This window comes from Brooklawnia cerclae, from assembly GCF_011758645.1.
In the GTDB taxonomy this organism is placed as follows: domain Bacteria; phylum Actinomycetota; class Actinomycetes; order Propionibacteriales; family Propionibacteriaceae; genus Brooklawnia; species Brooklawnia cerclae.
The window spans coordinates 1-114376 of the sequence record NZ_JAAMOZ010000002.1 but is presented as its reverse complement, the minus strand read 5'-3'; the positions used below and the strand labels follow the sequence as shown (position 1 = coordinate 114376).

The following is a 114376-nucleotide window of genomic DNA, read 5'->3' as shown; positions in this document are numbered from 1 at the left end:
ATAACACCGGCTGTGAGTGAAATCAGCATCATGTTCGAAAATTGAAGAACATGGCGACTAACAAGCAACGGGGGAATCTCCAGCAAAGAGTCGAATCCGGCCTCGGATACCAGCTCAACCACAACCGGCCAAGAAAGGGCCCACCCCAACCACCAGAAAATGCGTCGCCGTGGCGTCGGCACCCGCCAACGCGAAAGCCGGCGCGTCTGTCTGACGGTACCGCTGCGCGTTCGGTAGTGGACCCTATCTATATCCATACGTTACGATTCAACTCCAAGCTGATTGTCGTTCGCCGCAGTGATCTCAGATAACGGTACGCGCTGCTCAAAACAGGAACGATAGTTGGTACCGATCGGTGCCAACTACGGCCGTGACGGCCGACCACCCAATCCATATCATCTCTCTATACCTGGTAGCGATCCAGCCAGTGCTCTACACATTGTCGTGGCACTCCTACTGTTATGGCACTCCGCGCTCGCAACCGTGACTCTTCCATCAAACGCGATTAGGTAGCTGCTATCCATCCGCTCGCGCCCAAACATGTGTGGCACGATTGAGACGAGTTGCCAAACACTGGCCAACTTCATCCTCAACTAGCTTACCTACTCCTTCGTAGAATTGGAGCCAACATGAAAGTCGCCACAATCTCTGATGATCACCCCTTTCGGTTCACTTGTCTGGAATGGGCTAGTTAGATGATTCAGAGAGCCTCTGGCGCGCGGAACCGCGGTTGTACAACCTGTTCGGGCCTGTGACATAGGTGCATGTTCTCATCTATGCAGATCGATGGATACCTGATTGATCTGGAACCATTCATCTGTCTCATCTTGTCGTGCGTACACGCCTTCCGGGAGCGAAGTAAATGTGTATCCACCGTGGCGGACCATGAATCCATATGGAAGCTGCACGGATGTATCAGATGTGCCGACAGGCGGCTGATTCGTACAAGAAATCGAGAGCCCTTCGTTCGCCCACCACCCGACTTCGTTTGTCGCAGTGATAAGAGTCTGGGTGCCATCTGGCAGTTCTCCCCAGTTGCAATGCTTCTCCGAAGCGACAGGCGACGCCGTTGAACATAGCACGTCACCGGAAACAGATTCCGCGCAAACAACCGAGCTGGTCGGGTCCGCCACCGACCAATTGGCGCGATGATAGTCATCATTAACACCTTGATAATCGAAGATGTAGTCTTCCACCTCGCGACCAGTTGGAAAAGTACTAGTTCCTTGATCATCAGTAAGCGCAGTTGAGGACGAACGGGTCGTGGCGACGACGAACCCGAGGATGGTTGTAGCCAATGCGAGAACGATAAGGGCCGCTCCGTAGCCTACTTTTATCGGTCATTGTACATCGGGGTGGTTTTCCTTTTTCCTCTGAGCGTCAATCCGCGCAAAGTGGGTGATCGCAAGCAAGTTAGCGCAGCAGAGTCGAGCGCCCATCGTCGGGTCCGAACGGCGAAGAACACTATGTGATCAAGATCATCCAGCAACGCTTGATCGCCAAGGGGTACGTCCTCGGAGTTCAAGATGTCAATTCATCGTGGGCGGATGGGATCTTCGAGCAGCCGACTGCGGACGCAGTCACTAGGTTCCAGCAAGCAGAAATGCCTGGCACTCAATTCTACGGGCAAGTGTGGGTTGACGACTACGCCAAGCTCAGCCAGTAGTCGTCGTTCCCCACTGACATTCCAGTGATGGAAAAGCTGGTCGCTGACGGTGACAGCCATACCCAAAGAGTCTGTGGCTGTCACCGTCGTCGCGTTCCTTGGAGAGTCGCTCACGTACCGGAGCCCCGGCCCCCGCAGTGGCAGGCGACCCGCTGCGTGGGCCACACTGTTACCCATGGCCGCAGCTTCGTTGATACGGGCGATCGGAGCACTGTCGCTCACGATCGCACTCGCGGTCTCCGCCGTCGGCTGTTCGTCCGCGTCCGATCTCGTGCTCGCGGGCACGTCGCGCAACGCCGCCGGCGTCTCGGCCACGGCCGTCCCCGCGACGAAGCTCGACACCGTCCTCGACGGCCTCGACTCGCCGTCCGGCATGGCCTTCACTCCGGCCGGTGACACCCTGATCGTCGCGGGGGACGACATCATCGTCCTGGACGCGCAGGGGCGCACCTCGACGCTGAAGCACGACATCGGTGACCTGCCCGACTCCGGCAACGCGCTGCTCGACATCGCCGTCAGCCCGGACTTCTCCACTGACCACACCCTCTACGTCTGCCACCGCACCAACGACGGAGTCCGCGTCACCCAGCTGCAGACCGAGAGCAAGCTCCGCTGGGCCCGGCAGCAGGGGCCGATAGTGACGGGGATCCCCACTCCCACCGAGACCACCGGCGGCTGCCGGATCGCGTTCGGCCCCGACGGCTACCTCTACGTCGGCACCTCGGACGGCGGCGACCCCACCGCCTCACAGAGCCTGGCCTCGCTGGGCGGGAAGATCCTGCGGATCGACGTCGAGACCCGCGGCGCACCCGACGACAACCCGTTCATCACCCGTGCCGATCCGCACTCGCAGCTCATCTACAGTTACGGCCTCCGCGACGTGGTCGGGCTCGCCTGGCACCCGACGACCGACGCCCTCTACGCGCTCGACCGCGGCCCCGGCCGCGAGGACGAGGTGAACCTGATCGTGTCGGGCGGCAACTACGGGTGGAACCCGGCCTCGGCGTCCACCTCCGACTACGACACGGACGGTGTCGCGATGACCGACCTCTCGCTGCCGCAGGCACGCCCGGCAGTGTGGTCCTCAGGAACCAGCGGTGCACCCGGCGTGTCGGGGGCGACGTTCCTGTCGGGCGACACATGGTCGGCCGGAAGCGGGCTGCTCATAATCACCAGCTCGGCCGGCGTCCAGGCGATGCGCCTCACCGGCGAGGTCGCCGCCCAGTCGGAGACCCTCGAGTCGCTCGAAAACGTGGGCGCCACCGGCGCGATCGCCCTGTGCGCGAGCGGGGCGCTCTACGTGGTCACGGCCGACGACGGCGGCGACAGGCTGGTCCGCGTCCGCGTCAGGTGATCGAGCGGGCGCACACGCGTCCCATGACCATGGCCTCGGCCAGCCCTGTGCCGGGAGCCGGATCGGCGGCTCCCGTGACCGAGGCCGCCGCGGTCCCGATCGCCCACAGCCCCGGCACCGGCCCACCGGCGCACAGGACGCGGGCATGCTCGTCGGTCAGCAGGCCGCCCTTCGTGCCCCGGTCGCCCGGGACCACCCTCACGGCGTGGAACGGGGGCCTGGCGACCGCCCCCAGGCAGGGATTGGGACGATTCCCCGCGTCGCCACGGGCGCGGTCGGCAACCGACGATCCGCGTCCGAAGTCGTCGTCGCTGCCCGTCTCCACGAACATGTCGAACCGCTCGGCCGTGGCCTGAAGCCCGGCCGCGTCCACATGGATGCGCCAGGCGAGCTCGGGCAGGGTTCGGGCGCTGATCACCGCACCCGAACGGGCAGCCGACCGGGGCAGATGCCCGGGCTGTATGTCGCCCAGCCTGTAGCGACGACGGTGATCGGCGTCCACGATCAACCACGCGGGCACGGTCTCGGGGCCGAACTGGCGGGCTCGCGCGAACAGGGCACGGCAGAAGTCGACGCCCGCAGCCGCCTCGTCGGCGAATCTGCGTCCCGTCGCGTCGACCACGAATCCATGTGGCGCAGCCAGCGCCCCCGCCGGGTCGACCGCACCGGCCCCGGCCATCCACAAGGCCGGACGCCACCACGCGTTGCCGAGCCCGGCGAGTTCCAGCCCCAGGTGCTGCGCCCAGGCGAGCTGCCGGATCCCGGCGTCAGCCGCCGCACCGATCGTCCAGGCCGGGCGCGACGGCACCGGCAGATACTCGCGGCGCAACCTCGCGTCCGCACCGAAGCCACCCTGGGCCAGGACGACACCACGCCCCGCCAGCACGCGCACCGGACGACCGGCCCGCTCGATCACCACGCCCGCGACGCCGACCTCGGCGCCGCCGGTTCCCTCACCGGTCACCGCCCCGGGATCGTCCGATCCGTTTCCACCCGCCTCGTCGCGGGAGACGGTGATGAGGCGCTGCACCGGCGCGTCCCACCAGACCGTCACCTGGAGCCGCTGGCAGGCGGCCAGCAGAGCGGCCACCAGCCCCGCGCCGCCGTGCACGAGGCGGCGTCCCCGTGCCGCGCCGCCCACCGCCCGAGCCCCCTGCTCGATGCGGTCGACAACACCTCCCGGCTCCGGGGCGACCCCACCGGGCAGCCGCTCGCCCAGCATGCCGATGGCGGTGGCATCGTGATCGCCCGGGACGAAGACCCGCCCCGCGCCCAGCCCGCCCGGCACATGCGGATAGTTGTCGCCGACGCCGTCCGGCCGTAGTTCCACCCCCAGCCTCGTCAGCCACTCGTGAAGCGCGGCCGTCCCTGTGAGGAACGCGTGCCGACGCGGCGCGCTGGTCGCCGCGTCGGGGTCGCCGACCACCCGGTCGAAGTAGTCACGGGCGGTGGCATAGTCGTCGTCCACCCCGCCGGAGGCCGCGGAACCACCCGGGAGCCACAGGCGCCCGGATCCGTTGGCCGCCTGCCCGCCCAACTGCCCCGTCGGCTCGGCCACCAGCACCTCCCAGCCCGCCTGCCTGCAGGCCAGCGCGGCGGCGAGCGCCCCGGGATCGCTCCCGACGACGACCACGTCGGTCATGAGATCAGTGCGGGGACGCGCCGATGTCGCAACCGGCAGGAAAACCTCGTCGCCGGAACGCTCACGGCGCGAGCGGGACCGCCGGCTCATCGCTCCTGGTGGGCGTCCGCCTGATGAGCGGGCCCGTCCCAGCCTCCCTCGGGGGCCAGCGCGACCAGCTGGGCCTTGACCTGCCCGCGCAGCACCTTGCCCAGCATCGAGCGGGGCAGATCGTCCACCTCGACGAAACGGCGTGGCACCTTGTAGGCGGCCAGGCGCTGCTTCGCCCACGCGCGCATGGCATCGTTGTTGAGACTCGCACCCGGGTGCAGCACCACGGCCGCGACCACGCGTTCGTCCCCCTTGCCCGTGGGCATGCCCACGACGGCCACGTCGGCGATGTCGTCGTGGTGCAACAGCTCGGTCTCCACCTCGGTCGGGCTCACGTTGAACCCGCCGGTGATGATGATCTCCTTCTTGCGGTCGACGATCGTGGTGAACCCGTCCTCGTCGACGGTGACCACGTCACCGGTGCGCAGCCAGCCGTCGATCAGCGTGCGAGCGGTCTCCTCCGGGTTGCGCCAGTAGCCCTGGAACACCTGCGGCCCCTTGATGAGCAGCTCACCGGGCTCGTTCATGCCCACCTCACGGGTCGGGTCGTCCACGTCGACGACCTTCATGAGCGTGGATGGGAAGGGCATGCCGATCGTCCCCGAACGCCGCGAGGGGAAGAACGGGTTGCCGAGCGCCACCGGCGAGGCCTCCGTCAGGCCGTAGCCCTCGACGAGCAGGCCACCGGAGACCGACTCCCACAGCTCGCGGGTGTCCTCGACCAGGGCCATCGCCCCCGAGATGCACCAGCGAGCGGACGCGAGGCTGATGTGGCGTTTCTTGGCCAGCTCCGCGGTGCGCTGGTAGAGCGCCGGGACGACGCAGTAGATGCTCGGCGGACGCCGCTTGGCCTCGGCGACGATCATCTCGACGTCCGGCTTGGGGAACAGCACCTGCCGGGCCTGCTTGAGCACGCCGAACGTCAGGTGCATCGTCACCCCGAACGAATGGAACATCGGCAGGGCCGCGTAGCTGGTCTCCTTGCGGGGCTGCGCCCCGAGCATCCAGGCCTCGCCCTGCCGCGCGTTGGAGTAGAGGTTGAAGTGGCTGAGCATGGCGCCCTTGGCCCGGCCGGTGGTGCCCGACGTGTACTGGATGGCCGCGATGTCGTCCACCGACGGCTTGGGGTGACGACGGCTGATCGGCCGGTGCTTGAGGAGCCGCTCCCAGCTGGTGGTGCCCTTCGTCCCGCTCGTCAGGGCCGCCCGCTTCGCCCGCAGCGAGGCGACCGGAAGGCCCAACAGCACCTGCTTCACCCGGGGAAACGCCTTCAGCAGGTTCACCGACACGATCGCGGTCGGACGAACGTAGGTGGGCATCTGGGTGAGCTTGTCGATCGTCGTGTCCATCGCGATCGCGACCCGTGCTCCGTGGTCGGTGAACATGTGCTCGAGTTCCGGAGCGGTGTACAGCGGGTTGTGCTCGACGACGATCGCACCCAGCCGCAGCACGGCGTAGAACGCGATCAGGTGCTGGGGGCAGTTGGGCAGCACGAGCGCCACTCGGTCACCGGCGTGCACCCCCAGCTGGCGCAGCCCCTCGGCCGCGCGGGCCACCGCTTCCCCGAGCTCCCGATAGGTCATCTCGGCACCGAAGAACTCGGTCGCCACATGGCTGCCGCCCTCGCGAACGGCGGTCTCCAGGAGGGAGACGAGGGACTCCGTGGGGAGCTCGATCTCAGTCGGGACGCCCGGCTGGTAGTTCTTCGTCCAGTACGGCGCTCCGTCTTCCAATGTCCGCCGCCAGGGAGGAAGGTCGGCGCCGTGCTGCTGTTCGTCCATGGCGGCATTCTCGCACATGGGTTACGGTCCGGTAGGTTGCTACGGGCCGATGCGCCCACGCCGACGCCCGACGTGCCCGCGACGGGCACGGACGCACTATTCTGACTCCTACAGGATCCCTGACTGGAAGGTCACCGACGTGAAGGACATCGTCGTGTTCTCGGGCTCCGCCCATCAGCAGATGGCCGAAGAAATCTGTGAGCACATCGGTACACAACTCGCTGGGACGCGGATCAGCCGTTTCAGCAACGACTGCCTCCAGGTGCAGCTTCTCGTCAATGTGCGCCAGCGCGACGTCTACATCATCCAACCGCTCGTCCCCCCGACCCAGGAGCACCTGATGGAGCTCCTGCTCATGATCGACGCGGCACGCGGGGCATCGGCGGCCCAGATCACGGCGGTGATCCCGCACTACTCGTACGCCCGCTCCGACAAGAAGGACGCGTCGCGCATCTCGCTGGGAGGGCGGTTGGTGGCCGACCTGCTGGTGACCGCCGGGGTGTCGCGCATCCTCACCATGCAGTTGCACTCCCCGCAGGTGCAGGGCTTCTTCAGCTGCCCGGTCGACCAGCTCACCGCGCTCGGCGTGCTCGCCGACCACTTCCGCGACGCCGACCTGTCGAACACGGTGGTCGTCAGCCCCGACCTGGGCAACGCGAAGAACGCCACACAGTTCTCCCGGCTGCTGGGCCTGCCGGTGGCCGCGGGCAGCAAGCGCCGGCTGGCCGACGACAAGGTGGTCATCGACGCCATCGTGGGTGACGTCGAGGGCATGCGGGCGATCGTCCTGGACGACGAGATCGCCACTGGTGGGTCGATCCTCGAACTGACCCAAAGGCTCAGGGACTACGGCTGCCTGTCGGCGTCCGTTGCCTGTACGCACGGCCTGTTTGCCGGCCGCGCGGTCGAGCGCCTGCGAGCGGACCACTTCATCACCGAGGTCGTCGCGACGAACACCGTGCCGCCGCCCGAGTGGCCGGAGCTGACCACCCTCAGCGTGGCACCGCTGTTCGCCGAGGCCATCGACCGCATCCACCGGGGACGCTCGGTCAGCAAGATGTTCAAGGGAGTCGACCCCGCCTACGCGCCACCGGAGGCACCTGCCGGCCTGTTCTGAGCGGCGGTTCGTCACGAAGCGGGGGCGGCGTCCGGGCCTGAGCTAAGCTGAGCATCCGGACAAAACTGTCCGGATGCCAGGCCCTGCAAAGGAGCACACCATGGCACTGACCGCCCATTCCACCGTCGGCCAATGGCTCGATCATCCGATCGGCGGACCCATTCTCACCGAGCTGCTCGCGCGGGGCGGCGCCACCCCGGACGCCCTCGGCCCGGCACGCGGCCTACCGCTGGCGCAACTGGTCGCGATCTCGGGCGGGCAGTTCCCCGCCGAGGCGCTGGACGCCATGTTGGCCGCCTACCACGAAGCAGCACCGGAAGAAGCTGCCGAAGCCAGGGAGTCTCAGGAGGCCGCCGGCTGGGTCGAGGTGATCACCCCGGGCCGCTTCACCGGCCAAACGGTCATCGTCACCGGCGCCGCGTCCGGCATAGGGCGTGCCGTCGCTTCGCGAGTGGCACGCGAGGGTGGTCGCGTCATCGCGGCCGACATCTCCAGCGACAAGCTCGACGAGTTCGTCAACGGGATCCGCGGCGCGCTCCCGACCGGAGCCGAGATCGTGGCCGTCGCCGGCGACATCGCCGACGAGGACGACATCGCCCGGATCGTGGCCGCAGCACAGGGGCGGATAGACGCGCTGGCGAACGTCGCCGGCATCATGGACGACATGTCGGCGATCCACGAGGTCACCGACCAGATGTGGTCCCGCGTCCTGCGCGTCAACCTCGAAGGCACCATGCGGTTGACCCGCGCGGTCGTCCCGATCATGCTGAAGGCCTCCCAGGGCCGCATCGTCAACGTCGCCTCGGAGGCCGGCCTGCGCGGCTCAGCCGCGGGCGTGGCCTACACCGCGTCCAAGCATGCGGTCATCGGCCTGACGAAGTCGACAGCCGTGATGTATTCCAGGAGTGGCATCCGTGCCAACGCCGTCGCGCCCGGCGGCGTCGCGACCGGCATCCACGTGCCCGGCCAGGCCCAACTCGGCGCGCCCGTGCTCGGCACCTATCAGCACAACATCCCGACGCTGGCCATGGCCGAAGAACTCGCCGCATCCATCACGTTCCTGCTCTCCCGCGACTCGGTCAACATCAACGGCGCGATCGTCGCGTCCGACGGCGGATGGTCCGCAGTCTGAGGTGACACCGCGCGAGACCGGGACGCACCGCAAGGTCAGCTCACAGGTCCTGTGCGATGCCGTGGCGACGCCACCACGGCATCGCGATCAGCGTGGAAAGTTGTGGTGCGAGTACGCACCACAACTTTCCACGCTGATTCAGTTTTCGTCCCCCAGCGGCCGCAACCCCACCTTCCGGGGCAGTTCCTGGCGCTGCCCGCCCACGTGGACGATGTGATCCCCGTCCACAACGGTGAGCTGGGTGGCGTGACAGCGCAGGGCGTCGATCACCACGGGCAACTGCGCGGACAGGTCGAACCACTCGAAGCCCTCGGCATCCTCGGCGGACGCCACCTCGATCATCGGCACCCCGGAGGAACGCGCCGCGGCCACCGCCACCTCATGCGCACGCCGATGGTCGGGATGCCCGTAGCTGCCGTGCCGGTCGTAGCCGACGAGCACCGACGGCTGCGTCTCGGCGATCAGGGCGAGCAGGTCGTCCACCGCCTCCTCGAGGGGCGCGGCCGTGAACGCGAGCGGGTCGTCGACATCGGCCGGCCCAGCCAGCCCGGGGGCGACCCAGCGCATGCCCGAGTCGTGGTAGTGCCTGGCCTCCAGGCCCCCGGCTCGCGCCGGCGGTGTGCCGAGCATGAACCGCCCGGCCACCCCGAGCTTGTCGAGGGCGCCGGTGAGCTCGCGCATCCGCACGCGCACGAGGTCGTCGGGCGTGATCGTGGGTGGCAGCACACCGTCGACCACCTCGCCCTGCTCGCCGCGCGTGCAGGTCACCACGTCGCAGGCCACCTGGCGGGCGGCGAGCCACGCGATGAGCAGGCCGGACTGCAGGGTCTCGTCGTCCGGATGCGCGTGCACGAACAGCGGCCACACGGTGCCTCCCCGGCCCGCGGAGAGCAGGTCGAGCAGATCGGTCATCGTCCCAGCACCTTTCGGTAGACGTCGGTGAGTTCGCCCGCGACGACGGGCCAGCCCCGGGTCTCGGCGAAAGCGCGCCCCGCTCGCCCGGTGGAGATGCGGTGGCCGGTGTCGCTGGTGAACGCGTGCACCGCCCGCGCCCAGTTCGCCGGGTCCCGCGAGTCCATGAGCACACCTGTCACCCCGTCGACCACAGACTCCGGCATGCCACCCGCGCGGCTGGCCACGACGGGCACTCCGCTGGCGGAGGCCTCCAGGTTGACCAGCCCGAACGTCTCGGAGTGGCTGGGGTTCAGCAGCAGGCTGGCTCCCCGCATCATCGTCGCGAGCTGGTCGCGGTCCTGCGAGCCGATGTAGAGGACCTCGTCGGTGATGCCGAGGTCTGCAGCCAGTTCCCGGAGCTCGCGTGCGTACCAGGAGAAGTCCACCGACGTCTGGCCCGCCACCACCAGGCGCGGGCGATCACCCCGCGGAAGCGCCGCCAGCGTCCGCAAAGCCAGATCGGGTGCCTTGAGGGGCTGCAGCCGGGCGGCGAACAGCACGTAGTTGCCGCGCCACGCCCAGTTGGTCTCGCCCGGGCGCAACGGCCGGAACTGCCGGAGGTCGACGCCGGGACGCACGACGCTGAGCCGGTCGGCGGCGGGTTCGTAGCGCTGGATGATCGTCCGCGCCTCGTACTGGCTCACCGCGACGATGTGATCCGACTGCGTGGCGGCCAGCCGCTCCCCGTGACGCCTGCCGGGCGATTCGGGTGCCTCCCCGTCGTCCAGCCCGGCGCCCTCCGGAGCGGCGACCGAGTGATAGCTCTGCACGTGCGGGACGCCGACCCGCCGCGCCACGGGGATCGCCGCGACCCCCGAGAACCAGTGATGCGAGTGGACGACGTCGGCTCCGGCGCCGTGGGCGTCCCACCAGCGCGACATCGCGTCGCGGAACGGCTCGATCAACGCCTCCTGCCGGCTCTTGGCCACGGAGACGGCCGGGCCCGCGTCCAGGTTGAACATGCGCACGCCGGGCGCGAGCTCCACGACCTCGGGCAGGTGGGTCTCGTCCTTGCGGGTCAGCAGGTCGACGCGATGGCCGGCCGCCCCCAGTGCCACGGCGGAGTTGAGCTCGACGACGTTCATCCCCCCGGCGTCGGCCGAGCCGGGCGAGGCTGTCGGGGAGGTGTGCAGCGACACCATGACGATGCGCAACGGCGCGCTTGGCGCCGGGACGTCCGGGCTGATCACCCGCCCAACTCAAGCACAGATCGCACCCTGCGCACACCTGGTACCGGACGCGAGGCATCCCGGCCGGCGGGTGCGACACTGGGATCATGGCGACATCGGACGACGCCCCGGCCCTGGTCGAGCCCCCGGACGAGCAGATGATCCTGCACCGCTTCTCCGTCAAACCGCACCATCTCGACGCCTATCTGGACGAGTTGTGGCCCCGCGAGTTGGCGATCCGCGCCGAGCACGGCTACACCTCGCACCGGGCCTTCGTGGAGACCGACGCCGAGCCCAAACTCACCTGGCTCTACTCGCACCCCGACCCGCAGGCGGGTGAGCGCGCCGTACGGGACGATCCGCGCACCGCCGAACTGGCCGGACTGAAGGCACCGCACGTGTTCCGCAACCTCAGGGTGCGCCCGGTGCGTGTCGAGCGCCTCACACACGCCACCGCGGCGTCCGCCGGCGATCGCATCGCGATCATGCGCCGCTACTCGATCACCGGCTCGTGGGACGAGTTCCTGGCCGTCTGGCGGCGTATCGTCCCCGTGCGCGAGCGCTACGGGTTCCGCTGCCTGTTCGCGGTGGCCGACGAGCCCCAGGACATGTTCACCTGGGCGTTCGACTTCGCGGGCACCTGGGAGGACTTTCCGGCGGCGCAGCGTCCCTACTACCACGACCCTGCCCGCGTCGAGCTGCGCGGGGTGTTCGACTACATGGCCGACTACGCGATCCACCCCGCACGTCAGCTGCTGCTGCCGGGATGAGTGACCCGGCCCCACTTGGAAAGCGCTTTCACGCCATGGCATGATGGTCGCGCAGCCCGCCGCGTGCGCGGGCCGGCAGCAAGCGCAAAGGAGCATCACGTGCGTCGTCCGCCAGTCCTGACCGCCGTCGAAGCGGCCGCCCTCATCCCAGACGGGGCCACCATCTCGGTCTCCGCATCGTCCGCCATCGGATGCCCGGACGCCGTGCTCGCCGGCATCCGGCAGCGCTTCGACGCCGAGGCCCATCCGGCCGGGATCACGTCGCTGCACTGCATCAACGCGGGCGACATGTCCGACGGCATCCAGGGATCGAATCACCTGGCCACTCCCGGATTGCTGAAGCGCATCGTCGGCGGCTCCTACCCGGCCGGCCCGTCGAAGATGGCCAAGCCCCCCGTGCGCGAGATGCTGGAGTCCGGCCAGATCGAGGCCTACATGATCCCCTCGGGCCTCATGTACCAGATGCAGCGGGCGGCCGCAGCCAGGCAACCGGGCGTCCTGAGCGACGTCGGCATCGGCACGTTCCTCGACCCCCGCGTCGAGGGCGGCAAGATGAACGACGTCAGCCCCGACCTCGTCCGCATCATGGAGGTCGACGGACGCGAGTGGCTGTTCCTGCCCGCGATCCCGGTCGACGTCGCGATCATCCGCGCGACCACCGCCGACCCGTACGGCAACCTGACCTTCGAGCACGAGGCCGCCGTCCTCGGCACCCTCGACACCGCCTACGCCGCGCACAACAACGGCGGGGTCGTCATCGCCCAGGTCGAGCGCATGAGCGAGGAGCACCGCCCGGCGCGCATCGTGCACGTTCCCGGCGCGCTCGTGGACGCGATCGTGGTGGCCCCCGACCAGAAGCAGGTGGCGGGCATCACCTACGACCCGGCCCTGTCGGGCGAGCAGGCCATGTCGCTCGACGAGATCGACCACGTCGAGTTCGGCATCCAGAAGGTGATCGCCCGGCGCGCCGCGATGGAGCTGTCGCGGGACGACATCGCCAACCTGGGGTTCGGGATCTCCGCCAACGTGCCCCGCATCCTCCTGGAGGAGGGACACGGCGACGCGGTCACCTGGGTGATCGAGCAGGGTGCCGTCGGCGGTTTCCCCGTCACCGGCAAGCCGTTCGGTGCCGCGTACAACCCGGACGCCATCGTCCCCTCCCCCGACCAGTTCACCTTGTTGCAGGGCGGCGGCATCGACATCGCGCTGCTGAGCTTCATGGAGGTCAGCTCGTCGGGCGACGTCAACGTCTCGCTCATGCCGTCGGCCACTCACGTGACCGCGGGCGTGGGCGGCTTCGCCGACATCACGGCACATGCGGCGCACCTGGTGTTCAGCGGGCAGTTCACGGCCGGTAGGAAAGACCTCGTGATCGGCGACGGCCGCATCGAGATCCGCAGCGACGGCGACATCCCGAAGTTCGTGCCCGAGGTGGCCCAGATCACCTGGTCGGGACGCGTCGGTGCCGAGCGGGGCCAGAAGGTGGTCTACGTCACCGAGCGCGCCGTCCTGGAACTGCGCGAGGGCAGCCTGGTCGTCGTCGAGATCGCTCCCGGGGTCGACCTGCAGCGTGACGTGCTCGACCGGTCCGCGATCCCGCTCGCAGTGGCCGACGATCTCAAGCTCATGGACGCCCGGATCTTCCGTGACGAGCCCATGGGCCTGGAGCTGTAGGGACGCTCGGAGCCGATTGGCAGCCATTGCCGTATCGCGACGGAAAGCGGTAGCCAGACCGCGAACCCCCCACTCACGAAGCGGTGAAGCCCTATAGGCTGGAGGCTCGGGACCTGAGACAAAGGAGTTCACGCATGCCCGCACGACGCACAGCGGCCTGGTACGAAGGAACGAGCCGGGACACCTACATCCACACCGCATGGATGCGGCGGGGACTGCCGGACGACGCCTTCACCGGCAAGCCCATGATCGCGATCTGTAACACCGCCTCCGAGATATCCCCCTGCAACGCACACCTCACCCAGGTGAGCGCCGCGGTGAAGCAGGGCATCTGGGCGGCCGGCGGCGTCCCGCTCGACATGCCGGTCATCTCGCTCGGCGAGACCCAGATGCGTCCGACCGCGATGCTCTTCCGCAACCTGGCGGCGATGGCGGCCGAGGAGCTCATCCGGGCCAACCCGATCGACGGCGTCGTCCTGCTGGGTGGCTGCGACAAGACCGTCCCCTCGCTGATCATGGGCGCGGCCAGTGTCAACCTGCCCGCGATCATGCTCAACGGCGGCCCGATGCTCACCGGCACCTTCCGTGGACACCCGCTCGGCTGCGGCACCGATGTGTGGCGCTGGTCGGAGGAGGCGCGCGCGGGCAAGGTGACCAACGAGGAGTTCGCGGCGTCCCAGCAGGCGATGATCCGCTCGGCGGGCCACTGCAACACCATGGGCACCGCGTCCACCATGGGCATCATGGCCGAGGCACTGGGCATGACGCTGCCCGGCAGCGCCGGCGTCCCCGCACCCGACGCCCGGCTGCTCAAGTTCGCGCACGCCACCGGCCAGCGCATCGTCGAGATGGTGGAGGAGGACCTGAAGCCCTCCGACATCCTCAAGCGCGAGGCCTTCCTCAACGCGATCGTGGCGCTGGCGACCGTCGGCGGCTCCACCAACGCCGTGCCCCACCTGCTCGCCATCGCCGGGCGCGTCGGTGCCGACCTGAAGCTCACCGACTTCGACGAGCACGGTTCGCACCTGCCCCTGCTCGCCAACCTGCAGCCCGCGGGCACCTACCTCATGGAGGACCTCTTCCGGGCGGGCGGCCTGCTCGCCGCACTCAACCAGGTGCGCGACCTGCTGTCGGACGAGGCCATCACCGTCAGCGGCAAGCCCCTGTCGGCCCACCTCGACGGCGCCGAGATCTTCGACACCGACGTCATCCACACTCGCGACAACCCCGTCCAGAAGGAGGCGGGCATCGCCGTGCTGCACGGCAACCTGGCCCCGACCGGCGCGATCATCAAGCCCGCGGCCGCGTCCCCCGAGCTCCTGCAGCACCGCGGACGCGCCGTCGTCTTCGAGAACATCGAGGACCTGCACGCCCGCATCGACGACCCCGACCTCGACATCGACGAGACCTGCATCATCGTCCTGCGCGGCGCCGGCCCCAAGGGCTACCCGGGCATGCCCGAGGTGTCGAACACACCTCTGCCCACCAAGCTGCTCGAAAAGGGCGTGCGCGACATGGTCCGCGTGTGCGACGGCCGTATGTCGGGCACCGCGTACGGCACGGTCGTGCTGCACGTGTCTCCCGAGGCCGCTGCCGGTGGTCCGCTCGGCAAGGTGCGCAACGGCGACTACATCGTCCTCGACGTGCCCGGACGCCGTCTCTACGTCGACATGCCCGACGACGACCTCAACGCCCGCGAGGTGCTTCCCGAGACCGAGGCGACCTTCGCCCGGCCCGCACGCGGCTACGAGCGGCTCTACATCGACCACGTGACCCAGGCCGACACCGGGGCCGATCTCGACTTCCTCGTGGGGTCGTCCGGCTCGGCCGTCGGGCGGGAATCGCACTGAGTGCGGCCCCGGCTGGTGACAACCTCCTGGAACGTCGTAGGTTTGGGTCTCATGACGGAAGAAGCACTGCCTGAGGGCATAGTGCCGATTGAGGGCCCGCTGCCGGGTTTCAGGGTCGAAACCGCTGCGGCGACCGGCGTTGTCTACCTCAATGGGGCGCATGTCGCGGAATGGACTCCCGCCGGCCACAAGCCCGTCTTGTGGATGAGCGGCTCATCGGACTATCAGCCGGGACGAGCCGTTCGCGGTGGCGTGCCCCTCGTGTTCCCGTGGTTCGGCGGGGGCCCGGAAGGAGACCGGGTTCCCGCCCACGGGTTCGCCCGCCTGGCCACCTGGCATCTGATCAGCGCGGCGGTCAGCCCGAAGGGCACCGCCACCCTGAGGTTCGGGCTCGACGGGCCACAGGTCACCGACGCGGTGGCCGACTCGTTCACCCACGACTACGGGCTGGAGATGCACGTGTCGCTGGGCGAGACGCTGCTGCAGCAGCTCGTGGTGGTCGCCGGCGACGAGGAGCTGGCCTTCGAGGAGGGCCTGCACACCTACTTCGCCGTCGGTGACGTGCGTCACACGCATGTGGAGGGTCTCGAGGGGGAGGCGTACTTCGACAAGGTCACCGGCTCCTGCGCCACGCAGGAGGGGCTGGTGACGATCACGGCCGAGACCGACCGCATCTACGAGTCGGCCTCCAACACCCGGATCGTGGACGAGGCCTGGGGCCGCACCATCCAGATCGAGAAGGTCGGATCGGCACAGACCGTGGTCTGGAACCCGTGGGTGGACAAGTCCCGGACGATGACCGACTTCGGCGACGACGAGTGGCCCGGCATGCTGTGCGTCGAGACGGTCAACTCCCGTGAGCAGTCGATCACACTGGCCCCGGGGCAGCGTCACCTCATGAGCCAGACGATCAGCATTCTGTGACGCCTCGGCGGCGCGGTCGTTACCCTTCGACAGGCTCAGGGGTCCGCTTCTCGAAGGCCCCCTGAGCCTGTCGAAGGGACCCCGCCTGCGACCCCTGAGCCTGTCGAAGGGCCCCCTGAGCCTGTCGAAGGGACCACCGCCTCGGTGGTGTGAAAAAATCGGACACGTGAACTTCCGCTCGATCTACGACCAGGGTTTCGTCCGGGTGGCCGCGTGCACCAGCCGCACGGCGATCGCCGACCCGCCCGGCAACGCGGCGACCATCGTCGAACACGTCCGTGAACTGGACGCTCGCGGGGTCGGCCTGGCGGTCTTCCCGGAGCTGTGCCTGTCGGGCTACGCGATCGACGACCTCGTGCTCGGCGACGTCGTCCTCGACGCGACGCTCACGGCGATCGAGACCGTGCGCGAGGCGTCGTCCGATCTCCTGCCGGTGATCGTGGTCGGCGCGCCGCTGCGCCGCGGGTCACGCCTGTTCAACTGCGCGGTGGTGATCAGCCGCGGCCACGTGCTGGGCGTCGTCCCCAAGAGCTACCTGCCCAACTACCGGGAGTTCTACGAGAAGCGCCACTACGCCGACGGCGCCGACCAGACCGGGACGATCCGGCTCCCCGGTGTGCGAGGCGGCGACGGCTTGCCGTTCGGGCCCGACCTGTTGTTCGAGGCCACCGATGTGCCGGGGTTCACCCTGGCCGTCGAGATCTGCGAGGACATGTGGGTGCCCATCCCGCCGAGCGCGCTGGCGGCCATGGCCGGTGCGACGGTGATCGCCAACATCTCCGGTTCTCCCATCACCGTGGGACGCGCCGACGACCGCCGCCTGCTCGCGCAGAGCGCGTCGAGCCGGAACCTGGCCGCGTACCTCTACGCGGCCGCCGGGCCGGGTGAATCGTCCACCGATCTGTCGTGGGACGGGCAGACCTCGGTACACGAGTTCGGTGCCCTGCTCGCCGAGAGCGAGCGCTTCCCGCTGGAGCGGACCCACAGCATCGCCGACGTCGACCTCGACCTCCTGCGCCAAGAACGCATGCGCCAGGGCAGCTTCGACGACAACGCCCGGCATTTCGCCGACCGCATCAACCAGTTCCGGACGATCGGTTTCGTCCTCGACCCGCCGCACACCGACATCGGGCTGATGCGCCACGTCGACCGGTTCCCGTTCGTCCCGGACGATCCCGCGCGGCTCGCCCAGGACTGCTACGAGGGCTACAGCATCCAGGTGTTCGGGCTGAAGCAGCGGCTCAGCGCGATCGGGCACCCGAAGGTGGTCATCGGGGTCTCGGGAGGCCTCGACTCGACCCACGCCCTGCTCGTCGCCGCCCGGGCGATGGACGAGCTCGGGCGTCCCCGCTCCGACATCCTGGCTTTCACGCTGCCGGGCTTCGCCACCTCCGACCACACCCGCGACAACGCGACCGCCCTGGCCACGGCGCTGGGCTGTACGTTCGAGACCCTCGACATCCGCCCGGCGGCCGAGCAGATGCTCACCGCGATGGACCACGCGCTCGACGACTACGACGTCACCTACGAGAACGTGCAGGCGGGCCTGCGCACCGACTACCTGTTCCGGCTGGCCAACCAGCGCGGCGGCATCGTGCTGGGCACCGGCGACCTGTCGGAGTTGGCCCTGGGCTGGTGCACCTACGGCGTCGGCGACCAGATGAGCCACTACGGGGTCAACGCGGGCGTCCCGAAGACGCTGATCCAGCACCTGATCCGCTGGGTGATCAGCACGGGAACGTTCGACGACCACGTCAACACCGTGCTCGCGTCGATCCTCGGCACCGAAATCACCCCCGAACTGGTGCCGCAGGGCGCCGACGGCAAGGTGCAGAGCACGCAGGACACCATCGGCCCCTACAACCTGCACGACTTCGCCCTGTACTGGACGCTGCGCCACGGCCTGCGTCCCACCAGGATCGCCTTCCTCGCCGAGCACGCGTGGGCGGACGCACAGGCCGGCTCCTGGCCCGAGGGATACCCCGCCGACGAGCGGGTGGGCTACGACCTGGCGACGATCAAGAAGTGGCTGACCATGTTCGGGCGCCGCTTCTACGCCAACCAGTTCAAGCGCTCGGCGCTGCCGAACGGGCCCAAGGTGGTCGCGGGCGGCGCGTTGTCGCCCCGCGGTGACTGGCGGATGCCGTCGGACGCGTCCTCGCGCCTGTGGCTGGCCGACCTGGCCGGCGTCCCGGACGAGTAGGCCTCAGCTGGGCAGCAGCCCCACCCGCGCGAGCCACTCGACGAGTTCGGGCGTCACGGGAAGCAGACCCAGTTGGTCCAGCCGGACCCAGCGGACATCGGCGGCGTCGTCCCCGGCTCGCAGCGTGCCGCCCACCGGTGTCGCACGGAAGTCGTGCAGTTCGAAGGACGCGGCCCCCGCGTTCAGGACGAGCTCCCACAGCTGCTCGCCCACGCGGACGACCAGCCCGGTCTCTTCGAGGGCCTCCCTGGCGGCGGCCTCCTGAAGGGTCTCACCGGCCTCGACGCGTCCCCCGGGCACGCTCCACAGCCCCTTCGAGGGCTCGTGGCCACGCTGGACGAGCAGGATGCGCTCCTGGTCGATGATCACGACGCTGGCGGACAGGATCGGGTTAGGCACCTCTTCAGTATCGCCTCGCGTGGTCGGGCGAGGTCGGGCGACCTGAGACAATAGGCCCATGACAAGTGTGGTGATCCTCGGTGGCGGGCCCGGCGGCTACGAGGCGGCGCTGGTGGCGTCCCAGCTGGGCGGCCGGGTCGCCCTGATCGATCCTCGCGGGCTCGGAGGCTCGGCCGTACTCACCGATGTCGTCCCGTCGAAATCACTCATCGCGACCTCGGACGCCATGACACGCCTGCGCGACAGCGCCGCCCTCGGCCTGCGTCCCGTCGACTCCGCGCTCGGTCATCCCGCGGACGCGATCCGCGTCGACCTCGCCGCGGTCAACCGGCGCCTTCTCGATCTGGCTGCCGCCCAGAGCCGCGACATCGAGGCGAGGCTCGCGTCCGAGGGCGTCGAGATCGTCCACGGCAACGGGCGGCTGGAGGATCCGCACGCCGTCGTCGTCGAGACCCCCGACGGCGAACGCCGGCTGCCGGCCGACATCGTGCTGATCGCCACGGGGACGCGGCCGCGCGAACTGCCGGACGCGACCCCGGACGGGCAGCGCATCCTCAACTGGACCCAGTTGTACGGCCTGTCCACCCCGCCCAGCCATCTCATCGTCGTCGGTTCGGGCGTGACGGGCGCCGAGTTCGCCAGCGCCTACAACCGTCTGGGCGTCGGGGTGACGCTGGTCTCCTCGCGGGCCCAGGTACTGCCCGGCGAGGACCCGGACGCGGCCCGCGTCCTGCAGGAGGTGTTCGAGGCGTCGGGCATGGCCATCCGGTCGGGGGCCCGCGCCGTGTCCGCCCGCCGGGAGGGCGACGGGGTCGTGGTGGGCCTGGCCGACGGCAGCGAGGTGCACGGCAGTCACGTGCTGATGGCCGTCGGGTCGATCCCCAACACCCGGGACATCGGGCTCGAGTCGTGCGGGGTGACCCTCAAACCGTCCGGGCACATCGAGGTCGACGGCGTCTCGCGGACGAGCGTCCCCGGCATTTACGCGGCCGGCGACTGCACCGGCGTGTTCCCGCTGGCGTCGGTCGCCGCCATGCAGGGCCGCATCGCCATGTGGCACGCGCTCGGCGACTCCGTGACGCCGCTCGATCTGACCTCGGTGGCCTCCAACGTGTTCACCTCGCCCGAGATCGCCACGGTCGGCGTGACGCAGAGACAGGTGGACGCCGAGCAGATCGCCGTGCGCTCGGTCGTGCTCGAACTGCGCGGCAACGCACGGGCGAAGATGCAGGGCAACCAACACGGCTTCGTCAAGCTGTTCTGCCTTCCGGCCACCGGCATCATCGTCGGCGGGGTCGTCGTGGCGCCGGGGGCGAGCGAACTCATCTACGCCCTGTCGCTGTGTGTGTCGGCCAGGCTCACCGTCGACCAGGCCGCACAGGCGTTCACCGTGTACCCGTCGTTGAGCGGCTCGATAGCCGAGGCTGGACGACGGCTTCACACCGTCGGCGGGCTGCTGGAGCACTGAGCAGCCGGGACGCGGGCGCGCACGATTTGGGTGAGGGCCAGGTACCTGTTATCGTCTTCGACGGCGCCCGGCGTGTCGTCATCACGACGGCAACCGCGCCATCGAGAATCAAACGTGTGAGGCCCGAGCCAAGTATGGGTTGGCTCGGGCCTCACTGATTCCAGGTCGGACCTTCCTGCAATCACCGCTATGGACGATCGGTCGCCGACCCCGTCCTTCGGGCGGCCCCTCATTCTCGACCAGCCGTCTCGAATCGCTTCGATCGCTGCCGGGAAAGGGGACTCGACTGTCGTTTCCATCTCGGTCCCGAGTTCCCGAAGGAATCTCGGTTCGATATTTATAACCCTGTCACGCCACGGGTGTCAAGGGTCTTTCGAAAGAAAATCTTCGGCGGTCTGACAAGGTAGTTCATACCCGGTCGAGGGCACCATGACCGTGCCTGCGCCACCCGCGACTCGTCAGCACCCGAGACCGCGATCAGCGCGCCGGGCGGGCGAACTAGTCTTCCTTCCATGGCGCAGTTCACCGTCGACTCCGATGTCGTCCGCACGTCCCCCGACCAGATCGCAACGGCCCTGGCCGATCCGGGGTTCGGACGCTACTTCGTCGACCACATCGCGCGCGCGGTATGGAACCCCGATGAGGGCTGGCACGGCCGGCGACTGATCGGCGCCGGCCCGATCCCGATGCATCCCGGGCTGGCCGCGCTGCACTACGGCCAGGAGATCTTCGAGGGACTCAAGGCATACCGTCACCCCGACGGCTCGGTGTGGCTGTTCCGCCCCGAGCTCAACGCCCGGCGCTTCGCCAGTTCCGCCGAGCGCATGGCCATGCCCCAGCTCCCGGTCGACGACTTCCTCGACAGCGTCCACCAGGTCGTCTCGCTCAACAAGGACTGGGTGCCCGCGGGGCAGGGCGAGCAGAGCCTGTACGTGCGTCCGTTCATGTTCGGCTCCGAGACCCTGATCGGCGTGCGCACCGCGCAGGAGCACACCTACATGTGCCTCGCCAGCCCCGCCGGCCCGTACTACGCCGATCCGCTGACCCTGTGGGTCACCCCGAACTTCAGCCGGTCGATGGTGGGCGGCACCGGCATGGCCAAGTGCGGCGGCAACTACGCGTCCGCCATGGCCGCCGAGGTCGAGGCCCACGCGCAGGGCTGCGGCCAGGTGCTGTGGCTCGACTCGGCGACCAGGACCCTGGTCGAGGAGGGCGGGACGATGAACTTCTTCGTCGTCACCGCCGACGACGAGCTCCTCACCCCTGCGCTGACCGGCACCATCCTGGCCGGGATCACGCGTGACTCGCTGCTCCAGCTCGCTTCCTCGCACGGGCTGACCCCGGTGGAGCGGCCCCTGGAGCTGACCGAGTTGCTCGACGGCATCAGGTCCGGGCACATCACCGAGGCCCTCGCCTGCGGTACCGCCGCGGTGATCAGCCCCGTCGTCGGGCTCAAGTCGCCCGATTTCGAACTGACGATCGGCGACGGCACGCCGGGACCACGGACCCTCGAGCTTCGCTCGCACCTGACCGGCATTCAGTTCGGAACCCTGCCCGACGCGTTCGGGTGGCTCCGCCCGGTCGCGTGATGCTGCGAATGGACGCCATCACCCGCACAAGGGCAACTTGCGGCAACCGTCGCCGGCCCGGGTGGCGCCGGAAGGCGCCGGCCAGTCACGATTGGACACGATGACCAACGACCCCAGCCTCGAATCCCCCATCCGCATCGGCGTCCTCACCAGCGGCGGCGACGCGCAGGGAATGAATGCAGCCGTCCGTGCCGTCGTGCGCACCGCGATCAGCCGTGGAGCCGAGGTCTACGCGATCTTCGAGGGCTACCAGGGCATGATCGACGGCGGCGAGGGCATCCGCCGGTTCGAATGGGACGACGTGGCCGGCATCCTCGGCCGCGGCGGCACCGTGATCGGTACCTTCCGCAGCAAGGAGTTCCGCACACGCGAGGGTCGGCTCAAGGCGGCCCGCAACCTGCTCGAGCGGGGCATCGACCGGCTCGTCGTCATCGGCGGCGACGGGAGCCTCACGGGACTCGACACCTTCCGTCAGGAGTGGCCCGGCCTGCTGGCCGAGCTGGTCGCGTCGGGTCAGGTGGACGCCGGGCTCGTCGCGGCGCACGAACGCCTGATCATCGCGGGGCTCGTCGGCTCGATTGACAACGACCTCGTCGGGGTCGACTCGACCATCGGCGCGGACACCGCCCTGCATCGCATCCTGGAAGCCATCGACGCCATCTCCAGCACCGCGGCGAGCCACCAGCGCAGCTTCGTCCTCGAGGTGATGGGCCGCCATTGCGGCTACCTCGCCCTGGCCGCGGCGATCGCGGGCGGCTGTGACTACGTCCTCATTCCCGAACTGCCGCCCACCGAGGGGTGGGAGGACGAGATGTGCGCCACGCTGCGCGCCGGGCGTGCGCGCGGCCGCCGGGACTCCATCGTGGTCCTGGCGGAGGGCGCGACCGACCAGCAGGGCAACCGGATCTCCAGCGATTACGTACGCGGCGTCATCGAGGAGCGGCTCGGCGAGGACACGCGCGTCACCATCCTGGGCCACGTACAGCGCGGTGGTACCCCCAGCGCCTACGACCGATGGGCATCGACCTGGCTCGGCTACGAGGCGGTGGACGAGGTGCTCACCGCCTCGCCGGACGCCGAGGCGAAGGTCATCGGCATCCTCGGCAACGGTGTCGTCCGGATTCCGCTGATGAGGGCCGTCAAGGACACCCAGCGCGTCCCCGAGCTGATCCGCTCGGGTGACTACAGCGCGGCGATGCAGGCCCGTGGCCCGTCGTTCACCGAGTTGGTCACCACCTTCTCCGAGCTCTCGCACCCGGCGTCGTTCACCGCACCGGCGGAGGGCAAGCGCATCGCCATCGTCCACGCCGGCGGCCTGGCCCCGGGTATGAACAACGCGGCCCGCGCCGCGGTCAGGCTCGGCGTCTCACGCGGCTACCACATGCTGGGCGTCATGAACGGCTTCGCCGGCCTCCGGAAGGGCAACGTCACCGAACTCGGTTGGGACGACGTCGAGGGCTGGACGGGCACGGGAGGCGCGGAGCTGGGGCTTCGCCGGGCCGTGCCCGCGATGGAGGACCTGTACAAGATCAGCCGCGCCATGGAGGATCACGCGATCGACGGCCTCATGGTGATCGGCGGCTGGAACGCCTACCAGGCCGCGTACCTCATGCACACCGAACGCGACCGGTATCCGGCCTTCCAGATCCCGATCGTGGCGGTGCCCGCGTCCATCGACAACAACCTGCCCGGCACCGAGCTGTCCATCGGCTCGGACACCGCGCTGAACGTCAACGTGTCGGCCATCGACATGGTCAAGATGAGCGGTGCGGCAACCACCCGCTGTTTCGTCGTCGAGACCATGGGCCGCTACTGCGGGTTCCTGGCCCTCATGAGCGGCCTGGCCGGCGGCGCCGAGCGGATCTACCTCAACGAGGAAGGCGTGGCGCTGGGCGATCTCGCCGCCGACGTGGAGTGGCTGCGCGGCAGTTTCGAGAAGGGCCGCCGCCTCTTCCTCGCGGTGCGCAACGAGAAGGCGTCCGAGTCGTACACCACGGAGTTCATCGGGCAGCTGCTCGAGGGAGCCAGCAACGGCGACTACGACGTCCGGACGAGCATCATCGGCCACATTCAGCAAGGCGGCGAGCCCACCCCGTCCGACCGGTTGCTCGCCACGCGCATGGTGAGCCGGGCGCTCGGCCAGCTGGACGAGGAACTGCGCGCGGGCTCCGACAACAGCTGGTACGTCGGGTTGCAGCAGGCGCAGATCGTCACCTCGCCGATGGGGCACATGCTCGACCATGTGAGCACCCGACGGCGTCGTCCCAAGCAGCAGTGGTGGATGCAGTTGCGACCCGTGGTGCGGGCCGTGGCCGAGGAACCGGGCGCCTGAGCGTCGGCCGGGGAGCGATAGGCAACTTCGATCGCCTTCTATGCGCGCCTCTGAGGTTTTCCCTAGAGAGCCGAATAGAGTCCTTGCATGGACCCCATTCGCAACCCCTACGCCCCCGGGGCGGGGCAGCGTCCGCCGGAGCTCGCCGGGCGCGACGAACAGCTGCGTGGCTTCGACGTCGTCCTCGAACGAGTGGCACGCGAACGGCCCGAACGGTCCGTCATCCTGACCGGTCTGCGCGGGGTGGGCAAGACCGTCCTGCTCAACGCCCTGCGCTCGCAGGCCGTGCGCGCCGGCTGGGGGACGGGCAAGTTCGAGGCCCGGCCGGAGCAGGGCATCCGGCGTCCCCTCGGGGCCGCGCTGCACACCGCGGTGCGTGAGCTGTCGCATCCGGACGCGACGATCGTCCTGGGCACCATCCGGTCGTTCATCGAGCGGGACGCCGGCCCGAGAGCCAGGCTCGCCGAACGCTGGAACCCCGGCATCCAGGTGCCGCCCACTCCCGGACGCGCGGACTCCGGCGACATCGAGATCGACCTGGTCGAGTTGTTCACCGACGTCGGCGGGCTCGCCGCCGACAAGGGCGTCGGTGTCGGGATCTTCATCGACGAGATGCAGGATCTCAACGCGGCCGACGTCTCGGCCCTGTGCGCCGCCGCCCACGAGATCAGTCAGCAACGCCTGCCGCTCATCGTCGTGGGTGCGGGCCTGCCGCACCTGCCCACGGTGCTCTCGGCCGCCAAGAGCTATTCGGAACGCCTGTTCAGCTACCAGCGCATCGACCGGCTCGACCGCTCGGCGGCCGATCACGCGCTCCGGGCGCCCGCCGAGGAGGAGGATGCCGGTTACACCACCGAGGCGCTCGACGCGATGTACCGAGCGACCGGGGGCTACCCGTACTTCATCCAGGCCTACGGCAAGGTGGCCTGGGACCTCGCCCCGACAAGCCCTATCACCGCGGACGACGTGGCGGTCGCGACACCCGAGGCCGAGGCCGAACTGGCGGTGGGCTTCTTCGGGAGCCGCTACGAACGAGCCACCCCGGCCGAACGCGAGTACCTGCGGGCGATGGCGGAACTCGCCGATCCCGAGGACCCGAGCGCCGGGGTGGCGACCAGCGCGGTGGCCGAGCATCTGGGCCGGACCCCGCAATCGCTGTCACCCGCCCGGGACGCCCTGCTCAAGAAGGGGCTCGTCTATTCGTCCGAGCGGGGACTGGTGGCGTTCACCGTGCCGCACTTCGGGCGGTATCTGCGTTCGCAGGCCGCCTGACTGGCGCGATACGGCTCAGAACCACCAGATCTCGCGCCGGCGGGGGTTGCCCATCACCTCGAACGAGTCACCCGACTCCGCCAGCACCTGCTTCAGCTCGGGCACGCTGAACTCGTACCCGTCCTCGGCCGCGGCCGCCGTGAAATCCTCCATCCCGTCGATGAAGTCGTACTTCAACCTGATGGTCTTGTCCGAGCCGCCAGCGGTGAGCAGGCGTTCAACCTCGGCCTTGGACATGGGGGGTCTCCTTCTGTGGTGGAACGTGGCCGATCTGCGGCCGAGCATGTGTGAGCAGGCTAACTGTCGACTTTTTCAGCCTTGTTACAGGTCCGGGACGAGACCGGTGCCGCCCCACACCAGCCGATCCCTGCGTGTTTGACTGATCCGGCGAGCCGCCTGCCCGCATCGACTAGGTTGAGAATCCAAACACAGCAGGCCATCGGAGGTCGAGACGTGATCCGCAGACAGCCCCGTGACGGGGGCGTGGCGGTGACCTTCGTCCTACCGGCGGACCACCCGAACGCCCCTGTCAGCGTCGTCGGCAGCTTCAACGACTGGCAGCCCTATCGAAACCCGATGAGGCGTCGTCCGGATGGCTCGCTCCAGACGACCGTCACGACCCACGCCGGTACCACATTGCGCTTCCGCTATCTGGGTGCCCAAGGCGTCTGGTTCGATGATCAGGACGCCGACCGCATCGACACCGAAGGCGGCATGCTGTTCGTATGACCATGTGACCAAGGAGGGTCCACATGCGCATCATCTGCGCCCCCGATTCGTTCAAGGGTTCGATGACCGCACCGGAGGCGGCGTCCATCATGGCGAGGGCCGCGCGAGCGTGCCTGCCGGACGCCCGGACGGTCGAACTGCCCATCGCCGACGGCGGCGAGGGCTTCACGGAGGCGGTCTCCTCGGCGCTCGACGCCCGGATCGTCCCCACCAGGACACACGACCAGGAAGGACGCCCGCACGACACCGCCTTCGGGCTCGTCGACACCGCCGACGGACGAGTCGCGTTGCTGGACGTCGCGTCCACCAGCGGTCTGGAACTCGTCCCCGCAGGCCAGCGCCACGTGATAGCCTACAGCTCCCGCGGGCTGGGCGAACTGATCGGCGCGGCGCTCGACACCGGGGCGAAGCGCCTGGTGATAGGCATCGGCGGCAGTTCCACCAACGAGGCCGGCGCGGGCATGCTCGCTGCCCTGGGCGTCCGGTTCTTCGACGCCGACGGGCAGGACATCGAGCCGACACCCGACGGGCTGCGCGGGCTCGCAGAGGTGGACGCGTCCGGTATCGACCCGAGGCTGGCCGACGTCGAGGTTGAGGTGGCCAGCGACGTCACCAACCCGCTGCTCGGGCCGCAGGGGGCCAGCGCCGTGTACGGGCCGCAGAAGGGGGCCGACGACGAGCAGGTGGCCGAACTCGACCGCATCCTCGCCCACCTCGTCGAGGTCTGCCGGTCGGCAGCGCCCGGCGGGCGGGACGCCACCCTGGTCGCGCAGTGGCCGGGGGCGGGCGCCGCGGGCGGCATCGGATGGGCGCTCCAGCTGTTCCTCGGCGGGCGTCTGCGTCCGGGCCTGGAGCTGGTGGCCGAACTCGCCGGGCTGGACGAGCACCTGCGCGATGCCGGGCTGTTGCTCACCGGCGAAGGCTCTGTGGACGCCCAGACCTGCCATGGCAAGGCGATTCACCGTCTGTGCGAGCACGCCTCGAAGGCTGGGGTGCCTGTGCTCGTCTTCGCCGGGCGCGTCGGCATCGATGCCGGCCTCCTGCCCGGCGACGTCACCCTCGTGCAGATCACCCCGTCCGGCATGCCGCTGGACGACGCCCTGCGCCGGGGGCCGGAGAACCTGCGCCTCGCGGTGACGGGCGCGCTGGGCGTCCTGGCGGAGGAACTGTCGCTCAGGCCTGCTCGTACCGGAACAGCTCCCCCTCGGGCCCGGTGACGGTCGCGCGGTGGCCGCCGCGGACGTCCAGTTCGACGTCCAGCCACGAGTCCTGGGACGACGAACGGTAGACGATCCGCTGATTCTCCAGGGTGGTGATCGCCACACGCGCGTCCACGAGCCAGGGGTTCCGCCGACGGAGCCCGAGCAACTCCTGATGAAGGGGGACGAGCCAGGGCTCGGGCGGCCGCCACTGGCCGGGGCTCGCAGGCATCTCGGGGCGCACCTCGTCGTCCCCGCCGAGCCGGTCGTACTTGGTGCCGGTCGTGCCGCCCTCATCGCCGTAGTAGATCGACGGCATACCACCGACCGTCGCCATGACGACCAGCGCCAGCACCGAGCCGGCCGGGCCCACCTGCGTGGCGATGCGGGTGACGTCGTGGTTGCCGACGAACGTCAGGGGACGATCGATGTCGAGCAGATGATCGTGGCGGCCGAGGGTCCAGTTGAGCTCGAACATGTTGCGGTCGCGGATCGAGCCCCACGTGGCCTTCCACAGCTCATAGGCGGTGATCGACTCGATCGTGGACGCGGCGAGCCGGTCCTCGTGGGTGTGGATCACCTCGCCGACGAAGAGCGCCTCGGGGAACTCGTCGCGCACCCGCGGCAGCACGTCGGCCCAGAACCCGGGATCGACGGAGTAGGCGGCATCGAGCCGCCAGCCGTCGATGCCGCGGCGCAGCCAGTGGCGCATCACGTCCGCCACGAAGTCGACGACCTCCGGATTGGCGTGGTTGAGCCGCACCAGATCGCTGTGGCCCTCGAAGTCGCGCCAGGTGGGCGGCTGGGCGTCGTAGTCGATGTGGAACCAGCCGGCTTCCGGCGAGCCCGGATCCGCCAAGGCGCGTGCCAGGGCGGGATGCCGGTCGCTGACATGGTTGAACACGCCGTCGAGCACCAGCCGCACACCACGGGCACGGCACTGCTCGACGAGCCGGTCGAAGTCGGCGTCGTCGCCCAGCCTGGGGTCGATCGCGTAGTGGTCGAGGGTGTCGTAGCCGTGGCTCACCGACGAGAAGATCGGCCCGAGCAGCAGCCCGTTGCAGCCCAGCGCGACGAGATGGTCGAGCCAGGCGATCAGGCGATCCAGCCGATGCACGACGACAGGGGCGCCACCATTCCCCGGGGGGGCGACATCGCGGATCGGCGCCCCGACGAAGCCGAGCGGATAGACGGTGTACCAGATGGCGTCGTCGGTCCATGCCGGTGGAGTCATGCCCGTGAGCCTACGCTGTGGCCATGGCCCGCATCGATCGCCGCAGGCGCACCCGCCTCGACCCCGACGCGCGCCGGTCGGCCATTGTCGAGGCCGCGCGGCTGTTGTTCGCCCACGACTCCTATGAGAAGGTCGCCGTGACGGCCGTCGCCGATCAGGCGGGCACGTCCGAGGCCCTCGTCTACCACTACTTCGACTCGAAGGCAGACCTGTACGTCGAGGTCATCGGCGCGTCCATGGCTCGCCTCGGGCGGGAGCAGGACGCCGCGACGGACGCGCTCCCGGCCTCCGCGGATGCGCGCGACCGCATCCGCGTCCGCATCGAGGTGCTGCTCGACCACCTCAGCGGCGAGCGGGACGACCCACCGGAGCCGTTCCTCCTGCCCGGCAACGACCCCTCACCGGCTGTCGTCGCGCGGCGGCGGATGCGGGAGGAGGCAGCCTCCGGGCTGCGCTCGCTCCTCCACCTGCCCGAGGAGACCGCGGGGCGGGACGACTACGCGCTCCTCGGCTTCCTCGGCTTCCTGGACGCTGCCTGTCTCGCCTGGGTGGCACGGGGCTGCCCCGATCAGGACCGGCGCGCTCTCGTCGAGACCGCCTCGGATGCGCTCTTCGGTGCGCTGCGCCGTCGCGGCACCTAGCATGGGGGCCATGGCACCCCTAGTCGTCTGTGTCGGGTTGACCACGATCGACGTCGTCCAGCAGGTCGTCGAGCTACCCAGGGCCAACGCGAAGATCGTCGCGCACGGTCTACGGGTGGACGTCGGTGGCCCGGCGGCCAACGCGGCCCGCGTCGCCGCGGCGTTGGGATGCCAGGTCCGCCTCGTGACCGCGCTGGGGGGCTCCGACCTCGCGGACCTCGCTCGCAACCGCCTGGACGGGATCGAGATCGTCGACGTCGCGCCGGCCGACCACCAGGTGCCGGTGTCCACGGTGCTGGTCACCCCCGACGGGGCACGCGCCGTCGTTTCCCGCAACGCGACCGGCCTGACGCAACAGACGCTGCCGTCGTCCGAGATCGTGCGGGACGCCGACGTCGTCCTGCACGACGGCCACCTGGTCGACGCCTCGACGGCACTGGCCGCGCTCTCGGCGTCCCCCATCCACCTGCTGGACGGCGGGTCGTGGAAGCCCGGGCTGCAGATGCTGCTCCCCAGCCTGGACGTCGCCGTCGTCTCGGCCGACTTCGCCCTGCCCGGGCACAGCCCCGAGCAGGCCCTGGACGATCTGGCCGGCTACGGCATCCCCCGGCTCGCCCGCACCCACGGCGCCCAGCCCGTGGTCTACGCCGTGGCGGAGAGGCCCGGCGAACTGCCCGTGCCCGATGTGAAGGCAGTGGACACCACCGGGGCCGGCGACGTGCTGCACGGTGCGCTGGCCGCCCACCTCGCCGAGGGGCTCGGCTTCGTCGAGGCGCTGCGGCAGGCGATCGACCTGGCGTCCCGATCGGTCACCGGACGCGGCGTGCTCGCCTGGCACCCCGTCAGGACGCCCAGCGCCCCGTCCCGAAGCACCACGCCCACCACGCCATGACGAACAGGTCGGCGGCCAGCAGCAGACCGAGGCCGACCCGGTAGGCAGCCCTCGCACCCGGGTTGTGCGGACGCCACTGCGCCGCCGACGCGATGAACGGGCACAGCGGGAACCAGAGCAGCACGGCACGGTTGACCGACATGAACCAGGCGGACGAACTCAGCGCCACCACGTTCGACCCCACCCAGCCGGCCTCACCCCATCGTCGCCGGAACGCGAGCGCCAGGGTGCCGAGGTAGCCGATCACCACGGACGCGATCTCGAAGCGGAACATGATCGGCACCTCGGCACGCCCCGGCCACGCGGAGTCGGCGGTCAGCGGCCACGTGGCCGAGAACGCGTCCCAGGGCCAGGACAGGTGACGTTGCCAGCCCGAACCCTGCGCGGTGTACCAGGTGTCCCAGCGGCCCGACAGGGAGTGGAGGAAGAACACGTACGCCCCCAGCACAGCCATGGGGAAGACCAGCCACAGGCAGTCGACGAGCCGCCGGCGGAAGCTGCGCCCGGCCTGCGTGAGCACGAGCACACCGAGGGAGAACACGAGGAACAGCCCCGAGATGCGCAACGAGCACGCCACGCACGCCAGCGCGATCGCCGGCCCCCAGCTGCGGGCCTGCGCCCGCTCCCACGCCCAGAAGGCGGCCGCACAGAACAAAGGCTCGGTGTAGGGCACGGCGGTGAAGACCGTCATGGGCAACAGCAACCACACCACGGCGGCTCCCGGGCCGTACATGCGGTGGATCGCCCAGGCAGCCAGCCCTGACCCGATCTGCGCCAGAACCGTCGCACCGATCACCATCGGCACCCCGACGAGGTCGATCGCACGCATGACCATCGGCAGGCCGGGGAAGAACGCGACGTCGAGCGGATCGCGGTAACCGCTCTGGGCGATCGTCAGGTAGTGCTGGACGTCCCAGTTGGACAGCACCTGGGTGAACGTGGTCCCCGTCGTCCTCGTGATCCACCAGGCAACGGCGAGCAGGAGCGCGCGGGTGACCAGCCAGGCGACGACCACCGGGCGCGCGTCCCGGGTCGCGGTGGCGCTCACTCGTCCACGTCCCGGAGCTTGCCCAGGCCCTGCGGCTCGGGAAGACCCTGTAGCTCGGCGAGATCGTGCGACTCGGGGAGATCGTGTGACTCGGGGAAATCGTCGGGCTCGGCGAAGTCCTCGGGCTCGGTCGGCGCATGGCGTGGACGCGAGCCCAGGGCGAGAAGCCACCGGGCGTCCACGCTGTGATCGAGGACGCCCCCGATCGGGTCGTCCACCAGCGGCTGGCGTATCGGATCGGCCCACGGGTGCATGATGTCGTCCACGACCCGCATCGCGAACCAGGCCTGGACGAACACCCGCAGCAGCACCGAGGCCATGTACACCCAGTCCGTCCCGCTGCCGGGCCCGAGGATCCCCTCGAGGAAACCCCAGATGCACACGAAGTAGACGAGTTCGGCGCCCGTCCACACCGCGACGTCGAACAGCTTCGGACGCGCCAGCACCACGAACGGAAGCAGCCACAGCACGTACTGGGGTGAGTACACCTTGTTGAACACGAGGAAGGCCACGAGCAGCAGCAGCGCCACTTGGCCGAGACGAGGCCGCCGGGGGGCCTTGAGCACGAGCCGGACGACGGCGATGCCGCAGATCGCCATGCACACGAACGCCACGGCCGACAGTGCCGGCACCTGGATGCCCAGGAGCGACAGCACGTACCAGACCGAGCCGAGATCGGCACCGCGGTCGGCGTTCTTCGTCCAGAACACCATCCAGCCATCGGGGGCGATCAGCATGACGGGCAGGTTGACGACCAGCCAGGCGATCAGCGCCCCCGACCACAGCTGGACGATCGCCTTCATCTTGTCGGAGCGCACGCACAGCACGGTGATGGCGATGAGGACCAGTATCGGATAGAACTTCGCCGCGAAGGCCAGCCCCAGCAGCGCGCCCGCCATCGCAGGCCGCCCGCGCGCCCACAGGAGCAGGCCCACCGATGTCAGCATCACCGCCAGCAGATCCCAGTTGATGAGCCCGGCTGCCATCACCGTGGGGGACGCGGCGATGAGCAGCACGTCCCACGCCCGCGCGGGCCCGCCGTAAGGGCTTGTGGGCGAGTTCCGTGCCATGCGCAGGTGGGCCAGCACGGTGACCAGGAAGCAGACGAACAGTCCGATCGCACACATCTGGAAGAAGATCTGGGACGCCGCCACCTGCTCGTCGAAGGTGGCATTCGCACCCACCACGGCGAAAAGGGACGTGATCGCCCTGGCGATGCCCATGAAGTAGCCGATGAGTACGGGATATTCCAGCGGGACGTCGGTGTAGAAGCCGGCGCCCAGGCTGATGTCGCGGCCCAGGTAGAGGGTCGAGATGTCGGTGTAGCACAACCGTAGGAACGGGTTGGGGAAGTAGTCGCCCGGCAGCGGGCGGCACGGCACCTGCCGGACCATCACGATCAGCCAAGTCACCGACGCGGCCACGAACGACCAGGTGGCGGGGTCGAACCAGAGACTCACGCGCCGGGCGTATCGTCCGACAGGGCCACCCACACGTAGCGTCAGCTCGGCTGGTTCACTCACCTCGCCATTGTGCCGCACCAAGCTGGGACGCGGTCAGCGAACCTGAGGCTGACCGATGCCCGTTGAGCTTGTCGAAACGCTGTCGAGCCTGTCGAAACGACCGTTGAGCCCGTCGAAACGCCCGTTGAGCTTGTCGAAACGCTGCCTAGCCCGTCGAAACGCCCGTTGAGCTTGTCGAAACGACCACGTCCCTTCGACAAGCTCAGGGATCGAGCCCGGGTCAGCCCTCCCCCTGGCCGCCGCCTCCCCTGCCACCGCCGTTCCCGTTCGTCGGTGTCGTCGTCGGCGCCGTCGTCACCGGATCGGTGGTCTCCGGCGGCGGCTCACTGGTCGTCTCCTCGGCCGTCGTCTCAGGCGGCTCATAGGTGGTGGGCGCCTGCGTCGTCGTCTGTGGGGCCTGCGTCGTCCGCTGTGGCTCGCTCGACGAGGCCGACGCGCTCGGAGTGGCGGACGCCGTCAACGTGCTGCGCACCGTCGGCTGGATGTTCGCCGCCGGGTCGAAACTGACATCCTCCATGCCCTCGGTGGCCACGGCCATGTAGTCGTTCCACACCGACGTCGGATATCCGGCACCGTAGAACGCGGAGTTGCCCGGTTTCTTGTACACGTCCAGGTTCTCCTCGCCGGAATCCCCCGCGACCATCATCACGGAGGTGGCGATCTGCTTGGTGTAGCCGACGAGCCACGCCGCACGGGTCACCTGGCTCTGGGAGACCGAGTCGCCCGACGCGTCCTCCTGACCGGCCGCGACGCCTTCGGTGCCGGTCTTGCCCGCGACGTCGCGTCCGTCCACCGCGTTCACCGTGGACGAGGCGACCGCGGATTGCAGCGCGGAGGTCAGGTCGCGGGCCACGGTGTTCTCGATGGCCTGGGTGCCCTCGGTGTCGCCGCTGTAGATCACGTTGCCGCTGGCGTCCCGCACCTCGCGCACCACGTGGGTCACGTTGCGGACGCCGTTGTTGGCCAGCGTGGCGTAGCCGGACGCGTTGTCGAGCGGGGTGACCTCGCCCTCACCGAGCACCAGGCGGTTGAGCTGTGCCGCCCAGCTGTCGTCCTCGGGGATGCCGGCGTCGTTCGCGGCGCGGATCAGTTCGCTCTCACCGTTGGGCACCTGCGAGACCAGATCGACGAATGCCGTGTTGATCGAGTCCTCGATAGCCTTCTTCAGCGTCACCGACCCGTACTGGGCGCCCGAGTCGTTCTGCACCGACGACAGGTCGCCCTCGGGGGTGTAGGTGTTGCCCTGTAGCAGCGAGCTCAGGCCGAAACCGTGGCGCAGACCGGCCACCGCGCCCCACACCTTGAACGTGGAGGCCGCGTAGCGCGGGGTCGTGGCCCAGTTGCGGGAGTCCGAGACGAAGTCCTCCCCGCCGTACAGCGCCAGCACCTCGCCGGTGCCGACCTCGACGGACGCCAGTCCGACGTGCAGGTCGCTCGCATCGGGTTGCACCGTGTTGCCGTTCTCGTCCAGCACGTAGTCGCCGTTCTCGTCGCGCAGCGGGCTGGCGCTCGCCGCGGCCTCGGCCACGTTGGACTGGGCAGAGTCGACCGCGGCCTGCTGCATGCGGGAGTCGAACGTCGTGACGATGGTCAGGCCGCCGCCGTTGATCTGGTCGGCGGTGAACCCGTTGGCCTCGAGTTCGTCCTCGGCCATGCGGATGAGGAAGCCGTTCGTCCCGCCGTAGACGTCGTCGGTCTGGATGTCGGGGAAGTCGGGCAGTTGGCCGTAGTTGGCGTCGCGGTCCGCCTGGGTGAGCGTCCCCATCGGGTCGACCATGCTGTCGAGCACCCAGTTGTAGCGCTCGAGCAGCGCGGCCCGCTCCTCGTCGCCGTTGGCCGGGTCGTACATCGACGGGTTGTTCAGCACGGACGCCAGCACCACCGACTGCGCGACGGTGAGATCTTTCGCGTCCACGCCGAAATAGGCCTGTGCGGCGGCCTGCACGCCGTAGGCACCGCGGCCGAAATAGATGGTGTTGAGGTAGCCCCCGAGCACCTCCTCCTTGGAGGCGCCCTTGTTCATCTTGACCGCCAGCGCCACCTCGTTGAGCTTGCGGGTCACCGTCTGATCGCTGGTGAGGTAACGGATCTTGATGTACTGCTGGGTGATGGTCGACCCGCCCTGGACGTCCTGGCCACGGGCGATACGCCAGAAGGCACGCGCCATGCCCTTGATGTCGACGCCCTGGTTGGTCCAGAAGGTGCGGTCCTCGGCTGCGACGACGGCGTCCTTGAGCACCTGGGGTATTTCGTCGTACGAGATCTCGGTGCGGTTCTGGATCGCCAGCGAGCCGAGCTCGGTGGTTCCGTCACGGAAGTAGAGGTGGGTGGTCTGCGTCAGGAACTCGGCGTTCGGGTCGGGCAGCTCTGCCCGTTGGTAGAAGACGAACGCCCCTCCCACACCGAGCAGGGCCATGACCAGGGCAACGATCAACCCGACGCGGAGGATGCGCCTCAGCAGGCCGCGTTTCTTGCGTCCTCCCCTGCCGCCGCGCTTCGAACCCTTCGAGGTGCCCTTGGACGAGCCGCGCGCGGCACTCCTGGAGGTGCTTGCACTGGCAGCGTTCCTCGTCGAATCGGTGGAGCGCCCGGCACCGGTCGCGGTCGTGCGCCGCTTGCCGCCCTGTGAGGCCTGCGTCCCTCTCGACGCCTGAGCGTTCCCCTGTGTGCCGGAGGAGCCACGCGAGCCGGACGACGCCCTCGTCGTCGCATCCCTGCCCCTGTCACCGTACGGATCCCTGTCGCCGTACGAGCCCCTCGGCATCGAGGAGGTCGCATCGCTCTGCGCTGCACGACGCGGCGCCGATCGGTTGGCGTCGGTCGGGCGGGCAGCCCGCCTGGGTCCGCCGTACGAACCGGTTTCACCCATAGATGTCCTCAACTGTCTGTTGGCGTCGTGGCGGACGACGGCGGCGTCCGTCACCCAGCAGGAATGTCTCGATCATGTGGTTCCAGCCGCAGTCGGGGCACACCTCGACCACGTACACCTTGAACTCCCCGAACTCCCCCTCCATCTCGACGAGCTCGTCCACCGACTTGATGCGTCCCGAGTACTGCCCCAGCTGTTCGCCGAACACATAGTTGAGCAGGGTCAGCCGCGAACTCGCGCACACGGGGCAGTCGCGCCCGGCCAGCGCACCGTGGTGCAGGGCCGAACGGATCAGCAGTGGATCGGCGTCACAGGGATCGAGGCCGGCCAGCAACGCCTGGGGACGATGCATCGCCTCCAGCGTCGCCCGGCGCTTGAGGGCATGGCTGACCCATTCGCGTCGGGTTAGGTACGGCTGGGAAACCACGCACCAAGACTAGAGCCGTTTGGCAACCTGCCAACCCCGGCCCTCGGGCCGACCGGCGCTCCCTGGAGCGAATGACCTTGCCGGACGTATCTGGCCCCGCTCCCGCGCGCCAAATTGTCTTCCGCGCGCAACAGTTCGACCGCGGGAGACAATTTGGCGCGCGGGAAGCGTCCGGACGACGGCTCCGCGCGACTGCCGGCGGCTTGGCGGTGGGGAACCGGCCCGAGTAGGATGAGCAGGCCTTCGTGGGTGGCGCGACGCGTCGTCGGATGCGCGAAGGACGAGGGGCATTAGCTCAGTTGGTAGAGCGACGGCTTTGCAAGCCGTAGGTCAGGGGTTCGAGCCCCCTATGCTCCACACCTTCAGACGTAGTCGAACCCCTGCCGGCCCAGCGTCCCGAAAGACCACGACCCAGCAGGACCGCCCTCTCAGGTCAGTTCAGCCCCTTGTCAGTCAGCCAATCGGCGGCGATCGTGCTGGCGGGCAGCCCCTCGTCCACGCTGCGGGCGTTGAGGGCGATCAGGTCGTCCGGGCTCATGGCCGCGTTGACCTCGTCGATGATCGCGGCGGCCGCATCGTCCACGTTGTCGCTGGCGAGCGGGACGACGTGGGAGGCGAGGAACAGCCCCTTGGTGTCCTGCAGCGAGACCAGGTCGTTGGCGGCGATCGTCGGGTCGGCGCTGTAGATATTGGCGACCTGGATGTCGCCCTCCTTGAGCGCCTTGACCGTCAGCGGGCCTCCGGCGTCCTCGATCGGGGTGAAACCAATCTCGATGCCGTAGGTGGCCAGCAGGCCTTCGGGGCCGTAGGGCCGGGTCTCCGCTTCGGAGTTGGCTCCGAGGGTCAGCGGCACGGTGACCCTCGCGAGGTCGTCGATCGTGGTGAGGCCCCATTCGTCGGCGAACTCACGGGTGACGGTGTAGGAGTCCTGGTCGGCGGCCGGCGACTGGTCGAGGACGCGCAGCCCGTCCGGGGTGGCCGCCTGGAGCTCGGTGTACACGTCGTCGGCCAGGCGCGCGGTGGTGTCGGGTTCCCAGTACTGGAGGAGGTTGCCGGTGTACTCGGGGAACAGGTCGATGTCTCCTGCCTCGATCTCGGGCAGATAGACCTCGCGCTGCCCGATGCGGAACTGCCGGTCGACGGAGTATCCGGCGCCTTCGAGGGCCTGGGCGTAGATCTCGGCCACGATCTCGTTGGAGTAGTAGTCCTGGGAACCGATGACGATGGTGCCCGACGCGGCGGCGCTGCTGGACGCACCGGGATCGTTCAGGGGGTCACTGCCGGTGCAACCGGTCAGCGCGAGAGTTCCGGCGAGGGCGAGGACGCCGAGGGCGGCGACCGTGGTGTGGCGGGACGGTGACATGGGTGGGCTCCTTCGGGTTGTGAGGATCAGGTGCGTCGGGTCGACAGGCGTGCGGGATCGGCGATGCGGGTGGCGAGCCGCTGGACGGCGGCCAGGACGAGTTCCAGAAGCAGGGCCAGGACGATGACGAGCAGCGCCCCGGCGAGCATCTGGGGGTAGTCGCGGGATTTCAGTCCCGCGAACAGGTAGCGGCCCAGCCCGGTGTCCGAGGTGTAGGCGGCCAGGGTCGCGGTGGCCACGACCTGAAGCGTGGCGGCACGCACCCCGCCGACGATCACCGGCAGGGCGAGCGGGATCTCCACGGTGCCGATCACCTGAGCGGGGCTCATGCCGATCGCCCGGGCGGCGGCGGGCAGGGCCGGGTCGATGGCCTGGACACCGGCGTAGGAACCTGCCAGCAGGGACGGGATCGCCAGGATGATCAGGGCGAGCAGGGGTGCCTCGACCCCGATGCCGAGGGCGAGCCCGAACAGGGTGAGCAGCCCCAGGGTGGGGATGGCGCGGGCGGCGCCCGTGATCGCCCCGATGCTCGCGGCGCCCCGCCGGGTGTGCCCGACGAGCACGCCCGCGGGCAACGCGACCAATGCCGCTGCGGCGACGGCGATCGCGGTGATCGCGAGGTGCTGTCCGGTGCGGGCGGGGATCCCGCTTGCGCCACTCCAGTTCGCCGGGTCGGTCAGCCACGACAGGGCCTGTGCGAGCAGGTTCATGCCCGTGGTCCTCGTCCGTCGCATCGTCCGTGGCTGCCGAACGAGCCGGGGGTGACTTCCATGATCGACGGCCTGCTCACACGGTCACCTCCCACATGCGGGAGCGTCGCCCGGTGATGCGGGTCCACGGGGTCAGGACGCGTCCCACGGCGAGCAGCAGCGCGTCGACGAGCAGGGCGAGGACCACCGTCGCGACCACGCCGGTGGCGACCTCGGCAGCGATCCCGCGCTGGAAACCGTCGGTGAGAAGGGTCCCCAGGCTGGACACGCCGATCAGCGCGCCGATGGTCACCAGCCCGATCGTGGAGACGGCCACCACACGCACCCCGGACAACAGGACCGGGACCGCCAGGGGCAGGTCGACCTGCCAGAACACAGCTCGCGGGGAGTGACCGATCGCGACCGCGGCGTCCCTCGTGCTCGCATCGACGGTGGCGAAGGCATCGGCGGCGGTGCGCACGAGCAGGGCCACGCCGTAGACGGTCAGGGCGATGGTCATCGTCGCCATCGAGCGTAGCGGGATGCCCAATACTGCGGGAATGACGATCAGCAGCGGCAGCGCCGGCACCGCGTAGAGCAGGGCCGCCACCCCCAGCAGCGGTGCTCCGATCGCGGGACGGCGATAGGCCAGGCGCCCGAGCGGGACGGCGATGAGGACACTGAGCACGATCGCGGGCACGCTCAGCACGAGGTGGTCACGGGCGAGCTCTGTCACCTGGGCCCAGTTCAGGATCAGCCATCTCACGGCGTCATCACCCCGACAGGGCGCCCGTTGCCGTCGACCGCGATCGTGCGGCCTTCCACGATCCGCGTGTGGAGAGCGCGCTCGGCCCGGTCGGCACCGACGAAGTCGGCCACGAAAGCGTCGGCGGGGGCGGCGAGGATCTCCGCCGGGGTACCGCGCTGGGCGATCACACCGTGGTCGCGGAGCACGACCACCTCGTCCCCCAGACGGAACGCCTCGTCCACGTCGTGAGTGACGAACACGATCGTCTTGCCCAGTTCCGCCTGCAGTCGCAGCAGCTCGTCCTGTAGCTCGCGCCGCACGATCGGGTCGACAGCCCCGAACGGCTCGTCCATCAGGAGGATGTTCGGATCCGGCGCCAGCGCGCGTGCGACTCCGACCCGCTGCTGCTGGCCACCGGAGAGCTGACCCGGATAACGCCCGGCGAGCGAGGCGTCCAACCCCACCCGCGCCATCAGCCCGAGCGCCTGCTCGCGCGCAGGCTTGCGGGGTATACCGCTCAACCGCAGCACGGTGGCGACATTGTCCAGCACCGTGCGGTGCGGCAGCAGGCCACCCGCCTGCAGCACGTACCCGATCGAGCGTCGCAGTTCGACCGCGTCCCCGTCCTGCACATCCTGATCGTCGATCAGCACCCGCCCGCTGGTGGGCTCGACCATACGGTTCACCATCCGCAGCAGCGTCGTCTTGCCTGACCCCGATGACCCCACCAACGCCACCGTCCGATGTGACGGCACGACCAGGGAGAACCCCTCGACGGCCACCGACCCGCCGGGATACGTCTTCGACACAGCCGCGAATTCGATCACCTCGACTCCTCTCGCCGTGCATGCTGTGAGCAAGCTGGCGTCCAGCCTAAGCGGCTGCACTGACACACACGCTCCATCGGCGACGGAACCGTCCGCCTACGATCAGGGGGCAAGAAAACCGAAACCCGGCCGGAAGCGCTCCGCCCGGCAAGACTGAACCCCATGGAGACCTTCGATGTAGTGGTGATCGGTGCCGGTCCCGCGGGCGAGAACGCGGCGGACTACGCGATCAAGGGGAGCTCGCGCACGGCGGCACTGGTGGAGTCCGGGCTCGTCGGCGGGGAGTGCTCGTACTACGCGTGCATGCCGAGCAAGGCGATGCTGCGGCCACTGGACGTCCGAGCGGCCGCGGTTCAGCTGGGCGGGCTGCCTGCCAGCATGGACGTGGATGCCGCTGCACTGCTGGCCCGGCGGGACACCTGGGTCAGCCACTACACCGACCAGGGCCAGGTGCGCTGGGCCGAGGGGGCGGGAATCACCGTCGTCCGTGGCATCGGACGGTTGGCCGGTGAGCGGACCGTCGGGGTCGCGGGTCCCGAAGGGGTGCGAGCGCTTCGCGCCCGGCACGCGGTGGTCCTCGCCACCGGTTCGCGCCCGGTGATCCCGGAGTTCCTGAGCCCGGTTCTGCCCTGGGGATCGCGGGACGCCACCGGGATCATCGAAGTTCCCGATTCGATCGCGATCGTCGGCGGTGGCGTGGTGGCCTGCGAGGCTGCGCGTTGGCTGGCCGCGCTCGGTTCCCGAGTCACCATGCTGGTCCGCGGCAGACGGCTGCTCCCACGATTCGAGCCGTTCGCCTCCGACCTGATCGCCGACGGTCTCGCATCGGACGGTGTCGAGCTCCGATTCGGCGTCCAACTCACTGCGGCCGATCGGCCGGACACCCGCGACACAGGCCTGGGACGCGTCCACGGCGGGCCGGTGCGGCTCGTCGAAGCCGACGACCGCGAATCGACCCATGCTGAGGTACTGGTCGCGACCGGGCGCACACCCGCCCGCGACGACCTCGGGCTGGAGACCGCCGGGCTTTCCCCCGCCGATCTCGACGGCCCGCTCCCGGAGTGGCTGTATCTCGTCGGCGACGTCAGCGGCGGCGCACCGCTCACCCACTGGGGCAAATACCAGGCACGACTCGTCGGCGACCGCATCGCCGCGCTCGCAGAGGGACGCACGCCACCGGCCGAGCCAGTCCAAGCGCCGGTTCCCCAGGTCGTGTTCACCGACCCGCAGGTCGCCACAGTCGGGCTCACCGCCGCGCGAGCACGAGAGGCCGGCTACCGGCTTCGGACGCCCGAGGTGCCGCTCGATTCCGCAGCCGGTGCTGCCCTGCTGCGCGATGACGCCACCGGCAGAGCACTGCTGGTCATCGATGACAACACCGATACCGTGTTGGGCGCCACCTTCGTCGGCCCGGACATGGCCGAGCTGCTGCACGCCGCGACGATCGCCGTCACCGCGAAGGTCCCGGTGGACGTGCTCTGGCATGCGGTTCCCTCCTATCCGACAGCGAGCGAACTCTGGCTCCGGCTGCTGGAGGCCGATCGTGAAACACTACGAACTCGCTGACCAGGACGCCACGAAACACGCGACCGCTGGGCCTCACCATCCCAGAGGGGTAACGACGCGGCCTCCCAAAGCTCCCGATGCCGACCTAGCCTCAACCGCATGAGCCTCACTGTGACCCTCAACAACGGCGTCGTCATTCCCGCCCTCGGCTACGGCGTCTTCCAGACCCCGCCTGCGGAGACCGTGACGGCCGTCGAGACCGCTCTGCGGGTCGGATACCGCCATATCGACACGGCCGCCGCCTACCTGAACGAACGGGAGGTCGGCGAGGGCATCCGCCGTTCCGGACTCGCTCGGGAGGACGTGTTCATCGAGACCAAGGTCTGGATCAGCGACTACGGCTACGAATCGACCCTGCACGCGTTCGAGAAGGCCACCGGAAAACTCGGCGTCGACCACCTCGACCTGCTGATCCTGCACCAGCCGCTCCCGTCCGAGTTCCAGCTCGTCATCGACGCCTACAAGGCCCTGGAGGCTCTGCTCGCCGATGGCAGGGTCCGAGCGATCGGGGTGAGCAATTTTCTGCCCGCCCACCTCGACAGGCTGTTGGACGCGACGTCGGTCGTGCCGGCCGTGAATCAGATCGAGATCCACCCGTACTTCCGCAACACCGAGTTGCTCGACAAGAACGCCGAACTGGGCATCGTGTCGCAGGCGTGGTCGCCCATCGGAGGTATCACCTTCTACCCGGGCTGGGGCGGCGAGCGCCGGAGCACCCTTGCCGACCCGGTGCTTGCCGGAATTGGGCAGGCGCACGGGAAGAGCCCGGCGCAGGTGATGCTGCGGTGGCATCTGCAACAAGGTCGTTCAGCCATCCCGAAGTCCGTCACGCCGACCCGCATCGCGGAGAACTACGACGTGTTCGACTTCGACCTCACCAGCGAGGAACTGGCCGCGATCGACGCCCTCGACACCGGTGTGCGCGGCGGCCCCGACCCCGACACGATCACGCTCGCCGCCTGGGGCCGGGACATCCCGGAGGCCTGAGACGAGGCCGTGATCCGGCAGCCGCGCTGTTGCGGGCATTCTCCGAAGCGCCGGGTGGTCCCCGGACGGCACGAGCCGCCGGGGGCCACTCAGGTCGAACGAAGAGCTACTTCCCGTTCTTCTTCACCTTGATCGCGGCGGTGGCGTAGTCCGCGTCCAGCGAGTTGATGACCCCACTCGGCATGTTGGAGATGACCACCCGGACGGTGTCGTTGCCCGACACCTTCCGGAACACGTCGGTGGTGATGCCGGTACCCAGGTAGCGGTAGATGTGACGGCCGGTGGAGTCCGTCGATTCGGTCGGCGAGTCCACTCCGGGCGTCAGGTCACCGGAGGAGACCACCTGCAGCGCGAAGTTGTTGTGCTGCTGGCCGTGCAGAAACGCCGCGTCCGCCTGCGGGCCCCACGGAAATGGGCTCCCACCGGTGGACGCGGCGTCCCTGGTCAGCGTTATTCGGCCGCCGACTCCTGCTCCAGCCAGTAGTCGAGCGCCTTGAGCGGCTGGGCCTCGTACTTGGCCTGGAACTCAGCCACCGCCGCGGGGTCGTCGTGCTCCGACAGGTGCATGTACATCGTGGTCAGCGGCATGTCGCCGGTCAGGTTCACGTCGATGACGCTCGGACGATCGGCAGCCTTGGCGGCAGCGAAGGCCTCCCGCGCCTCGTCGAGGGTGTTGACGGTGAACCCGAGCGCGCCCATGCCCTCGCCGACCTTGGCCCAATCGGCGTCGATGAGGTCGACGCCCGACAGCGGCTGGTGGGAGTCGTCGCGCTGCTCGGCCTCGATGAAGCCGAGCGTCCGGTTCGAGAACACGACGTTGATGACCGGCAGGTGGTACTTCACCTGCGTGAGGATCTCCTCGTTCAGCATCGCGAAACCACCGTCGCCGCTGAGGCTGTACACGGTCGCGTCGGGATACTCCCGCTTGGCCGCGAGCGAGGCGGGAACCGCGTAGCCCATGGTCGCGTGCTTGCCGGAGGTCGACCACTTGTTGGTCGGCAGCAGGTGGGCGAGCCGGGCGAAGTTGATGTTCACGTTGCCGACGTCCACGAGGAACACGTCGTCGGGGCCGGCCTGCTCGTTGACGATGTCGAAGATCGGCTCGGGACGCAGCGGGGTGCGTGCATCGGAGCTGAAGGAGGCGATCCACTCCTCCCAGTTGCGCTTGTTGGCCAGGCTCGCGCGGTAGAACGCGGTCGGCACGGCCTCCTCGCTGGCATCGATGAGCGCGCGCAGGGTCGCCTTCGCGTCCGCCTGGATCGGGACGACCAGCGGCAGCCGCTTGCCGAACTTCGCGGGATCGATGTCGACCTGGATGATCTTCGCCTCGGGGTTCGCGACCACTTGGGCGAACGGGATGTCGTTGCCGACCCACAGGATGACGTCGGCATTGGCGCCGGCCTCGACGGCAGGCTTGGTGGCGACGCGCCCGGCCGAGCCCAGGAACGCGGGGTGGGAGTCCTCGACGATGCCCTTGGCGGGGTGGGTCGAGACCATCGGGAGCTTCAGCTTGTCGGACAGTTCGATGAGTTCCTCGCGGGCATGCTTCGCGCCGACGCCGAAGTACAGCAGCGGAGCCTTCGCGGTCGAGAGCACGTCGAGGGCGTCGCGGATCGCGGCCGGATCGGGCTGTGGCAGCAGCGGGGTGCGCCAGTACGGGGCGGACGTCGGGACGGCGTCGTCGATCTCGGTCCACGCCAGATCCTTGGGGATGGTGACGACCGACACGCCCTTGTGCGTGTACGCCTGGCGGATGGCCTCGTCGATCAGCTTCGGCAGGCCTTCGGCCGTGGTCGCGGTGCGGTTGAAGACGGCGACGTCGGCGAAGATCGGCTCCTCGTCCATGGCCTGGAAGTAGTCGGTGTTCATGAAGCGGGTGGGCACCTGGCCGACCAGAGCGAGCATCGGCACATGGTCCTCGCGGGCGTCGTACATGCCGTTGATGAGGTGCACGGCTCCCGGGCCGGACGATCCGAAGGTGACGCCGATGCGTCCGGTCAGCTTCGCCTCGGCCGCGGCGGCGAGCGCTCCCGCCTCCTCATGCCGCACCTGGATGAACTCGATGTTGTCGCGCTCCAGGTACAGCGCATTCATCATCGAGTCGAATGACCCGCCAGGAAGCCCGTAGATGCGCTTGACGCCCCAACTCTCGATGACCTTCAGTACGAGTTGTCCCGCCTGAGCCCTGCCAGACATGCTGATCGCCTCTTCCCAAATCAATCTCGGTCCGGCCCGGACATCGCCGGGTCCCAGCGACGCCGCCGCCCAATACCGTCTATCAGGCTCGGCACCGGACCCAGGGGTAGAACGATGATTGAACGCTAAACATTTCTGTTGCCACGTGTTGCCGCAACCTGTCACCCCGCAACCCTTTCAACCGGGCAGGGAACGGCATCGCGATGCCCGGCCCCGGGAGGCTGGCGAGGTGCTAGCGTCCCGGCCATGGGCTACGAACTCGCCGAATCCGTTCTTGTGCAAGCCTCTCCCCGGGAGGTGTTCGGCCTGGTGAGCGACGTCACCCGCACCGGTGAGTGGAGCCCGGTGTGCTACGCCTGCGAGTGGAACAGCGACGGCCGCGGCGTCGGCGCGACATTCACCGGGCACAACCGCAATCCGGAACGGGAATGGTCGACCGTCTCGACGGTCGTGGCGAACACACCGGACGAGGAGTTCGCCTGGGAGGTCGGCGCCGGACGCGCCCGCTGGGGCTACCGCATCGCCGCCGCACCCGACGGAGCGACCGAACTTACCGAATACACCGTCTTCGGGCCGACCACAGAAGCGGTCTTCACCGAGCGCTACGGCGACCGGGCGGACGACGAGATCGCCAAGCGCCGCGACGCCGCGGCCGCGGGAATCCCTGTGACACTCCAGCGCATCAAGGCGATCGCCGAAGGTGCCGTGCCGGGGACCGACTGAATCCGGGTCCCCTGTCGACGAGGACTTCTTCGAGTGACCTGACGCCGTCACCTGCGGTGGCCGACAATCGAACCATGAACCGCTGCTCCCCTTCGGGCTGATCGCGTGGACGATCGGCTTCGGCGCCTTCACGCTGCTGATGGTCGACCTCCATGGCCGGGTCCACACATCGCTCGCCGACACGGATGCACCGTCACAGCCCGGCGATTCTGCACAGGCCGCGAGAGCGTTCTCGTCGCTCTCGGTCACGATCGAACGACTAGGCAGGTACTGACGGCGGTGGCCGCGACTGCCGGATGACTCCAACCGGACGGATGTCCGGGGATATCGAAGTCGACTTGTATTCGAACATACGTTCGAATACAATAAGGGTATGGAACCGCTTCGCCAGCCCACCGTCGCGGATCTGACCGCGCTCGTCGAGGGGCTGGCTGATCTGCCGACGGCGGTTGGGGACGACCGGGAGCTGGTGGGGCTCATCGGCGCACTTGAGCAGGTGAAGCACGCCTGCTCGGCCGCGCAGGCCCGGGCCACCGTCGCACTCAGGACGCTCCGCGATGAAGCGGCCAGCACACCCGCGCAACGCCGGGACGCCCATCGCAGCGTGGTGAGCGAAGTGGCGTTGGCGCGTCACGAGTCACCGCACCGGGCCGGGATGCTCGTCGGCCTGGCCTCCGCCCTGACGAACGAGCTACCGCACACGATGGCAGCGCTCACCGCCGGGCAGATCAGCGAGTGGCGGGCCACACTGGTCTGCCGGGAGACAGCCTGTATCTCGCGGGACGACAGGTTGGCCGTCGATGCCGAGATCTCCGGGCGTCTCGCGACGTTGTCAGACCGGGAAATTGCAGCCACTGCCCGCAACGCCGCCTATGCCCGCGACCCGCACAGCGTGGTGGCACGTGCCGCCCGTGCGCAAGCCGACCGGCGGGTGACGATTCGTCCCGCCCCCGACTGCATGGCGACGGTCTCGGCCCTTCTGCCCGTTGCGCAGGGGGTCGCGGTGTACGCCGCACTGGTGCGGGAAGCCGACAGCGTGCGCGCCACCGGCGACAGCCGGGGCCGCGGCCAGGTCATGGCCGACACGCTGGTCGCCCGCGTCACAGGGCAGGCGGTGGCCGACCAGGTGCCGGTCGAGGTGCAACTGGTCATCACCGACGAAGCGCTGCTCGGCGAATCCGACACCCCGGCCCGCATCGGTGGGTTCGGCCCGATCCCGGCCGGCGTTGCCCGAGCGATCCTCGTCCGGAACGGTGCCGGCGACACGGAGACCGCCCAGTGGATCCGCCGGTTGTACGCACGTCCCGAGGACGGCCGGCTCGTCGCCATGGAATCGACCCGCCGGCTGTTTCCCGCGGGGTTGCGCCGCTACATCGCCGCCCGCGACGCCGGCACCTGCCGCACCCCCTGGTGTGGCGCCCCGATCGGCCACATCGACCACATCGTTGCCGTTCAGGCCGGCGGCCCGACCACCGCCGCCAACGGGCAGGGACTGTGCGTCCACTGCAATCAGGCCAAACAGGCCCCCGGCTGGCGGGCGGCACCCGGTCCCGATGGCGCCGTCACCATCACCACGCCCACCGGGCACCGATACGCCAGTCTGCCCCCGCCCCTTCCGCGCGAGCATCCAGTCATCGAAGCGGCCGCTCGGGCAGCTGACAACGGACGAGAACAGCCGCTCGTCGCATGAGATCCGGCAGCGCGCCACAACCAGTCCATGGAGCAAGAGATACGGGACATCCTCGACGAGGATAGCGGTGGGCGAACTCCTGTACGGGGTGATGCGACTATCGGCCGGACGACGGCGTGGCGGCCTGCTTGCAGCCATCGAAACCCTGATCACCATCTGCAACCCGTGGACCGATCACTGAAACCCACGTGGTAGCCGGGCAGCCTGAGACCCAGGGTCAGGGACGCGGGAACCGCCCGAGCGCCTCGACGAGGGACTCCCGCTCACCCGCGAAACAGATCCTCACCCAGCCCTGTCCCGAGGCACCGAACGCGGTCCCGGGGGCGACGGCGACGCGTTGGGTGAGCAGGAAGCGTTCCGCCCAGGCGGCGACGTCGCCGCCTGACGCATGGGAGACGTCGATCCACAGGTAGAACGCCCCGCTCGGGCGCTGGTAGCGAATGCCGAGGTCGTCGAGCACCGCCGTTGCCGCATGGAGATTCGCGCGATAGTGCTCCAGTGCCGCCGCGACATGGTCCTGGCTTCCCTCGATGGCAGCCAGGGCGGCGTACTGCACAGGAGTGTTGACGCAGCTGACGACTGCCTCCTGAGCCGCGCGGAACCGTTCGGCCAGGCCGACGGGGGTGACCAGGTATCCGACGCGAGCGCCGGTGAGCCCGTAGGTCTTGGACAGGGAGTAGACGCTGAACACGCGATTGCCGGTGTCGATCGCGGCGAAGCTGGTGAACCCCGGGACGAAGGTGATGTACTCGTACACCTCGTCGCTGATCACCCACAGGTCATGACGAGCGGCGAATTCCACCAGCGCGGTCGCGGCGCGGCGATCGAAGACGACGCCGAGCGGGTTGGACGGGCTGTTGACCAGCAGCACCCGGGTGCGCGGGGTCACCAGCGCCTCCAGGTCGTCGACGTCGGGGACGAAGCCGTACTCCGCGCGCAGGGTGTAGGGCACCGGCACGGCGCCGAGCAGCCGTGGTGTCATCGAGAAGGTGGTGTAGCCCGGGTCGGGGATGAGTATCTCGTCGCCCGCCTGCAGGGTGAAGCTCATCGCCATATGGAGGGCCTGGGCGCCGCCGGTCGTGACGTGGACCTGATCCTGATCGACCGTGTATCCGTTGTGGCGCGCGAGCTTGCCGACGATGGCCGCGCAGAGGGGATCGATCCCGCTGTTCGGCGTGTACGACATCAGGCTGCGGTTCCAGGCCTCGGCGCCCGCGTCGAGAATGTGACGGGCGATCGGCTGATCGGGCTCTCCGACGGCCAGCGAGATGACATCGTCGAGTTCGGCGGAAAGTTCGAAGATCCGGCGGATCCCGGAGGCGGGGATCGCCCGCATGGTCGAGGCGATCGTAGGCATGGGAGAAACCCTAGTCCCCCCTTTCCACAGGCGATTGTGGTATCCATGGACCGCGTGGAATGGTTCTGGAGTTTCCCACTCCTCGCCAGACGGACCCTTGCGGTGGCCTTCGTGCTCGTCGCGGTTCCGCTGACCGCGCTCATCCTTCTTCGTCGTCCTCGGATCGCGCGCAACAGCTACGTTCCCCGGCTCGCGATCGGCGGCGTGATCGGCCTGGCAGCGCTCTGCGTGATGGGATGGCTCCTCGGCAACGTCTTCCAGGTGTTCGGCGACGTGACGCTGAGTCAGCGCGTCATCGGGTGGGCCGGCTGCGCCGGTGCGGTCATCGGCTTCGCGATCACGGCCAGCCTGACGCGCGGCCACCCGGGGACGCACTGGTGGCACCACGGGCTCACGGTGTTGGCCGTTGCCGCCGCGGTGTTCATGGGGGCCGTGGGGATCAACCGCGAGTACGCCTTCTTCCTCACTCCCAAGGGCGTGGCGGACTACGGCCGGAGCACGGCCTACCCCACGCTGAGCGTCCCCGCGTACGACTCGATCCAGGAGGTCGACCTGTCGACGGGATGGTCGGCCCCCGCGGACATGCCGGCCACCGGGACCTTCAGCCGGGTGACGATCCCGGCCACGGTGTCCGGCTTCAAGGCACGTCAGGCGATGGTGTACCTGCCGCCGGCGGCGCTGGTGACCGACCCACCGCAGCTACCCGTGATCATCGCCCTGAGCGGGCAGCCGGGCACCACCGTCGACATGTTCATCTCGGGGGGTCTGCTCGACATCGTCGAGGCGTACCAGAGCACGCACGACGGCCTGGCTCCGATCGTCGTCTCGGCCGATCAACTGGGCAGCCCGGACGACAACCCGATGTGCGCCGACAGCGATCTGGGAGAAAACGAGACCTACCTGGTCACCGACGTGCTCGACTGGATCCACGGCACCCTTCCGGTGGACACGGATGCCGCGCACACGGCGTTGATCGGCTTCTCCCAGGGGGGCACCTGCGTCACGCAGCTCGGCTTCGGTCATCCGGACGTGTTCGGGAACCTGGTGCCGATCTCACCGGAGGAGGTCCCGACCATGGGCGACGACACCGTGGACGCTGCCTTTCACGGTGACGAAGCCGCCTATCAGGCCATCCAGCCCCTCACCCGGCTGGCCGCGCACGGGCCGTACCAGGATCTCTACGCGGACTTCTACGTCGGTGAGGACGACGCCGACTACGTCCCGGCGACGAGCACGTTGTCGGCCGCGGCCACCGCGCAGAACGTGCACGTCACCACGACGTTGTCACCGGGGACCGCTCACGACTACTACACGGTCCAGTTCGCGGTGACGAGTTCGTTCCCCCAGCTGATCAGCCGATTCGGGTTGCCGGCATGACCCCGCCGAGCAGGACGTCGCTTCCCTGGCGCCGGCTGTGGACCGAACCGCGCCGGGCGCCCGCCAGCTACGTCATCCTGGCGGTGGTGATCGTGGTCGCCGTGTTCGCCCGCATGCCCGCCACCGCCGACACGATGCACCAGTGGTTCGCACTCACCTGGGGGCAACTCGCGAAGGGACGGATCTGGACTCCGCTCACCGCACTCCTCCTCCCCGGCCGCGTCGACGGGCTGGTGCTGCCCGCATTCGCGTTGACGCTCGTCCTCCCACAGGTGGAACGCGCGGTCGGGACGCGGCGGGTGCTCGTCGGGTATTTCGCGCTGGGCGCCGTGTCCGCGGCCCTGGGGGCGGGCTTCATGGGGCTGCTCGCCGCCGTGCACGAGCCGTGGGCGTCGGTCTCGGCAGGCCTGCTGACCGGCGACCCGACCATCGGGGTGGTGGCGGCCCTGGCGTACGCGGCGGGCGCGATGTCACCGGTCTGGCGTCGCCGCACGCTGGTGGCGACCGCCTTCGCGTCCCTCGTGCTTTTCCTGTACTCCGGCCAGCCCGGCGACCTGTACCGGCTCGTGGCGTTCTGCCTCGGCGCCGCGATCATCCGGGCACGGGTTCCCCGGGCGGTCACCGCACACGAGGTGCGGGTCACCGCGTCGGCACTCGTCCTCGCCCTCGCCGTCGGCCCGCTGGTCGCCGTGGTGTCGAGAATCCGGCTCGGGCTCCTGTCACCGTCGGTGCTGCTGGTCGACGACACCACTTCTCAATCCGATGTACCCATGTGCTCGGTGTTCAAGATCGGCGAGCAGTGCTGGGACTCGCTCATACTCGGGCAGTCGTCCAGTCAGGGCCCCTGGGTGTGGGTTCAGTTGCTCGCACTGGTGCCGCTGGCGCTGGCCGCGTGGGGTTTGATGCGCGGACGCCGGGCTGCGGTGTGGGTCGCTGTCGTGCTCATCGCACGGACGGTCGTCAGCGTCGCCGCGTCTTTCGCGATGCTTCCGGCACACCGCCTGGACGCCATTGCCGCCGCCTCCCCCGTGGAACAGGTGGAGCTCATCGTCCAGGTGGCGGCCGTTCTGCTCGTCCACATGGCGGCCGCGGCCTGGCTGATCGTCCAGCGCCGCAGGTTCCAGATCACACTCAGCCGGGACGAGGACAGGGCCGCCCTGCGGTCGGTCGCGGTGGTGCTGATCGCGGCCGGGGTGGCGATGGCCGGATTCGTGTTCGCGCTGCGCTCGTCCTTCGCCGGCCCGCCCAGCATTCTGAAGACGGTTCTCGCGGGGCTGGAGCTCATCCTTCCCCCCGCGGCCCGCACCACGCTGGGCGGCAAGGTTCACCCGCAGACGCTGATCACCAAGCTGACGACCGAGTCGATCGAGGCCGTGATGTGGTTGGCCCTGATCCTGCTGGTGTGGCGGATCCTGACCGTCCGTCCGCTGCACCGGCGTGAACCCGGTGACGGCGAGGTTCGGGCGCGGCTGCGTCTGGGTGGGGGCTCGACACTCGCCTTCATGGCCACGTGGCCCGGCAACCGGCACTGGCAGGATTCGCTCACCGGGGCGATCGTGGCCTACCGCGACGTCGCGGGCGTGGCGCTGACACTGTCGGAGCCTTTCGGGGCACCCCAGGCCGAGCTCCTGCCGGTGGTCCGCCGGTTCAACCTGTTCGCCGATTCACAAGGATTGATACCGGTCTGGTATGCCGTGACGGCCAGCGCCTTCGGCCCCGTGGCACGCGAGCTCGAGTGGCAGTCGGTCGAGGTCGCCCGCGAGAGCATCGTCGACGTCCGGCAGTGGCAGACCCGGGGACGCAAGTGGCAGGACGTCCGCAGCGCGTTGTCGCGCGCCGAGCGCGAGGATGTGACCGCGGAGTGGACGACCTGGGCCGACCTGACGGCCGGTGCCTATGCGCAGATCGTCGACCTGTCCCAGGACTGGGTCTCGGGCCACCCGCTGCCCGAGATGGGGTTCACCCTCGGCGGCCTGGACGAGTTGCGCGATCCGGAGGTGCGCCTCATGGTGGCCTACGGCCCCAAACGGCATGTCCAGGGGGTGCTCAGCTGGCTGCCCAGCTGGCGTGACGGACGCGTGATCGGCTGGACGCTCGATGTGATGCGCAAGCGTCACGATGCGATGCCCGGGATCATGGAGTTCCTCATCGCCCGGTCGGCGATGAGGATGAAGGACGACGGGATGGAGTTCATGTCGCTGAGCGGCGCACCCCTGGCCCATGACGACCGCGGGCAGACGGTGGACGACGCGTCCCCCACGGATCGTGCCGGCGACCTGTACGACCTGCTCGACTACCTCGGCAACACACTGGAGCCCGTGTACGGGTTCTCGTCGCTGCATCACTTCAAGCAGAAGTTCCAACCCGAGGTGCGCCCCTGGCTGATGGTCTTCTCCTCGACGATGAACCTCCCCGCGATCGGGCTGGCGGTCGTCCGGTCGTATCTCCCGCACCTGTCGGTCGCACAGGCGCTGCGGGCGATCCGCGAACTCGGCGACCGTTCGGCGTCCACCCACAACCAGGAAGGCAATTGATGACCGAGCCCGAACCCACCTCCGCACGACCGGACGATCTGCTCGCCCGCTGGGACGCCCAGCAGGCCGCGTACATCCGCCACCGCGATCTACGGTTCGACACGATGGCACGAGTCGTCGGGCTCCTCGGCCGGTCCACGCCACGAGTGCTCGACCTGGCCTGCGGGCCGGGATCGCTGACCCGGTTCATCCGTGATCGGTTCCCCGGGTCGAGCGTCGTCGCGGTGGACAAGGATCCCCTGCTGCTGGCCGTCGCCCGCGACGTCTTCGCGGACGACCCGCAGGTCATGATCGCGAACGCCGATCTCGACGAGGCCGCCTGGGCCGCCTCGGCGCCCGGCCCCTTCGACGCGGTGGTCAGCTCCACCGCACTGCACTGGCTGGAGCCCGACGTCCTGGTTCGTCTCTACTTCGAGTTGGCCGACCTGATCGCTCCTGGAGGAGTCTTCCTCAACGGCGACCACTTCGCGTACGACCCCGCCGCGCAGCCCACGCTGCTCCGGATCGCCGCGGACGACGACGCGGTCACCCAGCAGGCGGCCTTCGATGCGGGAGCCGACACCTGGGACCACTGGTGGGAGGTGGCGGCCGCGCGTCCCGGCTACTCGTTCGCCGCCACAGCGCGCGAGCATCTCTGGGAGGGCAACCACACGGCGCCCAAGGTGACCCTGGGCTTCCACCTGGAGACCCTGCGCAGTGCAGGTTTCAGCGAGGTCGGAACCGTCTGGCAGTACCTGGACGACTACGTCGTCGCGGCGGTCCGGTAGGGCTCAGATCTCGATCGCCAGATCGTCGAGTTCCTCGAGGCTGCCACCGTCGGCGAGCAGGCGCTGGTAGCTCTGCAGCCGGCGGCGGTCGATCTCGGTGTTGGTGACACCACGCTTCCAGTAGCCAAAAACGGCGACCTCGTCCTTGGTGAGCCCGACGGTGTCGCGGAAATGCCTGCGGATGTCACGCATCTCGTCGCGCTCACCGGCACCCCACACCACGTACTGCTCGGGGTGATCGAGCGAGATCGCCTCGGTCGCGAGCGGCCGGAGTTCCGCGTCCGGATCGACGCGGCGCAGGTCGACGCCGGTGACGCCGGGCAGTTCGTCGAACGCGGCCCGATCGCTCGTGGCGACCCACCCGACGCCCTCCAGGCCCGTGGGCCATTGCTCCAGCATGGAGTACAGCGCCGGGATCGCTGTGGCATCGAGGAACAACGCGACCCTGCGCTCGGGCGCCTCAGGCACCACGAGCTGCGGGCGTGGGCCGGCGAGGAGCACCGTGTCGCCGGGCCGCAGGCCTGACGTCCACCTCATCATCGGGCTGGTGTCGCCGTGTACGACGACGTCCACATCGAAGGAGCGGGTCGCCGGGTCGTACGTCCGCACGGTGTAGACCCGGGAAACGTGGCCGAAGTCAGCTCCCAGCTGCAACCGCACGGCGACGTTGGGCTGAGCCCAGCTCGGGTTGTCGGCGCCGACGGGAAGGCACGCCGTGAACCGGATCAGGCGTGGTGTCGGCCGGATGACACCGGTGATCGTCACCGTGATCTCGTCGATGCCACGGTCGTGGTCAGGGTGGTGCAGGACGCTCGGCCCGTCTCCGTTCTCCGTGGGGCTGACATCGGTCATGGCATGCTCTCCTTGTCTGCCGGGAGTTCCGGCATCGTCGTCACGGACGCACGGTGTGCGTCCGGTCGCTGGCGTCCCCGGCGGTCGCGGGGGACGATGAGGGGCCGCCCGTTCTCCGGGTCTGCCAGCACGAGGGCGTCGAGGTCGAAGACCTGCCGGAGCAGGGCCGGGGTGAGCACGTCCCCCGGGTCGCCCTGCGCGACGATCTGCCCGGCATGCATCGCGACGAGATGCGTGGCATACCGCGCGGCGAGGTTGAGATCGTGCAGCACCACCACGAGGGTTCGCCCCGACTCGTTCAGGCGGGAACACAGGTCGAGCACGTCGAGTTGGTGGGAGACGTCCAGGAACGTCGTCGGTTCGTCGAGCAACAGCACGGAGGTCTGCTGAGCCAGCGCCATGGCGATCCATACGCGCTGCCGCTGGCCACCCGACAGTTCGTCGACGAGCCGGCCGGCATCCGGTTTCATCCCGACCTCGTCGAGCGCCTGCCCGACTATGCGCTCGTCCTCGGCCGACCACTGCCTCAACAGGGTCTGGTGGGGGAAACGTCCGCGCGTCACGAGATCGGCGACTGTGATCGCGTCCGGCGCGACGGGTGATTGCGGCAGAAGACCGACCCTGCGTGCGACCTGCTTCGTCCGATAAGCGTGAATGTCCTTGCCGTCGAGCACGACCCGCCCGTGGCGGGGTTGGAGCATGCGCCCCAGGGTCCGGAGAATGGTGGACTTGCCGCACCCGTTCGGCCCCACGATGACGGTGAACCCGCCCGGGGGGATCCGCAGGCTGAGCCGGTCGACGACCGTCGTGGTCGAGTAGCCCACGCTGACGTCCTCGGCGCTCAGTTGCACCATCTCGTCGGTGTCGTCGGTGGTCGTCACATGTTCTCCTTTCCTCATGCGCGGCGTGCCAGCAGCCATACGAGGTACGCCCCGCCCAGAAGATTGGTGACCATGCCCACCGGCGTGCGCAGGCCGATCTCGACCCGCTGGGCCAGCAGATCGGCGGTGGCGAGCAGAAAGGCCCCCGTCAAGAACGACGTGACCACCGGTACCCCCGGAGAGCGAACGGTCCTGCGTGCGATCTGCGGCGCCGCGAGCGCGACGAAGGCGATCGGTCCCGCGGCCGCCGTGGCCACCGCGGCGAGGAGGACGGCGAGGACGACCGCGGCGAACCTGAACCGCTCGACCGGAATCCCCAGTGAGGCCGCGGTGTCGTCCCCCATCTCCATCAGCGAGACCCGTCGCGACACCAGGACCATCACGGGGACGACGAGGATGTCGACGATCAGCACGATCAGCGCGTGCGACCAGCCCCGTCCGGTCAGCGACCCCGCGCTCCATTGCTGGAGCACGGCCGCGTCGGTGATGGACGCCCGCACCATGAGGAAGTCGATGAGGGCTCCCAGCACGGCCGCCGTGCCGATGCCCACCAGGATGAGCCTCAACCCGCCTGTGACTCCGTCTCTCCTGGCCAATCCGTAGACGAGCAGCGCTGTCAGCACACCTCCGACGACGGCCGCGAGCGCGGTGGCCAGCACTCCGCCGTCGAAGACCACGATCTGCACGGCGGCCGCGGCGGCGGCACCGGTGGTGAACCCGATGACGTCGGGAGATCCGAGCACGTTTCGCGACAGCGATTGGAACACCGCCCCCGACACTCCCAGGCTCCCGCCCACCCCGATCGCCGTGAGCAGGCGGGGCAACCTGCGTCCCCGGATCGAGCGAACCGCCGACGCATCGCCCTCGCCCGTCAACGCCGCCCACAGTTCGGTGGCCGACATGTCGAGCCCGCCGATCGCGAGGCTCGCCGCGCCGACGCCGAGCACGCACACAACCGTGACAGCCGCGAACACGACTCCGCGCGGCCACAGGCGCACGGACCAGGGGCCCAGCCTCACCACGTGTGGGACGATCGGCGGCATCCGGCCGGTGTCGGCGTGGCTCACAGCGAGGCCAGCTTCCGCGACCGTGCGAGCGCGACGAAGATCGGGCCGCCCAGCACCGCCGCGGAGATCCCCGTCTGCAGTTCTCCGGGTGCGACGGCTATCCGTCCCACGGTGTCGGCCGCCAGCAGGGTGGCGGGCGCCACGACCAGCACGCCCGGCAGCAACAGGCGGTGATCCGGGCCGACAAGGATGCGCACGACGTGCGGGGCGGCCAGGCCGACGAAGGAGATGGGCCCGGCTGCCGCAGTGGCGCCACCGGCGAGGAGCACCACCGCCAGGGTGGTCCCGAGACGGACCAGCCGTGCGTTGACCCCGAGCCCCCGGGCCGTCTGCTCCCCGAGGGCGATCGCGTTGAGCGGCCGGGCCAGCAGTGCCGCCAGAACCGCACCGGCGACCATGAAGGGGAGCACGGCCCGCAGAACGGGGATGCCACGGCCCTGCAAGGTGCCCACCGTCCAGTACCGGAACTGCAGAAAAACGGGCTCGTTGCTCAACAGGACCATGCCGGTGAAGGCACTGATCACCATCGACAACGCGGTGCCGGCGAGCGCCATGCGGGCGGGAGTCGCGGTGCTCCGGTGCGCGGAGCCGAGCAGGTAGACGGCCACGGTTCCCGCCGCCGCCCCGATGAACGCGAACCAGACGTATCCGCCGACGTCGGTGACCCCGAAGTATGCGATGGCGACCACGACGGCCGCCGAAGCGCCCGCGTTCACCCCGAGGATCCCAGGGTCCGCCAGCGGGTTGCGGGTGAACGACTGCATGAGTGCACCCGCGAGGCCCAGGGCCGCACCCACGACGATCCCCATCACCACCCTCGGGACGCGCGACTGGACGACGACGATGTGATCGTTGTTTGCGGGGTCGTAGTCGATCAGCGCCTCCACCACCGTGGCCGCGGGAATGGGATGCGAGCCGAGTCCGATCCCCGCCAGTGCCGACAGCGCGATGACGCCCAGCGACACGCCCACGACCACGGCGAACCGGGTTCGGATCACAACCTCAGCGCCCGAACTCGGAGACCAGCAGTTCCACGGTGTCGGTGGCGCTGTAGTAGTCGAGCCGGAACGAGGCCGCCCCCAGCGAGTGCACCCGGCCGGCGACGACCGCGGGCTGATTGGCGAGCAGGGGATCGGACGCGACCTGCTGTACGACCTCGGCGCTGGAGACCGGGACCACGAACAGGGTCTGCGCCTCGGCGAACGCGGCGGGCATGTTCTCCGCCGTCACGACCGACACCCCCGACGAGCTCGACGCCTCGTACTCGGCCGGCACCCCCGCGTACTCGAAGCCCAGCTGTTCCAGCAACACCGCCTGCTGGCTGTCCTGCGAGAACGCCCACGCGCCGTCGCCGCCCATGTAGACCAACGCCGTCACCGGCTGTTCGGGAAGGTCGATGAGTTCCGCCTGCTCGGTCACCCACGCGTCGAAGTCCGCGGTGACCTGGGCGGCCTCGTCCTCGTCACCTGTGGCGTCGGCCAGTTCGGTGGTGAGGTCGTCCCACGCCGAAGTCCCGTAGTCGACGAGGACCGTCGGAGCGATGTCGCTCAGCTGGTCGTACGCCTCGAGCACGGAATCGCCGCCGTTGGACGAGCCGATGATCAGATCCGGCGCGTACGCGTCGATGGCGTCGAGGTCGAGCTCGAGATTCGAGTAGAGCACTTCGACCCCTCGTTCGTCGGCCACATCGGCCCACTGCGAGAAGAATCCCTTGTCATCGGTCAATCCGGACGGGGTAGCAGCGGCGGTGGCGACGACCGGGGCCCCGATGGCGAGCAAGGTTCCGGTGAGGGAGGGCGAGGTCGACACGATCTTCAGCGGCTGGGAGTCGATCGTCGTCGTACCCGCCTCATGTGTGATGGTGCGGGGCCATTGGCCGTCCTCGGACGACGGCGCGGACGAGTCGGCGGCCGGAGAACCCGAGCAGCCGGTGAGGAGCAGGGCCGCGGCCGTGGCCGCGGCGGCGATCGCCTTGCGAAGGTTGACAAGCATGCAGACGAGGTTAGGACTACCTAACCTGAGCGCGTATCCTCAAAGCGCCATGTTGTTACCACTGCCCGAGCCGAGGCCGTCGATCGGCCCGATCCGTGCCAGCTTCCTCGCTCCGACGCTGGCGACCGGCCCGCTGCTGCTGTGGGTCAGCCAGGGAAGAGCCGCCATCCGCATCGACAGCACGGTGCATGACCTGCGAGCGGGCCAGATGCTCCGGGTGCCCGCGGGCGTCCGCTACTCGATCTCGACCGAACCGGGCTGCATCGCGTTCCCGATCGGCGTCGAGGCGGGCGGCCGGGCTATCGAGACCATGCGGTGGCAGATTCCCGCGGGCTGGGAGAAACGCCTCGTCTACGAGTTCGCCCTCAATCTGTCCTATCTCAAAGAGCCCGTCACGGCACCTCTCGAACTGGTACCGGACGCGAGCTCGGTCCCGGACGCCGCCACCGGGCTCCTCCCGCCACCACCCCGATCCGGTGACGCGTTCCGCATCGCCCTCGTGCTCCTGCGCGATCCGGGCGATCCACGGACAGCCCGGGAACTCGCCGCTGCGGCCGGGATCGGCGAACGCACTCTGCAACGCCGGTTCACTCAGGAGACCGGGCTGTCGTTCGCCAAATGGCGTACCCGGGTCAGGTTGTCGACCGCAGCGGACCTCCTGCGCGACGACCACGAGATCGGCTGGGTGGCCCATCAGGTGGGCTTCGCGGGGGCAAGTGCCCTGGCCCGGGCCTTCCGAACCCACCTGGGGACGACCCCGGGCCGCTACAAGGAGCACTTCGCCACCCTCACCGGTCGCATCGAGCCGGGTGGTGCGCTACCCGCCCTGCCCCCACCCGGCATCCCCGCCAGCGAGACCTGGCCGCATGTCAACGCCGCACACGTGGCGGTGTGGGTCTGCCGGGGCACCGCCGAGGTGGATGTGGCGGGGCGAACGTGGCACCTCCGCCGCGGGGACGCCATCCTCCTGCCGGCAGGGCTACCCAACACCGTCCGTGTGGCACCCGACTCGCTGCTGCTCCCTCTCGGCTTCCGCAGCACCCAGGCGATCACGTTGTCGTCCGCCGACCTGCGACCCGTCTCCTTCCCCGTGGAGGACGAGGGCTGGCTCCTTCATGCGCTCATCAGCACATACACGGCGCTACGGCCCCCCGGCCATGACCGGTCGGCGGCCTTCGACCTCGTGGTCGCCCGCACCCTCGGCCAGGGCGCGCAGGCCGGAGAACGGGACGTCTCACCGGCGGTCCGCCTGGCAGCCGCACTGTCCCGCGAACCAGCCAACGAGACGAGGCTTGCCGACTGGGCGAGGTCGTTCGGGCTGGCCCCACGGGAACTTCATCAGTGCTTCCGCGCCGAAACCGGCATGAGCCTCCAGCAATGGCGGACCCTGGCACGGATGACCCACGCCAGGGCGCAACTCGACTTCGGCCTGCCGCCGACGGCCGTCGGCCGAAGTGTCGGTTACGCGCATCCCCCGGCATTCACCAGGGCGTTCCGAACCGCACACGGCCTCACGCCCCAGCAGTACCTCGGCTCACGCGAGCCGGAGCGCGAACCCGAGTCGTGGCGCCCGGCGCCCCCTCCCGATCACCACTGTCGTGAGGCCTGAGTCACTTCGCGTTGTCCCGGTACGGCGCGAGCAGGGGTTGCAGCTTCCCGATGGCGTCCTCCACCGCCGGGACGAAATCACCGTCGGCCCGCGACGCCGCGATGCCGACCGCCATCGCCGTCAACGGCCCCGCCGGACGAGAGGGGCCGTGCGCCACCTGACTGACAAGGCCGAGCACGGCCGGGGTGACGGCAGCCAGGTCGGCTCGATGCACACCAAGCGCCTCGCAGACCTCGTCCAGCCAGGCGTTCATCTGCGCCATCTTCTCCGGCTCATCCACGTGAGAACCTCCTTCAATCTTCATCCATCAATATGGCACACTGAGTCGATACCGATTCGAGGGAGTTCGAGCGTGCGGTTGACCCGACCGATGAAGCTGATGGTCGACCCCGCTCGTGTGCCGGCGACGACCGGGCTCGCTGATCAGTACGGCCGTGTCGCACACGACCTGCGCGTGTCGCTCACCGATCGCTGCAACCTGAGGTGCGTCTACTGCATGCCCCGGACGCCCGACTCCTGGCAGTCCCCGGACGAACTTCTCACCGACGACGAGATCGTCCGGCTCGTGACGGTGGCGGTCACCCGCCTCGGCATCACCGACGTCCGGTACACCGGCGGCGAGCCACTGCTGCATCGCGGGCTCGAGGCGATCATCGCCGCCACCGCCCGGTTGACCACCGCCGAGGGACGCCTCCCCGGCATCTCCATCACGACCAACGCCGTCGGGCTGAAGCACCGGGCCGGGCCGCTGGCCGGCGCCGGGCTGCAACGCGTGAACGTCTCGCTGGACACCCTGGACGACGCCCGCTACGCCGAGATCACTCAGCGGCGACGGCTGACGTCGGTCGTCGAGGGCCTCGACGCCGCCCGGCGGGCCGGGCTCGACCCGATCAAGGTGAACTGCGTCCCGCAGCCCGCGGGCTTTCGGCAGGATGCTCCCGATCTTCTGCGTTTCTGCCTGTCCAACGGCTACCAGCTGCGGTTCATCGAGCACATGCCGCTCGGCCGGTCGGTGGAGTGGGACAGGGACGCCATCGTCACCCGCGAACAACTCGTCCAGGCTCTCACCGATGCCGGTGCCGAGCTCACGGACGCCACCGAGGCTCGCGGCGCTGCCCCGGCCGAGCTGCGGCGCGTCCGCTTCGAGGGGCTGGAGGGTGAGGTGGGCATCATCGCCTCGGTGACGGCCCCGTTCTGCCGGGCCTGCGACCGCACCAGGCTCACGGCCGACGGCAGGATCCGCTCGTGCCTGTTCGGGCAACGGGAGACCGACCTGCGTGGCCCGCTACGGAACGGCGCGGACGACGAGGAGGTCGCCCGCCTGTGGCGACAGGCCATGTGGCACAAGCCGAGGGCTCACGGAATCGATCACGGCGGATTCGCGGCAACCACGCGACCCATGTCGGCGATCGGTGGATGACAAGGAGGCAAAGGTGACCACAGCAAGGGTCACGTTCTATGCCGGTGCGGCGGAGGCCGCCGGCACGGACTCGACGCACATCACCCTGCCCGACGGTGCCACGGTCGGCGACCTGATCTCCGCGCTCGGCGAGGGCAAATCCCGGCTGACAGAGGTGCTGGGGGTCTGTGCCATCGCCGTGGCCGGGCAACAGGCGAGCGACGGGGACGAGCCGCTGCCGGCAGGTGAGATCGACGTGGACGTGCTCCCGCCCTTCGCGGGAGGGTAGGCGCGTGACTGTGACCCCTGGGTCGAAACACCCATCGGCCCGCCTCGCCTTCGCCGAGGTCGGCACCGAACCGATCGACGTGCCCGCGCTCACGCGGTGCGCCGCGGACGACGCGGCGGGTGCCGTGGTCACGTTCTGCGGTGTCATCCGCAACCACGACGCCGGCCAGGCCGTCGACGGCATCGACTACACGGCCCATCCCAAGGCCGCCGACGTCCTGCGCCAGGTCGCCCTGGAGTTCACCGGACGCGCGGGCGTGCGTGCGGTGGGCATCGCTCACCGCGTGGGCGCACTGACGATCGGCGATGTCGCCCTGTTCGCGATCGTCGCGGCGGATCACCGTCGCGAGGCGATCGCGACCACCTCCGATCTCGTGGACGAGGTCAAGCACCGCGTCCCGATCTGGAAGCACCAGCATTTCAGCGACGGGCATTCGGAATGGACGGGACTGCCATGAGCGGCCGGGACGGCAGAGTGTCTGTCGAGGACTACCGGAAGCGCCTGCTGGACGGGCTGATGCCGCTGCCGCCCGTCCAACTGCCCCTGGCCAGATGCCTGGGGCTGGTGACCGCGGAGGCGGTGACGGCCCGGGTCGCGGTTCCGCCCTTCACGAACTCGGCGATGGACGGGTTCGCCGTGCGGCATGCGGATGTGGCCACGGCCGATCCGGCTTCGCCGATCGCCCTCGGCGTGGTCGGCGACCTCGCCGCCGGAAGCCGGGACGACCCGCGCGTGGGCGACGGGCAGGCGGTTCGCATCATGACCGGGGCTCCGCTGCCCGCGGGAGCCGACGCCGTCGTCCCCGTGGAACTGACCGACCAGCCGCTGGGCCGGGCCGGCCTTCCGGAAATCGTGCGGATCACCGGATCGGTCGCCCGGGCAGCAAACATCCGCCTCGCAGGCGAGGACGTCGCCATGGGGGCTCCGATCCTGCCCGCCGGGGTCAGGGTGGACGCCACCGCGATCGCCGCCGCCGCATCCGCCGGGCACGGCACCCTGCTCGTGCATCCCGCGCCGAGGGTCGCGGTGATCGCGACCGGCGCCGAGCTCGTCGAACCGGGTCAGCCACTGGACACCGGCCAGATCCCCGACAGCAACGGGCCGATGCTGGCAGGCCTGGTGGCCGAGTTCGGTGCGGTGCCGATGAGCCTGGCTCGCTGCCCGGACGATCCGGCCGCGCTCGACGCCGCCGTGACCGCGGCCCTCGACCTCGCCGACGTCGTCATCACCAGCGGTGGCGTGTCCGTCGGGGTCCGCGACGTCGTGAAGAACTCCGCGGTGGCCGACGCCCTGGAGTTCGCCAGGGTGTCCATGCGTCCGGGCAAGCCGCAGGGCCACGGACGGCTGACGGCCTCCGACGGACGGGTCGTCTCGCTGCTCGCGCTGCCCGGCAATCCCGTGAGCGTGTTCGTCAGCTGGTTCGTGTTCGTCGTGCCTGTCCTCGCGGCCCTCGCCGGGCTCGATCCCGCGTCCGTCCCGAGTACCGGCCTCGCGCCCGTGGGCACCGGGTGGAGGTCTCCCCGGGGGTTCGTCCAGTTCATGCCCGTGATGCGCCTGCCCGACGGCACGGTGGCACCCTCCCACCGCCTCGGGGCCGGGTCACACCTGATCGCGTCGCTGCACCGTGCCGGCGCGCTGGCCGTCGTCCCTGCCGATGTCACCGAGGTGACTTCCGGCGGGGTCGTCGACCTCATCGAGACGAGACGGGGATCATGACCACGGGCGAGCGCTTCGCGCACCTGCGGGACGACGGCACCGCGCACATGGTCGACGTCACCGCCAAGCAGCCGACCGTGCGGGAGGCCACGGCGATCGGCCTGGTGAGCTGCGCACCCGGCACCGTCGCCGCCCTGCGCTCCGGGACGGTCCCGAAGGGCGACGTCCTCGCGATCGCACGCATCGCGGGCATCCAGGCGGCCAAGCACACACCCGACCTGCTGCCGCTGGCCCATGTCATCGGCCTGCACGGCTGCGAGGTGGACTGCGAGGTGGCCGACGACGGGGTGCGCCTGCGGGCCACCGCCCGCACCGCCGACCGGACCGGGGTGGAGATGGAGGCACTCACCGCCGTCATGGGCGCGGCGCTGGCCGTCATCGACATGGTGAAGGGCATCGATCGCAGTGCGGCGATCCGCGACACCATGATCGTGTCGAAGGCCGGGGGACGCTCCGGCGAGTGGCGTCGTCCCGCCGATGAGCTGCCCACCTGGGCGAGGTAGCCGTGCCCGGGGTGGACGTGGTGGTGCTCGCGGGCGGGGGCAGCACGCGCATGGGCAGCGACAAAGCGACCCTGGTCGTCGACGGGCGTCCCCTGCTCGGGCACGTCCTCGACGGCCTGCGTGCACTCCCGGCGGGGACGATCGGGCGCGTCGTCGTGGTCGGCCCCGAGTCGCTCCCGCTTCCCGTGGGCGTCGTGCGGACGATGGAGGACCCGCCCGGTGGGGGGCCGGCCGCCGCCGTCCTGGCCGGTCTGGACGCCCTTTCCGCCTGCCCTTCCGGCCTTGCCGACGAAGATCTCGTGCTCGTCTGCACCTGTGACGCCCCCGGCTCGGCAGCCGTGGCGGCGGGTCTCGTCGCTGCCGCGCGATCCTCGTCCGGCGACGGGGTCGTGGCCCTCGCGAACGGCCGCGGCCAGCACCTGCTCGCCGTCTACCGAACGGGGGCCCTGCGCCGGGCGAGCCGTGAGGCCTCGTCGCGTGGGGAATCGCCGCACGGCATGCCCGTGCGGCACCTGGTGGGCGGCCTCGATCTCCAGGCGATCCCGGTCGCCGATCACGCCGCGGCCGATCTGGACGACCCCGATGCGCTCAGGCGGTGGCGGGCGGAAGGCTGACCCGCCCGGCGTCAGTGGTCGCCGCCGTCGAGCTGACCGAGGATGTGGGTCAGCACCGGACCGAGCACGGCCACCGCGTCCCGTACACCGCCCGGTGAGCCGGGCGCGTTCACGACCAGGGCGGCCCCCGGCCCACGAGCAGTGATACCGACCAGCCCCCGACTCAGCACGGCCGCCGGGGTCGCGGCCAGGCCCTGCTGCCTGATCTGTTCGGCCAGTCCCGGCAGCTGGGCGACCAGCAACGTCTCCGTGGCCTCGGGAGTCAGGTCGCGGGGGCCGATCCCGGTCCCGCCGGTCGTGAACACCAGGCGCGCGGACGAGGCGAGCGCCGCCCGGATCGCCTCGCGCACGGAATCCACCCCGTCGGGGACGACGACCACCGGCTGCACACGCAACCCGAGTTCACCCAGCAACCGCGCGGCCAGGGGGCCGGAGGCGTCCTCGCGTTCGCCGCGCGCGCAGCGGTCCGACACGGTGATGACGCGTGCGGCGGCCTCGATCGGCTCTGTCATGGCGGGGTCAGGCCAGCCGGGCGCTGCCCGGGTCGGGTGGCACGTTCGCGCCGTGCCCCTGGGCGCGCAGTGCCGCCCGTACCTTCTCGGTGGCCGCCGTGAGTTCCTCGCCCGGAACCTCGGCGCGCGCGTTGGCGAAGGTGAGCTCGGCCTCCCCCCAGGCGGGTATGACGTGGATGTGCATGTGCGGCACTTCGAACCCGGCGACGATCAGTGCGGCGCGCGGCGCATCGAACGCCGCCTCCTGGGCTCGTCCGACGATCTTCGCGACGTGGATGAGGTGTGCGAGCAGGTCGTCGTCGGCCTCGGTGAACTTCGCCACCTCCTGCCGGGGGACGACCAGCAGGTGCCCGTCGCTGATCGGATTGATGGACGCGAAGGCGACGCACGCGTCGTCCGCCCACGCGAACGTGCCCGGGAATTCGCCCTCGATGATCTTCGTGAACACGGTTGCCATGCCACCCATCGTGGCACGCGTGCCACCTCTCGCGGAGGTCGGTGCCTCGGGTCGCGCACTGTGGACAACAAATTGAAATCGCAAGTGTTTACGCACAGTTCACATAGCGCTATGTGGATATGTGGATGAATCCTGTGGAAAACGCCCCGGAAGCTGTGTGCAGCCCGGTGATTCATCCCCATCGGACCTCCGGGTGTCCGTTCGGTGAACCATAGGTGAGGCACCGGCCTTACGCGCGAGCACTACTATCGCGCTATGGACGCAGCGGAGCGCACGCCCGTCTTCCACTTCGGCGCGGCGACGGGAGCCGCCCTCGAACCGGGGGACGCCTGGTACGGCGAGAGGGCATGGCACGTCGTCCCCACCGGCCACGGATCACCCGGCTGGTCCGGAGCGCGCACCCCCGACCTCCTCACCTGGTCGGCCGACGCGCCCACCAGTTCGCCTCCGGACGCCGCGCGCTCCGACACACGCCGGCCCACCTGCGGTGACTGGACGATCGTCGATCTGCTCCGGGTGCCCGACGTCGACTCGGACGAGCTGTTCTGGCTGCAACTGGCCGAGCCGACCCCCGGTCGCAGCCCGGTGCCGGGACTCACCGGCTACCGTTTCGGGAGGCTGGAGGACGGCGAGTTCGTGCCCGAGGGCGATCCGGGATTCCATCCGCTCGACATGTGGCTCGCCTTCCGCCACGCCCGCCCCCTGCAGAACTCGCCCGCGGGCCACCGGGGACGCCCGCGCCTGCTGGTGATCGGCTCGCTGTGGCCCTCCGACCCGCCGCGCTCACACGCCTGGCCCGGAATGCTGAGCCTGCCCCGCGTGCTGCAGGTGGCCCACGAGGAGGGCGGACGCGTGCTGCGCCAGCAGGTGCCCGACGAGATCGGTGAGCAGCTCGGGGACGAGGACTCCCTGCCCGTCCCCCCTGCCGGCAGGGACGAGGAACTACCGATCACCGATCCGATCGGCCTGGTGCATCTGCGCGTCACCGAGGCCGACTTCACGCTCACCCTCGACGGTGTGAGCGTCTCGCGCATCGGCGACGAGTTGATCGCCCATCGTCCCGGGGACCACATGCTGGCGGCCCACACCGCCCGCTTCCCGCTGCTGCCCGGCACCCTGGAGCTCGACCTGTGGGTCGACCGTTGCAGCGTGGAGCTCTTCGCCGATCAAGGGCGGGAATGCCTGTCCCTGCTGCGTGTCCCGCCCACCGGCCCTGTCCCGTGGAGGCTACGGGTGGCCACCCCGGCGAGCGCGCAGATCACCTATCGTCCCCTGCTCCACGGGAACGCCCGTTGAGTCCGCACTAAGGTGGTCGGCATGAGGAAACGCATCGGTATCGTCCTCGCAGTGATCGCCCTCGTCCTGGGGCTCATGGCTCTGCGCAACCGGGCCCGCGCCCAGGCTTCGGCCGAACTGTGGGCCGCGGCCACCGACGACCTGGACTGAGGACTCACTCTTCGAGCGGCGAGGACTCGCGCAAGCTCATGCCCCAGTCGAGCGCGAGCCGCTGCGTCGTGCCGTTGATCGTCAGCCGTCCCGGGTTACGAGCCGATCGCACGTGGATCGAGTCGTAGTGGGGGTACCACGAATCGATCAGGCGGCTGTTGACGCGGAAGTCGCCCTTCCACACCAGTTCGAACCTGCCGTAGGGGCTGGTCAACGTGAGGCGCTTGCCGTCCAGCCGCACCCGGTACTGCTTGAGCTGCCGCAGGAACGAGGCGAACGAGGTGTACTCCTCGTCGTCCCCCAGCACGACCGCGTAGCCCGTGTTGACCCCGCGCTGCACGATCTCGGTCTCACTGATCTGTTCGAAGCTGTGCGTGCCGAGGATGCCGATGTACGAGTCGTCCCTGCGCCCGGCGACCCACGTCGACCCGAGCCTGGTCTGGTCGAACGGGACGAACGGGAAGTGGATGTGCACGAGTTCGTGGCGCGGGCCCTCCAGCATGCCCTTGCGCGCCCGGAGGTCGTAGAGGGCGAGCAGCACGTTGTGGTGCTGCGCCACGTCGGGATTGATGCCGTTGCCCACCCAGTGCCCGGGGCTCGCCGGGCGTCCCTCGCGGGTCAGCTCCGTCGACCCGGGGTGCGTCCCGAACACCTGGATGTCGCCGGGCAGGGTCGCATGCCAGATGTGCTGCTGGTCGCCGAACTCGCCCGGGTGGTAGCGCTGGACGCTGCTCAGCAGGTAGTTGGCCGTCGTCACGGTCTGCACGTTCGCCCGCTGCAGCGCGGCGCCCTGCGTCACCGGGTTGAGCGTGTTGAGGGTGGGGACGAGCAGCCGGTCGGGCACCCGGCAGAAACGCCGCATCGGAGCCAGGGTGCGGTTGCCGTCGAGGTCGAGCGCCCGCAGCGCCCGCACCGACTCCACGATGGTCTCGGGCCTCGTGATCGCCTGTTGCGCCCACCAGAAGGCCACCAGATCCATGCCCTGGGAGCGCGGGTACTCGGGATGGGCGCGTAACTCGTCACGTACCTCGTCCGCGTCGAGGCCCTGGGACGTCAGCACCCGCCTGACCGGCTGGTCGAGCGCGGTCTCCCGCACGGCCGCCGGTGTCTCGTAGCGGCGCCTCGTCACGAACAGGCTGGACAGCTGGTCGTAGTCGGGCTCGGGGTCGTCCTCGTCCGCGGTCTCGAACGCCGAATGCCACACGGGGACGATCTCGGAGGTCTCGGGATGGCAGATCGCCTCGAGGCTGCCGCGTCCCATGCTGGGGACGAACTGGCCCCGGAAGCTGTGCAGCGCCACATCGGTCAGCAGCAGGTCGAGCACCATGGACGCCCGCCGCACCAGCGCCTCGTCGCGGGCGTGGTCGATGAGCAGCGCCAGCGTGCCCGCGTTGTACGCGTAGTAGTCGCTCGACAGCCACTCGCTGAAGCCGAACCGGAAACGATCCGACAGCCACTGGAGCAACCGCGCGTGGGCGGCCCGCTTGTGCCGGGCGCCCGACCGCCCGTCATTGCGGAAGATCTGGTCCTCGAGCATCTGACCGGCGAGGTACTCCGCCGTCGCCGTCGCGAGCTGGTGGCTCTCGGTCCACAGGGTCATCGAGTCGTGGCCCGGCTCCAGCACGGAATAGCGGAACCCCAGCACGGCCTCGGTCGCCCGATTGTGCAGCGCCGGCGGAAGATCGCTTGCCAGCATGCACTTGAGCAGCAGCAGCATGCGATGATCCGCCTGGTCGAGGCGGCCGTCCACATAATCGATCAGACGATTCACGTAGGACGCATCGAGCGGCTCCATCCCGAACGTGGGCCAGGAATGGGGCCGGGGGGTCTCGAGTTGCGATGCCACGGTCCTTCCTTCCGCTGGGGTGATCTCGAGTTCGTCCGTGGCCGACAGTACCGGGCCGCGCCGACACTTCGTCTCGGATTCGGCTGGCTCCATTCTCCCCCGTGAGGCGGCGCCTCGCACGCAGGCGCGACCTGCGAGACCGCGGGACTACGCTGAGGGGATGGACGTGGACGACGGTCTCAGGTCGAAGGAGGCCGCCGAGCGCGGGGGACCCGCAGCCCGGCGTCTCGATCTCGCCATGGCCATCGCCCTGACGCTGGGCACCGCCTTCTGGGGCGACCTGCTGGCGTCCGGCCCCAGGCGTCCCGACTACGCGGCGTCCGTGATCACCTCGATCGCCCTGATGATGCCGCTGGCCATCCGCCGGACCCACCCCATCCTCATGACCGGCCTAATGACCGTGGCCGGCCTCGTCCAGGTGGTGTTCGTCTCGAGCCCGACGTGGTCGCTGATAGCCATCCCGGCCGCGTCGTACTCGGTGGCACGCTTCGTCGCCGGGCACGAGTCGCGGATCGTCGTCGGCGCAGGAGCGCTGGGGTCGGTCATCGGCCCCCTGCGCTGGATGAGCGACGAGCCGCTCGCACAGCAGGGGGAAGGTCTCTTGTCGCTCACGGCCCCGTTCTCGGCCCTCTGCTTCGCCTGGGTGGTCATCCCGTACCTGCTCGGGCGGCGAGATCGCGAGACGGCGATCACCCGGGAGGAGCGGGAGCAGTCGGCCCGCCAGCGCTACGAGTCGGAACTCGTGCGCCGCGAGCAGCAGACGCGGATGGCCGAGGCGCGCATCCGCAACGAGATCGCACGAGAGCTGCACGATGTGGTGGCGCACTCGCTCAGCGTCATCATCGTCCAGGCCGACGGCGGCAAGGCCCTGGCCCGCAAGCAGCCCGAGGCGGCCACCCGTGTGCTCGACACCATCTCGGACACCGGCCGCGAGGCCTTGTCGGAGATGCGGCGCATCGTGGGCGTCCTGCGCGTCGACCCCGAGTCGTCCTCGCCCGACGACTATCGCCCCAACCCGGGGCTGCCCGACATCGCGACCATGGTCGCCCGCGCGGGCGACCGGGTGACGCTGTCCATCACCGGGGCGGAACCCGCGGTGAGCGCCACCGTGGGCCTGACCGCCTACCGGGTGGTGCAGGAAGCGCTGACGAACTTCCTCAAACACGCCGGACCCCAGGCCAGGGCGCGCGTCACGATCATCTACGAGCCGACCGTGATCCACATCGAGGTGATGGACGACGGCGGCATCCCCGCGGGATCGACACCCGACGCCGCCGACGACTGGCCCTTGGTCCCCGATCTCGGCCCTGGCTACGGTCTTCGCGGTATGCACGAGCGAGTCGCCGCAATGGGTGGCAAGCTGGTCGCCCGACCGACACGCACAGGCGGGTGGCTGGTCCGTGCCACGCTCCCGCTGCAGGCGGGCAAACCGTCACCACGTCACCACGGACCAGGAGGGAACCAAACCCCGTGACACAGCCGCTGACAGTCTTCCTCGCCGACGACCAGTCCCTGGTACGCAGCGGGTTCCGCATGCTCATCGACGCCGAGGACGACATGACGGTGGTCGGCGAGGCCAACAGCGGGCTCGGCGCGGTCAGCGCGCTCACCGCGAAGCCGGCCGACGTCGTCCTGATGGACATCCGCATGCCCCAGATGGACGGGGTCGAGGCCACCCGGCGCATCGTCGCGGCCGGCCTGCCCACGAAGGTGCTCGTCCTCACCACCTTCGATCTGGACGAGTACGTCTTCTCCGCGTTGAAGGCGGGGGCGTCCGGGTTCATGCTGAAGGACGCGCGCCCCGACGACCTGCTGAGCGCCATCCGGGCCGTCGCCGCGGGCGACTCGGTGGTGGCGCCCAGCGCGACCCGCCGGCTGCTGGAGCAGGTGCTGCCGTCGCTGCCGGACGCGCCGGGACGCCGGGACGAGCGCCTCGACGTGCTCACCGACAGGGAACGCGAGGTGCTCGTCGAGATCGCCCGCGGCGCGACGAACTCGGAGATCGCCGCGAGCCTGTTCATGGCCGAGGGCACGGTCAAGACCCACATCGGACGCCTGCTCAGCAAACTGCAGGCACGCGACCGCGTCAGCCTGGTCCTCATCGCCTTCGAGACCGGGCTCGCCTCCTGACCCGGGCTGCCTGGTCAGCGCGCGAGCCAGCCGCCGTCGATGGCGATCACCTGCCCGTGGATGTAGTCGGCAGCGGGTGAGGCCAGGAACACGACCACGTCGCCCACGTCGGCGGGCGTGCCCCAGCGCCCCGCCGGGATGCGCACGGTGATCTGTGCGGTGCGCTCCTCGTCGGCGAGCAGTTGCGTGTTGAGTTCGGTGGCCATGTACCCGGGCGCGATGGCGTTGACGTTGACGCCCCGGCCCGCCCACTCGTTGCACAGTGCCCTGGTCACCGAGGCGACGCCGCCCTTCGCGGCCGCATAGGCGGGCACGGTCAGCCCGCCCTGGAAGCTCAGCACCGATGCGGTGTTGATGATCTTCCCGTGCCCCCGCTCGACCATCGGAGCACCGAAGAGCTGGCATCCCTGGAAGACGGCCCTCAGGTCGACGGCCAGCACGGCATCCCACTTGTCCAGCGGGAACTCGGTCGACGGATACCGCACGTTGAATCCGGCGTTGCTGACGAGGATGTCGATCTGGTCGTCGGCCAGTATCTCCCGTGCCACGCCCGGCAGGGCATCGGGATCGAGGAGATCGGCCTGATGCCCGACGAGCCTTCGCCCCTGCTCCGCGGCGAAGGCGCGCAGATCGTCCGGCGCCTCCAGGCGATCGATGACGTGGACGTCGGCCCCTGCCCGCAGGAGCGCCTCGACGGCGCCCCGGCCGAGGCCTCTCGCCCCGCCCGTGACGACAGCGGTCTGCCCGGAGATGTCGAATGGTGAACTCATGACCATGCTTTCCGTCGTTGGATACGGCCGCCACCGATGGCCTGCCGCCAATAGTCTGCATACATGGTTTCACATGACGTTGCACTGCTCGGCCCGGGCAAGATGGGCGCACCCATGGCACACAATCTGATCGGCGCGGGTCACCGCGTCACAGTGTGGGCGCGCCGTCCGGAGTCCGCCCGGTCCCTGGTCGCCGCCGGCGCCACTTTCGAGTCCGACCCCGTACGGATCGCATCATCGAACGATGTGATCATCGACATGCTGCAGGATCTGACGCAGCTCGAGCCCCTGCTGCCCGGCCTGTTCGAGGGCACCACCCGGCCCACCGTCCTGGTGGTGAGCTCGACGGTGGCCCCCCAAGGTGTGCGCGACCTGGCGGCTCGCGCGGAGCAGGCCACCGGCGGCCTGCTCCGGGTCGTCGACGCACCGGTGTCGGGCGGCGAGGCGGGCGCTCAGGCGGGCACCCTGTCGATCATGGTCGGAGGGGACGAGGAGGCCGTCGCCGGCGTCCTGCCCGTCCTTCAGGCCTGCGGCACGCCCGTCCACTGCGGCCCGCTCGGTGCAGGGGAGGTCGTCAAGGCGTGCAACCAGATGGTGGTGGCCGTCACGATCAGTGCCCTGTCCGAGGCCGCGTTGCTGGCCGAGGGCGCCGGAGTCGACGTGGCCCTGATGTTCGGCATGCTCGCCAAGGGTTGGGGTGGAAGCGCCGTACTCACGGCCAAGCACGAGAAGATCGAGAACCGCGACTACTCCAACACGGGCGCGGCGAAGTTCATGGTCAAGGATCTGAACATCGCGCTGAACGAGGCCGCACAGGCCTCTCGCACCCTGCCCACCGCGAAACATGCGCTGGGCATCATCGAAGGTGTGGTGGCAGCAGGGCTCGGGGACGACGACCTGGCCGTCGTCCACAAGTATCTCGAGGAGACGACGACGCTGCCGTCCGACCCCGATCGCTCCTAGAGCATGTCGTTGCCCATCTCCAACGCCGCGCAGATCGTGCGCAGTTCGCTCAGTGCCTTGTCGCGGTGCTCGGCGTCGAGCGGATCCCTGCTCAACGACGTACTGATCGCCACGTCCTGGACGAAGTTGCCCACCCGGTGGACGACCAGCCCGAAGGCGAACACGTTGGGATGGGTCTCGCCGTCGTCCACGGCATAGCCGATCTCACGCACGTGGTGGACCTTCGCGAGCAGCGCCTCCAGGTCAGGGGTTGAGCGCGAGGTCCACTGCGGGAACTCACCGGCGCCCTGGAACAGGGCGACCACCTCGTCGTCCGGCATCTGCGCCAGCAGCGCGGCCCCGACCGCGGTGATCGATGCGGGGAACCGGTCGCCCACCTGGGCCGTCACGGGCAACGGTGAGCGCCCGATGTGCCGCGAGATGTAGATGACGTCGCGCCCGCCGAGCACGGCGAGATGCGCGATCTCGTTCTTGAGAAGCGGGGACGTCGCGATCCTCCGCTTGAACAGGCTCACGATGTCCACGCCCTTGAGGAATCCCCCTGCCGGGGTCAGGACGCCGACGTCGAGCTCGTAGTAGTTGTCCGCCCTGGCCACCAGGCCGGCTGCCTCCAGCGACGTCATGATCGTCAGCGTCGACGACTTCGCGAGGCCCAATGCCGATGCGATCTGGGTCAGCGACCATCCGCCGGGTCGCGTCGCCATGAGATTCAGGATGGCCGCCGCGCGAGAGACCGATGGGCTCCCGCGCGGCGGTACCTTGATGTGCTGTACCTCCGCCATGAGGGGCTGCCGAAGAATACGTGCAGGACGCGCCTGCTACGCCTGCGGCGTCCCCAGCTGCACCAGCACCTTGCCCGACGCCTGGGAGTCCTTGGCGACGGCGAAGGCCTGGCGAGCCTCATCGGCCGGGAACGAGTGCGTGACCACGTTCGCCACTTCCGGGACGGCGGCGATCAACGCGATGGCGTCGTCGATCTCGTTGTCGAAGCGGAAGGAACCGATCCAGGTGATCTCCTTCTGCCCCAGGGGCGCCAGGACGATCTGCGACGGATCCCCCGGGAGCATCCCGATCTGGCCGACCCGCCCGGACGGCTTGACCGCCTTGAGAGCGCTACCGGCGGCGATGGGCGAACCCGAACACTCCAGGACGACGTCGAACGCGTTCTCGGGGAGCGGCTCGTTGCGCAGGTTGATCACCGCGTCGGCCCCCACCTGCTTGGCCCGCTCCAGCGGGCCGTCCAACAGGTCGGAGCTGGTGACGCTGGCGGCGCCACGCTGCTTCGCGGCGAACGCCGCCAGAAGGCCGATCGGCCCGGAGCCCGAGACGAGCACCGAGCACCCGGTCAGGTCACCGACGAGGTTGATCCCGTGCAGGACGACCCCCAGGGGCTCGGCGAGTGCCGCGTCCTTGGTGGACAGGCCCTGCGGGAGCACGCGGACCATGTCGCGGTTGACCAGCATGTACTCGGCCATGGCGCCCTGGGTGTGAGGCCAGGTGGAGGCGCTGCCGAGGTACGAGCCGCCGGGACGAAGGTGGCGCAGGTTCTCCATGCCGGGAACGTCGGGCCCGAACGTCGCCGGGTGAACGGTGACGGGAGTGCCCGGCGCCCATTCGCCCTGCGGATCGAGGTCGATGTGGCCGGACATCTCGTGGCCGGGGATGAGGGGCTCGCGGACGACAAAGGTGCCGTTGGCGCCGTGGTAGTAGTAATGCAGGTCGGACCCGCAGATACCCACGTACTCCACCGCGAGACGTACCTGACCGGGGCCGGGCTCGGGAACCGGGAGGTCGGTGACCTCCAGGTCTTCCTTGCCCTTGATGTAAACGGCCTTCATGAGGCTCATTTCTCCTTTTCGAATCGGATCGGACTACCCGCCGACGATAAGTCCGGCAGCTCGTGGCAACGCCAGTGACAGCGCAGGCACGTACTGGACGATGAGCAGCGAGACGATCAGCGCGCCGAAGAACGGCATCAGCGGTCCGATGACATCCTCGACCTTCTTACCGGCCACGCGGGCACCCACGAACAGTACCGGTGCCGACGGCGGGGAGATGACCGCGATGCACATGTTGAACACCATCATCATGCCGAGGTGCACGGGGTGGATACCGTACTGGGTCGCGATCGGCAGGAAGATCGGGGTAAAGATCAGCACGGCCGGGGTGGCGTCCAGCGGGATGCCGATGACCAGCAGGATCACCATCATGATCAGCAGGAACACCACCGGGGAGTCGGTGATCGAGGTCAGCCAGTCGCCGATCAGGTCGGGGATGCCCGAGAAGGTCATGGCGTACGACATGATGCTGGACAGGCCGATCAGGAAGATGACTACCGACGAGGTGCGCGTGGCGTTCAGCAGGATGCGCGGAAGGTCCTTGAACGAGATCGTGCGGTAGATGAACGACAGCACCAGGGCGTAGACGACGGCCACAGCCGCACCCTCGGTGGGGGTGAACACGCCGCCGATGATGCCGCCGATGACGACGATGATGAGCCCCAGGCTGGGCAGCGCACGCCAGAAGGCGAGCAGCCCCTCCTTGATCGGGGGGAAGCCCTTGCCCTTGAGTTCGGGGTGCTTGCGGGCGTAGAAGGCGACGATGACCATGCAGGTCACTGCCCACAGGATGCCGGGCAGGTAACCGGCCATGAACAGCGCGCCGACCGAGGCCTGCGACACCAGGGCGTAGACGATCGTCGTGTTGGACGGCGGGATCAGCATGCCCGAGGGGGCGGAGGCGATGTTTACGGCGGCGCCGAAGCGCATGTCGTAGCCGTCCTTCTCCATCTCGGGGCTCATTATCGCGCCGACCGCCGAGGCGCCCGCGAGGGCCGAGCCGGAGATCGCGCCGAACAGCGCGTTGGCGATGATGTTCGTGTGCGCGAGCGAGGCGGGCAGCGGGCCCGTGAGCGCCTTGGCCAGACCGATCAGTCTGCTCGCGATGCCGCCGGAGTTCATGATCGCGCCGGCCAGGACGAACAGTGGGATCGCCAGCAAGGCGAAGGAGTCGATGCCGTTGTAGATCTTCTGTGCCGAGGTGAAGATGCCCGAGTCGTGACCCATGAGGATGACCAGGCAGATGGCCGACGGAAGGCCGATGGACACGGAGACCGAGACCCCGATGGCCATGAGGCCGAACATCCCCACCACGAGGATGAGGGCAACCAGTCCTGCTTCGTTCATGATCAGATGCCCTCTTCCAGCATGTTCGCGATGTCGATGTCTTCCTCGTTGTGCACCGTCACCGGCGTCACGACGGTCCGGATGATGTGGAGGAGGCAGTAGATGCAGATGAGGGCGCCGCTGATCGGCAGGACCAGGTAGAGCTGGCCCTGGGAGAAGGGCAGCAGCTCGACCGTCTGGTCGAACGCGGAACCTGCCAGTTCCATGCCGCCCCAGATCATGACCCAGATGGCGAAGAAGGCGACGATGCTGTGGGCGATGATCTCGAAGGTCTTCACCACGAACGCGGGGAACTTGCGGACCAGGAAGTCGATCGCGACGTCATCGTTCTCGCCGATGACGTAGGCGGCTCCGATGATGCCCTGCCAGATGAAGACGATTCGGGCCATGGCCTCGGTCCAGGCGTTGCCACCGCCGGCGAAGCGGACGGCGACCTGGAACACGACCAGGAGGACGAGCAGGGCGAACAGGATGATGCAGAACCAGCGGAGGATGAAGTCCAGGACCCCGCGGAACTTTGCTAGGGCATTCATGGGTAGATGAGCCTCGGTTCTCTCGGACGATTCGGTCGGGCTGCGGGGATGACAGCGCAGCTCCGGCTCCCGTCACTACGTGCCCGGGAGCCGGAGGCTGGGTTCACTAGGAGGCCGGATGGGCCGCGTTCGCCTCTTGGATGGCGGCGTACAGGGCCTTGCGGGCGTCGTTCTCGTTGACCGACTCGTCCACGAGCGGCTGGACGAGCTCCTTGAACGCCGCGGTGTCGACGTCCTCGACGAACTCGGCGCCGAGCGACTCGGCGTTGGCCTTCGACTCCTCGACGAAGTCGAGGAAGCCGGTGTCGGCCATGTCCTGGGTGTCGGGGATCAGGGCGAGGAAGGCCTCACGGTCCGCGTCGTCCATGCCCTCGAGGGCCTTGGAGCTGATGAGCAGGTAGTCCGGGATCATCAGGTGCTTGGTGTACGAGTAGTACTTCGCGATCTCGTCGTGCTTGAGGGAGTCGTACACGGTCTCGTTGTTCTCGGCACCGTCGAGGACGCCGGTCTGCAGCGCGGAGTACACATCGCCCTGGCCCATCGGGGAGGCGACGGCGCCCATGAGCTCGATCATCTTGACCTGGGAGTCCGACTGCTGGACGCGGATCTTCTGACCGGACAGATCGGACGGCTCGCGGACCGGGCCCTTGCTGCTGTAGACGTTGCGCACACCGGCGTGGAGCGCGGCGAGAACGGTGATGTTCTTGCTGGCCTCCAGCGAGTGGAAGAGCTCGTCGTTCAGCTCCTGGTCACGGAAGACCTCCTGCTGGGCCTCGATCGAGTCGAAGACGTAGGGCAGGTTGTAGACGATGAAGTCCTTGTTGAAGCCCTCCATGACCGGGCCGCCGATGTACATCATCTCGACGGTGCCGTTGGACAGGTTCTGGACGACGTCGGTCTGGGTCCCGAGCTGCTCGTTCGGGTAGACCTTGATGCTGTAGCGGCCGTCGGTGGCCTCTTCCAGCTTCTTGCCGAGCTCGACGGCCGCCAGGTACTGCGGGTGCTCCTCGGTCTGGTTGAACGCGAGCTTGAACACGGTCTGCTGGCCACCGCCGCTGGAATCGCCGCTGGACGAGCCGCCGCCACAGGCGGCCATGCTCAGCGACACGAGGCCGACAGTGCCGGCCAGGATCACCTTGGACAACTTCATGTGGTTGTACCTCCTTGGTACGCAACCTTGCGGAACGGGCGGACGCCTGCCGGTCAGGCAGGTTGGCGCACGCGATGCGCCCGCCGGGACCTCTTTATCTCGACATGTGTGCGTCAAATGGAACGCTGTTCCGTTTGATGTGTGGATCTTAGAAATGCACCGATATGCTGGTCAAGACACGAATGGCAACTAGGCAACAACGGTGACGTATTCGTTATCTGGCCAGCGAATGGAGCCCATCCCGCTTCCGGATCGGGCGCACTCCCACCCCGCCCCGCCAGCGTGGGCTACAGACCTGGACGCGGCAGCGAGGATAACGGATTGATAACGGCGTGGCAACCTTGGGCAAGCGATTCCCAGGGAACGCTCAGGGTGTGTACCCTATAGGCAAAGCCCAGGGGGTTGTTGGGGGTGACCAGCAGCCCCCTGGTGCCATTTCAAACCGGTGTCTTTTCACACTGGTGAGGCTCGCTCACGACGTCCGGGACGACGGTGATCCCTCCGGATGCGTCGCCCGTAGCCGCTTGGTGAGGAAGTCCGCGAGATCGCCGGCCTCACCGTCCTGTTCCACCTGAGCCACCCGCAGACACGGCTGGGACGGTTCGAGCCGTATCCCCGAGAGCCGCTCCTTGAGACCGCCGGGAAGGCTCAGGACGTAATAGCCGCCGTCCTCGCCGATGCCGACCGTCTCGTTCACCTTGATGTACCACCCCTTCTTGTCCGTGCGGGCGGTGCCCCCGTCGGAGAGCTGCGCTCGTAGCGGCTCGGGGAGGATGCCGCGGTGGATGGCCTCCGCTATGAACTGCTCGATGAGGTGCTGGGCCTCCGTGGCATCGATCTCCGTCCGTGCACGGGCGAGCGCTGCGCAGCGCTTGGCGTCGGCGCGGCGCGACGGCCGTCGCCGGCGTTTCGTAGTCACGTCCTCGGGACTCACGGTGGGCACCCTTCGTCGGGTCGCTACCAAGCGTAGACGACGCGGACCGCCCGTCGCCGGTAATGACAGCGGTTACGACGCCGGGTCATAGCATTGGGCTCCATGAACGCGGTGGGCAGGCTCATGAGGTTGACGCGGCATCCCGCGTTCAGACGACTCGTGATCGTCCGCCTGCTGTCGCAGGGCGGCGACGGCGTCGTGCAGGTGGGCATGGCCACCTACATCGTGTTCAGCCCGCAGTCCCAGCCGAACGCGGCCGCGATCGCCGGGGTGGTCGCACTGGTGATGCTCCCGTTCAGCGTCGTCGGGCCCTTCGTCAGCCCGATACTCGATCGTTTCCCAAGGCAGCGGATCACCATCGTGTGCGACATCGCCCGCGCGGGCCTGACCCTCGTCATGGCGTTCCTCGTGGGAACCGACCGCGTCGCCGGTGGCTGGCAGGCGTGGCTCTACGTCCTGCTGCTCGTGACGCTCAGCCTCAACAGGCTCCAGCTCGCCGCCCTCGGCGCGGGCATGCCCTATACGGTCGACTCGGACGAGTACCTCGAGGCGGCCTCCGTCATGCCGATGATCGGCCCCTCGGCCGCCATCTTCGGGGGCCTCGCGGCCGCTGCGATCAGGCTCGGCAGCGGCCGGGTGTTCGAGAGCTGGCAGGCCGACGGTCTGGTCTTCCTGCTGGCCGGGATCATGTTCGTCTGCGCGGTGTCGCTGACCACGCGCTTTGCCCGCATGTCGCTCGGCCCCGACCGGGACGCCTACCACACGTCGTGGGGCCAAGCGCTCAGCGGCTTCTCGGTGGCGATGCGGGAGTTGACCCACCATCGTCCGGCGTTCATCGGGATACTCGCCGTCCACGGCGTCAAGATCGGCTACGGGATCTTGATGACCACAGCGGTCATCGTCTACCGGCACGTCTTCCACTCGCCCGACGACTCGGCGGGCGCCATGGTCGGGATAGGTGTCTGGTTCCTGGCCAGCGGGGTGGGCTTCGCGGTCTCCGGCCTCGTCGCGACCCCCCTCAGCGCCCGGATCGGGGTGCGGGCGACCACCGGCTGGGCGTTCGTGGCGGGCACGGTCGTCGCCGCGCTTCCCATCTGGCACCTCGGGCACGTCGCGCTCGTCGTGATCGGGCTGGTCACAGGCCTGGGCGCGCAGACCGTCAAGGTGTGTTCCGACACCGTCGTCCAGGCACATGTGCCCGACTGGGCTCGTGGCCGGGTCATGGTGATCTACGACATCCTCAACAACCTCGGCGTCGTCGTCGGCGCTTGCCTGGCCGCTCTCGTGCTACCCGACTCGGGCCGGCCCGTGGCCGTCTTCGTCTGGCTCACGGTGCTGATGGCGGGCTTCGCGACCGCCTTCTGGCTGTCGAGCAGGGGGGACGCGTCCGCCTTCGACCGCGGCACGGTGCTGCTGCCCGACGAACCGCTCGATCGTCTCTGAGCCCTAAGCTGTCCGGATGGAAGAGACCGTTGCCATCGTGCGCCGACTGCTCGGCGCGCTCGCCTCGACCGGCTGGCCCGACGTGGCCAGGCGCGGCGACCTCTTCGACCGCGCGGGAGCGCGGGAGACCTCCACGGACGCCGGGGCGGAGCCGTCCCACGGGCTCCTGGACGTCGGCGGCCAGCGGTGGAGGTGGTCGTCGGCCGACGGAACCGTCAGCGAACTGGGCCTGACACTGTCTGCCACCGGCCCCGACCCCGACGCGCTCCTGGCCGAGGTGGCCTCCGACCTGCGCGGGGCGCTGGCCTCGGAGCTGGGACAGCAGGGGTACGTGGTGGGTGACCTGACCGTCTGGGACGCGCAGGCCGGCACCGTCACCGTGTCGATCGACCCGGACGAGTACGACATCGGCGTCACGATCGCCTCCACCGGCGACTGAGACGTGACGGACGCCGGGCAGGCGTGGTCGTCGACCAGCCTGCCCGGCGTCCGGGTGGGTTCGGCGTTACGCCGGATTGGCCTGGTTGGCTTCCTTGATGGCCGCGTAGATGGTCTGGCGAGCCTCGTTCGCGCTCATGTACTCCTCGACCATCGGGGTCAGCTTCTCCTTGAAGGCCGCCGCGCCGGCGTCGTTGAACTGCGCACCGAGTTCCTCGGCATGCTGCTTCGACTCCTCTGCGTAGTCGAGGAACTCGCTGCTGGCCAGTTCCTGGATCTCGGGGATGAGCGCCAGGAACGCCTCGCGGTCGGCCTCGTCCATGCCCTCCAGTGCCTTGGTGCTCACCAGCAGGTAGTCGGGGATCATCAGGTGCTTGGTGTACGAGTAGTACTTCGCGACCTCGTCGTGCTTGATCGCGTCGTAGGTCGGCTCGTTGTTCTCGGCGCCGTCGAGCACGCCGGTCTGCAGCGCCGAGTAGACCTCACCGAGGTTCATCGGGGACGCGACGCCGCCCATGAGCTCGATCATCTTCACCTGCGAGTCGGACTGCTGGACGCGGATCTTCAGCCCCGCCATGTCGTCGGGCGTGGTGACGGGCCGCTTGCTGTTGTAGATGTTGCGGATGCCCGCGTGAACGCCGGCCAGCACCGTGATGCCCTTGTCCTCGATCGAGTGGAAGAGATCGTCGTTGAGCTCCTCGTCCTGCAGGATCGCCATCTGCGACTCGTAGGAGTCGAACACGTAGGGCAGGTTGTAGACGACGAAGTCCTCGTTGTACGACTCCAGCACCGGGCCGCCCACCCACATCAGCTCGACGGTGCCGTTGGCCAGGTTCTGAATGACGTCGGACTGTCCGCCCAACTGCTCGTTCGGATAGACCTTGATGCTGTAGCGGCCGTCGGTCGCCTCCTCGAGGCGCTTACCCAGTTCCTCACCGGCGTGGTACTGCGGGTGTTCCTCGGTCTGGTTGAACGCGAGCTTGAACACGGTCTGCTCACCGCCGCCACCGCTCGCCTCCCCGCTGGACGAACCGCCGCCACACGCGGCCATGCTCAACGACACGACACCGACGGCACCGGTCAGGATCACCTTGGACAACTTCATGGTGTGTACCTCCTTTGGTACGGGTCCTGCAACAAACGGCAACGAACCAACTCCACAACGAATCGGACGGCTTCCGCGTCGGATGGACCGCCATGGTCCGAAGCGCGAAGAGAGGTACAGGTAACCCTGTCCACTAGGGAATATTCCCAGGATTGGGGTGAGCTACCTGACGAGGAGATCCTAAGAAACGGCTTGGCAACGGTCAATGATCACATGGCAACCACGGCAACCGTCGTGACCCGTTCGTGACCTTGAAAGGCTCAGGCCCGCAGCCTCGCCCGTCCCTCGACCACCTGCTGCAGCAGGACGACCGTCTCGTCCGCAAGATCGACACCCAGCGTCCGGGCGCGCCGCGTGAGGTGCATGACCAGGTGATCGACCTCCGCACGGTCGCCGGCGGCGTCCGCCATACGTATGCGAAGGCCGAGGAGGAGCTCGTCGTCCGGCGCCGCGAGCTGGGCACGCTCGACGGCCCAGGCTGCCAGATCGGAGTCTCCCGACGCCATCGCGTGCCTGGCGAGGACGACGCCGATGTCGCGAACCAGCGCCGTCATGTCGGCCCGCAACTGCTCGGCCCAGTGCCACTGACCCGGAGCCGCGTCCGCGAGCGGGGCGCCACGCACGACGCTGAGCGCCTGGACGAGCGCCGCGTCGCCCGTGCGGTTGACCCCGCCGCCGACGAGAAGCTGCAGGGTCTCCCAGTCGGAGGTCACGGCCGGGTGCAGGCTGATGCGTCCGCTGTAGGCATCAGGCAGGTAGGCGGTCCCGTCGGGCGCGGAGCCGAGCCAGGCCCTCAACCGGCTCATGTTCGACCGGCGAGTCCCCTCGGCCACGAGCAGCGACTGCGTCATGGCCGGCGCGCTGCTGCCGGGGTGCTCGAGCAGCCAGGCGCAGTACTCCTGGCACTGTTTGACCGCGCGTGCGGGCAACGGACCCCGTGTCCCGGTCAGCCTGACCGGGCCCAGCAGGTGGAGGACGGGGTGAGAGCTTTCTGCCAGTGGGGACACGGATGATTCCTCCAGGTCGCCGGGCCGGTGCGCGATCGGCAGGGGAAGGGGGGTGGGTTCCTCGGTTCCGGACGTCTCGCTCCACCAGGGAGCCGGGGGGAGTTCGCTCGCATTGGCCGCCTCGAAGATCTCGGCGAGGGCACGGCGGGCGGGCGGCGGGACGAGACGCGGGGAGAACCGGCCCACCACACCGAGGCATTCGGCGAGGTCGTCCCCGATGCTGACGACGGTCCCGGCACCGGGCACCTCACCGCACACGACACAGGCCACACCGGCCTCCCGCATGCCCGCGGGTAGGGGCGAGCCCGGCGGCGTCGCGAAGATGAAGACCTGTGGCGCCCAGGCCTCGGCGAGTTGCGGATCCGACCGCAGTCCGGCGGCCGTGGCCCCGGGGGGCAGGGACGCCAACCGCCGTGCGACGCACGCCCCCAGTTCGCGCATGCCGTCGTCGATGTTCTCCCGGATGACGACGCGGGGCTCGTCCAGGCTCGTCATCCAACCGAACTCCGCACCGGCGGCGATCACGGCCGTGTTCCCGTCGCCCGTGCAGGCCAGCTGCAGGGCGATGGCGCTCGCCATCGCGATGTCGTCGCCGTCGTCGCCCAGCACCGCGGTGACCACCGAACCCTCGAGGTCGCTTCGCACGACACCGTCCGGGCCGCCACCCGGGCGTTCGCCGAGTTCGACCACCGTCGCCGACGACGTCACAGGGTCGGCGGAAGCAGCCAGTTGCTCCAGCGCCCCGCGGATCGGCTCGCTGCCCGGCGGAATCGGCGGCAGACGGCGTCCCAGCGGACGAGACGCCTGCTGCTGACGCCGCCGCCACCTGAACTGACCGATCAACCCGCCCGCGAGCACGGAACCGATCGCGGCAGTTGCTGCGACTGCCGGGAGCAGGTCGGCGCCCGCCTCCGGCGAGGAGACCTCGATCACAGGCCCGTCCGGCGCCGACGCCGGATCGACCGGGACGGGGCACTGCTCGACGGGCTCGCCGTCGTCGGTAGGTGCGTACCTGGATTCGGGAGCGGCCTGTTCCTCGTCCGGGCCGTCGGTGGCGGTGTCCTCCGGGAGCCGGAGCTGCCAACCGGTGTCGATCCGGTCGGGGTCGAGCACCTGATCGCCGTTGACGGCGGCCAACTCGGGCCATCGTCCGGCTTCGCCGAGGTACGTCTCGGCCAACCCCGACAGGGTGTCGCCCGACTGCACCGTGACGGCGCCGTCATCGGGCGGGTCCGCGACCCCGGCGGGGATGGCGAGAACCATGCCGGGCTGCAGAAGATCGGTTCCCTCGATCAGTACAGTGTCGTTGACCTCGGCGATCTGACGCCATCTCGTCCCGTCCCCGAAATATCGCTCGGCGAGGCTCCACAGGTCGTCCCCGGGCTGGACGAGGTGCGTCCGGGTGGTCGGGTTCCGCATCGGGTCGGACGCCTCGGAAGGACGCGCCGCAGCAGAGGCCACCGTGGTCGCCGCCGGAGTCCCGGCATCGTCGGCCGGGTCCTGCGCGTGGGCACGGGCGGGGACGATCACCTGCCCGGCCACCAGCCCGATGATCGCGGTGACGAGCACGGCGCTCGCCGGGGCGAACAGCCCCGCCCCCGGCAGCCGCGGACGATGCCTCTCGCGGGTCGCCACGGCGACGACCTCGGAGATCAGTGACAGGGTCGCGAGCGCCCATGCACCCCAGCCCACAAGGGTGATCACCCCGAGAACCAGGGAGCCGTCGTCGCGGGTCACCCAGACGGCGCCCCAGTCGAAGCCCAGCAACGCCCCCAACCGCCCGAAACGGACCAGGGCCAGCGGCCCGCCGACGACGACGGCGGCGACCACGAGGGCCGCGGCCAGGGCACGAGCCACCGCGGTCACACGGGCCGCGTTCACGGTTCACGCACCCGGAACATGTCCACCGGCTCCGACGCAGTGGCCGCGATGCCGACGGAGCCCGGCAGCCCGGCGAGCACCGCGTCCGACAAGTCGAGGTCGCACGAGACGGTCACGACGACCTCGCCCCTGGTTCCCGGTTCGGTGCCATAGGCGCTGGTGTCGACTGCGACGCCGATCGAACGGCAGTGGACGCCGACGGTTCGTAGATCCGATTCCACCGCCGCACGACCGGCCGCCTGGGCGCTTCCCGCCGACGCCGGGATGGATGCCGCGCGGGCACCGGCGGCCGCAGCCTCCTCCACCTGGGCGCGGGCCCAGCCGATGCGCGCTCCTCCCGCGAGCCCGGCCAGCAGGAGCCCGACGACCGGCACGAGCACAGCCAGCTCGACGGCCGCCGCACCACGCGACGCAGTTCCTCTGGTCACGGCATCGAGCATGGTCATCCCTCCTTCGCCCTGAACGCGGAGGCCTCGACCGCCGACCACCGGCCGGGCAGCACGACCGGCACCCGCGCCGAGACGTCGACCCGCACACCGGTTCCCGTCTCCTGGACGACCACGGTCTCGACCTGAAGCCCCGAGCCTCCCGCGACGCTCTCGGCCACCGATCTGGCCTGCGCCGCATTGCCGCCCGCGAACGCCGCATGCTCGGCAGCGGCCATCGCCGCCTGCTGCACCGCCGACCTGCCGGCCAACCACACCCCGCCCTGCACCAGCCCGAACAGCGCCAGCAGCACCACGGGCATGACGACCGCCCACTGGACGGACTCGCTCAGGCCGCGTCCCGAGGCCCCGCGCGCCCGTGGGCACCTCAACGCAACCCGGACAGCCGTTCGGTGACATATTGGCCCACCACCGCGATGACGGTGACCGCTATGCCCACCGCCCCCGTGAGCAGCACCGCGTTTTCGGTCGACTGTGACAAGCCTCGTTGATCGGGGTGTGGACGTCGGGACGACCAGAGGCCGATCGTCCCGACGATTCGGTGCCAGGCCCGAAGGCCGGCTGGGGCTCGTGTCGCTGTCTGGTCCGGCATGGTCGTCTCCTCGGTCGTTCGGTTCGTCGTGCCTGGTTTTCCTGATCGTCGTGTTCGTGGTACGGGTCGCGTGCCCGTCGCGTGGTCGCATGGTCGTTCAGCCCTGTCCGGCGATCTTCAGCAGGGGCGGGATGAGGAAGGCGAGGGAGAAGATCACCACGGGGATCGACATCCACAGGGTCATGCGCTCGGTCGCCTGGTGTGCTTCGGCCTTCTCGCGCGCCAGATGCGCGTCCCGGAGTTCCTGGACGCGTGCCATGAGCACGTCCGCGAGGGCCGCCCCCTGATCGTCCAGCCGCATGATGTCGGCGATGTCGGCGATCTGCGGCAGGTCGAGGTCGGCCGACAGCTGCCGCAGATCGAGCCAGGGCGGACGCTGTTCGAGCCGCGCACGTTCGAGCGCGGCCCTGATCCGCTGGAAGACCGGGACGTCCGAGAGTTGCGCCGCGGCCTCGAGGGCCTGGGTGGCCGAGAGGTTGGCCAGGCGTTCGAGGGTCACGAGGTCGAAGAAGGTGTTGAGGGCTTCCTGGGCGTCCGCACGCATGCGGGACGACTGGTTGCGCAGCTGCAGGTCGGGCCACAGCCAGCCGACGATGCCGGCCACGAGCCCGGCCCCCACGGGCAGCGCGCCCACGGGCCCCGTCAGCGGACGCAGCGCCCAGGCGACCAGGGCCGGCATGGACAGACCCGCGACAGCGAGCACGAGCTTGTTCACGAAATAGTCGCCGATCGACCGTCCCTGGAGCATCAGCACGCGCGCAGTAGCCGCGGGCAAGGGAAGACGCGCCCGGCAGTACAGCCAGGCCCCCACCCGTTCGAGGCGCGACTCCGGGTCGTCCACGACCAGCTGCCCGCCGGGCACCCGGTCGGCCGGCTCCACGCCGTCGAGCACCGCGAAGGCGTCGTCCAATCGTGCGTGCGGCCGCAGCATCCCCGCGGTGGCGGCCCACAGTCCCGCCGCGGCCAGCCCGGCGGTGCACACGGCGACAGCGAAGACGGGGTCAGCCACGAGTCGCCTCCGCATCGAAGAGCCTCACCAGCACCCGGTCGCGCCGCCGGGGCGTGGCGATGCGCCGCAACGCCGCCAGCGATCCGAGGTAGGCCGCACACAGCACCAGCAGCAGACCCTGGCCCAGCGGTGTGCCGAAGGGGGCGAAATAGCCGGGTGACACGACCACGGCGGCGGCGACCACCACCACTGTGATGCCGGTGACCTGCCGGACGACCACCTGCGGCTTCGCCCGTTCGCCTGCCACCTCCCGCGCCGCGCGCATCCGGTCCTGCAGGCCGGCCCCCAGCACCTCCAGGGTGGCCGACGCGCCGATCCCGCCGCGTTCCCCCACGAGAATCAACGCCGCCAGCACTCCGTCCGCATCCGCCGAGTCCACCTCGTCGGCCATCGCCTGAACGGCGTCGCGCAGGCTCCACCGCTCGTCGAGCCGGACGACGAGATCATGCACCGGGGCCGCCAGCACCGTAGGGACCTGGCCGCGGGTGGCACGTATCGCGTCGGTCACCGACTTCCCGGTCGACACCGACGCCGCGAGTGCCCTGATCCATCGGTCCAGTGCCTCCAGCATCCGTACCTCCGACTGCGGCGGTGTGCGAAGAAGCTCCGGGACCAGCGCGACGACGACAGGAACCACGACGACGGCCGGCACGAACCCGGTGACGAACGCGACCACCACTCCCAGGCACGCCCCGGTCAGCAGCTGGAGGCGAGCACGCGGCGTCGTCCTCCGCCACATGGAGACCGGCCCGTGCCCGGCACCCGGCCGCGGCACCCGGCGCCCGGCCGCGCTGCCGGTCACGACGAGGAACAGGCCCAGGACGAGCACCCCGGCTCCCACGCTCGCCACCAGCCCGTTCACGACGCCCACCCAGCCTGTCCCAGTTCGGCGAGCAGTTCGGCGCTGGGATGGACGTGGGTCGCCCGGCCGGGTTCGTCCGCGCGATAAGCCAGATGGGTGACCGGCCTGCCGTTCTCGACGGCCCCGGTGAGTTCCCGGATCTCGCTGACGAACCTCCGGCGCACGCCTCCTCGCCAGGTGTCGTCCACGAGCCGCACATGGACGAGCAGGTGCAGGTTCAACGCGATCTGCCGGTACGCCTCGTCCACGCCGAGGACGCCGCCCTGCGCGACGCGGGCGGCCAGGCGGTCCATCGTGGACGACGCCGAGTGCGAGTGGGTCGTCGACATCGTGCCGGCGCCCGATTGCATGGCCTCGAACATGGCCCCGGCCTCGGCGCCGCGCACCTCCCCGACCACCAGGCGCGACAGGTTCTGGCGGAGGGCCTCGGGGATGAGGTCGGCGACGGTGTACTCGCCGATGTGACGGCCGTCGCGGTACTCGCCGAGCCCCACCTTCGCCTGGAGCGCGAGCATGTTGCGCCGGTTCGGCAGGAGGTGGGTGAGCAGTTCGTAGTCGGTCTCCAACGTGCCGATGCGCTCGCCACCGGGGATCGAGGAGATGAGCGCCCGGAGCAGGGTGGTCTTGCCGGCTCCCTGATCGCCGGAGATGACGATGGACTTGCGGGCCAGCACACAGGCGTCCAGCAGGTCGGCCACCGCGTGCGGCATCATCCCCCGGTCGGCCAGCTGTCGCAGCGAGACGTCGGTGAGCAGATGCTGCCTGATCACGATCGAGGGCCGGAAGCTGAGGCCGAAACCGATCGCGTGCAGACGGAACCGGTCTCCCAGGGCGAGGGTCATCATCGGGTGTGCGTCGTCGAAAGCCCGGGCAGGCGAGGCGCTGGCGCCCAGGAACCGGATCGCCTCGACCAGTTCCTCGTCCGAGTCGGCCACCGGCGCATGCTCCTCGCGCCGCCCGTCACCGTGCTGGATCGTGACGCAGTCCCACCCGTGGATCTCCACGTTCTCGGCCGTGGCGATCTCGAACAGGGGCTGCAGGCGTCCGTACCCGAAGATCGCGTCCTCGACCGCGTCGGCGTAGGCCTGCTCGACGGACAAGGGCCACAGCGATTCGCCCTGTTGCCCGAGCCTCTGGGCGTGCTCCCGGACGACCGCGCGGATCACCGACCGGCCCATCATGCGCCGGTCGTCGGCGGGCATCGGCCGCCCGCGTTCGGAGGCCCAGTGCTGGGAGTTCTCCGTGATGGTCTCGGACGCCCTGCGCCGCAGTTGGACGACCACGGCCCAGTCGACCTCCGCGGTGTCGCGGCGACGATGTCCGCGCTGACCACCTCTTTCCGGGGCACGGGGCGGGACGACGCGCGGGTTCAGCGCAGTGAACGCGTCCGCGAGCGCGAGCGGCGGCGGCTCGGACGGTGACCGGGGCGGACTCATCGTGCACCCGCTGAAACGCCGCGCTGCACCGCGTCGGCGACCGCGACTCTGCCCGCCAGCGTCAGGGAGAGTGTCGTCAGCGCTCTCCACAAGGGACGTTGCCCGAGTCGCCGCGGCTCGGGGGCACCATCGCTCAGCGTGCCGGCGCACGGGACGTCCCATGGCAGGTCGGCGACCAACGGGAGGCCGAGTTGAGCCGAGATCTCCCCGGCGGCGTAAGGGCGTCCGCCGCCGACGACTCCCAGTTGCACCTCTGCCCTGGCATCGGCCACCGCCTCGGTCAGGGCGGGCAGTGCCAACCGGACGGCGGCGAGGGCGGGCAACGACGAGCGGGTCAGCAGCAGCACGGCCCGGGCGCGTTCCACCAGGGCGTCGGGCAGCCCGTCGGCGTCCAACCGGCCCCAGTCGACCACGACATCGGTCTGCCGCGTGCCCAGGTCGGCGAACTGCGCGGCCAGGCGCGGCCAGTACGGTTCGAACAGCACGGCCGACCGGGGATGGGTGAATCCCGGTAGGAAGCGCCTGCGCGTCCCTGGGTCGGTGGCCAGCAGGACCAGTTGGTCGTCGAGGACGACACCGCGCCCGTCGCGCTCGCGGTACGCCTGGGCCAGGCCCATGAGTCCCCGGCCCCCCGCAGGCAGGCCCCTCAGGTACCCGGCCAGGACAGCCTGGCTGGGATGCCGGTCGCAGTCGGCGAGGACGACCTCCCGTGGCCAGGTCAGCGCCAGTCCCAGGGCGACGGTGGTGGTCCCTGGCGATCCTCCCGCGGAGGCCACGACGACGATGCCCATCAGCCGTCCGCCAACCGGACGAGAGCGAGACGGTCCACCGCGGCGAGCGCCGCGACGGTCGCCGCCGACGCGTCGTCGACCTGCACGTCGACCACCCACGTCTGCCCGTCGGCCAGCGCCTGGGGGGCGCTGACCACGACGGCCTCCACCTCGATGCCGGGGGCCGTCTGCTGGTCACTGGGGCCGGGGACCTCGACCAGGAGCACGGGGGTGCCCGACGGCAGCGGACGGTTCGGCAGCCGTCCCGCCTGCAGCCGCAGGCCCACGTGGGCGGCCCCTTGTGGGACGACCCGGTCGCCGATCGAGTCGGGCCCCACCAGCGAGCCCGCGGGCATGTCGACGAGGGCGTACCGGCCGATCAGTTCATCTGCCCGCTCGGACGACAGCGTCGCCAACCCGGCACCGGCGCCGAGGGTCGTCGTCGTGAGGTCGCCCGGCCCGATCTGCTGACCGCGCGAGACGCTGTGCGCCACGACCACCACGGTCCGCGAGTCCTGGGCGGTCGACCACGCCCAGGCCATGCCGAGGCTGCCCAGGCAGGCACAGAGAATGCCGATGACGATCAGCCGCGGGTTGCGCCGTGCGCGCAGCCGCACGTCGTCCGGACGCTGTGGTAGCACGGGTGGGCGTTGCGGTGCCGCGGCGGACGGTTTCGATCGGCCGGCGTCTGGACGGGTCGTCGTCGAGGTGGTGCGGAGGGCTGCCATCGGGGGTCCCTTCGCCGCGCTGGTGGAGGGCGAGGCGCGGCACCTGAACTATAAGGTTCGGCCCGGGTCATCCGGCGCCCCCTGTGGATAACTTTGTGGACGCCGGTTCGCGGCCCACAGACTTGTCCACAGGGGCCGTCACAGGCTGGGCCGGTCGTCCGGCCTCGTCGGCGTGTCGCTACGATGGGCTCCGCTATGTCCCGCGCTCACCTCTGGGCGTACGCGAGATCCCGCAGGGTGGAGATATTTCGATGGACGCAGTTGTCCCGTGGTGGGGAATCATCCCCTTCGTTGTCATGTTGTTGAGCATCGCCCTGATGCCCCTGATCCCTGCGACCGCGCACAAGTGGGAGGACTGGAGGTTCCAGTTCGGGCTGGCACTGGTCCTCGGCATTCCGGTTGCCGTGTGGATCGGTCTGCTGCTCGGGTGGATGCGCGTCGGGGACGCCGTGTGGGAGTACGTGCAGTTCATCCTGCTGTTGTTCGCACTGTTCGTCGTCTCAGGCGGGCTGTTCCTCGCCGGCGACATCCGGGCCACCCCGCGCAACAACACGATCGTGCTGGCCATCGGCGCGGTGGTGGCGTCCTTCGTCGGGACGACGGGTGCCGCGATGCTGCTCATCCGGCCCCTGCTGAACATCAACAAGGAGCGGCGCAACAAGGTGCACACCGTCGTGTTCACCATCCTGATCGTCGCCAACAACGGCGGCCTGCTCACGCCGCTGGGCGACCCGCCCCTGTTCATGGGCTTCCTGCGCGGCGTCCCGTTCACCTGGACGTTCCACCTGTTCCCGATGTGGCTGTTCATCAACGCGATGCTCCTGATCATCTACTTCGCGCTCGACACGAAGGCGTACTCGCAGGAGGAGATCGCCGACCGGGTACTGGACGCCACCCAGATCGAACCCGTGAGGGTGAAGGGGCTCGTCAATTTCCTATGGTTCGCGGTCATCATCCTCGCGGTCGCCTTCATCCCCTCGATGGACCTGGAGGCCATCGAGGAGGGCCACGCGGTCTGGAGCGACTACATTCCGTTCCGCGAGATCGTCTTCCTGGCCGCCGCCGCGGGCTCGCTCATCACCGGTAGCAAGAAGATCCGTTACGAGCTCAACCAGTTCTCCTGGGGCCCCATCCGCGAGGTGGCGGTCATCTTCGTCGGCATCTTCCTGACGATGATCCCGGCGCTCGAATACCTCGGGCAGGCCGCACACCGGATGCCGCTCAACACGATCACGTTCTTCGCCTTCACCGGCGCGCTGTCGTCCTTCCTCGACAACGCGCCCACGTACGCCACCTTCTTCGAGATGGCCCACAGCCTGGGAGCCGATCCCGGCATCATGGCGCTGGAGACGCGCATAGCCGGCGTCCCCCAGATCTGGCTGGAGGCCTTGAGCCTCGGCTCGGTCACGTGCGGCGCGATGACCTACATCGGCAACGGCCCGAACTTCATGGTGAAGTCGGTCGCGGAGTCCCGTGGCATCCAGATGCCCAGCTTCGGCGGCTACATCGGCTGGACGGTCCGCTACCTGCTGCCGACCCTCGTGTCGATGGTCTGCATCTTCCTGGCGCACTCCGTGTGGGCGCTCGTCGTGGGCATCGTGATCGCGCTCGTCCTCATCGGCATGTCGGCTCGCACCTGGCTCACCCACCGCGTGCCGACCCCCAAGGTGATCACAACGGCCGGCCCCGGCGAACCGGACGAGTAGTCGGCCCGGCCGAGGTCGGGTCGCCGGGCGCGAGCTCACCCTCTGGGGGCCGCGAACGCCGGGCTCGCCAGCAACCGGCCGTCCACGCCGATGGCCAGGACGTCCGCGTCCCACCGCTCGATGGCCGGGACGATGAGCTCCTCGCCGCGCGCCAGGATGGCCGTCGCGAGCACGTCGGCCGTCACGATGTCGGCGGCCAGGACGCTGACCTGGGCGAGCTCGTGATCGGATCGCCAGATGTGCTCGCCGCGCTCGGAGGTGCCCGAGGTGGCCAACGCCCGCAGCGTTGGGGCGCCCGCGCCGGACGCCGGCCCGAACTCGTGGGCGGTGACCAGGGTTTGCCGGTCGCTCGGGTCGCAGACCCCGGCCTTCCAGCCCCGATCCGGTGCCGGGCTACCTGCGACCAACACATCCCCGCCCACGTCGAGACACCAGTCGGTCGCACCCGCATCGATCAGCAGGTCCCCGGCCTCGCGGATGGCCAGGGCCTTCACCACGCCGGCCAGGTCGAGGCCGCCACTCGGCGGGTAGGGGCTGAACGCGCCGTCCGTGCGCTCGCGCCACGTCTCGGCGACCCGGAAGGCCCTCCGGAACCGACCGGACGCCTGGGCGACGGTCAGCTCTCCCCGGTCGACCCGGGCGCCTTCCGAGGCGGGCCGGAACAGGCTGAACCGGGCGTCCCAGTCGGCGAGGCAGCCCTGCACCCGGTCGCGCAGACCGGGGTCGATCCCGGCGGGGACGGCGAGGGACGCCACCGTCCCCATCGTCTCGAAGACCAGCCGATCGTCCCTGTCGACCAGCCGGGGCCCCCACGGGTCGAGTGGGCTCGGTGTCTGCCGAATGCTGACGGATGTCATCGTGTCACCTTCCATGCTCAGGCGGAGGCCTGATCGAGAGCCGATTGAAGACTGCTCAGGTAGGCCCGGCTGCTGTACGTCGCCCCCGACACCGCGTCGACGTCAGCGCTCTGGGCACTGAGCACCTCGCTGGTCAGGATCGGCTCGGCCCTGGAGTTGATCTGGTCGGAACGCGACTCGGAGGAGTTCGCGGAGCCGGTGACGTCGGTTATCCGGCCACCCTGGACGGTGATCGTCACCGTCCACGTGCCGTATCGCTCGGAAGCGGGGCTCCCCGTCCAGGTGCCGTCGGTCAGTCCGGTTGACGAGGCATCCGATCCCGAGGACGCCGATTGCGTCCCGGACGACGCCGATGTCGTGGGCGACGGACTGGACGACGACGTCGCCGGTGAGACGGATTCCTGGACCTGGACGGACGCCGACTCGTCGTCCCCGAGCCTGGCCAGGGCGTAGGCCCCACCTTGCCATCCGAGCAGCAGGACACCCGTCGAGGCCACCGCGGATGCGATCTTCGCGCGCGTGCTCACCAGCTGAACCTTTCGTGATGAAGCTGCTTTCCGGGGACGCCGGCCATTCGCGCGTCGACCAGCACAGCGTCCATGAACCCGTCAGGGCCGCAGACGTAGACGTCGGCATCACGCACCCACGGCGCCAGGTCGGCCAGGTGTGTTCCCGCGTGATCGGCGCTGGTCCAGGCCGCTGCACCCCTGGACCGCGCCCGGTGGCCGACCATCGTCACCAGTCGGACGCCCCGCGCCTGGCACAGCGCCCGGATCTCGTCGTACAGGTACAGGGCCCCCGGGTGGGCGGCCCGCAGGACGACCATCGCGCGGCCGGGGACGATGCCGGTGGATTCCAGGAGCGCCCGGATCGGCCCGATCCCCGATCCCGCGCCCAGCAGGACGACCGCCTCGCGGGTGCGCGCCCTGTCGGAGAACATCCCGTACGGTCCCTCGACCAGCACCGGCGTACCGGGACGCACTCGCATGAGTGCTCTGGTGCCCGCGCCCGCGGCCTGGACGGTGATCCGGAAGCTCCCGTCGTCACGGACGGTCGAGCTGGTCGAGAACGGGTGCTCGTGCCACCACAGGCCCGGAGCGAGGAAACGGAATCCGAAGTACTGGCCGGCCCGCAGCCCCAGCTGCCCCATGTGCTCGCCCCTCAGGCTGATGCTCACGGCGTCGCGCCCGGCGGGCTCGACGGTCGTGACCGTCAGGCGATGGTCGAGGGAGTTGAAGATCGGCAGGAACACCCGGAAGCACAGCAGACAGAAGAACGCGACCAGGAACATCGCGGCCCAGTACCACCGGGCCGCACCCTGGGCGAACATGCCTCCCAGCGAGAACTGATGGGGGATGGACACCAGCACGGCGAGGTAGCTGACCAGGTGGATCATCCACCACACCTCGTGGCTCAGCCGGGCACGCGCCGCTGCGGCGGAGCTCAGGCCGACCACCGCGAACAGGGCCATCGACGCCACCGCGAGGACGAAGTCGCGCACCGGCCACAGGCCGAGGAACTCGGTCACCACGTTCGTCCCCGCTTGTGCGGCATACCCGGCGAGCAGCAGCAGCGCGTGCATGATCAGCAACGAGATCATCGACGTGTTGAGTTTGCGGTGCCGGATCAGGGCGCGGTCCTGGCCCAGTGTGTCGTCGACGAAGGGGATTCGTGCGGCGAGCAGCAGCATCTGGCACAGCAGGGCGGTGGCAACCAGGCCGGAAAGCATGCCCAGGCCGAGCAGGCCACCCGCGAGGGACGTGAAGAGCGCCGCGTTGCCCTGTGCCAGGAAGATCGCCACCGGGACGACGACCATGAGGACGCTCACCGCGTCCAGCAGTGCCTTGCGCAGCCCGCGAGCACGCGCCTGGCGTCGATAGTCCAGCGCGGCGTTCGCGGGCTGGACGGGGACGCGACCTGAACGCCGGTCCCCGAGCGGGACCGGGTCTCCTACGAGCCGCTGTGTGGTCATGGGGCCACAGTGCGTGGCCTACCTGTGGGAAGCCTGTGGGTCGCCTTTGGGGGCGCTTCGAGGCTACGGCAGCCGCTCGGAGCGATCCGGCTCCGGCAACTAGTTCAGCCGAAGCTTCGGATCGCCGATCTCAGCAGTCATCCATTGCCCGGTCAACACTGTCAAGCCAGAGGTTCACTTCAGCGACGGCCTCTTCGAGAGTGAGCGTGACGCCTGCCGATTCTGCAGCCCTCCGGTACGAAGTGTGCCAGTGCGCGTAGGCGACGAGCCTGGCGGGCCAGCTGCGCGACAGGCACCCCGTTGCCGCAGCCTCCGCAGCACGTACGCCGAAAATATCTTCGATCGCAGCCCTGATACCTGCCATCGAAGGGTGCCCGCTCTCGTTGGCGAGGTCGCGCAGCAGAAGCAGGTCGACCGCGTCGCGGGCCCGGTCGTTGACGTACTCGGGGGGCATGTGCGGATCCGTCGCTGCATGAACCTTCTGTGCGATCTGGTAACGCATCGCCAAACCCACCAGATGGTCAGGAGCTGGTAACCCGACAGCTCCCAACGCCGGCGCGGGCACACTCTCACCGACAATGCCTGCGCTGCCCTCGTCAGGAGACACCTCGACCTGGATGCGGCGCCACGTCACACCGTTGAACATGACGACCACATCGAACCGACGGGGCTTGACGAGTTTGCCCGGTACATCGATGATCTCGACCGGGTCGCGTCTCAGCGTTAACGGTCCCCACGGGTGGCGCGACACCTCGTCGAATGCATCCAGGAAGGACTCGATGCTGCCACGCGCCAATCCGTCGAGATCGGTCGTCGCTCTCGAACCCGGCAGACGATGCTGAAGAAGTGTTCCGCCTTTGAGCAGGAACAACGGGTGTCCCTGATCATCCACAGCCTGTTGCAATGCTGAGGTCACGACGGTCGAGGCGACGAGCCAGCCCAGACGCCCTCGTGTGCTGCCAAGTTTGGTCTCCGCCTGCGTGATCCAGGCATCCAGCACTCTCGCCGAGTTCGGGGCTCTTGTCTTGGGCGGCAGGCTGCTCAGCGCCGCTGACAGGTTGAGCGGGCGTTCATCGTCTGCCATAGTCGCGGTCATCCAATCGTGAGGCAAGGTGTCTCCGCTCGTCCGCGTGTAACAGGCTCGTGCGTCCGGCTCGCTCCAGCGCCTGCTTGATCAGATAGGTGGGCACGCCCCAGTCGATGCACTGGCAGATGGTCGTGGGTACGTCCGTGATCGGGATCCGCTCCCACCATGTCACCTGTTCCGGCGCGAGATCGCAGTGGTGGATCACGTATCCGTCACCGCCCTGCCGTTTGATGCGCCGTCTCTTGGCGACCGCAACGTGGATGCGGTCAGGGTTTATGTCGCTGATATCCCAGGCCTGAAGGGCGGTCTCGTGTGACAGGCACGCCTCGGGCGCACCTGTCCACAACACGGCCAACATGTATGGGGCGAACCGAGACCCTGTGACCTGCGGAACCTGGTAGACCCCATGGGCCACGCGGTCCAACCGACCGCGACTGACCATCTTCGACAGCTCCGCGCGGGGCACATCCTCCACAAGCGCCTGTGCGGAGGTCACGTACCCGTGCTGATCCAAGGCGATCTCGCGCAATCGGTCCAGGTATGTCACCACCTCGGCGTTCATGCAAAAACCTTACCAAAAAGGTAACCTTTTCGCAGGCAGCACAAGCGCACTTCGGCGCTTCGAGGCTACGGCAGCCGCTCGGAGCGATCCGGCTCCGGCACCGCGTCGGGGGTCTGGTCGTCGGCGGGCAACGGCGACGGTTGCTTCGGGCCCTGGCCCCGCAGTTCCCGCAGCTGGAGGTTCAGGATCGCGACGTTCTCGGCCAGGACGCGCGTCTTGTCCTCGGCCCGGCTGATCTCCAGCGACAGCTGCAACGACACCCCGAACAGCAGAAGGATGGCCAGGGCGAACAGCAGGTTGGACGGCACCGCGATGCCTGCCAGGCTCGCCAGCCAGCCGAGCAGGTCGGGGAACAGGGCCAGCACGATGATGACAACGGCCGTGACCATCCACAGAGCGACGTACTTCTCGCGCAACCGGCGCGAGCGCACCAGGTTGAACAGGAAGACCAGGGTGACGACGGCCACCACCAGGAAGAAGATGGTCGCCCTCATGCCTTCGCCCCCGGACGTGCACGTCTGACGGGACGCCGGGTGAGCGCGACGAACAGCGCGAACATCGACCGGACGAGGTAGAGCGCCGCCTTGAAGGGGTTGTTCGAGGGCGTCCCGGCCTGTCGCGGGCGCATCTCGACGGGAACCTGCGTCACTGTCAGCCCCGAGCGGATGGCGACGACCAGGGAGTCGATCGTGTCGCCCAGGTATTCGACCGGGTAGTGCTTGACGTACTGGGTGATGGCCACCCGGTCGGCCGCGCGGAAACCGCTGGTGATATCGGTGAGTCGCGTCCTGGCCAGGGACGACACGATTCGCGACAGCACCTGCATGGCCCACTTCCGGGGACCGCGCACCTCGTAGTCGCCACTGCCCGCGAACCGGGAGCCGATCGAGATGTTCGCGTTCTCGAGGCCGGCGAGCACCTTGGGCACATTCCGCGGGTCGTGCTGGCCGTCCGCGTCCAACTGGATAGCCCGCTCGTAGCCGAATCGTGCCGCGTAGGTGTACCCCGCGCGCATCGCTCCGCCGACGCCCAGGTTGAACGGCAGGCTGAGGACGCGCGCACCCGCTGCCTCGGCCACCCTGACGGTGCCGTCGGTGGAGCCGTCGTTGACCACCAGCAGGTCCATGTCGGGAAGCACGGCCTTGACCTCCGCGATCGTCCCGGCGATGACCTCTTCCTCGTTCCACGCCGGCATGATCAGCAGCGTCCTGGGCATGTCACCTCCGATCGAGCCCGAACGGGCACCCAGATCAGAATAGCGGGGCCTCACGCCGCCTACATCATCCCTTGCCGTAGCGGTGGAAGGTCAGTCATAACCGAGATCGTGCAGGGCCTCGTCGTCGATGCCGAAATGGTGAGCGATCTCGTGGACGACCGTGATGTGGATCTCGTCCACCAACTCGTCCAACGTGCCGCACTCGCGCCTGTGCGGGCCCCGGAAGATGAGGATCCGGTCGGGCAGCACGCCGGTGTAGTCGCCACCGCGCTCGGTCAGCGGAACCCCGTCGTAGTAGCCGAACAGATCCTCGCCCGGTGGGGGCTCTTCCTCGACGAGGACGACACAGTTGTCGATGAGTTCGGCAAGTTCGTCGGGAATCGAGTCGAGTGCCTCGTCGACGCACGCGTCGAACTCCTGATCACCGACCTCGATCGCCATGAAGGCAGTGTAGGACGCCTCCCCGTCCCCCGGACCGGGAACACGTCCGGACATGAGGACGGCAGCCGACCCGCCATTCGCGGGGATCGGCTGCCGGCCGAGACGGTCGGGACGAGCCGCGACCGTTGGGGTAGGCGTTCGGGTTACTGCGCCTTGACGACGGAGACCTCGATGTCGATGCCGACCTTGTCGGACACGAGGACGCCGCCGGTCTCCAGGGCCGCGTTGAAGGCCACGCCGTAGTCCTGACGGTTGATCGAGGTGGTGCCCTCGAACCCGGCGCGCGTGTTGCCGAAGGGATCCTTGGCCACGCCGCCGATGGCGAAGTCGAGGCTGACCTCACGCGTGGTGGCCTTGATGGTCAGGTCGCCGGTGATGCGGACGGTGTCCTCGTCCAGGCGCTCCACCTTGGTGGACGTGAAGGTGATGGTGGGGTATGCCTCGATCTCGAGGAAGTCGTTGGTGCGGATGTGGTTGTCACGGACCTCGTTGCCGGTGTCGATGGACGACGCCTGGATCGTGACCTCCACGTGCGAGTTGGCGGGGTTGACGGCATCGATATGGGCGGTGCCTTCGAACTCCTTGAAGGTGCCGCGCACCTTGGTCACCATGGCATGGCGCGCGGAGAAGCCGATACGGGTGTGGGCCGCGTCGATGGTCCACTCGCCGGTGAGGGCTTCGTTGAGGTTCTCGGTTGCGATCTCAGTCATTTCCGTTGCTCCTTGGGTCGTCACGCCAACGGAGGATCCGGGCGTTCACACCCACCTCAACTTGATTGAGACGTCAACTATTCCGGGAGTTCTCAGGAACTATCTCCCGACCGGGGCGGCATCTCGTCGCACCACGTCACGGGCTAGATTGTTGGCAGCTTCGACCGCGCGCCAACGGAGGTGGACATGTCGGGCTACAAGGCGTCGGACACATCGGCCGATCTCGAGGTTCTGGACGACATCCAGCAGCGGGTGCTGTGGCTCGCGACCAACATGATCGAGGTGGCCAACCACCGCCGGCCCAATCCCGACGGGCTGAAAGTAGGCGGTCACCAGGCGTCGTGCGCATCGATGGTGACGCTGATGACCGCGCTGTACCTGCACCACCTCGACGCGGACGACCTCGTCGCCGTCAAGCCGCATAGCAGCCCTGTGCTGCATGCCCTGAACTACCTCATGGGCACGCTGGACGCCTCGCAGCTGACGGCGCTGCGCCGGTTCGGCGGGCTCCAGGCGTACCCGTCGCGCACCAAGGACCCCGATCGGGTCGACTTCTCGACGGGATCGGTGGGGCTCGGCCCCACGGCGACGATCTTCGCCGCCACGACCCGTGACTACGTGAACGCGCACTTCGGCGAGCGTCCCCGGTCGCGGTTCGTCGCCGTCCTGGGGGACGCCGAGTTGGACGAGGGCAACGTCTGGGAGGCCGTGCACGACCCTGCCACCACCGCTCTGGGCCAGGTGACCTGGCTGGTCGACTTCAACCGCCAGTCGCTCGACCGGATCGTCCCCGACGTGCGGATCAGCCCTTGGCACGCCGCCTTCGCCGCCCACGGCTGGCAGGCGATCGAGGTCAAGTACGGGCACCGCCTCCGCCGTTTCGTGGACGACAACGACGGCGGCGCCCTGCTCGAGTGGATCGACGCCATGCCCAACGAGCGCTACCAGTCGCTGTTCGGCCTGGCACCCGGCGACCTGCGCGACCGCTTCCTGGCAGGCGCACCCGGCGAGGTAGACGCCTTGTTGCACGACCTGGACGACCAGACCGTCGCGGGCCTCGTGACCGACCTCGGCGGTCACGACCTGGCCAGCGTCCTCGACGCCCTGAGGCAGTCGGACGCGGACCCGACGCGGCCGACGGTCGTGTTCGCCTACACCCACAAGGGATGGGGGCTGCCGATCCAGGGCCAGGCCCGCAACCACGCGGCCGTCCTGACCACCGAACAGGTCGAGCAGCTCCGCGACCGCATCGGCCTCACGGCCGACACCGAATGGGACCGCTTCGCGCCCGACTCGCCCGAGGGGCGCCTCCTGGCCGAGCGCGCCGCCCACCTGCGACGTTCCCCGCGTCCCTCCGGGCCCCGGCCGGTCGTCCCGGTCACGACGTCTCCCCATGTCGCGCGGCCGATCAGCACCCAGGAAGGGTTCGGGCGCATCCTGGTCGACCTGTCACGCGACGAACGCGTCCGCCCCTACCTCGTGACCACCTCGCCGGACGTCGCCACCTCGACCAACCTCGCGGGCTGGATCAATCGCACGGGCATCTTTGCCGAGCACGAGCGCCGCACCTGGTCGGACGACCCGATGCTGCGCTGGCGCGAGACCCCCACCGGCCAGCACATCGAACTCGGGATCTCCGAGATGAACATGTTCAGCCTGCTGGGCCAGCTCGGGAGTGCCGAGGCCTTCTCGGGCCAACGGCTGCTGCCCGTCGGGACGCTCTACGACCCGTTCGTCTGCCGCGGCCTCGACGCGCTCATCTACGCCGCCTACACGGGCGCGGGCTTCGTGTTCGCCGGCACACCCTCGGGCGTCACCCTCGCTCCGGAAGGCGGGTCGCACCAGTCGACCGTCACCGCCTCGATCGGCACGGAGCTCCCGGGGGTCACCTACCACGAACCCGCCTACGTGCAGGCACTCGACTGGACGCTGTGCGACGCGCTGGCGCGGGTCGCCGCCGCCGACGGCGTCCACCCCGAGGTGGGGTATTTCCGGCTCAGCACGCGGACGATCCCCCAGCAGCCGTTCGCCGACGCCCTCGCCCGCATCGGCGAGGCGTCGCTGCGTTCACAGGTGCTCCAGGGCGCCTACCGGCTGCGTGCCGCCGACGAGGACGACGCGCCACGGCCGCGCGTCACGCTGGCCGCCACCGGCGCGGTGATGCCCGAGGTGCTCGCCGCCGCCGACGAATTGTCGGACGAGGGCGTGGCGGTCGACGTCGTCGACATCACCAGCCCGGGCCGCCTCTACCGGGCGTGGCGCCGCGGCGTGGAGGACGGCATCGGCTCGGCGCGCGTGCCCGACCTGCCGGGCGTCCTGCGGGCCTGCTTCCCGCACCGCGCGCCGATCGTCACGGTGCAGGACGCGTCCAGCCACCATCTCGCCTGGCTGGGAGGAGCACTCGGCGTCTGTTCGGCGAGCCTCGGTGTGGACGCGTTCGGCCAGTCCGGGGCCGTCGCCGACCTCTACGCCGCCCATCGCCTCGACGCGGGATCCGTCGTCAATGCGGCCCTGGGCGTCATGGGGCTGTGAGGGTCTCGGTCCTTTCGACAAGCTCAAGGACCGAGACCCGAGGAGTTCGCCGGGCTCACCCATGTCGAGGTCCTTTCGACAAGCTCAAGGACCGGGAGCGAGACGCTCGTTGAGCCTGTCGAAACGATCGCCGCCACCCGCCGAAACGCCCGTTGAGCCTGTCGAAACGCCCGTTGAGCCTGTCGAAACGCCCGTTGAGCTTGTCGAAACGCCCGTCGAAACGCCCGTTGAGCCCGTCGAAACGATCGTTGAGCCTGTCGAAACGACCGCTGAGCGCTCAGCCCTTCTCGCGGAGTTCCCGGTACTGCTCGGCGGTCTCGGCCGAGATCCTGCCCTCGCGCAGGTCCTGGTCGACCGACTCGGGCGGGCGCTTCGCCGGGGAACCGTAGCCACCGGCCCCGGCCGTCTCGATCGAGGCGGTCTGCCCGGGCTGCAACACGGTGTACCCGTGGTCGATCGGCCGGGCGTCCTCGCTGAGCACACAGCGTGCCGAGTCGCCTTCCCCGCCGCCGAACAGTCCCCAGGGCCGCGAGCGCAGCCGACTGGTGTCGAGCCAGAAGTGCACGTCGTCGGCCTCCACCCGCACCTTCCTGCGGATTCCGAGGCCACCCCGGTGCTCGCCGATGCCACCCGAGTCGTCCAGCAACTCGTATGCCTCCACGACAAGGGGATACTCGGCCTCAAGGCTCTCGACCGGCAGGTTCGAGGTGTTCGTCATGTGCACCTGGACGCCGTCGAGCCCATCCTTGTCGAACCGGGCACCGGAGCCTCCCCCGATGGTCTCCAGGTAGACGAAGTCGCGGTCGCGTGCCGAGTCGTGCCCCGAGAAGTGGACGCCCGTGTTGGCGCCGTTGGACGCCGCCGTCACCCGCTCGGGCACCGCGGGCGCCAGCGCGCCGGTGATCAGGTCGACCACCCGCTGGCAGGTCTCACTACGGCCGTTCACGGCAGCGGGCTCGACGCTGTTGAGGATCGAGCCCTTCGGCGCCTCGATGCGGATCGGCCGGTACAACCCCGCGTTCGGGTTGATGTCGGGGTCGATCATCGTCTTCACCGTGTAGTAGACGGCCGCATACAGACCCGACCAGACCACGTTGACGCTCGCGCGCACCTGCGGTGGGTTTCCGGCGAAGTCGAACAGCATCTCGTCGCCGTCCACCACGATGCGCACCCGCAGCGTCAGCTCGTCGTCCAGCTCGGGGCAGTCGAACTTGTCGCTGAAGGTGTACTCACCGTCGGGGAACGCGGCGATCGCCGCGCGGGTGCGTCGCTCGGTGTAGTCGAGCAGTTCCTGCCCGACGGCCCGCATCCGGTCGGCCCCGTACCGCCCGCACAGCTCGGTGTAGCGGGTGATGGCCACCCGCAGTGCGGCCTGCTGGGCGCGGAGATCGGCCTTCCGCTCCTCGGGGATCTGGCAGTTCAGCAGGATCAGGGCGAGCAGTTCGTCCTGCATGACGCCTTCCCGCACGAGGTGCACGGGTGGGATGCGGATGGCCTCCTGGTAGATGTGGGCGTGGCCCCGGTCGCCGAAGTCCGCGTGGTGGGCCAGGGCGGCCGCCCAGGCCGTGAGTTCGCCCTCGACGAAGATCGGGGAGGCCAGGACGATGTCGGGCAGGTGCGAACCGCCGCCGGAGTAGGGATCGTTGCCGATGAAGACGTCGCCGGGCCGGATGTCGGCCTCGCCGAACCGGCTGCGGATCGCCCCGACGATGCCCATCAGCGACCCCAGGTGGAGCGGGGATCCGCCCTCGTCCTGGGCGATCGCCTGGCCGGCGGCGTCGAAGAGGCTCGCCGTGCAGTCGCGCCGCTCCTTGATGTTGGGCGAGAACGCGGCCTTGACCAGGGTCTCGCTCATCTCCTCGACGATGGTCGACAGCGCTGAGCCGATGACCTCGACGAGGACGGGATCCTGGGCCACCTGCCGGGCCTCTGCGTTGTCAGAGCTCATTGATACCGTCCTCGATCCGGATGATCAGGTTCTTCCACTCGTCCACCACCAGGGTGTCGCCGGGCAGCAGGACGGTGGTGGTGTCCATCTGTTCCACGATCGCGGGCCCGCTGATCGTGTTCCCCGGACGCAGCAGCGCCCGGTCGTAGACGTCGATCCGCTGATAGCCGGCATCGGCGTCGAAACATGTCTCGCGCGTCCCGATGACCGCCGAACTCGCGTCGGGACCGGCGGCCTCGTACGTGTGCAGGCCGACCTGCGGGGCCGTTCCGTGGGCCTCCAGGCGGAAGGTGACCGCCTCGATCGGCGACTCGGGGGAGCGATAGCCGTAGACGCGCTCGTGCGCGACGTGGAACGCCTCGGTGATCCAGCCGATCGCCTCGTCCGACAGTTCCAGGCCGGACGGGAGCTCGACGGGCACCAGCAGACCCTCCGGCAGTTCGACCGGGAGTTCGAAGTTCTGCCCGGCGTAGCGCAGCTCGATGCGGCGAACGGCCGAGCGTCCCTCGGACGAGACGCCTTCCTCGGCGAACCACTCCGCGGCCTGCTCGTCGAGCACCGCGAAGGCGGCCTCGATCTCGGACACGTGCGCGGCGTCCAGCCCGACGATCTGGGTCTTCATGAAGTCGGTCTTCACGTCGGTCATCAGCAGGCCGAGCGCCGACTGCGCACCCGGGATCTCCGGCACGACGACGGTGGTCATGCCGAGTTCACGGGCGAGCCGGGACGCGTGCAGCGGGCCCGCCCCGCCGAACGGCACCAGGGCGTAGTCGCGGGGGTCGTAACCGCGCTGCACCGAGACCACCCGGATCGCGCGGGCCATGTTTGCCGTGACCACGCGCAGGATGCCCAGCGCGGCCTGTTCGGCGCTGAGGCCGAGCTGCCCGCCGAGCCTGTCGACGGCCGCCACCGAGAGCTCCCGGTCGATCTTCATCTGCCCGTTGAGCAGGTATTCCGGGTTGAGCATCCGCAGCACCACGTTCGCATCGGTCACGGTGGCCTCGCCGCCGTTGCCGTAGCAGGCCGGGCCGGGCATGGCTCCGGCGCTCTGCGGGCCGACGCGCAGATGGCCGCCGCTGTCGATCCACCCCAGCGAGCCGCCGCCGGCGCCCACGGTGTGGATGTCGAGCATCGGGGAACGGATCGGGCGGTTGTCGAGTTCCATGCCCGAGGTGACCTTGGGCTTGCCGTCCTGGACGAGCGAGACGTCCGAACTGGTGCCACCCATGTCGAAGGTGATGATGTCGCCGAAGCCCGCCGCCTGGCAGATCTGCGCCGCCCCCACCACGCCGGTGCTCGGGCCGGACAGGATCAGCCGCACGGGCATCTGCTCCGCGGTCTGGAACGGGATGACACCACCGTTGCTCTGCGTGACGTGCGGCACCGCCTTGAGCCCCGCTTCGGCGAGCTTCTCGCGCAGCCGCACGAGGTAGCGGAAGACGACGGGGCCGACGTAGGCGTTCGTGACCACCGTGGACAGCCGCTCGTACTCCCGGAACTCCGGCAGCACCTCGCTCGACAGTGACACATAGGCATCCCCGAACTCCTCGGCGATGATCTCGGCGATGCGCTTCTCGTGGTCGTCCACGAGGTAGCTGTACAGCAGGCAGACGGCCACGGACTCGACGCCCGCGTCCTTCAGAGCGCGCACGGCCACGCGGACGTCGTTCTCGTCCAGCGGGGTCTCGATCGCCCCGGTGTGCCGGACGCGCTCGGTGACCTCCAGGCGCAGATGCCGGGGGACGAAGGGCTCGGGCTTGTCGACCTGGATGTCGTACATGGAGGGACGACGGCCCCGCCCGAGTTCGAGCAGGTCGCGGAAGCCGCGAGTGGTGATCAGGCCGGTGCGCACGCCTCCGCCGGTGAGCAGCGCGTTCGTGCCGACCGTGGTGCCGTGGGCGAAGTAGGAGACCTCACCGATCCGGCGGTCCCCGATCTGGTCGAGGATCTCGGCCACCCCCTGGAGGATGGCCATGCCGGGGTCGGCGGGCGTGCTGGAGACCTTGCGGACGTGCAGACGCCCGGTCTGCTCATCGAAGGCGCACACGTCGGTGAAGGTTCCCCCCGTGTCCACGCCGATGCGCAGGCTCATGAGGCTGCTCCTTTCGTAGTGGAGACGGATGTGGTCGTCGCGTCGTCCGGAGAATAGGCGGCACCGTGGCCGAAGGCACCGTAGTCGAGGCAGACCTGGGCCGCGACGTGGCTCGCGGCGGTCGTCGCGACCCCGGGTGGATCGCCCGCGAACAGGCGAACGAGCACGGTGGCGATGAACGCGTCACCGGCACCCAGGGTGTCGACGGCCTTGATCGGTTCCGCAGCGGCGAACGTCACGCCGTGCGGCCCGGCGAGATAGGCGCCGGCGGCGCCCCGGGTGGCGAGAACGTAGCGAGCGCCGGCTGCCGTGGCACGCTCAACCAGCCGCAGGGCCTCGTCGGAAGGCAGGTGCCCCGCCGAGAAAGCCGCGAGATACAGGCCACCGGCGTGGCGGACGATGTCATCGGCCACGAACCGGTTGGCGAAATCATAGGAGACCTTGGTGTGCTGAACGAGGTCGGGGACGCTGGCCAGCATCGCGGAGGCGTAGCCGCAATGGACCACGTCATATCCGGCCATGACGTCGAGCTGCCGGGCATCCGGGGTGAACATCGCCACGCCACGGTCGGAACCCACGAAGACCCGATCGTTGCCGACCAGGTCGACATCGGCCGTGGCGTTCGGCCCGTGGACAACCCGCACATGGCTCGTGTCCACCCGCTCGGCATCCAGTGCGGCCAGAACGTGCTTGCCGGCCTCGTCGTCCCCGACCACACCCAGGTAGGCGCTCGCCGCGCCCTGCCGGGCGGCGAAGACCGCCACGTTGACCGCGTTGCCGCCCGGGAAGTATCGCCCGAGGCTTCGATAGCGATCAACGACATTGTCGCCTGCTCCCAACAACCTCATCTCAATACTGAACCTTGTACATGTAACGGCGAACGGATGTGTCGTGGCCACGCCGGGCCGCCACATGATCGAGCACCCGGCGCTCCGCGCTCATGAGCGCGAGCACGCTGAGATCGGGCCGCGCCTGCGGGTCGATGCCGGGCAGCGTGAGGCCGGCGGTGTCGATCACCGCCAACTGGGACGTGTACTGCTCCCCGAAACGGACGACACGTTCGCCCAGCGCACGTGCGTCGTCCTCGGCCTGGAGCACCACCAGCGGGGTGTCGGGGCCGATCATCTCCAGCGGGCCGTGGAAGAAGTCACCGCCGTTGATGGCCGCGGCGTTCATCCACTGCATCTCCTGGAAGTAGCACCAGGCCATCATCTTGGCCATGCCGTAGGCGGCTCCACCCGCCACGATGTAGCTGAGCGGGGCGTCGGCCACCACGTCGGCCACCCGTTCACCGGTTGCGGCGATCTCGTCCTTCACCGCGCGCAGCGCCGCGGGCAGCGCCGCGAGGCTCGGACGCAGGAGGGCGGCCTTCTCACCGGCGCCGACTCCCTCGAGCAGGGCCAGCGCCAACTGCTCGTTGTGGACGAGCTTGGGCTCGGTGATGGTGATGGTGTTCGGATAGTCCAGGTGGACGTGCCCGGCACGGGCCAGCCGCGAGTCGCCCTCGCGAGCGATGGCCACCACGGTCGCGCCCCGCGTACGGGCGAACTCCGCCGCGTCCGCAGTCTCCGGGGTATTGCCCGAATGCGAGGCGGCGATCACCAACGCGTGCTCGTTCAGGCCGGCGGGTGCGCGGGAGGTGAGTTCGGCGCTGGAGATCCGCTGGGTCGCGAATGCCGTGGTGTTCCGGTCGAGGAGGTCGAACGCGGGGTAGGTGCCGAAGTGCGAACCACCACAGCCCACGAGGTAGACCCGCTCCAGGCCCTTGTCCAATGCGGTGGCCACGATCGCGCGAGCGGCGTCGTCCTGGTCGAGGGCGTGCTGGATCGAAGCTTCGAAGTCGTCAGGGACTTCGATCAGATCGGTCATGATGCTGCCTTGTGCCTTTCGGGAGATGGTGTCGACTGGGGTGTGAGACCGTTCCCAACAATACTGGTTCGACCAGCGTTTGGGAACGATCCCAATGGTTGTATCAGGACGTGAGAGCTGCGGCCTCCGTCTCGATCCGGGCCGCGGCCCGAGCCCGTTGGACTCGGGGATCGGGCACGGGTGCCGCAGCGATGAGCCTCTTGGTGTAATCGGTGACCGGCGAGCGCAGCACCTGCTCCGCGTCGCCCTCCTCCACCAGCGCGCCGTCGGCCAGCACCGCCACGCGGTCGGCCAGGATCTCCACGACGGCCAGGTCGTGGCTGATGAACAGACAGGAGAAGCCCAGGTCGCGCTGAAGACGCTGGAACAGTTCCAGGACGGCGGCCTGCACCGACACGTCGAGGGCGCTCGTCGGCTCGTCCGCGATCAACAGGTGCGGGTTGGCGGCCAGCGCCCGCGCGATGCCGACCCGCTGGCGCTGGCCCCCGGACAGCTCGTGCGGGAACCGGACGTGCCAGGCGACCGGCAACTCCACCTGTTCGAGGAGTTCGTTGACCCTGGCCTGCCGTTGGGACGCGGTCAGCGACCTGGCGTGCACCAGCAACGGCTCGGCGATGCTCTGCCCGATGGAGTTGCGGGGATTGAGCGAGGACGCCGGATCCTGGAAGACCATGCCGTAGTTCCGGCGGATCTCCCGCAGCCTGCTCTCGCTGGAGACCAGGGCGTCCTTGCCCGCCACGGTGACGGTTCCCGATTCGGGACGCAGCAGCCCGGCGATCGTCTTGCCGATCGTCGACTTCCCCGATCCCGACTCACCCACCAGGCCCAGCACCTGCCCGCGGGGGATCGTCAGCGACACATCGTTGACGGCCAGGAAGCCCGGCGAGAGGAACTTGCCCGGATAACGGACGCTGAGGTGGGAGACCTCGAGGGCCGGCGACTCGTCCTCACCCTCGGCGCGTGCGGGCTCGCCGACCGACAGGCGGTGCAGCCTGCCACCCACACCCGGTCGCGGAACGGCCTCCAGCAGGGCGCGGGTGTAGTCGTTCCGGGGCGCTTCGAACAGCTCGAAGACATCGGCCTGCTCGACGCCGATCCCGTCCTTCATCACCACGACGCGGTCGGCCATCTCGGCGACCACTCCCATGTCGTGGGTGATCAGCAGGATCGCCATGCCGAGATCGCGCTGAAGACCCTTCATCAGCGCGAGGATCTCCGCCTGGACCGTGACGTCGAGGGCGGTGGTGGGCTCATCGGCGATCAACAGGGACGGGTTCCCCGAGATCGCCAGGGCGATCATCGCCCGCTGCCGCTGCCCGCCCGACAGTTCGTGCGGATAGCTCTTCGCCCGCCGCTCCGGCTCGGGGATCCCGACCCGCCGCAGCAGGTCGACGGCACGGTTCATGGCCTCGGCCCGCGAGATGCGCTCCCTGGCCCGCAGGGCGTCGACGATCTGCCTGCCGACGGTGTAGACGGGGTTGAAGGCCGTCATCGGCTCCTGGAAGATCATCGCGGCGCTCCGCCCGCGGATCGCCCTCAGCTGGTCCTCCGGTGCACCGATGACCTCCTTGCCGGCCAACCGCACAGAACCGGTGACCGTGGCCGTCGGGGGCAGCAGACCGAGCACCGACATCGCGGTCATGGTCTTGCCGGAGCCGGATTCCCCGACCAGCGCGACCGTCTCACCCGTGGTCACGTCGAAGTGCAGATCGTCGACCACCGGGGCGGAGGGCTCGCCGAAGCCTACTGTCAGCCCCGCGACCCGCAGCAGCGGTCCGTCACTCTCCGGAGCCATTCGCCACCGCCTTCAGGTTCGCCGTGCCGTCGATGCAGACCTCGCGCGAGGTCGCCAGGTGCCGCCACGTGTGCGTCCGCACCGCCATCCTCGGCAGGTCGAGTGGGAAGTGTTCGTACACCATCAGGTCGTCGTAGCCGATGTCGGCGAGCGCCGCGAACACGGCCGCCCAGGGCACCTGCCCGGTGCCGGGGACGCCTCTGTTGTTCTCCACGGCGTGAAAATGACCGAGCAGGCCCCCGGTCGCCCTGATCGCCGCGGCCGGATCGGCCTCCTCGATGTTCATGTGGTAGGTGTCCAACTGCACCTTGACGCTGGACGAACCGACGGCCTCCACCAGCGCGATCGCGTCGGCGGCGGTGTTGAGGAAGTACCCGGAGTAGCGGCTGACCGGTTCGACGGTGAGCAGCACACCGGCCGCCTCCGCCTTCGGCGCCACGGTCCTCAGGGCCTCGATCGAGCGGTTCCACTCCTCGTCGGTACGTCCACGACCCACGAACACACCGTTGGCCGAGTGGATACCGCCGGCGATCTTCCGCGCACCCACCTTCTCGGCGATCCGGATGCAACCCTCGAGATGTGCGATCCCACGTGCGCGCACCTCGGGATCGTCCGAGATGGTCGAACGGTCCGCGCCGAGCGCCGTCCCGAGGACGACGTCGAGACCCGTCTCGGCGGCCGCCTCGGCCACCGCATCGGCCGGGAAGTCCTCGGCACGAGCTACGTGCACCTCCACCGCGTCCAGCCCGTAGCTCGCCACCAGCCGGAAGACCCCTGCCGGGTCCTCGGCGATGTCGTCCACGAACATCTGCGAATGCGCACCGTATTTCATGCTGCCCCCTGCGTTGATGGATCCGGCTCGGACGGTCCCCCGAACGTCGGGGTGACGGTGGCCGGGGTGAGCTCCACCCGGCTCTTCCGGCGCCTCGGGTCGAGGGCCTTCTCCAAGGCGTCCGCCAGCACGGAGAAGGACAGGATGGTGGCCACGACGACGCCGCTGCTCACCAGGAGCAGGAGCGGGGAGGTCATCATCAGCGCTTGTCCTTCGGCGATCATGCCGCCCCACGAGGGTGTGGGTGGCACGGTTCCCAGCCCCAGGTAGCTCAGGCCGGACGACAGCAGCATCGCCGAGGCGAGCGTGAGCGACAGCTGGACGAGGATCGGCGGGTAGACGGCCGGGAGGATCACGCCGAAGACGATCCGCGACCTCGGCGTCCCGATCGCCGTGCTGGCCTGCACGTACTCCAGCGACCTCACCGTGAGCACCTCGCCGTAGACGATGCGCGCGAAGGCGGGGGCGAACAGGACGCCCATCGTGACCACGAGGGTCAGCTCGCCCTGCCCGAACAGCGTGACGACGAGCAGCGCCAGCACGATCGGCGGGAACGCCAGCACCACCTCGACCGCCCGCATGGCAAGCCCTCCGAGAAAGCTGCGGGCCGTCCCGCCCGCGAGCCCCAGCAATACGCCGATGCACATGGCCAGCAGGGACGCCCCGAACGACACCGTCAGGTCGACCCGGCCGCCGATGAGGAGCCGCGACAGGATGTCCCTGCCGAACTGGTCGGTGCCCAGCAGGTGCCCCGATCCGGGAGGGGCCAGCCGGACGTCGCTCTGCGCGACGGGATCGTAGGGCGCCACCAGGCCTGCGAAGATCGCCATCAGGATCAGCAGCGCCAGGAAGATCCCCGCGGCCGCGGTGCCGGGTGACCGGAACTCGCGCCAGAACGCGCGCAACCCTTGCTTCACTTCGACCTCCCTCGTGGATCGAGCAGGCCGTACACGATGTCGACCACGATGTTGAGCAGGATGAACAGAGCGGCGATGAGGATCACGATGCCCTGCACCACCGGATAGTTACGGCTGGTGACGCCGTCGATGAGCAGGCCCGACAAGCCGGGCCAGCTGAACACCCGCTCGATGATCACCGTGCCGCCCAGCAGACCACCCATCTGCAGGCTGGTGACCGTCACCACGGGGCTCAGCGAGTTGCGTAGCACGTGACGGCGGAAGACCTGCCCCCGGGTCAGCCCGACGGACAGCGCCGTGCGCACCCAGTCCTGGTTGCCGACGTTGAGCACGGCCGATCGGGTCATGCGCGCCACGATGCCGGAGAATCCCAGCGACAACGAGATCGTCGGGAGCACGAGCGCCCGCAGGTGACGTCCTACGTCGACCGCCGGGTCGACGTAGCCGCCGCTGGGCAGCCACTGCAGCTTCACCCCGACGAAATAGACCAACAGCACGGCGGCGACGTATGCCGGGACAGCCACGGCGAAGGAGGTCAGCACCATGACGATACGATCGATGAGACCCCCGCGCCGTGCCGCGAGTGCACCGATGGTCACACCGACGATCACCGAGACCACCGTCGTGGAGCCGATGAGCTGGAGGGTGCGCGGGAGTCTTTCGCCGATCAGTTCGATGACCGGACGATTGTCGTTGAGCGAGGTGCCCAGCGACCCGGTCACCAGTTCGTGCAGGTAGCGCAGGTACTGCTGGCCGAGCGGGAGGTTCAGGCCGAGTTGCTCGCGCAGGTTCTCCACGGCCGCGTCGGTCGGGACGGCCCCCGTGCCCGTGAGGATCGTCCGCGCCGGATCACCCGGAACGAGGTGCAGCGCGATGAAAATGAGGGTCGCGACCACGAACAGCAGACCCACGCCCGCTGCCAGCCGTTTCGCGATGGTGAGAACCATGATCGATCCTGTCCTGCTCCTGCGTCTGATACCCGTCACATAGACGCTGCGCGGTGGGACGACGGGAGTGCCCCACCGCGCAGCGCTCGGACGATCAACCGATGGTCGCGTCCGCGAGTGTGTAACCGGAGTCGAAGGTGAGGAATCCCGGGATGTTGCTGAACCCGGACACCTTCTTGTCATAACCGTAGGCCTGCGACCGCCAGGCCAGCCCGACGATCGGGGCGTTCTCCAGGACGTAGGCGCCCAGCTCGTCGTAGATCGCCTTGCGCTCCGTCTCGTCGGTCGCGGCCCGTCCACGGGTGAGCAGGTCGTTCACCGTCGGGTCGTCGTAACCGAACGGGGCGTTCTGCGAACCCGCCGGGGTCAGCAGCTGATCGAGGAACGACGGGTCGTTGGTGATCCCGACAGTGCCGTAGACGGCGATGTCGTAGTCACCGGCGGCGCCGATCTCCAGACGCGTGGGCCAGTCGGGCATGACCATCTCGAGTTCGATCCCGATCTTCTTGAGGTCGGCCTGCACCGAGATCGCGGTGTTCTGATGGAAGTCGTACTGCGAGGAGGACAGCATCGTCGCGGTGAAACCGTTCGGGTAGCCGGCCTCGGCCAGCAGTTCCTTGGCCTTGTCGAGGTCCTGCGTGTAGTAGTTGGCCTGTTCCTCGTTGTAGTACTCGCTGCTCTCCGGGATCGGCATGCCCGACAGCGGCTCGCCGCGTCCCGCAAGAGCGGAGTCGACGACGGCCTGGCGATCGACCGCGTAGGCGACGGCCTGGCGCACCAGCGGGTTGGAGAACGGGCTGTCCGACGTGGTGTTGAACAGCAGGTACATGAACGGGCCCTCGGTCTCGTCCAGCACGAGGTTGCTGTTCGCCGAGACCTGGTCGTAGTTGTTCCAGCCGACGAACGAGACCGCGTCCACGCTTCCGCTCAGCAGGGCGCTGTCGCGCGCGGACTGGTCGGACAGGATCTTGAACTCGATCCGGTCGATCGACGGCTTGTCCTCTTCGTAGTAGTCGTCGAACTTCTCGACGACGAACTCCGAGCCGTTCTCGTAGCTGACGAACTTGTAGGGGCCGGCGCCGACGTACGTCGGGTCCTCCTGACCGATGCTCTCGGAGGGCAGGATCGCCCCGGAGACGTCGGCCATGTAGGACAGGAACGCCGCATCGGGAGCCGACAGCTTCACGATCGTGGTGAGGTCGTCGGGGGTGTCGATACTGACGATGTTCTTGGCGGCCGGGTACATCTTGGCGACGTTGTCGGCATCAGCCATGGCTTCGAGCGAAGCCTTGACGTCCTCGCTGGTGAGGGCGCTGCCGTCGTGGAAGGTCAGCCCCTCGTGAAGGACGAAGGTGTATTCCTGCTTGTCGACGTCCGATACCTCGGCCGCCAGCGCAGGGACGATGTTTCCGTCCGCGTCGTACTGCACCAGGCCACGGTGCAGCACGCTGTTGAGGATCATGGACGCGCTGCCCTGGTTCTTGAGGGTCTGCAGGTTGGGCACGTCACTGTCGAGACCGTAGGTCAGGACGGTCGTGCTGTCTTCTCCCGTGTTCGCGCTACAGGCGACGGCACCGGCGCTCAGCGCGAGCGCGAGGCCCACCGCCACCACGCGGTGCAGCGCACCACGCAGCGCCGAGGGCGCATGTTCTCTCCGCATCAGTTCTCTCCTTCGGTTGGCAGCCTCGTCGCGGGACGTGCCGCCATCCGGCGACCCGCACCTGACCGGAGGCGGGCGGCGAACCGGCGGTGCACCACACCCTGGAATGGTGACACCGCTGTGAGTCCTCGTCCGTTCCGGTCGTGCTACCAAGCTGCTTTGGGAACGATCCCACATTGGGGATGCAGCAAATCTTCACCATCCTGGGAACGGTGTCAATGGCGTCTGGCAGAATTGACGCAGTCGTAACAAACCACGGCCGGGGAGCACTGGCTTCGCCGCTACGCTGTCGCTCGTCACCGTCCTGGCCCCGAGGAAGGACCACCTCTTTGCCGCACTCCCGACGCCACTCGATCACGGTGGTCGACATAGCCCGCGAGGCCGGGGTCTCGAAGTCGACCGCCGCGCGGGTCCTGGCCTCACGAGGATCGGCCAGCCAGGAGGCGCGGCGCAGAGTTCTGACCGCAGCCGAGAAACTCGGATATCGCCCGAACGCCCTTGCCAAGGCGATGGCATCGGGGGCCAGCATGACGATCGCCGCCGTGATACCCGACATTGCCAGCCCGTATTTCTCCGCGGTGATGCGGGGCCTCATCGATGCCGCCCGCGCCAACGGTTTCGAGGTGCTGCTCACCAACACCGACAACGACGCCGCGGTCGAGGAGCGGTCGATCGAGGTGCTCGCGGAGAAGCGGGTCGACGGGTTCGTGATCGCCCCGGTCTTCCAGGAACACCCGCGTGCCATCGAGCGACTGGTGGCCGAGGGGTCGCCGGTCGTCCTCCTCGACCGGCGCACGCCCGCGCTCGGTCACGTGCCTCTGGTCAGCCTCGACCACGTGGGCGCGTCCCGGCTCGCAGCCGGCCACCTGCTGGATCTCGGACACCGGCGGGTGGCACTGATCACCGAGGCCCCCGCCCGCGTCCAGACGGCGGACCTCATCGCGTCCGGAGCCGACGACACGGCCTTGAGACCGTCCCAGCAACGCCAGATCGGTTTCGCCCGGGCCTTCGAGGAGCGCGGACTGGTGGTGGACGACTCCCTCGTGATCCACGCCGAGTACTCCGCGACATCCGCCTCGAAGGTGTTCGGCCGAGCGCTCGACGAAGGACTCGACTTCACAGCCGTGTACTGCACCGACGCGGTCCTGACCTACGGCGCCTTCCAGGCCGTCGCCGAACGCGGGATCCGCCTGCCCGAGCGCTTCTCGTTCGTGGGCTTCGACGATCAGAACTGGACGACCGTCGTATCGCCGCCGATCACCGTCGTCGACCAGCCGACCCACGCGCTGGGCGTGGCCGCCACCGAACTGCTCCTCGGGCTGATTCGCGACCACGACGCCGTCGTCACCGATCTCCAGCTTCCGGCACGGCTGGTGCCCCGCGGGTCCACCGGACCCCGAGGGCAGTGAGGCGGACGCCGACCCCGGCTACTCCACCCGCCCGGGCGACACGGGTTCCGTGATCGCCTCGATCAGGAACACGAGCTTGTCGCGCAGCCGGATGTCCTCCTCGGCGGCGCCCATGGCCCGCTGGACGTTCGATTCGGTGTACACGGCCAGGGCAATGCGCACCGCGCTCGTGTCGTCGATCGTGAAGCGCAGACCGTTCCGCCCCAGCGCTTCGGTGAGGATGCGCTGGAGGCCCTCACAGACGACCCCGTGGTAGCCCAGCAGGTAGCGTCCGAACTCCTCGTCCCGCATCGCCAGCAGCCGGATCTCCTGTTCGATCACCAGCCAGTCGCGATCCTCGCTCTGCCACCCGAGGAACTCGTCGACGACTCGCTCGACCATGGCGTGGTAGCCGGACGCGTCGTCCAGTTGCTCCTTGCGGACGAGCCTCAGCTCGCCCACGGCGTTCGCGCCGGCTCGTGCCTGGGACAAGCGCCGATCGTTCTCG

105 protein-coding genes, 1 tRNA gene and 1 pseudogene are annotated in these 114376 nt (G+C 69.1%); 44 read left to right on the top strand and 63 right to left on the bottom strand.

Annotated features, from left to right (window positions below):
- Positions 1–770: 770 nt before the first annotated feature.
- Positions 771–1298: a hypothetical protein gene (locus FB473_RS14035; protein ID WP_167169973.1), complete on the bottom strand. Its 528-nt coding sequence runs from the start codon at positions 1296–1298 to the stop codon at positions 771–773.
- A 170-nt stretch (positions 1299–1468) separates the two neighbouring features.
- On the opposite strand from FB473_RS14035, the gene FB473_RS14030 reads away from it, so the two are divergent.
- Both FB473_RS14030 and FB473_RS14025 read left to right on the top strand, forming a co-directional pair.
- The gene (locus tag FB473_RS14030; RefSeq protein ID WP_167169969.1) at positions 1469–1666 is read left to right on the top strand and encodes a peptidoglycan-binding protein; all 198 of its coding nucleotides are present in this window, start codon (positions 1469–1471) and stop codon (positions 1664–1666) included.
- Between the two features lie 175 nt (positions 1667–1841).
- Positions 1842–3020, top strand: a complete 1179-nt coding sequence (locus FB473_RS14025) for a PQQ-dependent sugar dehydrogenase (RefSeq protein WP_167169966.1) — start codon at positions 1842–1844, stop codon at positions 3018–3020.
- Here FB473_RS14025 and FB473_RS14020 read toward each other — a convergent pair.
- Both FB473_RS14020 and FB473_RS14015 read right to left on the bottom strand, forming a co-directional pair.
- A complete protein-coding gene (locus FB473_RS14020; protein ID WP_167169963.1) occupies positions 3013–4752 on the bottom strand; it encodes an FAD-binding protein in 1740 nt (579 codons plus the stop codon). The two genes, FB473_RS14025 and FB473_RS14020, sit on opposite strands and share 8 nt — an antisense overlap.
- Positions 4749–6533, bottom strand: coding sequence for a long-chain-fatty-acid--CoA ligase (locus FB473_RS14015; protein ID WP_167169960.1), 1785 nt, complete (start codon positions 6531–6533; stop codon positions 4749–4751). The genes FB473_RS14020 and FB473_RS14015 overlap by 4 nt, the downstream gene beginning before the upstream one ends.
- 139 nt (positions 6534–6672) lie before the next feature.
- On the opposite strand from FB473_RS14015, the gene FB473_RS14010 reads away from it, so the two are divergent.
- Together FB473_RS14010 and FB473_RS14005 are read left to right on the top strand one after the other, a co-directional pair.
- Complete coding sequence (locus FB473_RS14010; RefSeq protein ID WP_167169957.1) at positions 6673–7650, top strand: ribose-phosphate diphosphokinase; 978 nt, start codon at positions 6673–6675, stop codon at positions 7648–7650.
- 100 nt (positions 7651–7750) lie between these two features.
- Positions 7751–8782, top strand: a complete 1032-nt coding sequence (locus tag FB473_RS14005; RefSeq protein ID WP_167169954.1) for an SDR family NAD(P)-dependent oxidoreductase — start codon at positions 7751–7753, stop codon at positions 8780–8782.
- Between the two features lie 138 nt (positions 8783–8920).
- Here the strand turns inward: FB473_RS14005 and FB473_RS14000 are convergent, their stop codons facing one another.
- Positions 8921–9694 carry a PIG-L family deacetylase gene (locus FB473_RS14000; RefSeq protein WP_167169951.1) on the bottom strand — a complete coding sequence of 258 codons (774 nt, stop codon included), beginning with the start codon at positions 9692–9694 and terminating at the stop codon, positions 8921–8923.
- Complete coding sequence (locus FB473_RS13995; RefSeq protein WP_341770145.1) at positions 9691–10926, bottom strand: glycosyltransferase; 1236 nt, start codon at positions 10924–10926, stop codon at positions 9691–9693. Before FB473_RS13995 ends, FB473_RS14000 begins: the two co-directional genes overlap by 4 nt.
- Positions 10927–11012: 86 nt before the next feature.
- Between FB473_RS13995 and FB473_RS13990 the strand changes: the two genes are divergently transcribed.
- The 5 genes from FB473_RS13990 (at position 11013) to FB473_RS13970 (ending at position 18326) form a co-directional block, all read left to right on the top strand.
- Positions 11013–11675: a hypothetical protein gene (locus FB473_RS13990; RefSeq protein ID WP_167169948.1), complete on the top strand. Its 663-nt coding sequence runs from the start codon at positions 11013–11015 to the stop codon at positions 11673–11675.
- Positions 11676–11774: 99 nt separating this feature from the next.
- Positions 11775–13349 (top strand): CoA-transferase, encoded by a 1575-nt coding sequence (locus tag FB473_RS13985; RefSeq protein ID WP_167169945.1) that lies wholly within the window; start codon positions 11775–11777, stop codon positions 13347–13349.
- 134 nt (positions 13350–13483) lie between these two features.
- A complete protein-coding gene (locus tag FB473_RS13980; RefSeq protein WP_167169942.1) occupies positions 13484–15199 on the top strand; it encodes an IlvD/Edd family dehydratase in 1716 nt (571 codons plus the stop codon).
- 51 nt (positions 15200–15250) lie between these two features.
- On the top strand, positions 15251–16123 hold the full coding sequence (locus tag FB473_RS13975) for a D-hexose-6-phosphate mutarotase (RefSeq protein ID WP_167169939.1): 873 nt from the start codon (positions 15251–15253) through the stop codon (positions 16121–16123).
- Between the two features lie 166 nt (positions 16124–16289).
- Positions 16290–18326, top strand: coding sequence for an NAD(+) synthase (locus FB473_RS13970; RefSeq protein WP_167169936.1), 2037 nt, complete (start codon positions 16290–16292; stop codon positions 18324–18326).
- 3 nt (positions 18327–18329) lie between these two features.
- Here FB473_RS13970 and FB473_RS13965 read toward each other — a convergent pair whose 3' ends face one another.
- Positions 18330–18725: an NUDIX domain-containing protein gene (locus FB473_RS13965; protein WP_208390809.1), complete on the bottom strand. Its 396-nt coding sequence runs from the start codon at positions 18723–18725 to the stop codon at positions 18330–18332.
- A 58-nt stretch (positions 18726–18783) separates the two neighbouring features.
- Here FB473_RS13965 and FB473_RS13960 point away from each other — a divergent pair, with 58 nt between their 5' ends.
- The 4 genes from FB473_RS13960 to FB473_RS13945 all read left to right on the top strand — a co-directional run bounded on the left by FB473_RS13960 (position 18784) and on the right by FB473_RS13945 (position 25386).
- Positions 18784–20193, top strand: coding sequence for an NAD(P)H-quinone dehydrogenase (locus FB473_RS13960; RefSeq protein WP_167169930.1), 1410 nt, complete (start codon positions 18784–18786; stop codon positions 20191–20193).
- A 512-nt stretch (positions 20194–20705) separates the two neighbouring features.
- On the top strand, positions 20706–21782 hold the full coding sequence (locus tag FB473_RS13955; protein ID WP_167169927.1) for a branched-chain amino acid aminotransferase: 1077 nt from the start codon (positions 20706–20708) through the stop codon (positions 21780–21782).
- A 100-nt stretch (positions 21783–21882) separates the two neighbouring features.
- Positions 21883–24114 carry a 6-phosphofructokinase gene (locus tag FB473_RS13950; RefSeq protein WP_167169922.1) on the top strand — a complete coding sequence of 744 codons (2232 nt, stop codon included), beginning with the start codon at positions 21883–21885 and terminating at the stop codon, positions 24112–24114.
- An 87-nt stretch (positions 24115–24201) separates the two neighbouring features.
- Positions 24202–25386, top strand: a complete 1185-nt coding sequence (locus FB473_RS13945) for an ATP-binding protein (RefSeq protein WP_167169919.1) — start codon at positions 24202–24204, stop codon at positions 25384–25386.
- A gap of 15 nt (positions 25387–25401) precedes the next feature.
- Here FB473_RS13945 and FB473_RS13940 read toward each other — a convergent pair whose 3' ends face one another.
- Entirely contained in the window at positions 25402–25623 is a 222-nt protein-coding gene (locus FB473_RS13940; protein ID WP_167169915.1) for a Nif11-like leader peptide family natural product precursor, read from the bottom strand.
- Positions 25624–25839: 216 nt separating this feature from the next.
- On the opposite strand from FB473_RS13940, the gene FB473_RS13935 reads away from it, so the two are divergent.
- A complete protein-coding gene (locus tag FB473_RS13935) occupies positions 25840–26115 on the top strand; it encodes an early set domain-containing protein (RefSeq protein ID WP_167169911.1) in 276 nt (91 codons plus the stop codon).
- 23 nt (positions 26116–26138) lie between these two features.
- Positions 26139–27332 (top strand): glycerate kinase, encoded by a 1194-nt coding sequence (locus tag FB473_RS13930; RefSeq protein ID WP_167169908.1) that lies wholly within the window; start codon positions 26139–26141, stop codon positions 27330–27332.
- Here FB473_RS13930 and FB473_RS13925 read toward each other — a convergent pair.
- Positions 27289–28548 (bottom strand): alpha-amylase family protein, encoded by a 1260-nt coding sequence (locus tag FB473_RS13925; RefSeq protein WP_167169905.1) that lies wholly within the window; start codon positions 28546–28548, stop codon positions 27289–27291. The two genes, FB473_RS13930 and FB473_RS13925, sit on opposite strands and share 44 nt — an antisense overlap.
- A 23-nt stretch (positions 28549–28571) precedes the next feature.
- On the opposite strand from FB473_RS13925, the gene FB473_RS13920 reads away from it, so the two are divergent.
- On the top strand, positions 28572–29189 hold the full coding sequence (locus FB473_RS13920) for a TetR/AcrR family transcriptional regulator (protein WP_167169902.1): 618 nt from the start codon (positions 28572–28574) through the stop codon (positions 29187–29189).
- A gap of 10 nt (positions 29190–29199) precedes the next feature.
- Complete coding sequence (locus FB473_RS13915) at positions 29200–30081, top strand: carbohydrate kinase family protein (protein ID WP_167169899.1); 882 nt, start codon at positions 29200–29202, stop codon at positions 30079–30081.
- Here FB473_RS13915 and FB473_RS13910 read toward each other — a convergent pair.
- From FB473_RS13910 to FB473_RS13895, 4 genes are all read right to left on the bottom strand, one after another.
- Positions 30032–31129, bottom strand: coding sequence for a glycosyltransferase family protein (locus tag FB473_RS13910; RefSeq protein ID WP_167169895.1), 1098 nt, complete (start codon positions 31127–31129; stop codon positions 30032–30034). The genes FB473_RS13915 and FB473_RS13910 overlap by 50 nt on opposite strands.
- The gene (locus FB473_RS13905; protein WP_167169892.1) at positions 31126–32652 is read right to left on the bottom strand and encodes a glycosyltransferase 87 family protein; all 1527 of its coding nucleotides are present in this window, start codon (positions 32650–32652) and stop codon (positions 31126–31128) included. Before FB473_RS13905 ends, FB473_RS13910 begins: the two co-directional genes overlap by 4 nt.
- A 220-nt stretch (positions 32653–32872) precedes the next feature.
- On the bottom strand, positions 32873–35521 hold the full coding sequence (locus FB473_RS13900) for a transglycosylase domain-containing protein (protein ID WP_167169889.1): 2649 nt from the start codon (positions 35519–35521) through the stop codon (positions 32873–32875).
- Positions 35514–35948: a DUF5318 family protein gene (locus FB473_RS13895; protein ID WP_167169886.1), complete on the bottom strand. Its 435-nt coding sequence runs from the start codon at positions 35946–35948 to the stop codon at positions 35514–35516. The genes FB473_RS13900 and FB473_RS13895 overlap by 8 nt, the downstream gene beginning before the upstream one ends.
- Positions 35949–36232: 284 nt before the next feature.
- On the opposite strand from FB473_RS13895, the gene FB473_RS13890 reads away from it, so the two are divergent.
- Positions 36233–36305 (top strand) — tRNA-Ala (locus FB473_RS13890).
- A 76-nt stretch (positions 36306–36381) separates the two neighbouring features.
- Here FB473_RS13890 and FB473_RS13885 read toward each other — a convergent pair.
- From FB473_RS13885 to FB473_RS13870, 4 genes are all read right to left on the bottom strand, one after another.
- On the bottom strand, positions 36382–37311 hold the full coding sequence (locus FB473_RS13885; protein ID WP_167169883.1) for an ABC transporter substrate-binding protein: 930 nt from the start codon (positions 37309–37311) through the stop codon (positions 36382–36384).
- Positions 37312–37337: 26 nt separating this feature from the next.
- The gene (locus FB473_RS13880) at positions 37338–38021 is read right to left on the bottom strand and encodes an ABC transporter permease (protein ID WP_167169880.1); all 684 of its coding nucleotides are present in this window, start codon (positions 38019–38021) and stop codon (positions 37338–37340) included.
- A gap of 76 nt (positions 38022–38097) precedes the next feature.
- Complete coding sequence (locus tag FB473_RS13875) at positions 38098–38766, bottom strand: ABC transporter permease subunit (RefSeq protein ID WP_167169877.1); 669 nt, start codon at positions 38764–38766, stop codon at positions 38098–38100.
- A complete protein-coding gene (locus FB473_RS13870) occupies positions 38763–39575 on the bottom strand; it encodes an ATP-binding cassette domain-containing protein (RefSeq protein ID WP_167169874.1) in 813 nt (270 codons plus the stop codon). The genes FB473_RS13875 and FB473_RS13870 overlap by 4 nt, the downstream gene beginning before the upstream one ends.
- A 162-nt stretch (positions 39576–39737) precedes the next feature.
- Between FB473_RS13870 and FB473_RS13865 the strand changes: the two genes are divergently transcribed.
- Both FB473_RS13865 and FB473_RS13860 read left to right on the top strand, forming a co-directional pair.
- Positions 39738–41141 (top strand): dihydrolipoyl dehydrogenase family protein, encoded by a 1404-nt coding sequence (locus FB473_RS13865; RefSeq protein WP_167169870.1) that lies wholly within the window; start codon positions 39738–39740, stop codon positions 41139–41141.
- A gap of 99 nt (positions 41142–41240) precedes the next feature.
- On the top strand, positions 41241–42128 hold the full coding sequence (locus FB473_RS13860) for an aldo/keto reductase (RefSeq protein ID WP_167169866.1): 888 nt from the start codon (positions 41241–41243) through the stop codon (positions 42126–42128).
- A 106-nt stretch (positions 42129–42234) separates the two neighbouring features.
- Here the strand turns inward: FB473_RS13860 and FB473_RS13855 are convergent, their stop codons facing one another.
- On the bottom strand, positions 42235–42471 hold the full coding sequence (locus FB473_RS13855) for a hypothetical protein (protein WP_167169862.1): 237 nt from the start codon (positions 42469–42471) through the stop codon (positions 42235–42237).
- A 107-nt stretch (positions 42472–42578) separates the two neighbouring features.
- Positions 42579–44324 (bottom strand): pyruvate oxidase, encoded by a 1746-nt coding sequence (gene spxB, locus FB473_RS13850; protein ID WP_167169860.1) that lies wholly within the window; start codon positions 44322–44324, stop codon positions 42579–42581.
- 246 nt (positions 44325–44570) lie between these two features.
- Here spxB and FB473_RS13845 point away from each other — a divergent pair, with 246 nt between their 5' ends.
- The 4 genes and pseudogenes from FB473_RS13845 to FB473_RS18300 all read left to right on the top strand — a co-directional run bounded on the left by FB473_RS13845 (position 44571) and on the right by FB473_RS18300 (position 46918).
- A complete protein-coding gene (locus FB473_RS13845; protein WP_167169857.1) occupies positions 44571–45047 on the top strand; it encodes an SRPBCC family protein in 477 nt (158 codons plus the stop codon).
- Positions 45048–45420: 373 nt separating this feature from the next.
- On the top strand, positions 45421–46737 hold the full coding sequence (locus tag FB473_RS13840; protein ID WP_167169854.1) for an HNH endonuclease: 1317 nt from the start codon (positions 45421–45423) through the stop codon (positions 46735–46737).
- Positions 46738–46743: 6 nt separating this feature from the next.
- Positions 46744–46797, top strand: a pseudogene (locus FB473_RS18620) (FitA-like ribbon-helix-helix domain-containing protein); the annotation flags it as partial.
- A gap of 7 nt (positions 46798–46804) precedes the next feature.
- The gene (locus FB473_RS18300; RefSeq protein ID WP_167169849.1) at positions 46805–46918 is read left to right on the top strand and encodes a type II toxin-antitoxin system VapC family toxin; all 114 of its coding nucleotides are present in this window, start codon (positions 46805–46807) and stop codon (positions 46916–46918) included.
- A 36-nt stretch (positions 46919–46954) separates the two neighbouring features.
- Here FB473_RS18300 and FB473_RS13830 read toward each other — a convergent pair whose 3' ends face one another.
- On the bottom strand, positions 46955–48094 hold the full coding sequence (locus tag FB473_RS13830) for a pyridoxal phosphate-dependent aminotransferase (RefSeq protein ID WP_167169847.1): 1140 nt from the start codon (positions 48092–48094) through the stop codon (positions 46955–46957).
- A 45-nt stretch (positions 48095–48139) separates the two neighbouring features.
- Between FB473_RS13830 and FB473_RS13825 the strand changes: the two genes are divergently transcribed.
- The 3 genes from FB473_RS13825 to FB473_RS13815 are packed head-to-tail and all read left to right on the top strand — an operon-like array spanning position 48140 to position 52772.
- The gene (locus tag FB473_RS13825; RefSeq protein ID WP_167169845.1) at positions 48140–49471 is read left to right on the top strand and encodes an alpha/beta hydrolase; all 1332 of its coding nucleotides are present in this window, start codon (positions 48140–48142) and stop codon (positions 49469–49471) included.
- The gene (locus FB473_RS13820; protein WP_167169843.1) at positions 49468–52005 is read left to right on the top strand and encodes a bifunctional lysylphosphatidylglycerol flippase/synthetase MprF; all 2538 of its coding nucleotides are present in this window, start codon (positions 49468–49470) and stop codon (positions 52003–52005) included. The genes FB473_RS13825 and FB473_RS13820 overlap by 4 nt, the downstream gene beginning before the upstream one ends.
- The gene (locus FB473_RS13815) at positions 52005–52772 is read left to right on the top strand and encodes a class I SAM-dependent methyltransferase (protein ID WP_167169841.1); all 768 of its coding nucleotides are present in this window, start codon (positions 52005–52007) and stop codon (positions 52770–52772) included. The genes FB473_RS13820 and FB473_RS13815 overlap by 1 nt, the downstream gene beginning before the upstream one ends.
- A 3-nt stretch (positions 52773–52775) precedes the next feature.
- On the opposite strand, the gene FB473_RS13810 is transcribed toward FB473_RS13815, so the two are convergent.
- Genes FB473_RS13810 through fepB form a run of 5 tightly spaced genes read right to left on the bottom strand, consistent with a single transcriptional unit; the run spans position 52776 to position 57564 of the window.
- Positions 52776–53624 (bottom strand): siderophore-interacting protein, encoded by an 849-nt coding sequence (locus tag FB473_RS13810; protein ID WP_167169839.1) that lies wholly within the window; start codon positions 53622–53624, stop codon positions 52776–52778.
- The gene (locus FB473_RS13805) at positions 53621–54505 is read right to left on the bottom strand and encodes an ABC transporter ATP-binding protein (RefSeq protein WP_341770144.1); all 885 of its coding nucleotides are present in this window, start codon (positions 54503–54505) and stop codon (positions 53621–53623) included. The genes FB473_RS13810 and FB473_RS13805 overlap by 4 nt, the downstream gene beginning before the upstream one ends.
- Before the next feature lie 14 nt (positions 54506–54519).
- Positions 54520–55572: an iron chelate uptake ABC transporter family permease subunit gene (locus FB473_RS13800; RefSeq protein ID WP_208390807.1), complete on the bottom strand. Its 1053-nt coding sequence runs from the start codon at positions 55570–55572 to the stop codon at positions 54520–54522.
- The gene (locus FB473_RS13795) at positions 55569–56570 is read right to left on the bottom strand and encodes an iron chelate uptake ABC transporter family permease subunit (protein ID WP_167169837.1); all 1002 of its coding nucleotides are present in this window, start codon (positions 56568–56570) and stop codon (positions 55569–55571) included. Before FB473_RS13795 ends, FB473_RS13800 begins: the two co-directional genes overlap by 4 nt.
- A 4-nt stretch (positions 56571–56574) precedes the next feature.
- Positions 56575–57564, bottom strand: a complete 990-nt coding sequence (gene fepB / locus FB473_RS13790) for a Fe2+-enterobactin ABC transporter substrate-binding protein (RefSeq protein ID WP_167169835.1) — start codon at positions 57562–57564, stop codon at positions 56575–56577.
- Positions 57565–57613: 49 nt separating this feature from the next.
- On the opposite strand from fepB, the gene FB473_RS13785 reads away from it, so the two are divergent.
- The gene (locus tag FB473_RS13785; protein WP_167169833.1) at positions 57614–59173 is read left to right on the top strand and encodes a helix-turn-helix domain-containing protein; all 1560 of its coding nucleotides are present in this window, start codon (positions 57614–57616) and stop codon (positions 59171–59173) included.
- A gap of 1 nt (position 59174) precedes the next feature.
- Here the strand turns inward: FB473_RS13785 and FB473_RS13780 are convergent, their stop codons facing one another.
- Complete coding sequence (locus FB473_RS13780) at positions 59175–59453, bottom strand: DUF6457 domain-containing protein (protein WP_167169831.1); 279 nt, start codon at positions 59451–59453, stop codon at positions 59175–59177.
- 78 nt (positions 59454–59531) lie between these two features.
- On the opposite strand from FB473_RS13780, the gene moaA reads away from it, so the two are divergent.
- From moaA to mobA, 6 genes are read left to right on the top strand one after another with little or no spacing between them, the layout of a single operon-like run.
- Positions 59532–60593: a GTP 3',8-cyclase MoaA gene (gene moaA, locus FB473_RS13775; protein ID WP_243864005.1), complete on the top strand. Its 1062-nt coding sequence runs from the start codon at positions 59532–59534 to the stop codon at positions 60591–60593.
- 13 nt (positions 60594–60606) lie between these two features.
- Positions 60607–60861 (top strand): MoaD/ThiS family protein, encoded by a 255-nt coding sequence (locus tag FB473_RS13770; protein WP_167169829.1) that lies wholly within the window; start codon positions 60607–60609, stop codon positions 60859–60861.
- Positions 60862–60865: 4 nt separating this feature from the next.
- Entirely contained in the window at positions 60866–61318 is a 453-nt protein-coding gene (locus FB473_RS13765; RefSeq protein WP_341770142.1) for a molybdenum cofactor biosynthesis protein MoaE, read from the top strand.
- Positions 61315–62577, top strand: coding sequence for a molybdopterin molybdotransferase MoeA (locus FB473_RS13760; RefSeq protein WP_167169827.1), 1263 nt, complete (start codon positions 61315–61317; stop codon positions 62575–62577). The genes FB473_RS13765 and FB473_RS13760 overlap by 4 nt, the downstream gene beginning before the upstream one ends.
- Entirely contained in the window at positions 62574–63080 is a 507-nt protein-coding gene (gene moaC, locus FB473_RS13755; RefSeq protein ID WP_167169825.1) for a cyclic pyranopterin monophosphate synthase MoaC, read from the top strand. The genes FB473_RS13760 and moaC overlap by 4 nt, the downstream gene beginning before the upstream one ends.
- A gap of 2 nt (positions 63081–63082) precedes the next feature.
- Complete coding sequence (gene mobA / locus FB473_RS13750) at positions 63083–63694, top strand: NTP transferase domain-containing protein (RefSeq protein WP_167169822.1); 612 nt, start codon at positions 63083–63085, stop codon at positions 63692–63694.
- 11 nt (positions 63695–63705) lie between these two features.
- On the opposite strand, the gene FB473_RS13745 is transcribed toward mobA, so the two are convergent.
- Entirely contained in the window at positions 63706–64206 is a 501-nt protein-coding gene (locus FB473_RS13745) for a MogA/MoaB family molybdenum cofactor biosynthesis protein (protein WP_167169819.1), read from the bottom strand.
- Between the two features lie 7 nt (positions 64207–64213).
- A complete protein-coding gene (locus FB473_RS13740) occupies positions 64214–64663 on the bottom strand; it encodes an HIT family protein (protein WP_167169816.1) in 450 nt (149 codons plus the stop codon).
- Between the two features lie 255 nt (positions 64664–64918).
- On the opposite strand from FB473_RS13740, the gene FB473_RS13735 reads away from it, so the two are divergent.
- Positions 64919–65959 carry a GH32 C-terminal domain-containing protein gene (locus FB473_RS13735; RefSeq protein WP_167169813.1) on the top strand — a complete coding sequence of 347 codons (1041 nt, stop codon included), beginning with the start codon at positions 64919–64921 and terminating at the stop codon, positions 65957–65959.
- 21 nt (positions 65960–65980) lie between these two features.
- Complete coding sequence (locus FB473_RS18295) at positions 65981–66109, top strand: hypothetical protein (RefSeq protein ID WP_279588666.1); 129 nt, start codon at positions 65981–65983, stop codon at positions 66107–66109.
- A 4-nt stretch (positions 66110–66113) separates the two neighbouring features.
- Here the strand turns inward: FB473_RS18295 and FB473_RS13730 are convergent, their stop codons facing one another.
- Entirely contained in the window at positions 66114–67955 is a 1842-nt protein-coding gene (locus FB473_RS13730; protein WP_167169808.1) for a hypothetical protein, read from the bottom strand.
- Positions 67956–68115: 160 nt separating this feature from the next.
- Between FB473_RS13730 and FB473_RS13725 the strand changes: the two genes are divergently transcribed.
- Positions 68116–69429, top strand: coding sequence for a sensor histidine kinase (locus tag FB473_RS13725; protein ID WP_167169805.1), 1314 nt, complete (start codon positions 68116–68118; stop codon positions 69427–69429).
- Positions 69426–70085, top strand: coding sequence for a response regulator (locus FB473_RS13720; RefSeq protein WP_167169801.1), 660 nt, complete (start codon positions 69426–69428; stop codon positions 70083–70085). The genes FB473_RS13725 and FB473_RS13720 overlap by 4 nt, the downstream gene beginning before the upstream one ends.
- Positions 70086–70099: 14 nt before the next feature.
- Here FB473_RS13720 and FB473_RS13715 read toward each other — a convergent pair whose 3' ends face one another.
- Positions 70100–70855 carry an SDR family oxidoreductase gene (locus FB473_RS13715; RefSeq protein ID WP_167169798.1) on the bottom strand — a complete coding sequence of 252 codons (756 nt, stop codon included), beginning with the start codon at positions 70853–70855 and terminating at the stop codon, positions 70100–70102.
- A 63-nt stretch (positions 70856–70918) separates the two neighbouring features.
- Here FB473_RS13715 and FB473_RS13710 point away from each other — a divergent pair, with 63 nt between their 5' ends.
- Positions 70919–71818, top strand: coding sequence for an NAD(P)-dependent oxidoreductase (locus FB473_RS13710; protein ID WP_167169793.1), 900 nt, complete (start codon positions 70919–70921; stop codon positions 71816–71818).
- Here the strand turns inward: FB473_RS13710 and FB473_RS13705 are convergent.
- From FB473_RS13705 to FB473_RS13680, 6 genes are all read right to left on the bottom strand, one after another.
- On the bottom strand, positions 71815–72600 hold the full coding sequence (locus tag FB473_RS13705; protein WP_279588665.1) for an IclR family transcriptional regulator: 786 nt from the start codon (positions 72598–72600) through the stop codon (positions 71815–71817). The genes FB473_RS13710 and FB473_RS13705 overlap by 4 nt on opposite strands.
- A 36-nt stretch (positions 72601–72636) precedes the next feature.
- On the bottom strand, positions 72637–73656 hold the full coding sequence (locus FB473_RS13700) for an L-idonate 5-dehydrogenase (protein ID WP_167169790.1): 1020 nt from the start codon (positions 73654–73656) through the stop codon (positions 72637–72639).
- A gap of 33 nt (positions 73657–73689) precedes the next feature.
- Positions 73690–75003 (bottom strand): TRAP transporter large permease, encoded by a 1314-nt coding sequence (locus FB473_RS13695; protein ID WP_208390804.1) that lies wholly within the window; start codon positions 75001–75003, stop codon positions 73690–73692.
- A 2-nt stretch (positions 75004–75005) separates the two neighbouring features.
- The gene (locus FB473_RS13690; RefSeq protein WP_167169786.1) at positions 75006–75536 is read right to left on the bottom strand and encodes a TRAP transporter small permease; all 531 of its coding nucleotides are present in this window, start codon (positions 75534–75536) and stop codon (positions 75006–75008) included.
- 106 nt (positions 75537–75642) lie between these two features.
- On the bottom strand, positions 75643–76686 hold the full coding sequence (locus FB473_RS13685; RefSeq protein ID WP_167169782.1) for a TRAP transporter substrate-binding protein: 1044 nt from the start codon (positions 76684–76686) through the stop codon (positions 75643–75645).
- Positions 76687–77158: 472 nt separating this feature from the next.
- The gene (locus FB473_RS13680; protein ID WP_208390803.1) at positions 77159–77620 is read right to left on the bottom strand and encodes a hypothetical protein; all 462 of its coding nucleotides are present in this window, start codon (positions 77618–77620) and stop codon (positions 77159–77161) included.
- A gap of 102 nt (positions 77621–77722) precedes the next feature.
- Here FB473_RS13680 and FB473_RS13675 point away from each other — a divergent pair, with 102 nt between their 5' ends.
- Positions 77723–79063 carry an MFS transporter gene (locus FB473_RS13675; protein ID WP_167169779.1) on the top strand — a complete coding sequence of 447 codons (1341 nt, stop codon included), beginning with the start codon at positions 77723–77725 and terminating at the stop codon, positions 79061–79063.
- Between the two features lie 16 nt (positions 79064–79079).
- Entirely contained in the window at positions 79080–79502 is a 423-nt protein-coding gene (locus FB473_RS13670) for a hypothetical protein (RefSeq protein ID WP_167169775.1), read from the top strand.
- Between the two features lie 66 nt (positions 79503–79568).
- On the opposite strand, the gene FB473_RS13665 is transcribed toward FB473_RS13670, so the two are convergent.
- From FB473_RS13665 to FB473_RS13625, 9 genes are all read right to left on the bottom strand, one after another.
- On the bottom strand, positions 79569–80606 hold the full coding sequence (locus FB473_RS13665) for a TRAP transporter substrate-binding protein (protein ID WP_167169771.1): 1038 nt from the start codon (positions 80604–80606) through the stop codon (positions 79569–79571).
- A 260-nt stretch (positions 80607–80866) separates the two neighbouring features.
- The gene (locus FB473_RS13660) at positions 80867–83494 is read right to left on the bottom strand and encodes a LysM peptidoglycan-binding domain-containing protein (RefSeq protein WP_167169768.1); all 2628 of its coding nucleotides are present in this window, start codon (positions 83492–83494) and stop codon (positions 80867–80869) included.
- A complete protein-coding gene (locus FB473_RS13655) occupies positions 83491–83940 on the bottom strand; it encodes a TadE/TadG family type IV pilus assembly protein (RefSeq protein ID WP_167169765.1) in 450 nt (149 codons plus the stop codon). Before FB473_RS13655 ends, FB473_RS13660 begins: the two co-directional genes overlap by 4 nt.
- The gene (locus tag FB473_RS13650) at positions 83937–84311 is read right to left on the bottom strand and encodes a TadE/TadG family type IV pilus assembly protein (protein WP_279588664.1); all 375 of its coding nucleotides are present in this window, start codon (positions 84309–84311) and stop codon (positions 83937–83939) included. The genes FB473_RS13655 and FB473_RS13650 overlap by 4 nt, the downstream gene beginning before the upstream one ends.
- A 318-nt stretch (positions 84312–84629) precedes the next feature.
- Positions 84630–85541 carry a hypothetical protein gene (locus tag FB473_RS13645; protein WP_167169759.1) on the bottom strand — a complete coding sequence of 304 codons (912 nt, stop codon included), beginning with the start codon at positions 85539–85541 and terminating at the stop codon, positions 84630–84632.
- Positions 85534–86403, bottom strand: coding sequence for a type II secretion system F family protein (locus FB473_RS13640; RefSeq protein ID WP_167169756.1), 870 nt, complete (start codon positions 86401–86403; stop codon positions 85534–85536). The genes FB473_RS13645 and FB473_RS13640 overlap by 8 nt, the downstream gene beginning before the upstream one ends.
- Positions 86400–87839, bottom strand: a complete 1440-nt coding sequence (locus tag FB473_RS13635) for a TadA family conjugal transfer-associated ATPase (protein ID WP_167169753.1) — start codon at positions 87837–87839, stop codon at positions 86400–86402. The genes FB473_RS13640 and FB473_RS13635 overlap by 4 nt, the downstream gene beginning before the upstream one ends.
- Positions 87836–88630 carry a CpaE/TadZ family protein gene (locus tag FB473_RS13630; protein WP_167169750.1) on the bottom strand — a complete coding sequence of 265 codons (795 nt, stop codon included), beginning with the start codon at positions 88628–88630 and terminating at the stop codon, positions 87836–87838. Before FB473_RS13630 ends, FB473_RS13635 begins: the two co-directional genes overlap by 4 nt.
- Entirely contained in the window at positions 88630–89337 is a 708-nt protein-coding gene (locus FB473_RS13625) for an SAF domain-containing protein (RefSeq protein ID WP_167169747.1), read from the bottom strand. Before FB473_RS13625 ends, FB473_RS13630 begins: the two co-directional genes overlap by 1 nt.
- 251 nt (positions 89338–89588) lie before the next feature.
- Here FB473_RS13625 and FB473_RS13620 point away from each other — a divergent pair, with 251 nt between their 5' ends.
- Positions 89589–91043, top strand: a complete 1455-nt coding sequence (locus tag FB473_RS13620; protein WP_167169743.1) for a sodium:proton antiporter — start codon at positions 89589–89591, stop codon at positions 91041–91043.
- Positions 91044–91078: 35 nt separating this feature from the next.
- Here FB473_RS13620 and FB473_RS13615 read toward each other — a convergent pair whose 3' ends face one another.
- The 9 genes from FB473_RS13615 to FB473_RS13575 form a co-directional block, all read right to left on the bottom strand.
- Positions 91079–91900, bottom strand: coding sequence for an FAD:protein FMN transferase (locus FB473_RS13615; protein ID WP_208390802.1), 822 nt, complete (start codon positions 91898–91900; stop codon positions 91079–91081).
- Between the two features lie 17 nt (positions 91901–91917).
- Positions 91918–92427 carry an FMN-binding protein gene (locus FB473_RS18505; RefSeq protein ID WP_208390801.1) on the bottom strand — a complete coding sequence of 170 codons (510 nt, stop codon included), beginning with the start codon at positions 92425–92427 and terminating at the stop codon, positions 91918–91920.
- Positions 92424–93872, bottom strand: coding sequence for a ferredoxin reductase family protein (locus FB473_RS13605; protein WP_167169739.1), 1449 nt, complete (start codon positions 93870–93872; stop codon positions 92424–92426). The genes FB473_RS18505 and FB473_RS13605 overlap by 4 nt, the downstream gene beginning before the upstream one ends.
- 130 nt (positions 93873–94002) lie before the next feature.
- Positions 94003–94956, bottom strand: coding sequence for a nucleotidyl transferase AbiEii/AbiGii toxin family protein (locus tag FB473_RS13600; protein ID WP_208390800.1), 954 nt, complete (start codon positions 94954–94956; stop codon positions 94003–94005).
- Positions 94943–95521 carry a type IV toxin-antitoxin system AbiEi family antitoxin domain-containing protein gene (locus FB473_RS13595; RefSeq protein WP_167169733.1) on the bottom strand — a complete coding sequence of 193 codons (579 nt, stop codon included), beginning with the start codon at positions 95519–95521 and terminating at the stop codon, positions 94943–94945. Before FB473_RS13595 ends, FB473_RS13600 begins: the two co-directional genes overlap by 14 nt.
- A 65-nt stretch (positions 95522–95586) precedes the next feature.
- The gene (locus FB473_RS13590) at positions 95587–96015 is read right to left on the bottom strand and encodes a DUF2304 domain-containing protein (protein WP_167169730.1); all 429 of its coding nucleotides are present in this window, start codon (positions 96013–96015) and stop codon (positions 95587–95589) included.
- A complete protein-coding gene (locus FB473_RS13585; RefSeq protein ID WP_208390799.1) occupies positions 96012–96737 on the bottom strand; it encodes a glycosyltransferase family 2 protein in 726 nt (241 codons plus the stop codon). Before FB473_RS13585 ends, FB473_RS13590 begins: the two co-directional genes overlap by 4 nt.
- Positions 96738–96827: 90 nt before the next feature.
- Positions 96828–97178 carry a metallopeptidase family protein gene (locus tag FB473_RS13580; RefSeq protein ID WP_167169727.1) on the bottom strand — a complete coding sequence of 117 codons (351 nt, stop codon included), beginning with the start codon at positions 97176–97178 and terminating at the stop codon, positions 96828–96830.
- Between the two features lie 143 nt (positions 97179–97321).
- Positions 97322–97888, bottom strand: a complete 567-nt coding sequence (locus FB473_RS13575; protein WP_167169724.1) for a YceI family protein — start codon at positions 97886–97888, stop codon at positions 97322–97324.
- Positions 97889–98074: 186 nt separating this feature from the next.
- On the opposite strand from FB473_RS13575, the gene FB473_RS13570 reads away from it, so the two are divergent.
- Positions 98075–100420: a transketolase-like TK C-terminal-containing protein gene (locus tag FB473_RS13570; protein ID WP_167169721.1), complete on the top strand. Its 2346-nt coding sequence runs from the start codon at positions 98075–98077 to the stop codon at positions 100418–100420.
- A 277-nt stretch (positions 100421–100697) separates the two neighbouring features.
- Here the strand turns inward: FB473_RS13570 and FB473_RS13565 are convergent, their stop codons facing one another.
- The 9 genes from FB473_RS13565 to FB473_RS13525 all read right to left on the bottom strand — a co-directional run bounded on the left by FB473_RS13565 (position 100698) and on the right by FB473_RS13525 (position 112480).
- Positions 100698–102368: a hydantoinase B/oxoprolinase family protein gene (locus FB473_RS13565; protein ID WP_167169718.1), complete on the bottom strand. Its 1671-nt coding sequence runs from the start codon at positions 102366–102368 to the stop codon at positions 100698–100700.
- Positions 102358–104460: a hydantoinase/oxoprolinase family protein gene (locus FB473_RS13560; RefSeq protein ID WP_167169714.1), complete on the bottom strand. Its 2103-nt coding sequence runs from the start codon at positions 104458–104460 to the stop codon at positions 102358–102360. Before FB473_RS13560 ends, FB473_RS13565 begins: the two co-directional genes overlap by 11 nt.
- Positions 104457–105308, bottom strand: coding sequence for a PfkB family carbohydrate kinase (locus FB473_RS13555; RefSeq protein WP_167169711.1), 852 nt, complete (start codon positions 105306–105308; stop codon positions 104457–104459). Before FB473_RS13555 ends, FB473_RS13560 begins: the two co-directional genes overlap by 4 nt.
- Position 105309: 1 nt before the next feature.
- Complete coding sequence (locus FB473_RS13550; RefSeq protein WP_167169708.1) at positions 105310–106329, bottom strand: SIS domain-containing protein; 1020 nt, start codon at positions 106327–106329, stop codon at positions 105310–105312.
- Positions 106330–106432: 103 nt separating this feature from the next.
- Positions 106433–108124, bottom strand: a complete 1692-nt coding sequence (locus tag FB473_RS13545; protein ID WP_167169705.1) for an ABC transporter ATP-binding protein — start codon at positions 108122–108124, stop codon at positions 106433–106435.
- Entirely contained in the window at positions 108108–108956 is an 849-nt protein-coding gene (locus tag FB473_RS13540) for a sugar phosphate isomerase/epimerase family protein (protein ID WP_167169700.1), read from the bottom strand. Before FB473_RS13540 ends, FB473_RS13545 begins: the two co-directional genes overlap by 17 nt.
- Positions 108953–109873, bottom strand: coding sequence for an ABC transporter permease subunit (locus FB473_RS13535; RefSeq protein WP_167169697.1), 921 nt, complete (start codon positions 109871–109873; stop codon positions 108953–108955). Before FB473_RS13535 ends, FB473_RS13540 begins: the two co-directional genes overlap by 4 nt.
- Positions 109870–110820 (bottom strand): ABC transporter permease, encoded by a 951-nt coding sequence (locus FB473_RS13530; protein ID WP_167169694.1) that lies wholly within the window; start codon positions 110818–110820, stop codon positions 109870–109872. The genes FB473_RS13535 and FB473_RS13530 overlap by 4 nt, the downstream gene beginning before the upstream one ends.
- A gap of 94 nt (positions 110821–110914) precedes the next feature.
- Positions 110915–112480 (bottom strand): ABC transporter substrate-binding protein, encoded by a 1566-nt coding sequence (locus tag FB473_RS13525; RefSeq protein ID WP_167169691.1) that lies wholly within the window; start codon positions 112478–112480, stop codon positions 110915–110917.
- A 329-nt stretch (positions 112481–112809) separates the two neighbouring features.
- On the opposite strand from FB473_RS13525, the gene FB473_RS13520 reads away from it, so the two are divergent.
- Positions 112810–113889: a LacI family DNA-binding transcriptional regulator gene (locus FB473_RS13520; protein ID WP_167169687.1), complete on the top strand. Its 1080-nt coding sequence runs from the start codon at positions 112810–112812 to the stop codon at positions 113887–113889.
- Between the two features lie 18 nt (positions 113890–113907).
- On the opposite strand, the gene FB473_RS13515 is transcribed toward FB473_RS13520, so the two are convergent.
- Positions 113908–114376: hypothetical protein (locus tag FB473_RS13515; RefSeq protein ID WP_208390798.1), on the bottom strand; the 469-nt coding region annotated here is incomplete at its 5' end.

Excerpts from the sequence above, each read along its gene's own strand:
- FB473_RS14025 (WP_167169966.1), top strand. The coding sequence starts at position 1,842 with ATGGCCGCAGCTTCGTTGATACGGGCGATCGGAGCACTGTCGCTCACG.
- FB473_RS14020 (WP_167169963.1), bottom strand. The coding sequence starts at position 4,752 with ATGAGCCGGCGGTCCCGCTCGCGCCGTGAGCGTTCCGGCGACGAGGTT.
- FB473_RS14015 (WP_167169960.1), bottom strand. The coding sequence starts at position 6,533 with ATGGACGAACAGCAGCACGGCGCCGACCTTCCTCCCTGGCGGCGGACA.
- FB473_RS14005 (WP_167169954.1), top strand. The coding sequence starts at position 7,751 with ATGGCACTGACCGCCCATTCCACCGTCGGCCAATGGCTCGATCATCCG.
- FB473_RS14000 (WP_167169951.1), bottom strand. The coding sequence starts at position 9,694 with ATGACCGATCTGCTCGACCTGCTCTCCGCGGGCCGGGGAGGCACCGTG.
- FB473_RS13990 (WP_167169948.1), top strand. The coding sequence starts at position 11,013 with ATGGCGACATCGGACGACGCCCCGGCCCTGGTCGAGCCCCCGGACGAG.
- FB473_RS13980 (WP_167169942.1), top strand. The coding sequence starts at position 13,484 with ATGCCCGCACGACGCACAGCGGCCTGGTACGAAGGAACGAGCCGGGAC.
- FB473_RS13975 (WP_167169939.1), top strand. The coding sequence starts at position 15,251 with ATGACGGAAGAAGCACTGCCTGAGGGCATAGTGCCGATTGAGGGCCCG.
- FB473_RS13960 (WP_167169930.1), top strand. The coding sequence starts at position 18,784 with ATGACAAGTGTGGTGATCCTCGGTGGCGGGCCCGGCGGCTACGAGGCG.
- FB473_RS13955 (WP_167169927.1), top strand. The coding sequence starts at position 20,706 with ATGGCGCAGTTCACCGTCGACTCCGATGTCGTCCGCACGTCCCCCGAC.
- FB473_RS13950 (WP_167169922.1), top strand. The coding sequence starts at position 21,883 with ATGACCAACGACCCCAGCCTCGAATCCCCCATCCGCATCGGCGTCCTC.
- FB473_RS13945 (WP_167169919.1), top strand. The coding sequence starts at position 24,202 with ATGGACCCCATTCGCAACCCCTACGCCCCCGGGGCGGGGCAGCGTCCG.
- FB473_RS13940 (WP_167169915.1), bottom strand. The coding sequence starts at position 25,623 with ATGTCCAAGGCCGAGGTTGAACGCCTGCTCACCGCTGGCGGCTCGGAC.
- FB473_RS13930 (WP_167169908.1), top strand. The coding sequence starts at position 26,139 with ATGCGCATCATCTGCGCCCCCGATTCGTTCAAGGGTTCGATGACCGCA.
- FB473_RS13925 (WP_167169905.1), bottom strand. The coding sequence starts at position 28,548 with ATGACTCCACCGGCATGGACCGACGACGCCATCTGGTACACCGTCTAT.
- FB473_RS13920 (WP_167169902.1), top strand. The coding sequence starts at position 28,572 with ATGGCCCGCATCGATCGCCGCAGGCGCACCCGCCTCGACCCCGACGCG.
- FB473_RS13915 (WP_167169899.1), top strand. The coding sequence starts at position 29,200 with ATGGCACCCCTAGTCGTCTGTGTCGGGTTGACCACGATCGACGTCGTC.
- FB473_RS13900 (WP_167169889.1), bottom strand. The coding sequence starts at position 35,521 with ATGGGTGAAACCGGTTCGTACGGCGGACCCAGGCGGGCTGCCCGCCCG.
- FB473_RS13885 (WP_167169883.1), bottom strand. The coding sequence starts at position 37,311 with ATGTCACCGTCCCGCCACACCACGGTCGCCGCCCTCGGCGTCCTCGCC.
- FB473_RS13880 (WP_167169880.1), bottom strand. The coding sequence starts at position 38,021 with ATGAACCTGCTCGCACAGGCCCTGTCGTGGCTGACCGACCCGGCGAAC.
- FB473_RS13865 (WP_167169870.1), top strand. The coding sequence starts at position 39,738 with ATGGAGACCTTCGATGTAGTGGTGATCGGTGCCGGTCCCGCGGGCGAG.
- FB473_RS13860 (WP_167169866.1), top strand. The coding sequence starts at position 41,241 with ATGAGCCTCACTGTGACCCTCAACAACGGCGTCGTCATTCCCGCCCTC.
- spxB (WP_167169860.1), bottom strand. The coding sequence starts at position 44,324 with ATGTCTGGCAGGGCTCAGGCGGGACAACTCGTACTGAAGGTCATCGAG.
- FB473_RS13845 (WP_167169857.1), top strand. The coding sequence starts at position 44,571 with ATGGGCTACGAACTCGCCGAATCCGTTCTTGTGCAAGCCTCTCCCCGG.
- FB473_RS13840 (WP_167169854.1), top strand. The coding sequence starts at position 45,421 with ATGGAACCGCTTCGCCAGCCCACCGTCGCGGATCTGACCGCGCTCGTC.
- FB473_RS13830 (WP_167169847.1), bottom strand. The coding sequence starts at position 48,094 with ATGCCTACGATCGCCTCGACCATGCGGGCGATCCCCGCCTCCGGGATC.
- FB473_RS13825 (WP_167169845.1), top strand. The coding sequence starts at position 48,140 with ATGGACCGCGTGGAATGGTTCTGGAGTTTCCCACTCCTCGCCAGACGG.
- FB473_RS13820 (WP_167169843.1), top strand. The coding sequence starts at position 49,468 with ATGACCCCGCCGAGCAGGACGTCGCTTCCCTGGCGCCGGCTGTGGACC.
- FB473_RS13815 (WP_167169841.1), top strand. The coding sequence starts at position 52,005 with ATGACCGAGCCCGAACCCACCTCCGCACGACCGGACGATCTGCTCGCC.
- FB473_RS13810 (WP_167169839.1), bottom strand. The coding sequence starts at position 53,624 with ATGACCGATGTCAGCCCCACGGAGAACGGAGACGGGCCGAGCGTCCTG.
- fepB (WP_167169835.1), bottom strand. The coding sequence starts at position 57,564 with ATGCTTGTCAACCTTCGCAAGGCGATCGCCGCCGCGGCCACGGCCGCG.
- FB473_RS13785 (WP_167169833.1), top strand. The coding sequence starts at position 57,614 with ATGTTGTTACCACTGCCCGAGCCGAGGCCGTCGATCGGCCCGATCCGT.
- FB473_RS13760 (WP_167169827.1), top strand. The coding sequence starts at position 61,315 with ATGAGCGGCCGGGACGGCAGAGTGTCTGTCGAGGACTACCGGAAGCGC.
- moaC (WP_167169825.1), top strand. The coding sequence starts at position 62,574 with ATGACCACGGGCGAGCGCTTCGCGCACCTGCGGGACGACGGCACCGCG.
- FB473_RS13745 (WP_167169819.1), bottom strand. The coding sequence starts at position 64,206 with ATGACAGAGCCGATCGAGGCCGCCGCACGCGTCATCACCGTGTCGGAC.
- FB473_RS13740 (WP_167169816.1), bottom strand. The coding sequence starts at position 64,663 with ATGGCAACCGTGTTCACGAAGATCATCGAGGGCGAATTCCCGGGCACG.
- FB473_RS13735 (WP_167169813.1), top strand. The coding sequence starts at position 64,919 with ATGGACGCAGCGGAGCGCACGCCCGTCTTCCACTTCGGCGCGGCGACG.
- FB473_RS18295 (WP_279588666.1), top strand. The coding sequence starts at position 65,981 with ATGAGGAAACGCATCGGTATCGTCCTCGCAGTGATCGCCCTCGTCCTG.
- FB473_RS13725 (WP_167169805.1), top strand. The coding sequence starts at position 68,116 with ATGGACGTGGACGACGGTCTCAGGTCGAAGGAGGCCGCCGAGCGCGGG.
- FB473_RS13715 (WP_167169798.1), bottom strand. The coding sequence starts at position 70,855 with ATGAGTTCACCATTCGACATCTCCGGGCAGACCGCTGTCGTCACGGGC.
- FB473_RS13710 (WP_167169793.1), top strand. The coding sequence starts at position 70,919 with ATGGTTTCACATGACGTTGCACTGCTCGGCCCGGGCAAGATGGGCGCA.
- FB473_RS13705 (WP_279588665.1), bottom strand. The coding sequence starts at position 72,600 with ATGGCGGAGGTACAGCACATCAAGGTACCGCCGCGCGGGAGCCCATCG.
- FB473_RS13700 (WP_167169790.1), bottom strand. The coding sequence starts at position 73,656 with ATGAAGGCCGTTTACATCAAGGGCAAGGAAGACCTGGAGGTCACCGAC.
- FB473_RS13695 (WP_208390804.1), bottom strand. The coding sequence starts at position 75,003 with ATGAACGAAGCAGGACTGGTTGCCCTCATCCTCGTGGTGGGGATGTTC.
- FB473_RS13690 (WP_167169786.1), bottom strand. The coding sequence starts at position 75,536 with ATGAATGCCCTAGCAAAGTTCCGCGGGGTCCTGGACTTCATCCTCCGC.
- FB473_RS13685 (WP_167169782.1), bottom strand. The coding sequence starts at position 76,686 with ATGAAGTTGTCCAAGGTGATCCTGGCCGGCACTGTCGGCCTCGTGTCG.
- FB473_RS13675 (WP_167169779.1), top strand. The coding sequence starts at position 77,723 with ATGAACGCGGTGGGCAGGCTCATGAGGTTGACGCGGCATCCCGCGTTC.
- FB473_RS13670 (WP_167169775.1), top strand. The coding sequence starts at position 79,080 with ATGGAAGAGACCGTTGCCATCGTGCGCCGACTGCTCGGCGCGCTCGCC.
- FB473_RS13665 (WP_167169771.1), bottom strand. The coding sequence starts at position 80,606 with ATGAAGTTGTCCAAGGTGATCCTGACCGGTGCCGTCGGTGTCGTGTCG.
- FB473_RS13655 (WP_167169765.1), bottom strand. The coding sequence starts at position 83,940 with ATGACCATGCTCGATGCCGTGACCAGAGGAACTGCGTCGCGTGGTGCG.
- FB473_RS13635 (WP_167169753.1), bottom strand. The coding sequence starts at position 87,839 with ATGAGTCCGCCCCGGTCACCGTCCGAGCCGCCGCCGCTCGCGCTCGCG.
- FB473_RS13630 (WP_167169750.1), bottom strand. The coding sequence starts at position 88,630 with ATGGGCATCGTCGTCGTGGCCTCCGCGGGAGGATCGCCAGGGACCACC.
- FB473_RS13625 (WP_167169747.1), bottom strand. The coding sequence starts at position 89,337 with ATGGCAGCCCTCCGCACCACCTCGACGACGACCCGTCCAGACGCCGGC.
- FB473_RS13620 (WP_167169743.1), top strand. The coding sequence starts at position 89,589 with ATGGACGCAGTTGTCCCGTGGTGGGGAATCATCCCCTTCGTTGTCATG.
- FB473_RS13615 (WP_208390802.1), bottom strand. The coding sequence starts at position 91,900 with ATGACATCCGTCAGCATTCGGCAGACACCGAGCCCACTCGACCCGTGG.
- FB473_RS13605 (WP_167169739.1), bottom strand. The coding sequence starts at position 93,872 with ATGACCACACAGCGGCTCGTAGGAGACCCGGTCCCGCTCGGGGACCGG.
- FB473_RS13600 (WP_208390800.1), bottom strand. The coding sequence starts at position 94,956 with ATGGCAGACGATGAACGCCCGCTCAACCTGTCAGCGGCGCTGAGCAGC.
- FB473_RS13595 (WP_167169733.1), bottom strand. The coding sequence starts at position 95,521 with ATGAACGCCGAGGTGGTGACATACCTGGACCGATTGCGCGAGATCGCC.
- FB473_RS13590 (WP_167169730.1), bottom strand. The coding sequence starts at position 96,015 with ATGAGGGCGACCATCTTCTTCCTGGTGGTGGCCGTCGTCACCCTGGTC.
- FB473_RS13585 (WP_208390799.1), bottom strand. The coding sequence starts at position 96,737 with ATGCCCAGGACGCTGCTGATCATGCCGGCGTGGAACGAGGAAGAGGTC.
- FB473_RS13580 (WP_167169727.1), bottom strand. The coding sequence starts at position 97,178 with ATGGCGATCGAGGTCGGTGATCAGGAGTTCGACGCGTGCGTCGACGAG.
- FB473_RS13575 (WP_167169724.1), bottom strand. The coding sequence starts at position 97,888 with ATGACTGAGATCGCAACCGAGAACCTCAACGAAGCCCTCACCGGCGAG.
- FB473_RS13570 (WP_167169721.1), top strand. The coding sequence starts at position 98,075 with ATGTCGGGCTACAAGGCGTCGGACACATCGGCCGATCTCGAGGTTCTG.
- FB473_RS13565 (WP_167169718.1), bottom strand. The coding sequence starts at position 102,368 with ATGAGCTCTGACAACGCAGAGGCCCGGCAGGTGGCCCAGGATCCCGTC.
- FB473_RS13560 (WP_167169714.1), bottom strand. The coding sequence starts at position 104,460 with ATGAGCCTGCGCATCGGCGTGGACACGGGGGGAACCTTCACCGACGTG.
- FB473_RS13555 (WP_167169711.1), bottom strand. The coding sequence starts at position 105,308 with ATGAGGTTGTTGGGAGCAGGCGACAATGTCGTTGATCGCTATCGAAGC.
- FB473_RS13550 (WP_167169708.1), bottom strand. The coding sequence starts at position 106,329 with ATGACCGATCTGATCGAAGTCCCTGACGACTTCGAAGCTTCGATCCAG.
- FB473_RS13545 (WP_167169705.1), bottom strand. The coding sequence starts at position 108,124 with ATGGCTCCGGAGAGTGACGGACCGCTGCTGCGGGTCGCGGGGCTGACA.
- FB473_RS13540 (WP_167169700.1), bottom strand. The coding sequence starts at position 108,956 with ATGAAATACGGTGCGCATTCGCAGATGTTCGTGGACGACATCGCCGAG.
- FB473_RS13530 (WP_167169694.1), bottom strand. The coding sequence starts at position 110,820 with ATGGTTCTCACCATCGCGAAACGGCTGGCAGCGGGCGTGGGTCTGCTG.
- FB473_RS13525 (WP_167169691.1), bottom strand. The coding sequence starts at position 112,480 with ATGCGGAGAGAACATGCGCCCTCGGCGCTGCGTGGTGCGCTGCACCGC.